Origin of the sequence: Clostridium ljungdahlii (assembly GCF_001636845.1) — a bacterium.
GTDB classification, from domain to species: Bacteria; Bacillota; Clostridia; order Clostridiales; family Clostridiaceae; genus Clostridium_B; species Clostridium_B ljungdahlii_A.
This window is the reverse complement of record NZ_LITT01000011.1, coordinates 115,343-230,685: the sequence shown is the minus strand read 5'-3', so window position 1 is coordinate 230,685 and position 115,343 is coordinate 115,343. Positions and strand designations below refer to the sequence as shown.

The window sequence follows — 115,343 nt, the reverse complement described above, 5'->3', positions numbered from 1 at the left end:
CATCAGTTAATATAGTTGATAATCTTACTGCAGAACCAAATTCTTTTGTAATAAGTAACGCACATTTTCCAATCCAACCAATTCCAGATATAGTTGCTACAGTTTTGTGAGGCAAAATCGTTGTTAAAGTTATTTCATCTGTTTTGACACTTCTTTTTACTTTTGGTAATGCTCTAAATCCGTGCTGTCTTATAATCTCTGCTGCATATTCATCAAGGTCATCTAGAAGATTATTTACTCTTATATATTCACCATAATAATTTTTTGTTGGTCCATTCTCTATTCCCGCAATTATATATGGATTTAATGCCACTGCAATTGAGATCCCGTATCTATAGCTCTCCCTTTGGTTTTCTGGAATACCTTTTAAATCTGCGAATCCAACAATTGAGGCACCCTTTTCAATAAGACGTTTCCTGAGTTCTGTACTTAAGCAATCCACTTTTATCCCTCATTTCATCTATAACTAATTTATATTTCAATAACTTTATCCATAAAATCTATTTCCTTTTATCCAATACAATTATAATACTACACCTACTAAAACTGAAACCAATAATATAACATTTGTAGATACACGCCTTGATATTGCCAAGATAGGACTTATGGATGCAATGGCAATCGTCTCTATATCAATACCATTACTTACAAATATTTTAAATACAACTATTACACTAAAGCTAGCTATAACAATTACTACTCCATCAAGTAATCCTTGTGCTGCTGGATACTTTGCAATACGAGTATAACAACGCTGAACGATTAGAATCAATAATGGCGGCATAAGTAATGCAATACACGCTAATAGTGCTCCACGTAATCCAGCAACCAAATAGCACAAACTGACAACCCAAAGCCCATTAGGTCCAGGAGTAATTTGTCCAATTGCCAAAGATTCAGTAAATTGTATCTGGCCTGCCCATCCATAATTTATAAAATCAGAGTGCAAACTAGGTAATGGTCCGTAACCTCCCGAAGAAAATAAAACTGATTTAAGTAAAGTCCAAAAAAATATAATCCAGCTCATTTATTAACCTTCACCTCTTTTTTAGAAATATACCAATAAGCAGCAGAACCAAATAATCCGCCTAAAACATATAATAAAATTACAGATGGATTCAAAAATATGTAAATAGCACCACTACCTATCATTATTGCAATTGTTATCCCAAAAATCATAGATCCCCTTTTATAATTTTTTATAATAATAGGTTGTACATTTCTCCAATTTGTAGCTAAAGCTATACCAAAAATAGCAGCAAATACTGCATGAAGTGCAGAATGTACTTTTGATGAATTGCTAATAGAAGTATAAATCGTAGTTAATGCAATTGTAACTGCTGCACTAGGCAAAATAAGTCCCACCAGGGATATAAATATTCCTATTCCTCCAGCTAGCTTTTTTCCTATAAGTATTGTATATGCAATAATATTCATACCAGGTGTTATTTGACACATTCCAATAATATTCGCATATTCCTCATCTGTTATCCATTTATGCTTATAAATAAACTGTTCTTGAATAAGATATTGGGTAGTTGCACCACCACCAAATGATGTAAAACCAATTTGTAACCATGTAAGAAACAGTTTGGTAATTGTAAAAGTATCTGATTTAAATTTATTTGTATTAATCATTTTATCTCCTTTTATGCTAAAAATTTTTCTTTAATCTTTTAATTTCAGTATATATGTTATAATGTATAATGTATAATGATACTATTTTATAAATAGTCATAACTAAAAGTAATGGATAAAGGATTAATAACTATGGATGAAAAAGATTACAAACTAATTTTGACATTATATAAATTAAAAAATATTACAAAGACCTCTGAAAAATTATTTATCACTCAACCTGCTCTGACAAAGAGGATTAAAAAAATAGAAAAAAATTTAGGTACCGATTTACTTATTCGTTCTAAAAAGGGAGTCTTGTTTACTCCTTTAGGTGAAAGCATCATCCCCTATATCAGAACTGTAGTAAATACTTTAAACCAGATGCGTGAGCATGTATCCTCCAACCATAACTTTATAGGTGGAAATTTAACTGTTGGAGTCTCATTAAATTATGCACGATATCGCCTTCCTAAAGTTTTAAAAAGTTATACAGAAGCATTTCCAAATGTTGATGTCAATATATCTACTGATCATAGCAAAAATTTATATAATAGACTTAAAAACGATGAATTTTCTATAGTCATCATACGGGGAGAATACAAGTGGGACGAACTTACCATACTATTAGATACTGAACCGATGTGCCTCATATGCAGTAATGAAAATGCAAATCTCTCTCTTAATTCTTATTCATACATCGGTAGAACTACCGATCCCGTTTCACAAGGAAAAATTCAAACTTGGCTTTTTGAAAATAACATATCTATTAACAATACAAAACTTTGGGTTGACAATATTGATACTTGTTTAGAAATGGCTAAGCACGGACTAGGATGGGGTATCCTCCCCAAAATTTGCTTAAAAAACTTTGACGGTTATGTTAAAGATTTATATTTTTCAAATGGAGTTTCATTTTCTCGCAGCACTTATATTTTATGCAAGAATTTTTATTATACGCTGCCTCAAGTTAAATTATTCATACAATATTTAAAATGCAAATAGTAAAAAATGCAAATTAACTTATAAGTAAATTATATCACTTTGTTACTTACCTGCTTTGTCCACTTTATTTTCAACGCATCACATTTACATTGATTTAAACATTCCCCACATTTGATACACTCATTAGTATTCCATTTATTATTTTTAACCATATTAGCTACATCAAGACCCATCAAACAGTGATCAGTACATTTTCTGCATTGAGTACATTTATCACTTTCACTTACTATTTTCAAGGTAGGCAACTTAAAAAATCTTCCTATCTTAATTCCAACATAATTAAATATATACATTGGACAGATGTATCGGCACCATGTCCTTTTGCCTGCTGCTATTGTTATCAAAATAATAGATATGGTTATTATATAGTATCGAATTACGTCATGTACGCTGCTTATGGAAATTCTAGTGTTTTGCATATGGTAAGGCACTACAAAAAAATAAGGTGAGATTATAGAACTTGTCATGGAAGGAGTAACATATAAACAAATTGCTGAAAAACTTTTTATATCCCCTAAAACCGTTGATAATCACATACAAAATATTTATAAAAAATTAAATGTTAATAGCAAAATGCAGTTATCAAATTTTATACGTTCAAATGAAAGGTAAAATCTAGCATAAATGTCATGGTCTCAAATACTCTTTTTCTTTTAAATCTACGTTATTTGTGGTAAGGTTCTCCGTAACTATTTAAACGGATAACTATAAATGGAGCAGCAAAACCTACCCCATTTGTAAGCCTTCCTTAGTTAATCAAATGGTTTATCCTTTTATGATCCATTAAATAGTTTAATTCTATCATCATTATTACATCCTCAATAACAGAAATTATAAATATACATTACTGGCTATCTATTTTCCTAGTCAAATTCCTCGCATGTAAAATTCCACTTTCAAACATAACATCCCATGCATTAAGACATTTGTAAAAAATCTTCTCATCATAGTTAAAAGATTGATCATACAGTCTTAATAGCAATTCAGATATTTCTTCACTTTTGTAGTTTAGTCTATAATCATTTTCTTTTATATCCTTATTATGAATACTTGATAACGCATAACATATATCAAAAATAATATTAGCAAAGTCCAGCAAACTCTCCTTATAATCCTTCAAAATATTCAACAACATTGTGTCATTTATAAAAGATTTAGAATATATATACTTTTTAGCAAATTCTATATTATCTTTTACTTGAAGGATATCTTTATTAAAAGCGAATCCTGTTTATTTTCTGACTTCTTCATTATCATCATCTATAAATCGTTCTATTAGTTTCCTACATTTAACAGCATAATCAGGATTAATTATAAGCTGTGAAGCAATTAATATTACTCCTTTTTTTTGGTTCACAGTTCCTTTACAGCATTTTTCTAGTTCCTCATCGAACATTCCATATAAAATATTATATTCCGAAATCATTTCTGCTGCTTTAGATGAAACCTCTTCATTTGCTGATAAAAACATTTTTCTTATGATAGATGAAATTATTTCTGTATGACTTTTTATAGTATACTTAATGAACTCCATTGAATAATATGATCCTAATATCCTTAAGTCCTCTTTTGCAGTTATATTAAACCATTCAACAGCCTTATCTCTATTAATATTTATAACAGGTATAAGCGTATACACTGATGCCATTCTAACAATTGGATTGGGGTCTTGAACAAGTGACTCAATTGCTTTAAATACCTTGTCAAAAAGTTCTTGATTATTCCAGAGTAACTTTCCAATAGCCTCTGCTGCTACCCCTTTAACACAATTAAAAGTATTATCAAATAATGTATGTACTGTTACATTTTCCATATTTTTATCCCAATTAGCATCCCATACATTAAGCTGTCCACTTTTCGGGTCAGAAGAATTTATCGCCAAAAATAGTAATCTATCTATTATCTCCATCGGCCATGCTTCCTCAGATCTATCACTAATTAACCTGCAAAATGAAATTGTAGTATCACGATCATTTAAATCCGCAAATTTATTTAAAACATTAAATACAGTATCTATTTGTGCTGGCTGCCAATTATTTTTAATTTCTTCTGGAAAGTTATCTTCTACTTTAACTATTTTTAACGCATCCATAATAGCTGAAATATATGAATGATGAGTATCTTGTGGAAAGTTTAACGATAATTTTGCAAATCTTTCTGGATAATACTTTGCAACAGTACTTAAACTTCTTGAAAATTGCCATATAGATGACTCAACTCCATGTTGCCCTTCAACGTACTTTGTTTTTGTAGGATGATCAAATTCAATATTTTTATTAGTTATTATATTAAGCCATGCTTTATCACTTATCTTTGAAAGATTTTTATCTAGTGTAGACCCTATCCAACATGTATGAACACCTACATTTCCCATAATGTTTTTTCTTGTATAACAAGCATATCTTCTTTTTAATACATTTAATAACTCTAAAGCTTCCCTACTCATTCTTTGAGGTTCCAAGTTTGTTAAGAGCAGATACTGTGCCTTTCCCCAATAATGTCCATAATAGCCCTGTTTGCGAATTTTTAAATAATATTTAGCATTTTCAATTTCATTAGGATCATGGTAATGTATTATTTTTTCTTCTATAATTTTCTATGTCCCGTCCTATGACAGCATTTATTGCACTGTTCCACTCTGGACTTTCATCTACATGTGGTTTTAATAATTTAGTAACCTCGTCAGGCATCTTTACGCAAACAGATTGTAAAATATTCATCGCCTGCTTTACAAGCACTTCGTCTTTTGATTTAAGCCATGTATCTATTATGTTATTTTTTATTAAGGACCTAGTAGAAAATTCGTTACCCATAATGATTGTATCTATTATATGTTGCTTCCAATATGCTTTGTCGATAAGATTAATAATAAGATCCTCTATACTTTTATTAGATTTAGTATTTTGCCCCAATACTTCCAATGCTAAATGTTTAAAATGGAATCTAACATTTTCAGAGAAAAGAATATCCTTCACTATTTGAGTAAACTTTATTAGGCATTCCTCTAGTAATAAACTTAAAGCTTGTCTAAGTTGTTCTCTTCTAAAAAGCGTTTGAATTTCCTTTTCCCCAATCCAATTAAGTATACTTCCACCCTCCTCAATTTCACTTACAACTTTTTCAGCTATAAGGAAATCTAGGTAGCTTTGATGGCAAAAACTAATAATGTTGTCTTGCTGCTGAATTATTCCATTTGATTTCAGAGCCGAAAGCACTTTACCAGAAAATTTTCTTACATAGCTTGAAGGTATAGATATTGTTCCATTATTTTCGCTATAAGAAATAAGTCTATCCAAAGTACTGTTAAGATCAACATAATTTATAGACTCACTTTCAATATCTTTGACTTTTTTACTCCAAAATTGCCTTAATAAATCAATAGATGTAGTAAAAATAGCATTCATATTATCGCCACTTATTTCGCACCACATAGCGAGATTTTGTGGCAATGATAGTAATTCCTTTTGCTGAGATGCTAAGTTATTATAGGCATCTCCTATAACTGCGACAATATCCTCTGTTGGTAATTTATTAATCTCAACTCTATCCCAAACTTGTTCATTTCCTTTGTCTTGGACAGTTAGCCAATTTCTTATCTCAGGATCATGATTTAGATCAAAAGTACGACAAGCTATAAGGGCTTTAATATCTTTGCCTATCCTTCTTAATGATAAAGCCTCCCTAATTAATGACTTACAAACATCCAAAGCATCTAGAGAATGATTGCTAGTCCATCTTACCGAATCAAGTTGATCAATTATTAAGACACATGGACTTTCACCTGATACTGCATTTATACACTGAACTGGTGAATCAGGTAAATCCATACTTTTACCATATTGTAAAGATGAGTTTTTAGGTATTTTTCTATCTACCCTCAGTGGTAGATATGATATTCCCTCTTCCTCCAATCTATTTATTAGTTCCAATAATACTCCGCTTTTACCTGTACCAGCATTTCCGTGTAATATAACTAATCCTTCTTTTTTCAAAGAATCATAACATTCTTTTGTTTCATTTATTATTAAAAAATTATATAAACTATCGCAATAAATTGGTTTGCCAAGCTTGTCATTTTCTTCAGCATAATTTATCAACGTATTATAAATGAATTCTGTATCTCCATCAAACAGTATATTAATTTCAGTTAATAAATCTTGCTTGCTTTCATAATCGCCCAAGTATGTAGTTATTTTCAGACGTTTTAAATAATCGAAGGCCTTTGTTCTATCTTCTTTTTTGTCCTGATTCAAATTTATAGCATTGCAAAAATCATTATAAATTTTTTTTCTAGACATCCCTTGTTTAATAATTTGATATTGATAGAAATCTTCTGAATTTTCATTGGAAATACGTGCACTTTCACAAACATCCGCCAAAGCCGTAAATCCTACTCCTGAAACTAGCATAAATTCATAACTTTTATCCCTATTTAATTGAAATTTCATATTTTTTAATATATCTCTTCTCTTAATAATCTCAATAACTGCTTAACAAGCCATCTACCTTCATGTCGATTTCCTAGCTTATCTGCTCTTCCTCCACTTTCAATGGCCATTAAACTTCCTCCTCCCTTTGGCTAAAATAATTCTTTGCTAAAAAAGCATAGAAAACATATTCTACACTTTACGCATATTTATAGATACAATTTTAATAACTCTCACAATACTTTTTAATCTTTCTAGTTTTCTATCTTAAATATTTTGAGACAATGGAAACTCTATAGCGGTATTTTTATCTGCTGTTCAACAGCTACTAATATTTTTCCTTTTACACAATTCATAACCTTATCACCTCACTGGAATACCTACTTTTTACATTTATGTAATAAACATAACATAATAATTATACTACAAAACTGCATTAGATTTGACTAATACGGTTTGTTCATGGTCACTACTTATTAACGCTATTATTTGTAATAGTAAAATTTTTTTGTAACACTTTGACCTAATATCTTTAATTTTTATATCTTACCTCAAATTGTATGAGTCCGTCATTAACTGTATGTGGTCTTATGTGATCTTATTCAGTAATTAAAGATAAAATGAAAAGCTGGGCAAAAAACTAAGATGCCATAACCCCTATATTTAAATTTTCACCCGAGGTTAGAAAAGTTATATATACTACAAACACCATAGAGAGTCTCATCAGCACGTACCGCAGACTTAACAAGCTAGCGCAGCATATTACCAAGTGATACAGCACTTCTTAACGCCCTGTATCTTGCGACCTTTGAAGCAATTAAAAAATGGACGTCAGTGCTCAGTTTATGGTGAACTGTCAATAATGTATGATGGCAGGTTACATGAATAAAATATTTATAAAAATAACGCCTGCATTTGGAGGCGTTATTGACATACTCATTTTTAAATTGTATATTGAAAATTAAGATAGAAATTAAATTTAATAATATCTGCCTTTGAAAAACTATCATAGAAAGCCAATTTACAGAAAAAATTTCACACCCTCATCATAGACATGACAGGTGACTCCTATAGACTTCGTGGGTCTCTTATCCAGTGTTAAAATTTAGCACCTATATAAACTACTATTAGCATTTATAGTAGTTTATATAGATAATTAATTTTTATCAGTTTCTTTTAAATACTTCCATGTTACTCCATTATCTTTTGATTGGTACAAAGCTTTACAGCCTCCATTATAATCTCCATCAGATCCTTGTCCAACTAAAACATTAAGACTTCCATCTTTCTCATAAGGCATTCCAGGTAAATCAAAAGGATTATACGTTTCGCCATCATTTAATGCTACTTTCGTTTCTGGGAAATTCACCTTTTTATAAGATCCCCCTCCATCCTCTGTGCGATATAATTGCCCCTTACTTCCACCGCTATAAGATAAACATAAAAATCCAAGTTTATTATTCAAAAATGTTATTCCTGCTGCTGATCCAAGGGAACCTGAAAATGGATCCTCATTTATTGTCTTCCATGTTTGCCCACCATCGGTAGTACCAGTTAATGAATAAGATCTACTACCCGCTGCAGCTGCAGTTACTTCTAAACGATACCAAACTTGCTTTGATAAATAAAATTGATCTTCAGCACTCTTTGATTGATTAGAACTCTTTTTATTGTCTTTTGAAGGTTTTGTTGTTTTAATATTATTTAAATCATCTGTTAAGTTATATCTAACAGGAGTATATTTATTCTCCTTGCCTGGTACAAATACAGAAACAGTATATCCAACTATTTCAGAATAGGCATTAACAGCTGAATTTGTATTTCCCTTTGAATCAATATAAACAATACCATCTGTATTATATCCAAAACTTCGTTTACCAGAATAAAGAATACCATACTGTTCTTCAGGCCAGTTCCTCACTGTTTTCTTAAGTGGAATTACTTTCATTGTCTTAATTAATGGTTCTAAAAGTTTATCATCATTATAATTCGCACTTGCATAACCATTTAAATATATAGTTATATTCCCTGAATTTTTGCTGTTATAACTAATTAAATAGCTTTCTATCTTATCTTTAGCATTTTTCCCATAAAGGAATGTATCAAAAGATGTAATTTCTCCATTAGAATCAAATTTAAGACTAAAGTTATTTACAACATATAATTTTTCTGGCATATGAACTTTTTTATTAATATCTGTAAATATCCCTTCTATACCACTTTCATATATATTATTATGTTCAAGCTTTACAGTTCTTTTATTTTTTAAATCACTTAAGAACCATGATAACTTTCCATTGTAATTTATTGCACTATGGTATATTTTCACTCCATAAAAACATGTTATAAGAACTATAATTATTATAATTGTACAAGTCCATATAGTTTTACAACGCGAATAGAAATTATATCTATCTACATTCTGCTCAGATACAACTGCTGGTTTTTTCACAATTCTAATTATTAGAATTATAAACCAAGCCAAAAAGAATACCATACATCCCAATAATACAGTTATATTATTCTTAAATCGTCCAAATTTACATAAAGTATATAATTCATAAAATGAAATCCAATATACTAATGTAAATATTGACCAACTTATCATTGATGAAATTAATCCTCTTTTTGTAATTTGCTTGTACTTTCCCATTTTTCTCTACACTCCATCTTATTTTTATAGGTTTCATTTTCTATATATTATACTGCAAATTTTCAGTTATAGGTTCTGTGAATTGAATGTTATCTTGGGCTCTTCCTAATATGATTGAAATTTCATTAAATAAATTTTTTTCTATAGCCCGATTTTTTATAAAAACAACTATTGAACAGTCTCTAAAATTTGAAAGTACTTATATGATAGCCATATACTTCTTCCTATCATGGATTTAGAATATATAAGGAATTAACACCCATGATCTTTTTATATATTTCTCATATTCGTCACCAAATTCTATTATTAAAAATCTTTGTTCTCTATTTATAGCCTCTCTAAGTTTTGCAAGTCCACTCTCAGTTGTAGAGATACATCTCTTTCGTGAATCATCTTCTCCCTGTCTTACATTAACATACCCTTTTTTCTTTAATATTTTGATGTTTCGTGTTACAGTTGTTTGATCCATTAGTAAAATATCTGCCAATTCGCCTATTGTACTACTTTCACGTGAAGAAACATCCGCTAGCAGGGCAAATTGAGTGGCACGTAAACCAACAGGCTGGAAGGCTTTATCAAAATATTGCGTTACTATTCTTGTTGTCATCCTCAAATTTTTACATACACAATCTTTTAGGTGCTCTTTGCTACTTTTAATAGCCAAATCTAAACTACCTCCCATCTATATGTATATGCATATAATATTGAACTATATAATAAATGTCAATATTATATTTTATATGACCATTCGTTCTGAAAACAATACAAATAGGATTCTGCTAATTATGCAGAATCCTATATTTTTAATTAAACTACGGGAAATTTTGTGTAACCCGAAAATACTAAATAACATTAATTTACTCAAGTACTTCCACGTATCCTTCTGTTCCATTTACACGGATTCTCTGTCCATCCTTTATAATCTTTGTAGCATTTTCCACGCTTACTACTGCTGGAAGTCCATATTCTCTTGCAACAACTGCTCCATGAGTCATCATTCCACCAACTTCTGTAACTAATCCTTTGATAGATACAAATACCGGTGTCCAGCTAGGATCAGTAAAAGTAGTAACTAGTATATCACCTTTTTCAATATTTGCATCTTCGATTTTTAATATTACTCTTGCCCTGCCTTCAATGATACCTGCTGATACTGCTACCCCTGCTAAGGCACCCTGAGGAATCTTGCTTATATCATATTGACTGGAAATAATCTCTCCATCAGAGGTAATTACACGAGGCGGTGTAAGTTTTTGATAAACCTCATAATCTTCTTGTCTTTTCTGTATGATACTATAATCTAATTTATTAGTTTTAATTACTTCTCTCAATTCTTCATATTCAAGATAGAATATATCACTTGTTTTCTTTATGAGATCATGTTGTATTAATCTTTCAGCTTCTTTCATAATAACCTGTTTTACAACCCATTCATACCAAATTAAGATATACTTGTTAAACTCACGATATCCCGCATAATTACGTAGGACACTGATTGCTTTCTTTGCCTTTTTAGCTTTTCCTCTACCTCCTGGCATCTTTTCAAGCTTTCTTAAAATCTCCTGCTCCTTCTCTTTAGCTTCCTTAAGTCCTTGCTTGAATTTAGTTTCGTGAGAATTAGGAGGATAAACCTTAATATTTCCTAGAATCAATGGAACCAATATTGTTGGTTTCTCATTCCATCTAGTCTTGCTTATATCTATTTCAGCAGAACAGCGCATACCATATTTCTTCAGGAAATCCTTCATTGCATCCTTTACTTCTATTCCTCCTGGAAGTTTGACAAGATCCTCAAAAAAGCTCTCATCGTTAGGATTTTCCAAATATTTAATTACCTCTGGATACTTTCTTACTATATCTGATACATCTAAAAGTTCAAGGCCCATATCTGAAGTAACATTATTGGATACGGATTGAGCTAACATATCTGCTGGATTTCTTTCCTTAAGCCATTTCCCCAAATTCTTGTTAATCCAGCTAGAAGCATAAGCTCCAGCAAAAACAACTCCATAAGTATCCATCATATTATCCTTTATTTTAGTCATGCTCTTCTCAATAAAATCAAATAACTCCTTACCTGAAATTTTTTGTGCCTGCTGCTCTAAATCCTTCATCATAGTCCTGCTGCGAGCCATATAGAATTCTGCAATGGCAGGATCATTTTTCCTGTAGCATTCTATAGTTTTAACAAACCACCTGGCAGCCAGTTTGATAGAAACCATTGGCTTCTTTGATTTATAAAGATTATTCATAATATCTTCTCGCTTTAAAACATTGTAATAAGCATTCTGCATAAGAACATCTACTGCAGCAAGCCCTTTGACAAAAGATTTCCTCATAATAGGTGATCTTAATTCATGTGATGAGTCCACATATATTCTTCCACCTGCATAGTACATTGGTGTATCTACCATCATCTTAAATAAAACTGCAAAGAAGGTCATGCTTAAAGGTGACATTGCTTCAGTCATCATTTGCCTATGACCAAAGGAAAAGAATACATGAGTTTTATCATCTTTAACTTCTGGAGCGGGATATAAAGTAGTAATAGGGCGACTTTGAACAATATATATATTACCGTCATGAAGACACCATTCTATATCCTGTGGTCTCCCAAAATATTTTTCTATTTTCCTGCCTATTTGTTCAAGCTGTAAAATTTCATGGTCTGTTAAAGTTTGGGTATTCTGTCTTTGAGTCTCAATCTCTCTTTTCTCAGTTCCTCCTTGTTTAAGACCGTAAATAGCAATCTTCTTTGTAGATATCTTTTTATCTATAATCTTGCTTTCTTTAACTTTATAAATATCAGCATTCACAAGTCCTGACACTAGCGCTTCCCCTAGTCCGTAACTTGCATCTATTGAAATAATCTTCCTATTTGCTGATATTGGATCTGCCGTAAACATAATTCCTGAAGCCTCTGGGAAAACCATCATTTGGATAACTACAGAAAGATATACTTTACGGTGATCAAAGTTATTTTGCATACGATATATTACCGCTCTGTCTGTAAATAGTGATGCCCAACACTTACTAACATGATGAATAATAGAATCCTTTCCCATTATATTCAAATAGGTATCCTGCTGTCCTGCAAAGGAAGCCAAAGGTAAATCCTCAGCAGTAGCACTTGAACGAACTGCATAAGCATTTTTTTCACCAAACTTTTTAATAAATGTTGTTATTCCTTCTTCTATATCTTTGGGAATAGTGATGTCTTCAATTAATTTTCGAATTTGTCCACTGATTTCACATATTTTTTCTCTATCTTCAACCTTAAGATGGGATAATTTTTCTAATAGGCTATTAAAATCCTTATTATTCTCAACTACTTTTTTATAGGCACACGTAGTAATACAAAAGCCTTCAGGAACCTGTATTCCGTCAATTCTTGAAAGTTCTCCAAGGTTTGCACCTTTTCCTCCTACTACTGAAAGCTGTGATTTATCAATGTCTTTAAAGCTTAATAAATATGAATTCATTTTTATTCCCCTCTCATCACAATTCATTTTGAAAATCTTTCAACAGCTAACTCTATATATATCCTACAAATATTCTTCCTTATAAAAATTATTTTTAAGCATATCCAAGCATTCATTAAATTCATCCAGCACAATTTCAAAATTAATTTCTGTTTTATCTGACATCTGTTTTGTACACCCATCCGCCATCCACAAAAGCATTTTCATAAGTAACTTTAGATCCACCCCCTCTTTAAACTTAGAAATATCCATGCCATCAAAAGCTATTCTATTTCTAAATTCATCTCCACTATTAAAGATATCTCTTAAGTCATCTTTTACCTCTTCATCATTTTCAAAATACGCACTAGTTAAAAAGGAAGGTATTGCAGCATGTCTTTTCATTACGGAGATTTCTATACTAGATGACATTTTAATTCTGTCAAAAAAGTCAGTAATACTGTTATCAAACTTTTCATTAACTACAGTCATCATAATATTGCCGCATAAATTAACTAGATAAAGGTATAATGCTTTCTTTGTACCAAAGTAATGAAATACCATAGCCTTTGATATTCCTGCAGCAGCAGCAATATCGCTTATGGAAGTCTTTTTATAGCCATTAGCTCCAAAGGTTCTAAGTGCAGCATCTATAATCACATTTTGTTTTTCCTTAGGTAAACTAAAAAATTTCTCCATATCTTCACCTTCTTGCTTTATAAACCGAATCGGTTTATATAATTATACCTTCATAAACCGATTTGGTCAATATGTTTGCACTAAAGAAATTTCTATGTTATCGATGGTTTTATTGGTGGGCAAGAAGTATAACCTTTAAAATTCGCTATATTTCTGATAAAAATCCAGTCTTCACTATCATATTCTAAAACTATATTTTTCAATCCTTCATCATTCAATCTCTTGTATTTACCAAAATGTATTACTCCTTCTCCACTTAATCGGCCTTTCTTTGTTAATTTTATTTTTTCATCATCTGAATAGCCAAGTATCAGTGCTGCCTGTTATAAAAGTTACAATAGGTATTTCATGTTTATATTGAAATTCTAAATATTCAGCTGAGCCTATCACTCTATTAAAATCAACACAAAATACCAGCATTTTGTCACCAACATATCCTATCTTTTTCATAACTTTTTTATTTTCAGTTGACCTTAGCGTGCCCAAAAAAACGAGTTGGTTATTGTCATTTCTAATAATTCTATATGGATTGATTTGGTCAAAATATCTTCGAGCGAATTCTCCTTCTCCTACTGGGTAAATTTCAATATGAAGATTACCACAGAACCTTGTAAAATATAACTTTTCATTAATAAATTCAATCTTTATTTTATCTTTTAAGTATGTTCCGCAATACTCTTTTAGAAAACTTTTATTTATTGAAGCTTCATCAAACTTGACTGGAGTAGGAACTTCAATATCATGTAAAATATCCGAAATAGCATTTCCAAGTTTATACTGATTGATTGACTCGTTATTTGAAAGAATGATAATACAAATATCCTCGTCAAAAAAATTCTGCATATATGTACTTATCCCCAGATGGTCTCCCCCATGAGAATAGCTTGAGTTGTTGCAAACATAATGATGTTCCAAACCATAGCAATAATTGTTTTTATTCTCTGTAAAAAATCTGTCATATGTTTCTCCCGAAATAATTTTTCTATCTCTCAAGCAGGTATACCATTTAAATAAATCTTCACAATTTGAAACTATTGCTCCAGCTCCAATACTAAATTTTTCGTTATAATATGGAATTTTGATATATGAATCAAAATCCATTAAATAATTACTTGACCTATTTTTTATTATTTTACATCCATCATCGATGTCACTATTTACCATGCCCAATGGCAGAAATATATTATTTCGAATAAAATCCGCATATTTCTCTCCTGATACATTTTCAATAATCCACGCAAGCAAATTATAATTTGAATTATTATAGTTATAAGTTATCCCAGGCGTTAATTGTGGTTGTCTATTTACATATTTTTCAAAAAAATCTTTTTGTGAATAATCCATTCTATTGTATCCTGCAAAAAAATCGTCTTCGAAATTATAATAGTTATATAAACCAGATGTGTGTGATAGCAAATGATGTATGGTTATTAACTCGTCAATTTGAATATTGGAAGGAAGATACAAATTCGCTGGATTATCTATATCCAACATTTTTTTGTCGTATAATATCATGATACCAAATGCAGTAAACTGTTTTGACATAGAGGCTATTGAAAAACAAGAATTCATATTATTTCTTAATTCAAATTCTAAATTCGCATATCCATATGCATTTTGAAAAAGAACTTTACCTTTATTAATGACTTGAATAACACCATAGAAGTCCCACAACGACATATATTTTGTGATATATGCATTAAGCTTATCTTTTATTTCCTTCATCATACAGTTTATCTCCTAATTTCATTTTTCCAGCTGGTAATAGAATCATACTATACAATTTTGTAAAAGGAAAACTTTAAGGAATGTATTCACATACTATCACATAGTATGAATATTAAAAATTCTAATAATCCGATAATATACTATTATTTTCTTGACCATTTAATATTTTGAATTTATAATATAGTTAGAAAGTGAGAAATGGCACTGCTTTCTATCCTATTGTCAAAATAGGTTTTTTTATTTCCAGACCTTTTTTAATTATTAATTGATTATTATTGTATTCAGCTGTTTATTATTTTTAATCATAATAGATTTGATAATTGTGATTTATTTTGTTATATACCAAATGTTTTATTACTATTTAACAATTGGTTTATCTTTAACTTAAGAATGTTTAACTCAGAAGGTTTTTCATGCAGTTTTTAACGGGAAACGACTCTTGAATGGAGAACGGCAACTCCCCCCTGACAAGTTAAAAGGCAAAAAATCTTTCAACTTATCATGGGCGAAGGTTCTCAACGAGGTATCCGTATCTTTTCATTTGAATCCGTTCTCTCGGTTATTACTAACCAACACACTAATTGGCAGTCAAGATCTGCTATAAAACACCGCAAGATTGTTAATCTACTTGTGTGCCCCCTGCTTGTACAAGACAAGCAACAGGACAGGTCTACCGAACTATCGGTAGTTATCTTAAAATGACAATCACCCTCTAACGGTGGAATTATCGATAACTAATCAACAGCTTATTTTATAGTGGTTGTGCCTCAACACTAACAGTTTTTTTAGGAAACATATCATGAAAACCTTTATTAAATTTTAGTTTGGAAATTGGGGGACAAGATTTTTTAATCTCATTTTTGAAATTGATTTTATATTATAGTTATCTTTTTTAGATTTTTAACTCTTGATATAAAAATTCTGTCTGATACTGTTCTACCAGGTATTGGTCACATATCGGGATATACATTCCTCTCTATTCTTACCATGTTCAAGAAAAAATGAAACCTTATTAATAGAGTCTTTTCTGCAAAGACCTAAGTTTCTGTATTCATCATACTTTTCTTGTGCCACCTTTTTTCTTATAGCATACATGCTTGTTTTTGCCTTAATATATTTTTCCAACCTGATAACTCCAAATATCTCTGGACAAACTCATTAACGCTTTTAGAATTAATTGGTACAACTCTGAATTTGTCATTTCGATTTGATGTTATTAAATCTAAAAATAAGACATCACTCGGATTAGACGTTTTTATTACCCTGCTCCTACCACCTTTACTATCGACAATATTTATAGAAACAAAACCATCTTCATGTATTACAATATCTCTGTACTGCAACTTGGTTGTTTCTGAAACCCTCAATCCAAATCTACCACATAATTCAATTGCTATTTTGGCTGAGCTTACACTTTTGTTCATCGTGAATAAAAGCTTATCAAAATCATTTCTTGTCATTGAAAGGGTTCTTGAGTTATCTCTTCCGCAAAGTTTAACTATATCATTGAAAAAACAAATTGAATCACTTAAAGCGGACTTGTCAGAATTAAACATAAAGAAAAATAGCCTATCAGAAGAAGCACTTAATTATGAGAATATTGCTATGATGCTCAAAAACTTTGATAAGGTTTTTGAATCAGCTTCAGAATAATAAAGACAAGACTTATTTCACAGCTTAATCAAAGAAATAAAAATCAACTCAAGTGAGAACATTTGGGAAAGAAAAGCAAGTGAAAGTGTCCTTTGGTTTAATAATACGGATATTATGGCATATACTTGAAAGGATAATAATGGTAAAAAGTTTGATATCATTTGTGGTACGGTTCACCTTTCATTATCTTAAATCCCCTATATATCTGCTCCAAAAGCATTACCCTAAAGAGCTGATGAGGAAAAGTCATCTTGGAAAAACACAGCTTGTAATCAGCCCTTTGCAAAATTTCCCTGGAAATACCTAGAGAACCACCTATTATAAAGGCAATATTGCTTTTGCCCTGAAGTCCTAAATTCCCAATGAAATCAGAAAACTGTTCAGAAGTCATAGTATTTCCCTTTAGGTCCATTGCCACTACATACATACTATCACTTATATGCTTTGATATTCTTGCTCCTTCTTTTTCCCTTATAATATCCTCATCTTTTTTAGAAGCATTTTCTGGAGTCTTTTCATCCTGAACTTCCACTATATTAATCTTGCAGTATCTAGACAGTCTTTTTGAATACTCCTCTACTGCATCTTTTAAATACTTTTCTTTCAATTTCCCCACAGTAATTATTGTTAAATTCATACTTTTCTCCATTTCTAAATAGTGACATTTATTATATCATAAAAATAGCACGAATTACTCGTGCTATTTCATGTTATAAATTATAAAATTATTTTGCAAGTTCATATATTGCATGGGCATATATTTTAGCATTCATTACTAGATCCCCAATTTCAATATATTCATTAGCCTGATGATCAAGGTCTGGCTTCCCAGGGAATATTGGTCCAAAACCAACTATATTCGAAAGCTCCTTAGCATAAGTTCCTCCACCTATTCCATAAGCTTTTCCTTCTTGACCAGTCTCATCATTATAAACCTTAAGAAGAGTTTTAACTAACTCACTATCTTCTGCGAAATAAAGAGGTTCATCAGCTTCTACTCTTTCTATTTTGGCACCACACTCTGCAAATTTCTTAGAAAGGGTATCCATGATTTCTTCACCTTTCTTGGTAACAGGATACCTCATATCTAGCCATAAATCTGCTGTTCCTTCATTGATTTCAGCAACTCCTACATTTAATGACAACTTTCCTGATGGTTGATCTTCACATGCTATTCCAAGCGAAGTACCTTCTGTTTCAAAGCCAACATATTTATTAAAGAAATTTATATAGTCTGCAAGAGGACAAGATCCTTTTGCAATAGTTCCTAAAAAGTCAAAAGTCTGCATTACAGCATTTTTGCCTAGTTCAGGCATACTTCCATGAGCTCCTACTCCAAACGTATGTAAAACTACATCTCCTTTTACAATTTCAGTTTTCATATTGTATCCCTTTTTATCTGCAAACTCTTTTACTGCTTTAACTATATCTTCTGTATTTTTTACAGCTATTACAGTTTCACATTTATCAGGAACCATGTTAGGTCTTATTCCACCTTTTAACGATTTAATTACAATTCCACAGTTGCAGGAAGTCAATTTTTTAACAACATGAAATCTTCTTATACCCTTTTCAGCATTTATAAGTGGATACATGGCATCTGGTGTAAATCCAGATACTGGAGCTTTTTCTTTTTTATTATAAACATGCATTTCAGAACTTCCTGTCTCTTCATTTGTTCCAAAAATAACTCTGACTTTTTTTGAAAGCGGCATTTTAATATCCTTTATAGCCTTTAATCCAAAGAGTGCTGCCATTGTTGGTCCCTTATCATCCAACGTACCTCTTCCAAAAATCTTATCTTCATGAATTTCTGCTCCATAAGGTGGGTGAATCCAATTATCTCCTTCTGGCACTATATCCATATGTCCCAGAACTGCTACATAATCTTCTCCTTCACCATATTCTGCATATCCATAATATCCTTCTTCTTCTTTATATGTATGAAATCCAAGTCCAGCTGCAATTTCAAGAGCCTTGTCAAGTGCTTTGTCTGGCCCTTCACCAAAAGGCATACCTGGTTTTTCTTCATCTTGAGTACTTTTAATTTTAACTACCTCTTGAGTTGCCTTAACCAACTCTTCTTTCATTTCATCAACTTTTTTGTTAAGTTCCATCTGTATTCCTCCCATTCTTAATGACCCTTACAAAGAGTAATCAAATTTCAATATTTCTAAATATATAGATATTATATTATATTATTTGTTCTTCTAACATAATTTATTTAATATGATTATTGTATACCGTTTTCTATGCTTTTTCAATACATATGAATTATTTATTGGATGCTCTTATTTTAAGTGTTGAATTTTATTCAATTGTCGAGCAAAGCTTTTATTTTTACAAGTTATTTAAATATACTAAATCGTATAATGGCAAATTTCAATTAGAATCATTTCATAGGCTTTCTAACATAAAAATAAACTTATACGTAGGCATATTTTTACAATAATGAAGCTCTTTTAAATATTTTGCATATAAGTCTTAGAAAAAAATTCGTAAAAGCTTAGAACTTCTGAATTGCCTGAGGTACGAGTTTTCAAAAGTTCTTAGCTTTTTTAGAATTTTTTACTTAGACTTATCAAAATATTTAACGAACTGAAGGTTGTAAAAAATATCCGAAGTATAAGTTTATTTTTCGTTTATCCACCCTATAGAGACTATAAGTGAACTTTAAAATTATCCTCTGAGAGATGTTTCTCCCATTAAATATTTATCAACATTCTTTGCCACTCTTCTACCATCATTTAGTGACCAAACTACAAGAGACTGTCCACGTCTCATATCTCCTGCTGCAAATACTCCTTCTTTTGCAGTCATATAATTCACATCCGTTACCACATTACCTCTAGCATCATATTCTACTCCAAGGCTGTCAAGCAATCCTTCATGCTGAGGATGCAAAAATCCCATAGCTAAGAGTATCAAATCAACTGGTTGTTCAAATTTTGTACCTGGTACTTCTACCATTTGTCTCTTACCATTATTATCTTCCCACTTAACCTTTACACCTTTAAGTGATTTCAATACACCTTTTTCTCCTACAAGCTTTTTAGTATTTATACACCATTTACGTATACATCCCTCTTCATGAGAAGTAGTAGTTTTCAAAGTTTTTGGAAAGACAGGCCATGGCATTGTTTTATCACGATTTTCAGGTGGCTTTGGCATAACCTCATATTGATAAACCTTTTTAGCTCCCTGCCTTATAGAAGTACCAATACAATCGGAACCTGTATCTCCTCCACCGATAACAACAACTATCTTTCCTTTGGCATTTATTTCTTCTTCTGTGATTTTCTTGCCAGAAACTCTTTTATTTTGCTGCCTTAAAAAGTCTACTGCAAAATAAGTGCCTTTAAGTTCTCTTCCTTCAACTTTAAGATCTCTTGGTATAGTAGATCCTCCCGTTAAAACAACAGCATCAAACTTATCTAAAAGCTCATTTACATCGTAATTTACTCCTACATTCGTGTTTGTTTTAAATATTATTCCTTCTTCTTTCATAATATTTACTCTTCTGTCCACTACATGTTTTTCAAGTTTAAAATCAGGAATACCATATCTTAAAAGTCCACCAACTTCATCTGCTCTTTCAAAAACAGTAACAGTATGACCTACGGAATTAAGTTCTGCAGCAGTTGAAAGTCCAGATGGTCCTGAACCTACTATAGCTACACTTTTTCCAGTTCTAACTTTTGGTGGATTAGGTTTTATCCATCCTTCTTCAAAAGCCTTTTCGATTATATTAAGTTCTATCTGCCTTACAGAAACAGGTTCTCTATTTACTCCAAGTGTACAAGAACCTTCACAGAGAGCAGGGCATATCCTTCCTGTAAATTCAGGGAAAGTATTAGTTAATGAAAGTCTTTCAAAAGCCTTGTGCCATTCATCCTTATATACAAAATCATTCCAATCCGGAACTAGATTTTCAAGAGGGCACCCCCAATTACAAAAAGGAGTTCCACAATTCATGCATCTTGCTGCCTGTACATTCAATTTATCCTTAGGAAGTTTATAATATACTTCTTTATAATCTTTTACTCTTTCTTCTACCGGACGTTCTTTTGGATTTTCTCTTTTATATTCTTTAAAGCCAGTTATTTTTCCCATAGTGATACCTCCTACATATTAGAAGCAGCAGCTGCTTCTAATTTGGTTTGTTCCAGTATAAGTTTATATGCAGTAGGTATTACCCTCTTAAACTTGGCTTTATATACATCCCATTTTTCAAGAATTTCTTTAGCTTTTACACTATCTGTATATTTATAATGTTCCTGTATTAAACTATATACTGTATTTACATCATCCTCATCCACCATTTGAGCAATTTCAACCATTTCCATGTTGCATTTTCTATCAAAAGAATCATCTTCATCAAGTACATAAGCTATACCGCCGCTCATACCAGCTGCAAAGTTTCTTCCCGTTTGGCCTATAATAACTACTCTTCCACCAGTCATATATTCACAGCAGTGGTCTCCTACACCTTCAACTACAGCTGTAGCTCCACTATTTCTTACTGCAAATCTTTCTCCTACAGTACCATTTACAAATACCTTTCCTGATGTAGCTCCATATAAAATGGTATTACCTGCTATGATATTCTTTTCTGCAACAAAGGTTGCCTTCTCAGGAGTTTTTATAGCTATTTTAGCACCAGAGAGACCTTTTCCAACATAATCATTGGCATCCCCTTCAAGAAGTAGAGTAAGTCCATTTATTCCAAAGGCTCCAAAGCTCTGTCCTGCTGACCCCTTAAAATTTAACACTATAGTATCTTCTGGAAGTCCCTTGGCACCATATTTCTTTGCAATTGTTCCACTTAGCATTGTTCCAACAGAACGATTTACATTTTTTATCTCCAAATTTGCAGTAACTTTTATCTTATCCTGTATTGCCTTTTGTGTCATCTGGATGAGTTTATAATCTATTGCCTTATCAAGTCCATGATCCTGTGGTATTACACAGTAGGATTTAATTCTCTTTGGCATATATGGTTTATAAAGTATGGCAGACAAATCCAAACCTTTAGCTTTCCAATGAGTAATAGCCTTTTTTGTCTCCAGCATATCTACTCTTCCAACCATTTCATTCATTGTTCTAAATCCAAGTTTTGCCATATACTCTCTAACTTCCTGGGCAATAAAAGTAAGGAAATTTATTATATGCTCTGGTTTTCCTTTAAAATTCTTTCTTAATTCAGGATCTTGGGTAGCTATTCCCATATCACAGGTATTTAAATGGCATTTTCTGAGCATAGTACATCCCATTACTACAAGGGCAGTAGTTGCAAAGCCAAATTCTTCAGCTCCAAGAAGTGCTGCAATTGCAACATCTCTACCTGTCTTTAACTGTCCGTCTGTTTGAATTCTAACTCTGCTTCGCAGATCATTTAGCAATAGTACTTGTTGTGTTTCAGATAATCCAAGTTCCCAAGGTATTCCTGCATTTTTTACAGATGACATAGGTGATGCCCCTGTGCCTCCATCGTGACCACTTATAAGTATTAAATCTGCATGAGCCTTTGCAACTCCAGCAGCAATTGTTCCCACTCCTACTTCAGACACAAGTTTTACGCTTATAGCTGCACTAGGATTTACATTTTTTAAATCATATATTAATTGAGCTAAATCCTCTATTGAATATATATCATGGTGAGGTGGTGGTGAAATAAGGTCTATACCTGGAGTCGAATACCTTATTTTTGCAATATATTTATTAACCTTCCTGCCTGGAAGTTGTCCACCTTCTCCTGGTTTTGCACCTTGTGCTATCTTTATCTGAATTTCATCTGCATTTGCCAGATACTCTGTAGTTACACCAAAACGTGCCGATGCCACCTGTTTTATGGCACTTCTTCTGGAGTCACCATTTGGATCTAGTACATATCTATCAGGGTCCTCTCCACCTTCTCCAGTATTGCTCCTTCCACCTATTCTATTCATAGCTATAGCTATAGTTTCATGAGCTTCTTTGCTTATGGAACCAAAGGACATAGCTCCCGTACAAAATCTTTTAAGAATTTCACTTACTGGTTCAACCTCTTCTATAGGTATTTCATTTCCCTTTTTAAATTGAAACAAGCCTCTTATTGTACATAAATTTTTATCTTGTTCATTTATTACTTTAGCATACTGCTTATATATGCCATAGTCATTAGTTCTTGCTGCAACCTGAAGTTTGTATATAGTTTCAGGATTAAAGAGATGAAACTCTCCTCCTTTTCTCCAGGAATAGTTACCACCTACATTGAGCTCGGAAATAGGTTTTCTTATTTTATTAAAAGCATTTTTATGTCTTGCAAGTACTTCCTTTGCAACTACATCAATGCCTATACCACCTATTCTAGATGACGTACCCTCAAAATATTTATTTACAAATTCTGAATCAAGACCTATTGCTTCAAATATTTGTGCACCATGATAACTTTGCAGTGTAGATATACCCATTTTGGAAAGTATTTTAAGTATTCCCTGATTTATAGCCTTAATATAATTTTTCTTTGCTTCTTCTGGTGTAATCCCAACTATATCATTTTCCTTTATCATTTCATCTATAGTTTGATATACAAGATAAGGGTTAACTGCAGAAGCACCATAACTTATTAAAAGTGCAAAATGCGTAGTTTCTCTTGCTTCTCCAGTTTCTACAATAATTGAAACTTTTGTACGTGTCTTTTCTCTAATTAAATGGTGCTGAACTGCTGAAACTGCTAATAAACTTGGTATTGCAGCCTCATAAGAATCAACATTTTTATCACTTAAAACTAATATATTGTATCCTTCTTTTATTCTCTTTGAAGCCCTCTCACAAATTTTTTCAAGAGCTTCCTTAAAACCTTCTACTCCTGTATCACATTTAAATGTAATAGGAATAGTAGTAGTTTTAAAGTTTTTGTCTCTCAAGCTCTTTATTTTTGATATTTCCTCATTAGTCAATGTAGGATTTTTTATCTCTATAAAAGGATCGTTTGAGATTTCTCCATCTTTACCATTTAATATATTAGCCTGGGTAGAACCTATATAATTTGCAAGAGACATTACTAATCTTTCTCTTATAGAATCTATAGGTGGATTGGTTACCTGGGCAAAAAGTTGTTTGAAATACGCAAAAAGCAATTGATTTTTATTTGAAAGCACTGCAAGAGGGGTATCATTTCCCATAGACCCCACAGGTTCTTTACCATCCTTTGCCATAGGTCCTATTATCTTACTCAAATCTTCAAGAGAGTAACCAAAAGCCTGTTGTTTTTCCTTTAATACTACAGGTGGTATTTCTTCTCTCGTTCTAACTGCATTAAACATATCAAGAGTAAATTTTAATTTAGGAAGCATTTCTTCATAAGGCTTACTCTTGCATATATCTCTTTTTAATTCTTCATCATCTATTATTCTTCCCTGGGCAGTATCAACCAAGAACATTTTACCTGGTTTTAGTTTTCCTTTTTCCTCTATATCCTCATCCTTAAATTCTAGTACTCCTGTCTCTGATGCAAGTACTACAAGACCATTTTTAGTTATCATATATCTTAAAGGCCTTAGTCCATTTCTATCAAGAGTAGCACCAACTTGTACACCATCAGAAAATGCAACCGCAGCAGGTCCATCCCAAGGTTCTACAAGAGAGCCGTGGTACTCGTAAAAAGCCCTTTTATATTCTTCCATATATTCATTTCCTTCCCACGCTTCTGGTATGAGAAGCATAAGTGCATGTGGTAAGGATTTTCCATCTTCATATAATAACTCCAATACATTATCAAGAGACGCAGAATCACTTCCCCCTTCACTTATTATAGGAAAGAGTTTCTTAATGTCCTTTCCGAAAGCCTCAGATTTCAGTACACCTTCACGTGACCTCATCCAGTTTCTATTTCCTCTTATGGTATTTATTTCACCATTATGTCCAAGAAATCTAAAAGGTTGTGCCAAATCCCAAGTTGGAAAAGTATTTGTGCTGTACCTTTGATGTACTAATGCAATGGCACTTTTAAAGTTTATATCATTTAAATCAATGTAAAATTTCTTTATTTGATCTGCCAGTAATAATCCTTTATAAACTATAGTTTTACTTGAAAGACTGCATACATAAAAAGACTTTGCTGCACCTTCAAGAGTTTTTTTAACTTCATTTTCAACTTTTTTTCTGATTATATAAAGTTTTCTTTCAAAATCAGTTTGATTTTGTGCATTTTTACCTATAAATATCTGTCTTATAATAGGTTCAGTACCCTTAGCTGTTTCACCAATACTTCTATTATCTGTAGGTACATCTCTCCAGCCTAAAATTTTCTGTCCTTCTTCTTCTGCTGCCCTTTCAAGTATTCCCTCACACTGCAGCCTTATTGCAGTTTCTTTTGGAAAAAACACCATACCTACAGCATATTCACCCGGTTCAGGTAATTCTATTCCTAAATTGTCACAATTTATTCTAAAAAATTCATCTGGAATTTGGACAAGTATGCCTGCACCATCTCCTGTTTTAGTATCAGCTCCTACTGCTCCTCTGTGAGTTAAGTTAACTAAAATTTTAACACCTTTTTTTACAATATCATGGGTTTTTTCACCTTTTATACTGGCTATAAATCCTACCCCACAAGAATCCTTTTCATAATCAGGATCATATAATCCTTGTTTTGAAGGGAATCCTAAATTATATTTCATGTTTTCAGCCCCCGTCTAAATTTTTTTGAATAAAAATGCATTTCCCTGACCCCTAGAAATGCATTTTAAAATTTCCTTAATTATAGTTATTTAATTATCAAACTTGATATATTGCTGTAAAATACCAATCATGTTATAAGTCATTAGCATTTTAATAAGACTAATTTTATCATATTTTATTTTGCAATGCAAGTTTTTTAAAAAAATATTTCAATTTTCTATTTATACTATTTTATTTTACTTTTCTCAATATAAAGCCTGGTATTAATTTTCGTGCTGCACCAGGCAGCAATTCCATATCTCTTTTTCTTATGCCACCAATTAGTGCCATAGTAAAAACATATGTAATTATTCCTACTAAAACAGATACTATCGTAGAAATAGCATTTGGAATATACGTGATTTTTATAAATCCAAATAAGAAATCCATAACAAAAGAAGAAGCAACTACAGCTATTCCCATAATTACAGAAGCAATTCCTGGTTTAACAGCATGCCTTATAAGACTAACTTTTGCATTTAAAGATTTTCTAATAATTATATGGTTTAATATTATAGGTATGACAAATCCCACTATACTTCCTACTATTGCCCCTAATATATTTATATTAGGTATTGCAATAAGAACATAATTTATACATATTTTTACTATTATACCTATTACAGAATAAAAGGTAGCAGTAAACAGCTTTCCAACACTTTGCAAAATGGTTGTTTGTATTTGCATTATTGACATAAGTACAAGCACTATAGAACCACATTCCATAATATAATATGCTTTTCCAAACTTTAAAAGCTCGTATATGTGTCCACTTAAAACAGAAAATCCAACTGCACAAGGTATTGCAATTAAAAAACAAAGCCTAAAGGAATAGTTTATCTTATCTTTTACCCTTTTTCTATCCTTAACAGCAAAAGCTGCTGATATAGCTGGAAGTATTGCTGCAGAAAGCGAAGATATTATAGCAATAGGCACATTCAAAAGCTGCTGATATTTGTTTAAGTATCCATAAAGTATAGTGGCATTAGTATCACTTATTCCTCCAACCATAAGCCTTGTTTTAGTATTAGTTAAATCTACTAAGCTCCCAGCATAGGTCATTCCAACACACAAAGTTATAGGTACTCCATATTTTATAATTTTTTTCACAAGCTGTGATGTGGTAAGTCTTGTCCTACTTACTTCCACATAATTTTGGGGAAGCCTTACTTTTTTATTTTTTTCATAACAATATATTAAAAATGTAGCAGAAGCGAGAGCTCCAAAAGAAGTTCCAATAGGCCCTCCAGTACAACCTACTTCCACTCCATACCTCATTAAATACGCTGCAAATACAAGTGCAAATATGGTATTTACTATTTGTTCTATGACCTGTGACACTGCTGTAGGCGTCATGTTTGCCCTTCCTTGAAAATATCCCCTATAGGCAGAAGCAATGGAAGTGAAAAATATAGCTGGTGCTAAAGTTAGAAGCGATAAATACGCCTTGTTATACTTTGTTATACTAGCTAAAGGTCCTGAAAATATAATTAGAAAAGATGCCATTACTATTCCCAAAATGACCAGAATAAATCTAGCTATTTTAAATCCCCTTACTGCATCTCTATAATTACCTACTGCATTCAATTCAGATATAAGCTTTGATATAGCTACAGGTATACCTGCATTCGTAAGTACGAAAACAAAGGTATATACCTGATAAGATGCACCATATAATCCATAACCCTCTTCACCTATTATTTTCATCATAAGGGGTATATATATAACAGATAATATTTTTACGGCCATCCCTGCTATAGAAAGTATGGCAAACCCTTTAGTTGTTGACTGTTCTTTCATAATTTAAAACTCCCTATCAAAAACTATTAATATCCTAAAATATTAGAATTTATTAAATATATCCTTTTTTATTTTCTTTAATATAGGTGGAAGTCCCTCTGTTATGGTCTTGTTTTCCATATAATTAAGTTTTTCAGGACAGCTCCTAAAGTTTAACTTATATGCATATAAGTATTGATAATCCAAACCATATTTATTGTAGAAAAAACTATTTATATTTGAAACACCATATTTACTATCTCCTACTATGGCATTTCCTAAGTATGCCAAATGAGCCCTCAACTGATGGCTTCTACCTGTAATTAGCTCAAGTTGTATCAATGAATATATGCCGCAGGTGTTAACATTTTTTACTCTCATAGATATCTTTTTTGAATCTTTTTCCGGTGTATTGCTTACACTGGATTTGTTATTTGTTCTATCTTTTTTTATGTAACCTTCATAAACTCCATCTTTTATTTTTCCAATTACAAGAGCTATATAATACTTCTTTATACTTCTTTCCCTTATCATCTCATTCAATAACTTCAATGCTTCATAATTTTTCCCATAAATAACAATACCAGAAGTATTCCTGTCTAATCTATTACAAGGTGATGGAGTAAAAGTAACCTCTTCTTCTGGATTAAATTCTCCCCTATCATACAAATGTGAAAGTACATAATCAGTTAAAGTAGCATCCTTGGAATTTTTATCTGAATGCACCAAAACTCCAGGCCATTTTTCTACCAAAAGCATATTTTTATCTTCATAAATTATCTTTAAGAAACCATTGTCTATTCTTTCAAATTTAGATTTTGTTTCCTTAGAAGTTATGTATTCTGCATTTACTATATCTCCTTCCAAAAGGAAATATTTTTCTTTAGCTTTTTTTCCATTTACTTTAATATCACCTTTTCTTATAGCTCTGTATATACCACTAAGTGGCACATCCTGAAGCCATTTTCTTGAAAACTTATCTAATCTTTGACCAGCTTCGTTCTTTCCTATCTCCAATTTCATATCAATCTCTCCTAAGTCTTAAAATTTACAACTTTATATGGACAACACCTAATTATATACTACTATTATTAACTAAATCAATAAATAGAAATATAATTTTTAACTTAGGCATTTGAAAGAAAATACCTTACATCCTTATACTTGTTTTTCTACATAAAAAATATACTTAAAGTTTACACCCATTACAATAAAACTCTAAGTACATTTAAACAGTATACTATCTTAAAAAATCATAAGCTGCCTTGCACTGTATGGCAACCCCAATAGGAATGCAATCTTCATCTACATCAAATAAATTTCCATGAGCAGGATGTACTATTTGTTTTTCTTCATTTCTACATCCTAAATAATAAAAGGCAGAAGGCCTTTCCATAGAAAAATAAGCAAAACTTTCTACGCCCATGCTTGGCTTCTCAAGTATCTTTACTTTATCTTTACCTATAACGTCATATGCTGCATTTAAAATATCCTGTGCTGCCCTATCGTCATTATAAAGGCAAGGATAGCTTTCCTGTATATCTATTTCACATTTTCCCCTAAAAGAATTAACTATTCCATTTGTTATTTCACAAAGCCTTTTCTTTACGTATTCCCTATGCTCTGTTTTCATAGTCCTTATAATACCTGATATTGTGACTTCATCTGGTATTATATTTTGAGCTGTACCTCCATGAATTGATCCTATAGTTATTACTCCTGCATCTGTAGGAGGAAGTTCCCTGCTTATAATTTCCTGAAGTGCTATTACTACATGGCTTGCTATTACCACAGGGTCAATTCCCATATGAGGTCTTGCTCCATGAGAACCCACTCCCTTAATTTTTATATCAAAAGGATTAGAAGCTGCATTTACTACTCCAAGTTTAAGTCCTATATTTCCAACTTCTATATTTTCCTCTACATGAAGTCCTATTACTCTATCAACCTTTGGATCTTCAAGCACTCCCTCTTCTATCATTAACTTAGCTCCACCTGTCGTTTCTTCTGCAGGTTCAAAAAACAATTTTACATTTCCTCTTAATTCATCTTTTATAGAGTTTAAGATTTTAGCAGCTCCAAGAAGTATAGTTGTGTGTGCATCATGGCCGCAGGCATGCATTTTCCCCTTAACCTCTGAAGAATAGTCACAAACTTTTTTATCTTCTAAAGGAAGTGCATCCATATCAGCTCTTATTCCTATAGTTTTAGTACCTTTTCCTCTTATTATTGCACATATTCCTGTACGGGCCGCGTCCTTATATTCTATGCCCCATTTATTTAAAAATTGTTTTACTTTGCCAGAAGTTCTTTCTAAATCATATCCAAGTTCTGGATGCCTATGAAAATCCCTTCTCGTTTCAATCAATTCTTGTTTCATAGATTCTGCCATTTTCAAAAAATTTCTCTGCATATTTGTTCCTCCAATATTAGTATCAATACTTATTCCCAACCTAATTCTATTATGTCTCCTTCAGATAACTTATCATAATAACCTGCATTGTTTCCATTTAAATGCAAATACAGTTTCCCCTTAATTTTTGTTAGATCAAATTCTATATGATTAAATATGTCCACAAATATATAATCCTTTTTTCCCGTCAGCACTACAGTTTTTCCATTTGCAACTACAGTTATTTCATTTGTATCCTTACTTTTTTCCTCCAAAGTAGGTTCTCGTAATTCATCCTCTTTATCTTTGATTATATTTTCTTCCTTTGGAACCGCTTCTAAAGCCACCTTTTCTGAATTTAAATTTTCCTGTCTTTCTTCTTTAGAATTCTTATCTTTTTCGTCTTCTACTTTAGTTATTCTATAAATTCTGTCCCCTTCATTTATAATATATTTTTTATCTAATTTGTTTCCATCTAAATAATATACAAATTCCTCTTCACTGTCAGTTGAAAAATATTTTTCATAGTCAGAAATGGTTTCCGGTAAGATTATATCTACATTATCTCCTTCATTTATGATACTATCCAATTTTACTCTATTTTCATTTATATATGCTGCAGGTTCTAAATTTTCTATTAAATCATTTATAAAAAAGCTCACAGAATAGGACTTTTGTATGTAGTCTATCACTTTAGGTACAGCATTTTTTCCATTAATTGCATACTTTATTTCTATGTCGTCTCCCTCTTTAATTTCCTCATCCATGCTTTTTTCAATTCCATTCACAGTTATTTTGGTATTGGAAGCTAAAGTACCAAAAGCTACTCTTTTTATACCATTTACTGTAAATCTTATATTTTTACCGTTTTTCCCTATTAATGCCTTAGGATTGATTCCTGCCTGCAGCATTACATCCATTACCGTATGTCCATGAGAATTAAAAAGACTTATTACATTTCCATTTAACATTACATCAATAAATCCATGTCCTAGTCTTCTTATGGAAATAAGTGCAATACCTAAAACAGTAACCCCTGTACTTCCAAGAGAATTGTCAAGACATACACAGTCCGTAACCGCCTCTCTTCCCTTTATGGCAATTCTTTGGAGAGGCATGTTCAACTTTTTAGCTAAGAATTCCTTCAATTCCGGAGTATGAGCTCCTCCACCAACAAGAAAAATTGCATTAGGCGGTTTGTCTCCATTTAGCTCAACTATTTTATTTCCAATTTCATCTGCTATTTTATTAACAACAGGATTTATGAGCTTTATAACTTCTTCAGAAGATATTTTATTTTCTATACCTAAAACATCTGTATACTTTATAGTTTCATTTTCATTACACTGTTTTTTTATCTTTTCCGCAGTGTTAAAATCGACTAAATAATTTTGTGCTATAACTTCGGTAACTTCATCCCCTGCCTGGGATACCATCCCATAAGCGCTTATAGTATCCTTACTGCTTATTGCTATATCCGAAGTTCCCGCTCCTACATCTACTAGTGCTAAATTTAAGAGTCTTAGATTTTGTGGAATTGCAGCTTCCATAGCTGCAATAGGCTCTAAAGTCAAACTTACTACCTGAAGACCTACTTTTTCCATAACAGAATACAAACTGTCTACTACAGACCTTGGAAGAAAGGTTGCTATAGCTTCTACCGATATATTTTCTCCTTTATGTGCCAATAGATTACTTATAAGATAACCATTTAGATAATAGCTTTTCACACTATACCCTACACAATACAACCTTCCCTTTGTATTTTTAGTTACCTGCTTTTCCGCAGACTTCACCGCAGTTAACTCAAGACTCCTTATGGTATCCCTATCTATTTCCTTATCATAATCAATGCTCATATCCTCTTTTACAGATACAGTTCTTAGAAATCTTCCTGCTGCTGCTATTGCCGCATTTTCTAATTTCATATTTAGATCTTCTTCTATTTTTTTCTTTATAGCATTTACTGCATTTGCCACAAGACCTACATCATGTATCTGCCCATCAATCATTGCCCTTTCTTCATGTTCCACGCAATGTTCTGATACTATATTAAATTTTTTATCCTTCACTATTCCAGCAGTACCTATTACGGTTCTTGTACCTATATCTAGTGCAAATATTACATCCTGCGGATTAAAGTTAGTAATCTCCATAATATTTACCTCTTTTTCTGTAATCTAAAGGCCCATATTCCCAAAATATGAGCCTAATAAAATTATATAACAATACGACAAAACATTCAATTTATATTGGCAAAGTGACTTTTATTATAGTACCTATTCCTATTTCACTCCAAACATGAATTTTTCCATTATGCTTATCTATTATCCACTTTGAAATTGAAAGACCTAACCCTGTACCTCCACTACTTTTGGTTCTAGATTTGTCAGCTCTATAAAATCTATCAAATATATGAGGTAAATCTTCCTTTGAAATTCCTGTACCATTATCTGCAATGGTTATTATAGCTTCCTTTTCTTTTTTATAGGAGTCAATTTTTATGCTTTCACCTTTCTCGGTATATTTGATACTGTTGTCTATGAAAATTCTTATAGCTTCCTTTATGAGCTTTTTGTCAGCATTGATGCTAAATTCATCATTATGATCATTTTCTATTTTATGGACATCATCAATTAATTTTGTCTCCTTTACTATTTCATCTATCAGCTCATTCATCATGAAATTTTCTTTCTCAACTTTTTGAGTATTTTTATCTCCCCTTGCAAGAAATAAAAGTTTCTCAATCAAGTCTTTCATGCTTTTAGATTCACTTTTTATAGCATCAATGGATTCTTCAAGCACGTCTTTATCATCTTTTCCCCAGCGGTCTAACATATTAGCATATCCTTGAATTACGGAAATAGGTGTTCTCAGTTCATGTGATGCATCAGAAACAAATTGATTTTGTTTCTCTATAGAACTTTGAATTCTGTCCATCATATCATTAAAAGTTTTTGCTAAATCCTTAAGTTCATTTTTTGATCCCTTAATATCAAGTCTTTTATCCAAATCATCTATAGATATTTTTTTTACTGTATCCGCCATAGTATACACAGGAGATAAAAATTTTTTACTGGCCTTTGAACCAATTATTATTATGATGATTAATCCTATAATATTCCATACTGCTAAAATTTCTAAAAGGACTACTATATAATTATCTTTTCTACCATTTTGCATATAATAATTAAAACTTCCAATTATCCCTAAAGTAATGAAGAAAAAAATTATCACAAAGGTGAATACATAAGTTACTGTTATTTTAAAGCTAATGGAAAATCTAAGTTTGTTTTCTATGTTTTCAAGTGCCCTGATTAAATATTTAGGTAAAATCTTCAAAACACGCTCTAATAGTAAAAACAAAATCTTTATGATTTTAACTATTATTCTAAATACAAGTTTAATCTTATTCATCCTTTAATTGATACCCCACTCCTCGAATGGTATAAATAAATTTGTAATTAAATCTATCATCTATCTTACTTCTCAAATAACGAATATAGACGTCCACTACATTAGTATCCCCTGTATAATCATATCCCCATACTTTTTCAAGAATATTTTCCCTTGAAAGTACTATATTTTTGTTTACCATTAAATATTTTAATAGATCAAATTCTGTTTTTGTTAGTTCTATTACTTCATTATTATATGTAGTAAGATATTTACTCTTATTAAGTTTCAACCTGCCTATTTCTATAATGCCAGATTTATCTGATGCAACCCTTTTATGCTTAAATGTAACACGAATACGTGCAAGAAGTTCTTCTATAGCAAAGGGTTTTGTAATGTAATCATCTGCACCAATATCAAGTCCCATTACTTTATCCATTATTTCATCTTTTGCAGTAAGCATGATAACAGGAACCTCTGAAGTTTGCCTTAACCTCCTTAGTACTTCCATTCCATTTAAAGAAGGAAGCATTACATCAAGTATTATAAGATCAAAGTTTTCATTTAAAGCTTTTTCTAGTCCGTCTCTTCCATCTATAGCTTTATCTATAATATACCCTTCGTGTTGAAGTTCCAACTCAACAAACCTTGCAATTTTCACTTCATCTTCTACAATAAGAATTTTTTCACCGGCCATATTATCCTCCTGTACTTTTTTTAATTTTATTATACCTTTTTTACTCATCACAATCCTTATAATAAGCTAAATTCTAGACAAAAATAGAACCTGCTTTATGAAAAATCATAAGCAGGCTTTATTTTATGCATTCTTAATCTCTTCTGTTATTTTATCTTTGGCATTGTTCACGACATCAGTAACTTTATCTATTTTACTATTAATACTGCATTCTTCTCCACTTTCTTTATGAAATCTTATCTTACAACTTGTAATTAAAGCAATGACTACAACAGCTATTGCAACAGGAAATGCAAATATACAAAGTAAAACTGCTAGAGTAGACGGTAAATTTAAAATTGTTTTATCATCTTTAGATATTACAAATTTTATCTTGTTAGCCTTTAAAATAATATTTTTAATTTTTTTAATAAAAGGTGATCCCTTTATGCTTTCATGCTCTGGCTTGATTTTATTCTGTTCCTCTAAATACAAAAGTGCTTCTACCAAATCACCGTTGCATTTTTCAAGTGCCTCCTTGGCCTCCTTATAGCTTACATTTGCCCTTTTTCTTAATGAATCAATTTGTTCAATTGAAATTGTCATCTTAATTCCTCCCTACAACTATTTTTTAATAATGAATTTTCTCTATGCCTATATGCTACTGGGGAATAATTAGAAGACAATTAGTTAAAGATTAGAATTTCATTAGAAATCAGTTACATAGAATTTTTTATGTAATTAAATTTGATCAATTAATTATATTCTCTATTTCTTTTATTACTTTTTCAAAATCATTATTAAAGTTATTTTCTATAGTTATATCAGCTTGATCTATAACTTCACTTGCTGACTTTTTCATTTGATTATCTTTGGAATTTTTTATCATAATAAAGATGCCTGGATTAACAACTTTTTGTAAGCTATTTGATTCACATACTATAAGAGCATTTTTAGGTATTTTAGCAATAAATGCATTAAACCCTTCGTATATATTATTCTTCAATGCTTTTAACCAGTAAACATTCTCTGCTCCAGCAGCTAATAGTAAAGATGTATCCTTATTATTGTCTGAATTTAACTCTTTCGTTATCTCAAAATTTCCTTTTAAGCTTGAACATACTCCACAACCTTCTCCTCCACGTATGCATTTCCCATTTTTCTCCTGGATAGTTGTTACTTTTAGTGCTACCACTGGTCTACTTAATTTATATTTATTTATTATTGAAACAGCAAGAGTAGTTTTTCCACTGTTTCTAGCAGTTGAACCAATTAAAATCATATTGGGGACATTATATTTTTTAATTTCCATTTTACTCCTCCTCTTCTAATCTATTTATTATTAATAGTATAATCTTAATTGCGATTTGTAACAAACGTGAATATTCCTTATACAAAATAACGTACCTAGATCTGATTTTCTCAAATCTAGGTACGTTCTCTCAAAATTAATTACATTATCTTTAAATCACTGCTTATTTTTAATACTATCATTAAAGGTATTCAATATACTTACCTCCTTGGTGTATACGTAGTATGAAGCAAATGATGAATATTATCTTCTACCAAGAATTCTTTATAAATTTTCTGTATTTCAGGATTGTCATGTGATTTTCTATATTCCATATTTTCATCATGTACATACGTACTGCATGTACGATTAGTATAAGCATCAGCTTTTTCATCAGGTATCAATACCTTAGGTTGTCCGCCTCCACTAACACATCCAACTGGACAAGTCATCACTTCAATGAAATGGAAATCTGCTTTCCCAGCTTTAATTGCTTCTAAAACTGGTATAACATTTTTCAGACCAGCAACTACTGCTACTTTTAGTGTCAAATCTCCTATTTTAACCTCTGAACTTCTTACTCCTTCGCCGCCTCTTATGAATTTGAGATCGACATCTGAAATCTCTTCTTTAGTAATCAATTTATATGCAGTACGCAGGGCAGCTTCCATAACACCGCCAGTAGCACAAAAAATAGTACCTGCCCCAGAATAAGTTCCAAGTGGCTTGTCAAATTCTTTTTCAGGCAAATCATTAAAATCAATGCCAGCATCCTTGATTAATTGTGCAAGTTCCCGTGTAGTAATTGCAACATCTACATCCTGATATCCGCTATCTTTCATTTCAGGACGTTCACATTCAAATTTTTTGCAAATGCAAGGCATAACTGAAACGCTATAAATCTTGCCAGCATCTACACCATCAATCTGTGCACCATATGTCTTAAGCAGAGCACCTTCCATTTGCTGTGGAGATTTACAAGACGACAGATGCGGAATAAGTTCCGGGTAATCCTGTTCAATAAATTTTACCCAAGCAGGACAACATGAAGTGAACATGGGCAGTACTCCACCTTCAGTAACCCTTTTAATAAGTTCATTACCTTCCTCCATAATAGTGAGATCAGCAGCAAAATTAGTATCATAAATTCGATCAAAACCTAGCCCTCTTAGTGCAGCTGCCATTTTCCCTGGTGTTAAACTTCCAAGTGGCATACCAAATTCTTCAGCAATAGCTACACGTACTGCTGGTGCACATTGAACCATAGTAAAAAGTTTAGAATTTGCTAAGGCCTCTTTTACTTCTATGGCATGGCCTGTATAGTAGGATGCAAATAGGGGCTCTTTAACAGAGGGGAGCATATTACGCTCTTTTATCTTTTGCTCACGAGGAGTAATATCTTCATCAAATGCAGATGCATAAGCACTGCAAATTTGTACACACTGACCACACAAAACACAACGTTCAGTATTAATTATTTGAGGTTGTCCTTTTTCACCTTCTATAGCATCTACAGGACAAACATCTGCACATCGTTTGCATCCTGTACACAACTCTTTATCAATTTTGACAATACCTTCAGTCTTAACTATCAAAACAATCGCCTCCTATCTTATTTTAAATTAAGCTTCTAGTCAAAAACACCTTTCACCAAATTCCAAAGATTATCAACTGCCTCTATGTTTCGTTTCTTTTTTACTTGTTTTGGTACAATAAGTTCTAATGCTTTCTCTGGACATGCCCTAACACAAGCTGGACCATCAGGCTGTTCAATACACAAATCACACTTATGTGCCACAACTACTTCCTTTTTTACTAAACCATTATCCGTTTCAGACATAAGCACATTCTGAGTAACTAGTTGGCCATCTTTATACTTAGGTACAAGATCCATTGCACCAAATGGGCAAGCCATTATGCAAGTTTTACATCCTATACAAGCTTCAGTATTAACCAAAATTTTATTATCGACCTGACTAATAGCCCTTACCGGGCAAACATTGGCACAAGGAGCATCTTCACACTGTCGGCATTGAATAGGCACAGTTACTTCCGCCGTTTTAACGAGAAATAGCCGCGGCATAATTGGAGTCTCTACTGTTCCCACTGTCTTTCCATCATTATCAGAATGAGAAGCAGCACAGGCAAGTTCACAAGCTTTACACCCTATACATTTATGGGCATCAGCTACTACAAAAGAGTTAAGTTTCATATTCAATTACCCCCTTATAAGTTATTTTAGCCTTTAAGATAATTCTAAGGCTTTTATTTTTCTAGCCCCATAAGGGCTAAAATTTATATCATAGGACTTCCTCACTTTTTATAAACAGAGTTCTTAGCATCAGGTTGAGTTTTTGACTCCATCTGATGCTTATTAACAGGCTTCTTAGTGCTTCAGCACTTAGAAGGCGTTATCCTTTAGGAGAAATCGTTATCCAGGCGCGTAGCAGTGCTTATCCCCCACTTTGATAGAAAGGCAGATATCCCAAATCTTTGATTTGGCGATAGTCGCTTTCGCTGTGTGTGATGGGGGTGTTAGCAATGGTAGCGATCGGATAAACAGAGTTCTTGGCATCGGATAAAATTATCAAAGTATACATCAATAGAAATAGAAAATGAGAAAATCTCTATGTACCAACATTAAAAAATCAATGATAAAATATAATCGCTCTCTAATATAAAATATTGTAATTGAGTAAAAAATATCCTTAAAATATTATATTATAAAGTAATTAAGCAAAATTACCTTACAGAATTTTTCCATGTCAATAACTTTATTTACAATAAGCATTTTATATAAAAATTGTCTTGATAATATTTCCAATTAATTGTATAATATTGTAAAAGGAGTGATAACTATGGAAAACAAATCAATAAACATAAGCGATTTCAAAATAAATACTTACAAGACAAAAGATGTTGCAAAATTATTAAATACCAGCACTCAAGCAATTAGAAATTACTGCCTGACCTTCAAAGATTATTTAAACTCTAATCATCACTGTAAATATAGAAATTTTACTGAAGATGATATTAACAAGTTAAAAATGATTCAATACTTATCCAAAGAAAAACATTATACAACACAACAAATCAAACAATATTTCTTAGATAATGATTCTTCCCTATTTAGTAATCAAAAAGATTTAGAATTTGCAGCACAAGCAATATCCAATTTGATAAAACCTGAAATAGAAACTATTATTAGACAATCTGTTTCAGATATTATGCAAAACAATACAAATATCATTAAAAGCGATATTGAAAAAAGCAGTTCTTTAATTAATGATAATTTATCTAAGATATTAAATGATAAAAATTCCCTATTTGATTCTATTACAAATACTAAAGAATTAGTTGAACAAATTCAAAATAATCAATCTGAATATATCAGCCGAAAGGAGAGAAAGAAACAAAAGAAACAAAAGTGGTTTAAATTATTTAGATTTTGTGAGGAGTAGATTTATCTTCTGCTCCTCGCCAACTTAATGTTTCAAATGATTTTATCCATTTCTACATCGTCTAATAAAAAATATGTTACTCTCTTATATATTATTTTTATTAGCATTAATTAATCAGGGTTTTTATCATTTATAATTTTGTTTGCCTCTTCCTCTGTAAGATCATAATTCAGAAATGTCTTATAAAAGTTTCTAGTTTCTTTAACCATATCCAAATTTTTAAATTTATCAGGATGAAGTGTCTTTGCTGCCCATTGTATCTGTAATGCTTCTTCTGCACCATACCTGTCCCACAAAAATGCTCCTGTTGGATTTATATAAACCTTCCTATTCTTAACAGCATTTATCTGGCTCCAAGTTGAATTTTGAGTTAACTGGTCTATATTCTTTATAGCACTTTTCGCATCAGTTAAAGTATTACTTCCAAGTATTATAACATCTGGGTTCCATTTGAGTATTTGCTCTGTAGAAATTACTTTCATATTACCAGTTATTTCAGATGCCGCATTTATTCCACCTGCTGCTTTTATCCATGAATCAATTATAGTATTCTTTCCATCTACCGTAAGTGGTGAAAAAGATATTATATGTAATACTTTTGGTTTTTGTGAATCCGGTACCTTGGATGTTACATCTGTTACCATTTTCAATTTGCTATCTAAATAAGAAACATATTTGTTCGCTCTCTTTACTGAGTCCCCTCCAAGGACTTCTCCTGTTAATTTAACAGTCTTTTTCATGCTGTCAAAGTCCGTAAAATTTAATTGTACTGTAGGAATCCCAAGCTCCTTTACCTTTCCTGCCGTCTTAGAATTTATCGGCATAAACAATATATCAGGTTTTGTCTTTAAAACTTCTTCTGTATTTACATTTTCATTTGTAAAGTCAGTAACTGCACTTTTCATCTGTGGATTTACTTTATAAAGCCAAGGAACAGATTGCGGAGTAGAAATCGTTGAAACTATCTTATTTCCAGCTCCAAGCATAGTTACCATTTCATTGTGTGCCGGCCATGCATCTGCTATTTTATCAATTTTGGCAGGAACTTTCACTTTCTGCCCTGCAGCATCAGTTATAACTTTTTGCTGCGATTTTTCACTACTCTTTGTGGAATCTGCGTTACTTTGTCCACATCCTGCTAACAAAAACACAGCTGCAAAAATAATTGCAATTAAATTTCTAGTTCTTCTTACTTTTTTCATTATACTTTCACATCCTATCTTAACTTTTTATGTTAATTAGACAGCTTTACCTGTTTCAAATAGCTTAATTTGATGCTCTTTCAAATATCTTTCTTACTTAACTGAATTTCATCTTTCCATTGTACATTTTTATAATCTTCAAAACTTATGTTAACCCTTCTGGCGCCACGTTTAAAAAACTTTGTTGGATTGCCTTCTTGTATAACATCCCAAGCTCTTTCCTTTTCAACAATGACTGTACCAGCTAATACATCAACCCCATAACTAAACAACATTTCAGTTATAGGAACACTTGGGCCAACCAATATTACATTTGCATTTTTGCTCAATTCAAGAAGCCTTGGAAGAGTTTTATTTATAATAGTTGTTCCTGTTATAAAAATATAATCCTGATACGGTAAAATATACTCACAGGCTGGATCAGGATAATCTCCCTCATCAGGTTTCCTTTCTAGTATTGACAGCTTACATATTCTCCTAAGCGCTTCTACTCTCGGGAAATGTCCAATTACTGCCACATTTTTTCCTATTATTTGTTCTTTTAGCGATATAAATGAAGATTCATTAGGTTGTCCATTTAAATCACCGGGATAAATTTTATAAACATTATTTTCAGTATTTATTACAGAATTTATTGCTGCCAATCCAAGTGCCGCCTCGTAATTGTTCCAAGACTTTATATACCTAGCTATTTCACAAACTTTCATTCCTGCTATATGCTCAGGAATACTTACCTTGCCATACACTTCTAAAGGTCTCATTGCCATGCCAATTCCCTCAGACTCCACTAAAAACCAATTTACTCCCATTAAGCATCTCTTTATTTCTATATTTTCTGGTATTTTTGAAATAAGGTTATTATATATCTCCCACATAATTGCTCCCCCATTTTTGCTGCCAACTTCCATGCTTTAAAAAGGATTATTTGGCCAATTTTTTTTAAATACCTCGCACACGTGAATTTTAAGTTCTTCTATAGAGTTTTCTCTAATATAATCCCATCCTAACCATTTAAATGTAGAGTTTTCTGGGACTTTGTTATCTATACAAGGATTAAGTACTGGAAAATAATTATCAGCTGATTTTTTACCATAAAAAGATCCAGTTATAAAATCAGTAATCATTTTTAAATCTTCTAATTTTGTTTTTTTTGCAAGCATATACATTGGCGTAACAATAGCACCTTCCTCTGGCCATACTATTTCTACAAATTCAGTTCTAGGACAAGCCTTTGCAAAGAACCAAGGTATAACATAAATAGCTGCTCCTTCTATACTATTAGTACCTGCAATTTTGGCCATTTTTGATGCATGGCAAACACTTTTTATATTTCGAGCAAACTTTTCAATTCCTAATTCTCCTTGTTCCTTATAGATATCTAATAATAGATCTTCGTGAATGATGTCAGAAGATCCCCCTATTATAATATTATCTTTGTATATTGGATTTAATAAATCACTCCATTTTTGTGGCATAGGAAGACTTTCTAATTTCTTTTTATCAATTAATAAAACTATAGGTGATACAGAATAAATAGTATACCATCCCTCTGGATCTCTAAAATTTGAAGTACAAAATTCACTACGTAAATTATCAAATTCAACAGCCTTAAAGTATCCTTTTTTTACAAACTTATCAACAAATTCCTTTCTTAAAAACTGGTCAAATCCACATGAAACAACAATATCAGGGAAATCATCTATATTATCTACTTTCCACATGTCATCATAAATATTATCGTTTTCACAACCTGAAGGCATATAATATTTAAGCTTATCCCCAGTCTCCTCGTAATATTTTATTGAAAGCTCTTCAAAATTCTCTCTAAAAGTTTGTTTCATAGGACAATAAGTATACCCAAGGAAATTTAATTCTTTCAGCATAACCTCATCTTCAGTTTTTTCAACACTTGTTTCTTTTCTAATTAAATTCATCATTTCTCCCTCCTATTACATTTATTTATAAAAATCCACAATCCGCGCTCATCATCAATAATTTCATAAGAAGGTATATTTGCTTCCTTGGCTATTTTATTAAATTTCTCTGGAGAATTGTCCTTTACAAAACTTTTCCTTGTATCCTCCCAATTTTCTTCTCTTTCCTCCATTTTTTTAAACACTTCTTTTTTTAATTCTGCATTGCCATAACCTCCTCCAATATAAGCACAGCCTCCCTTTGTAAGTATTCTATATATTTCTTTAAAAACTTTAACCTGATCTTCCCAAAACCATATAGATCCTCTGCTAATTACAAGGTCAACTGTTTCATCTTCAAATGGTATATTATGAGCATCTCCTAAAATGGTCTTTATTCGATTATCAAGACTGCTGTTTTTAATTCTATTATCAGCAATTTTCAAAGCATAAGGAGATATATCTAGCAAATAAGTAACCATACCACTTATTTTTTCCATCTCAATTCCAAGATGACCACCACCACAACCTAAATCAAGACAAATTCCTTCATTTATATTTGTTTTTTCCTTTATTTGAGAGGCAATAACTGAATAAATAGGAGCAAATACATTACTGGCTATTTCGTCAAATTCCAAAGCTTTCTTTTCGCTATTCATAAAGTTCATCTCCTTTGTCCTATTTTATCTTTAGGTACCTTAACCATCAATGCTCCATTATTGAAGAATTCTCTGCATCCACCTTCCCTAATTAAATTCCATACTCTATTGCGTTCCATGACTACAGTACCTGCCAGCATATTTATGCCATATTTATATAAACACTTAGTAAGAGGTGTGCTGGGTCCTACTACAGTAACATAAGCATTTTTACTAAGCTGAAGAAGTCTTGGCAGGGTTTTATTTATCAGGGTAGTTCCTGTTATAAACACAAAATCCTGCTCAGGTAGTAGATACTCACAAGATGGATCTGGAAAATCTCCCTTTTGAGGAATTCTTTCCAGTATAGAAAGTTTGCATATCTCAGCTAAAGGCTCCAAATCAGGAAAATGACCTATAACGGCTACTTTTTTACCTTTTATTTTATCTTTCATATATTCAAAATCACTAATTTTAGGCTGTTCATTCACCTTAATACCACTAAGTTTTTCAACATTATAAGGAGTATTAATTACAGAATTAATTGCTGCTAGACCTAAAGCTGCTTCATAATTGCTCCAAGATTTTATAAGTTTTGCCGCCTCACAGACTTTCATTCCAACCACATTACCCGCCATCTGCAAATAAGAATTTCCCTCTTTAGGCGTCATTGCCATCCCAGTTCCAACAGATTCCACTAAAAACCAGTTTAATCCTGCTGCAAAATCCTTTATAACCAAATCCTTAGGTATTAATTTTATTAACTCATCATATATTTCCCACATAATTTCTCCCCCGTTTTTGATTTATAAATCACATAAATATTCACTTACATCAAAATCAATAACTTCTCCGCTGCGTATTGTACCTCTAAGTTTTGTCATTTTTGTATCAAACTTTTTAAGCAGCTGAAGATTTTTTCGTTCAGCACAATTAGTCTCAATTATTTTATTTATTCCTCCATTTTTTATAACAATCCTCTTATTTCCCATAAGTGCCAATATAGGATCATGGGTAGACATAAAAACTATTTTTTCTTTTTTCACTAGTAATTCTATTGCTTTTCCTCTATCAATACCTGCGTTTTCTATTTCGTCAATTAAAACTATAGGAGATATACTTAATAGCGCTGTATCCGCAACCATCAGTGACCTTGATTGACCTCCGCTCAATTGTGTAACAGGTACATCATAAGAAAACTTTTCACCGGCAAGTTCATTGGCACATTCAATTATTGCTTTAACCGTATCTTCAATTTTATCTATCATCCTGCTCTCTGCGTGCATTGTAATGAATTCCTTAACCGTTAAATCCATTACAAAATTCATATTTTGAGAAAGCTGTGCCACTAGCTTATTGTCCATGGAAAATCTTTTATCTATTTCAGGTACTTTCCCATTTATGAGTACCTGCCTACCCGTTTGAGTATCCTTCTGTGCAATACATTCAATATCCGCTAATAATCTACTTTTGCCAGATCCTGTGGGTCCAACTAAAGATATGATTTCTCCAGGCTTTACTATGATACTTATATTTTCATTTTTGCCCGACTTATCATGTCCTCCAATAATAGTTATATATTCAATGTGACTTTCTGATTTTAATTTTAACTCATCCATTTTCTCAACAAACAATTGGAAATGGTTTAATATCTCTTCTCTACCAAGTCCGCAGTCATCAATAAATTCATCTGTAAGTGTTTCTACTATTTGCTCTAATGTGCAATCATGATTATAATTTTTCAGTCCGATTGATATAAAAAAATCTTCTATATATGAATTTTCTTTTATTAAGTCTTTTATAGGAATTGATATAACTTTATCCTTCATTATATGGCATCCCCCAAATTCATTTTTTTTACATTTCCCTTTTCATAATCCTTGCCTATCTTCCTTTCACCTACACAATAAGGACAAAGTGCAGAGGGCATAGTGAACCTTAACATTTTTCCTTCTAAGCTATCTACTTCTGAGGCACTTTTTAAACTCTCACTTAAATCATAAGCTCCCTGTCCCGTTATACCATTCACACAAAAAATTGAAGCTTTTGGATTAGATTGCTTTACCTTAAAATAAAATACCTCTCTTTCTGCTTGAGATACAATATCTCCTTTAGTTATAACTATAATGTCAGCTAATTTTAGCATAGGGCCCACTTTTTTAGGTGTATTTATTCCAGAAAGGTTATCTATTACACATATGGCAAGGACACCTTTTATATGGGGTGAACATCTATTACATAATCCTGCACTTTCACTAATTAATAAATCCAGATTGTTTTTACATCCCCAACTTACACAATCATTAATATTACTTATATAAAAATGATCAGGGCACAGATTGCCAGAAAGTCCCACTTTAACTGGAATGTCTGCTTTTTTATATAGAATGTCATCAAATGTAGAAAGACAATCAAATTTTATTACACCTATATTTACCTTTTTTAACTTCAAATACTGTATAGTTTTTAAAATTACAGATGTCTTCCCAGATGAAGGTGGACCTGAAACGGTAATTAATTTCATTTTTCAAACACTTACCCTTCAAACATATTTTTTTATACTCGTTTAAATTGGATTTTCACAATTTAGTATTTCTTTAACTTCATCATCCTTTAATTCATATCCAAAGAAATTTTTGTAAAAATATTTTGTTTCTTTTGCAATATCAATATCTTGAAATTTTTGGGGATATATGTTCTTAGCCATCCATAATAATTGCAGTGCTGATTCTGTTCCAAGTCTTGCCCATGAAAAAATGCCACTAGGACTTACAAATACTTTATTGTCTTTTACTGCCTTTAATTGGTTCCATGAAGGATTCTTTGCTACTTTACTTTTTTTAAGATTTCCATCTACTATTATCTCATCTGGATTCCACTTAAGCATTTGCTCCATGGAAACTTCTTTATATCCATCTATCTCATTAGCTGCTTCATTTATTGCTCCTACCATATTTATAGTTTCATTTTGAGGCATGTTTTTACCCCATACTGAAATGCTTTCATTTTGCACAGATAGATAAATTACCTTAGGTCTTTCATTTTCAGGTATTTTAGACGTTATAGAAGATACTTTACTTATATTTTTGTTGAAATAATCTTTATACTGTTCTGCTTTTTTATATTCATTTTCTCCAAGCACTTTACCTGTTATAACAACACTATTTATTATGTCTTCTATGCTATTATGCTTATAATCAATCATAACTACAGGTATACCTGCTTCTTTAACTTTTTGTATACTGTCTCCTTTACGTAAAAATGCCACATCTGGCTTAGACTTTACTAATTGCTCAATATTAGTCGTTTCTCCGTTAAATGGGTAAGATATATTTTTAAGTTGTGGATACAATTTAATAGCCCAAGGATAGCTTTTCTTAATAGCAGGAGAAGTTGCAACTATTTTATTATTTCTGCCACTAACTGTAAAAAGTGCATTGCAAAATCCAGGCCAAGAAGTTGCCACTTTAGTAACCTTCACAGGAACTTTAACTGAATTTCCATCCATATCTACAATAGTTTTAGTGCTTTGTGATTGTTTATTTGAACTTACACTTTGTGATGAACTCTTATTTCCACAACCTGTAACTAAAATCATGCATAAAATAACTAATCCTGTAATTAGATTTTTTGCTTTTAATTTTTTAAACATATTTATATCCATTCCCTTCGATTCGCTCAAGCCACAAAACATAATCAAATTTTGTGGCTTTTACAAAAATTGAATTTGATTACACTTTAATTTTAGGTAATATATAAAATCCATTGCTTCCACCTAGAATTCCGTATTCATAATAAAATCCTTCAGTATTATCAGAAAATAAATCTGGTTTCACCATATAATTTCTAGCTACTGCCATTACTCTTGCCCATTCAAAAGGATTCGCTGGATTATCTTTCATCATATCTGTATTAACAAATGGTGTAAATGGAAGTATAGATAAAGAATCTACATCTAGTTTTTTTAGAATCTCCAATCCTCTTGCATCATCCTCTTCTGTTTCTCCAAATCCTACAAGAAATCCACTCCATATCTTTAGTCCAAGTTCTTTAGCTGTATTTAAAGTATATAAACGGTCCTTTAAAGTATCTCCTCCTGGTCTAAATTTCTTATATATTTCTTCATTTGGAGATTCTAATCCACAGAGATAACCATCCATTCCTGATTTTTTTAAATTTTGAATACTTTCTTTATCAATAGCTCCAAAAAGCCCATACACTTCCATGTTAGAATTTTCTTTAACTGATTGTACATAGCTATAGTAATACTGTGGCACTTTGTATCCCATCCAACCTGAAGGCATAAACACCCTATCCACACCTGCCTTAACAAGTTTTTTTGTACAATTTTTTACTTCTTCTAAACTCCTCTCTCCATAAAAATTAGGATTCACTGTTTTGAAACTCTGCCATTTACAATGCCTGCAAGCAGGTTTTGTAGTGCAAACGCTATTAATTAAATTGGGGGAGCAATAAACTTTTTTCTTTGTCCTAGCTATTTCCTGTGCTCTCTGAAATAAAGTACTAGGTTCTAATTCAAATAGCTCCTTTAAAACATTATTCATTATTCATTACCCTCTCTTTTTATTAAGGATTCAAATGATCTAGTATTTTTTTAGTTTCTTCATCCGTAAGGTTATATTTAAAAAATTTTGAATAAAATTGTTTAACTTCTTTCGTCATATCTAAATCTTTAAACTTATCTGGATGAAGTTGTTTTGCCATCCACATAACCATCAATATCTTCTGAACCCCTGAATCCCAGAAAAAAACTCCTGTAGGTACAATATAAACTTTATTATTTGCTACTGCAGAAATCTTTTTATACCGATCATCATTAATCATTTTCTTTATAACACTTTCTGCTGGTTCATTTCCTGAAGAACCTGCATGGTCAACAAATATATATTGAGGATTCCATTGAATTAACTGTTCAATTCCAACCTGAGCCTGATTGGCTCCTTTTACATCTTTATTTACACATTTACCGCCTGCCAAATTAATTACTTCTGGAATATCCGAACCCTTTCCTGAAGTCCACAATAACTTTTGGCTAGCAAAATATACTGTAGGTTTTTCATTATCTGAAATTTGTGAAGTAATATCTGTTACCATTTTTAATTTTTCATCAAAATATTTAGAATATTCTTCTGCAATCTTCTCCTCCTTCTTTCCAAGAACTTTTGCATAAAATGTAACCATATTTTTTGTATCTTCTAACTTTCCTGTAGATACTGAAGGTATCCCTACCATTTTAGCATCATTAATTTTTTGTATTTCATCTGGTTTTGAAAAATGAAATACAACGTCTGGCTTATATTTCATAAGTTCTTCTACATTTAATTTAGAATGAACATTGGGAATTCCATGTACTTGATTCAATCGCTTATATATCTTATTGGACCAAGGCCAACCGTTAATATGATAATCTCCATCTGCTACAATTTTATCTTCATCTCCCAATAAAACTACTTTTTCATAAGCTGGACCAAATGTTACAGCTATTTTGTTTACCTTATTAGGAACAACTACAGTAGATCCATCTAAATTTGTAACACTACGTGTCCCGTTATTATTTTGAACATTACTTGTAGATTGAGAAGTTGTTTTTGTTGAAGACTTTTGCTCTCCACATCCTACAGTAAATGTTGACAGTGTCATAACTACTGCCAAAACCCACGCGCTAGTTCTAAATCTCTTATTTTTCATACTTTCAAGCACCTACCTTCATAAATTTATTGTTGATTATTAAGTAAAACATTAATATCACTGTCAGTAAGGTTCATATGATAAAATTCTGAATAAAACTCTTTGGTAAGTTTATTTAAATCCATATCCTCGAATTTATCAGGATATAACATTTTAGCTGTCCATGGTATTCCAATTATTGTATTAATTCCTGGTGGTCTATCAACCCAATTAAAAGGTTTTGTAGGTGTTAAGTATATTCTATGTTCTTTTACAGCCTTTATATTTTGCCAGGAGCTGTCAGAGTAAACACTTTTATAAAATTGAGGATTATTTGTTATAATAACATCTGGATTCCACTGAAGTACCTTTTCTATTGAAACTTCTGAGGTGTTATTAATTCCAGTGCCTCTTGCAACATTTAGTCCTCCACAAAGATATATAAGTTGAGTGTGTTGATTGTTCTTTAAACTAGCGTAATTGGTTTTAAAAGCTGATGGCCCTGAGTCATAATCAGTTTGTAGACCTTTAGGTCCTTCAGCATAATAAACCTTTACTTTCTGCTCATCTGGTATATTTGAAACTTTACTCTCTACTTTTTTCTTTACATTGTTATAAAAAGATATCAATTTATCTGCCTTTTGCTTTGCTCCTAAAACCTTTCCCATAAACGTAATATATGGGACAAAATTCTGGGTATCCAAATCATGTACAACTACCACAGGTATGCTTCCAAGTTTTTGCTGCCTCACATTAGTTATAGAATTGTTTTCAGAGTTGTCCATAACTATATCAGGCTTCATGGATATATATGTCTCATAGTTGATATCATTTTTTCCAGACCAAGAACCTACCATAGGAAGGTTTTGGTACTTTTTGAGTATGTATTTTGCATTATCTGATGAAAATTTCATATTCCAGCCTACCAACTTTTCAGGAGCAAGCATGTACACTGCTGTTGTAGTCGCAGGAGATACTGACAATACCTTATTTATATCAGCTGGAATTTTAACGTTTCTTTCTGCCATATCTGTAATACTTACTTTTTCTGTTTCACTGACTGCAGAACTTTTTTTATTTCCACATCCAAAAAACATAGTTAGGACAAATACTATAGCCATAACAACTACTATAGCTCTTTTACTTATCCTACTTTTCATTTTAAAATCCCTCCTTAACCCTATTTTTTAATTTGTAGTACTGCATAATTTTATCTCTTACATGTTCTTTTACCTCATAAATGTCATTGCGCTTAATATATTCCCACCCTAACCACTTAAAAGACGCATTCTGGGGTAAATTATTATCTATTGCAGCATTTGCCGAAGGAAAATAATATGAAGCGCATTTTTGCCCATATTCACTCCCTATAATAAAATTTATTATTTCCTTCAGTTCATTAATTTTTGACTTTTTTACAAGCATATATATAGGTTCTGCAATTGCTCCATCTTCAGGCCAAACTACAGAAACATACTCTTTTCTTGGACACATTTTAGCAAAAAACCATGAAAGCACATATATTGCAGCCCCTTCATTATTTAAAGTTCCTGCTACTTTAGACATTTTTGAAGCATGCCACCCTTCCTTTATGTTAGATGCCAACATTTGAAGTCCTTTTTCACCATAATCTTTATATATGTACAAAGGAAGAAGCTCCCCTATACCCTTTTGTGACCCTGAAACAATTATATTATTTTTATATATAGGCTTTAAAAGATCACTCCATTTTTTCGGCATTGGAAGATTACTCAATTTGTTCTTATCTACAAGCATTACAAGTGGAAATACAGAGTAAACTGAATAATTACCATCAGGATCTTCTAGTCCTGCTCTTACAAAATCCTTATTTACATTTTTTCCTATTACTGATTTAAAATATCCCTTATGGACAAATTTCTCTATGAAATCCTTTCTAAAAAAACTTCCAAATGTAACAGAAGCCACAATGTCAGGAAAATCTTCTATACTTTTTGCCTTCCAGATGTCATCATACTTATCGCTTCCACCACATCCAACAGATATATGGCATTTGAATGTTTTTCCTGTTAACTTTTTGTATTCATTAAGCTTCATTTGAAAGTTTCTTCTGAAGATTTGCTGCATAGGACATACAATATGAGCTAAAAAATTAGTTTTTCTTATGGATACATCTTCTCCAAACATGTGTACTTCTCCCTTTCTGCATGCAAAAAATTTAATCTTCAATATTTTAGAGATTTAAACATTCTCGTAGCAATGTCTCAATCTATTTTTATTATGATTTATATAAGTATTTTTATATAACAAAAGCACCTAGACGTTATATGGTCCAGGCGCTCTTGTTTGTCTTAAATTACTATCACATTATTTCTGGTCAATTCTATTATCGCCAGTTGTGTAATAAATACTATTACATATATAACATATTTATATTATATTATATTTTTGTTAAATTTGCAACAAAACATAACATAACATATTTAAAAAATATAATATATATTATTTTAGTTAATTTATATTGATTTATATTTATTTATATATTGATAATTTTATTTAATTATTCTATCATGCATTTTAATTGATCACAGGTACACAAGCTTTCATCTCTTCTCCATTTGAATTAGGTATGCTAATAATCTTTACATCAATACCATATGCTTCTTTAAGCATATCCTCTGTAACAACTTCATCTACATTACCTACTGTAAATACATTGTTTCTTTGCATAAACGCCACTTTCGTAGAGCATATAAATGCATGATTAGGATAATGTGAAGTCATAACAACTGCCAATCCTCTTTTAGAAAGCTTTTTTATTTGATCTAATACTCTAATTTGATTTCCGAAGTCCAAATTAGAAGTTGGTTCATCCATTATGAGCATTTTAGGACATTGTGCAAGTGCTCTAGCAATTAAAACCATTTGCCTTTCCCCACCGCTTATTTCCGTATATATCTTTTCTTTTAAATAGGATATATTTAAGATATCTATAGCCTCCTCAGCAATATCTTTATCCTCTTTTGTAGGAGAAGAAAACATTGAAAGGTGAGCAGTTCTGCCCATCAATACTACGTCAAAAACCTTGTAGGGAAAAGGAGGTGTATGAGCCTGTGGTACATAACCAATATTTTTAGCCAACTGTTTTCTAGACCAGTTATGTATATTTTCTCCGTCTAAAAGTATTTCTCCACCTTTAAGCTTTAAAAAACCCAATATAGTCTTAAAAAAGTAGTTTTGCCTACACCATTTGGCCCCAATAAACACAATATTTCTCCTGAACTCACACTCATGGATATATCTTTTACAACAACTTTTGTACTATAACCACAACTAACATTTTTTATTTCTAACTTCATATCCGTCCTCTCCTCCCTTTTATTAAATTATGACATTTAGGACGTTTCTATTTTAGTCTAAAGTACCACCAAGCTTTGTATAAGTAGTTCCATAAAATTTTTGATAAAAATCATCTACTTCTTTTGTTATGTTTGTATCTTTAAATACTTCAGGATTTGTTTTTGTACTTAACCACATTATTCCTAAAATCGTCTGTGGACAAGGCATATCCCATGAACTCATTTTTGAAGGTATCAAATAAACTTTTTTATTTTTTACAGCATTTATATCTTTTAAGCCAGCATTATTAAGTACATCCTGAGGTTTTACTCCAGAATATTGTGTGAGAATTATTATATCAGGATTCCAGCTAATTAACTGCTCTGCAGATATTTCACTCCACTTAGCACTTTTGCTTAAAGAACCTGCCACATTTATTCCGCCGCCTAATTCAATGAATGAATTTTGAAACATATTCTTTCCTGGGGTTAAATACATACTTCCTCCTGCCATATAAACTTTAGGCTTATTTTTTTGATCTACACCTTTAAGTTTATTATTAATAGAATCTAACTTTTTTGTATAATAATCCATAAATTCATCTGCTTTTTTTTCTTTGCCAGTGACTATTCCTAAATCTTTGACAGTAGATTTTAATTTATCAAGGTCCTCCGCATTTACAACAAAAACTTTAATATTAGATTTCTCAAGGTTTGGTATAACTTGTTTATCCTTTTTCTGTATAAAAACAATATCTGGTTTAGCAGCTGCTACTTGTTCTACATTTAACTCATTGTTGCCTTTAGAAGCAGCTAATTTACTTGCACCTGCCTTCGGTGAAGAACCTAATGGGTTTTTTACAATTTTTCCATCTACACCCAAAATATTATTTTGTTCCCCTAAGGCACATAATATTTGTGTTGCTATAGGATATGCACTTAATATCTTTTCAGCTGGCTTGGATAGTTCTACTTTTCTTCCTAATCCATCAGTAACAGTAATTTTTTTATTACTATCTGCAGTAGTTGTGCTTGTAGAAGTTGTGCTTTTTCCACACGCTCCAAAGGTACATACTATTAGTAATAGAATTAAAATTTTAGATATTTTTTTCATTTTTTCTTCCCCCCATGATTTTTTTAACTTATATTTTTCTTCAGCCTTACATCATTTTCTCGTAAAATCTGAAGAATTTTACCTTTCACAAAATTTCTATTATTTTTATTAATTCTAATTACTTGTACGTCTTCTCTCTTTGCTATTTTCTGTACAAAATCTCCATCACATTCTTTTAATACTCCTATAACAGGTTTATCACTATTAAGTATTTTAAAAATGGTATCTTTGAATAATGGTGCATTTTCCTCCATAAAACCTAATTCATCAAGTACTATTAAATCTCTATTATATAAGCTTTTTAAAAGTATATCATTAGATATAACATTGAATATATCCATATCTATATCCATTTTTTCCTTTTTTACATCATATCTGCCAATAATATAATTATCATTCATACTATAAAGTGAAATAACTTTAAAAATTTTCATTCCTTCTGTAAACTCTTTTTCTTGAATAAATCCGCCTATAGAGCAATCTATATTTTTAATAACTTTTTCTAATAGTGTAGATTTACCTATCCCCTTCTCACCAGTAAAAAAAATTTTTTTCATAATGTAATCTATCCCCTTACTTTATTAAAATCTTAATTTTACTTTATCTATCTTTTGCAGCACATACCATAAACATCTGCGAATCAGAGTCATTTTTGCTTTTGCAATAAGTTGTTTCACTGTTTTCTGTTTTTAAAGATTGATCATCCATATATACACGCTTACTAATTTCTGTGTTAATAGTTATTTTATTAATACCATTTTGAATCAACACATCCACATCCCATCAGGAACTACTTCCCTAATTATATCTGTCCACACTTTACGCTGAAAACCTTCAAGATCTTTTAAGACGGCATTCACTAAATTCATCAGCTCTTTTTGACCAATAATTATTTATTACTTCTTTTATCTCCATATATTTAACCCTCTCATTACTAATTTCATATCCATCCTCTCCTTCCTTTAATCAAAAGATAAATAAAAAATGGTGCTCCAATTAATGATGTAAGAATTCCTAATGGAATCTCCATAGAAAAAGCACATCTAGCTATGTCATCAACTAATAAGAGGAATGTACCTCCAATCAACAAGGAAGCAGGCAATAAGGCTTTAAAATTAGGTCCCACAAACATTCTTGCTATATGGGGTATTACAAGTCCTATCCAGCCAATAATTCCACTGATTGATACAGCTCCAGCAGTAATTAGAGTTGAACAAAGTATTATAACTATTCTTAACTTTGAAGTATCTACACCTAAAGATTTTGATTCTTCATCACCAAAGGAAAGCACATTAAGTTTCCACCTCAATAAAATTAACGGTATAATTCCTATTACAAATGGTATCGATAATATTTTGATGTCTTTCATAGTGACAGAAGATAATCCTCCCATCAAATAGAAAGTTATAGCCGGGAGTTTGTCATAGGGATCAGCCACATATTTTGTTATAGAAATAAAAGAAGAGAATAAAGCTGAAACAACCATACCTGTAAGCACAAGTACTAATGTAGCATTATTACCTCTTCCTATGATTAAACTTATTAAATAGGTTATGCTGACTGCTGCAAGTCCAAATAGAAATGCTGAAATCTGTACACCAAAGCTGTTAAATGATAAAAGTATTCCAAATGCCGCACCAAATCCCGCACCAGAAGAAGCTCCAAGTATATCTGGAGATACCATTGGATTTTTAAATAAGCCCTGATATGCAGAACCAGCTATAGCTAAGCCTGCTCCAACCAGTAATGCAGACAAAATCCTAGGAATCCTGACGTTAAATAAAACTGTGCTAATAGTTGCATATTTTGAATTATCCGTCCCTGAAACATTTGATAATATAACATTAAAGAATTGTGATACTGATATAGGATATCTGCCTATAGCTAAGGAAATGAAAAAAGAAAATATCGGTAATAAGGCAATAATTATCATAATATAAGTCGTTTTTGATCTTTCCTGCTTCGATTTTGATACAGATTTTTCAGACGAATTAGCCAGTTTCATTTCTTCTAACATATACTTGTCCTCCTTTTAAACTATAATTAGTCACCTTACAAAATTGTCTTTTATTACTTATTATTTAATAATTTAATTTCTTGTTATAAGTTCGATAGGACAGCGCAGCTCAACTTCAACTCTATCTCCTGCTTCATATCCGTCAACATTTCCTGGTATACATAAATGAGCATTTGCATGAATCAATCCCTCAACAACAGGCCTGTCACGACCAGTTACTGGCGTACCTTTATACTGCCCGTCCTCATATTTTACAATAATACGTACATAAAAATCGAACGGAGGCTTTGATACAATTGGCTTTGTAAGAACTACTTGTAACCTTTGCGGCTTTATGGTTGGTTGAAAAAGATATTTATTGATAAGAGGCATAATATACCAATCTACCGTGTACTCGGCTCCGATTGGTGGCCCTACGATGCCAATTACAGGCTTTCCATAAGCCACGGTAAATGAAGTATGTTTGCCTGGTCCATGTTCTACTTCATGAGCTAGTACTTCTCCTACTTCTCCTAACATTTTTATATTATAGTCCTCAGTACCTTTTGATGATCCTCCATTGATTATTACAATATCCGCCTTCTTTAAAGCATCAAGAAGTGTATTTATAATTTTTTTAGGATTATCTGGAACGATATCATAAACTAGCGGCTGTCCTCCCCAAAGAACAACTTTTGTTCTCATCATTATACTATTAGATTCAACATTTTTGCCCAAGGGTAAGGGTGTTCCTATAGGAACCAATTCGTTACCTGTAGGTATAATAGCTACTACAGGTTTTTGCAACACGTCAATCTTATCAATTCCCCCCATAGCAAGTATTTCAAGGTGGGATGGTGTAAGTAACGTATGGGATTTTACAAGTACATCACCTTTTCTCATTTTTTGTCCTACAGGCTGAGTAAGCTCTCCTTTTACTGTTGGTGCCTTTAATATTTTTATGTTATCTGATTTGTCTATTTCAACTTCTTCTATTCTGATAACGGTATCATAATCCTTTTTAATGCCAATTCCAGTATTTGCAAACTCATATTGTACTCCTCTTTTCCAACTAGAAGTATCAGGTATTCCATTCTCAAAATCATGGTAATATACAGCTATTCCGTCTAGCCTACTAGTAAGACTATTAGGCAGTGTATTCATAGATGCAATGTCATAAGCACACACTCTTCCTAATCCATCAATTAGAGATACTGTTTCTATTCGTGATTTTAAATCACATCTTTCCATTATTCTCTTTAGAGCCTCATTTCCAGGTAGTGATATATGTTCCTCATTTTTGTTTTTCATTACTTACCATCCCCCATTACTATCATAATTTATGTAAGTATTCTATAAACAGAGTTCTTGGTATCAGAGCAGGTAGTCATCGGATAAAGCAAAAACGCCCAGACATTTTATCGCCCAGGCGCTCGGCTCTGTCTTAACTTAATATTACACTCCCTGCAGTCAATTCCTATTTCGCCAGTTACGTAATAACATTTATTACTATTTTAACATATTTATATTATATTCTATTCTCATTAAGTTTGCAACAAAACATAACAAAATATAATATAAAGTATATGTTATATTTTGTTCTAAGCATGATATGTCATATTTAGATCTGTTTAATCTTAAAACCAATTGTGTAATAAAAATTATTATATTATAATAAACATAGTACATTATTATACTATTAAATCCATATTTTCCCTAAAAGTTTAATATACTCTGTAAATTAATACATATTGTAATGGATCTTTATGGTACTTAGCTATAGCTAAATAATTTAAGAAGGATGTGTTAACTTATGAAGAAACTAAAATTTATACTCATTACTGTTTTTGCAATTATTTTTTTAATAACCGGATGCAATAATGGTGATACATCAAAAAAAACAAGTGAAAAAAGCAAACAGACGAAAACGATTACCGATACTGCTGGGCGAAAAGTGGACGTGCCTTTAAACATTAAAAAGATAGGAGACTCCTGGCAAGCTCATAATGAGGTCCTGTGTATTTTAGGCCAAGGAAATAAAATTGTTGCCACCATTCTCACAGAAAAGGGAAGGCCCTGGCTCTACAAAGTAAATCCTCAAATGAAAAATGCAGTAACAGCATTTACTTCAGACGGTGTCAATACAGAAGAACTTATAAAAGCAAAACCTGACATTGTGTTTACACCCTTAAACGATAAAAATGTAAATAAAATATCAGACTCAGGAATTCCAACTGTAGAATTAAACTTTACTGATTTTAATAGTTTAAAAAAATGCGTTAAACTTACAGGTGATATTTTAGGACCAGACTCAAAGAAAAAAGCAGATGAATATGTATCCTATTTAGATGGCAAACTCAATACTATAACCAGCATAACGTCTAAAATACCTAAGGAACAAAGACCTAAAGTTCTCCATGTAACTTCACTTTCACCGATAACTGTAGATGGAAACAATACAATAATTAATTCCTGGATAGAAGCAGCTGGTGGAGTAAATGCAGCTTCAGAAGTAAAAGGAAATAATAAACAAGTATCTATGGAACAAATATTAAAGTGGAATCCAGATATTGTAATATTAAGCAGCAATACATTAATGAAAGTAAGTAATGGTAAAAAAAATATAAACAATTTATTAAAGGATCCTTCCTGGCAAAAAGTAAATGCTGTTAAGAATTCAAAAGTATACTTCAATCCAGATGGAGCTTTTTACTGGGATAGATACAGTGCAGAAGAAGCATTGCAAATACAATGGGCAGCAAAAATCATACACCCTGATAAGTTTTCTAATATAGATATAGTTAAAGAAACTACAAATTTTTATAAAACGTTTTTAAATTATGACCTTTCGGAGGAAGAAGCAAATAGAATCATCAATGATGATCCTCCTACTAAATAAATATACTTTGAAATGCATTAGGTGATTCTTAGGCTCAGATGGAGTTTGCTTATAAGAATGTCTCTCTCCAACTGAACCTTATTAACAGTATTCTTAGTGCCTTTAGCACTTAGAATACGTTATCCTTCAGGGGAAGAACTTATCCAGGTGCGTAACAGTGCTTATCCCCCACTTTGATAGTCGCTTTCACTGTGTGCGATGGGTGGGTTAGCAATGGTAGCAATCGGATAAAATTTAGATTAGTAAATTTTATTTTAGCATTTTTTCAAGAGTTGAAATATGATTAGCCTTATTATTGATAATATGGGATAATATTGTATATGTTTTTGTACTTACATCACTTGTATTTTTTACGAATCTACCTTGTACATCAACAAGTAAAGAATACACATCTTTCTCTAAGCCAAGGAAAAATTTCAAATAATCTCTAACGTTATTAATATCAGGTTTATATACTTTTCTATTAAACTCATCTATTAAAAAAGATATTTTATCATATATTACAAAATCAATTTCTTCAAATTCCATACCACTTATTACTTTTTTTAGCTTCTCATAATATTCAATATTTTTGTCCAATTGTTTCATTAAAACAACTGACATTATTTTTATGGACTGTTTATTACACTTTTTTCCTATATCTTCATATTCAACTTTTCTTCTAACTGCAATATTTATTGACTTATTAATTATATCTATAATATTGTATCCCATACCATCACTGCCTCCAATTCAAACTCCCTACATCTTATTTCGTGAACTTTTATAAAAGTTTATACTTGTCTCTATATTATTGACAGCATTTTTAAAGTTAATCACCGATTAGCTTTTGTATTTTAAGGATATTAGGGAAAATGCCAACTTATACGATTTATTTGTCTTAATTACTTCTATATAAGGCATTTTCAAAGAAATAACCAGTCAGTATGCTAGTATATTTTTTAGTTTACAGTAAATTTATATTTTATTAATACTATTGTAATTATTTCATCACATACCCATCACATACAAATGAGAAATTAGTAGCATAAATGTATCTTTAAGATGTTATGGAAGGAGGAAAGAAAAGTGAAAACTATATTCAAAAAAATTCCACTTATATTATTAACACTATTAGTTGGATTTGGAACCGGCTCCACTATAATTGGAAATAGCCCTCAAAATACCACCAACAATAAATATGTTCTATCCAATTATTTTCCCAGACGGAATTTAGTTCATTCGCTGCCAACTCAGCAGCAGCTACCAATTCAGCAGCTGAAAAATAGTGTATCTACAATAAACCTTCCTGATAATACTGAAAAGTCTAGTAATTGGTCAGGATACATAGATACACCTACTTCTAAAAGTAGCAGCTATACTAGTATTTCTGGTAGTTGGACAATCCCTAATATTTCAACAAATAAGCCAAATGCAGTAGCTGCACAGTGGATTGGTTTAGGTGGAGCAAGTTCTTCAGATCTTCTTCAAATGGGAACCTTAGAAGAAGTAGAAAATGGACAAGCTGTGGCAGAAGTTTTTTGGGAAAAGCTGCCTGATATTGCTCAAAACATAATTAGTGTTCCAATTAATTCGACTATCAATGTTAGTATATCTAAATCACCCAATTCAACATGGAATTTAACATTTACTGTAACTACATCTGGTGGCCAAACGCAAACTAAAACTATATCTACAACGCTAGATTCTTCCTATGAACAAGGAATTGGAACATCAGCAGAATGGATCAGTGAAGATCCTTCTAACGATAGCAATCAACTATATCCTTTAGCAGATATGGGTACGATAAAATACCAGTCAGCTATGGTCAATGGTAATTTATTGAATGCTTCAAGTAACAAGGTTAATCCTGTTGCAATGGAATCAAGTAATGAAAATGTTGTAATTTATCCTTCTACAATTGGAACAGATGGTGAGTCATTTACAACAACAACAAATACCAACTCAACTTCTAGACAAAGATTGGATAATTTCCCAAGACCTATTTTGAGAGATAATAGCAGCCGCCTTCATCCAAGACAATATCGACGATAATTTTATAAAAAATAAAAGGCCAATTAATTCACTATATAGTGAAAATTGACCTTTTGTTTTCCAATATGACACCAATTGTATATTAACCACCCTTTTTAATAAAAAAAGAAGTTAATATTGGGGAATACTAACTTCAAATAATTAAATGGGTTTATCGCCGTTAAAAAATAATATGATACTCTAATATATATTTCTATAATATAAATGTATAACATATAAATCATTCCGTCTAGTACTTATCGCTGGATAAATATGAAACACATGGAAGTTACTTTTATCCGATGACTACCTGCTCTAATACTTCCACTTCTCCAATAAGTGGGAGTAAAGAGCATCTACGTCCCTGGATAACGATTTCTAAACATCAGGTGGGGTCAAAACTCCATCTGATGCCAAGGACTCTGTTTATCCGATGGCTACTATTTTAATAAGATGTTAAATAGATTTGAGTTGACATTAATTTTAGTAAAGTATACTATTAATGTTAGAAACCTAATTGTTAGATTTCTAATCATCGTATTGCTAATATCTCTATTATAAGGAAGAATAAAATACCACATTAAACATATACTAGGAGGCTTCGTATATGGAATATACAAATTTAGCAGGGACAGGTTTAAATGTATCAAGAGTTTGTCTTGGAACAATGACATTTAGTGGACAATTAAACGAGCAGGATAGTATTAAAGTTATTAAACATGCATTGGATAACGGGGTCAACTTTATAGATACTGCAGACATTTATAACGGTGGACAAAGTGAAATAATTACGGGTAAAGGTATTAAAGGTTGCAGGAAAAATGTAATTCTAGCAAGTAAGGTCGGAGGGCCATCTGGTCCAGGGCCAAACGACAAAGGACTCAGCAGAAAACATATTATTTCATCTGTGGAAAATAGCTTAAAACGATTAAATACAGACTATCTAGATATTTATTATATGCATGCACCTGACCCACTAACACCATTTGAAGAAACAATGGAAGCAATGACTTCTCTTGTTAAATCAGGGAAAGTTCGTTATATTGGAATCAGCAACTTTGCTGCATGGCAACTAATGGATGCCTTATGGATCTGCGACAAACGTAACTTGATAGCACCAAGTGTAACCGAGAGTGTTTACAACTCGATTACAAGGGGTATAGAGTCGGAACTAGTACCTTGTATTAAACAAAACAAGGTAGGCTTGGTTATATATAATCCAATAGCAGGTGGGTTACTTTCCGGCAAGCACAGCAAAGATCATCCTGTTGAAAATTCGCGTTTTTCCGATTTAGGTGGATATTATCAAAGATATTGGAATGATGACAGTTTTCAAGCAATAGGAAAGCTCTCTCAGATTGCACAAAGCCATGGCATGAAGCTGCTTGAACTTGCATTGCGCTGGTGTATTTCTTATAACTACGTGAGCAGTGTAATTATTGGAGTAAGCCGCTTGGAGCACTTGAAACAGAATTTAGCATATTTAGAAAAGGGTCCACTCTCTAATGAAATCCTTTCGCAATGTGATGAAGTCTGGAAAAAGCTGCGAGGCAGCAGGTTTTCATATCATCATAGTCTATAAGAACTCCTAAATGTAAATTATAAATCAACGTTTAGCACATTTATTTAACGTATCTATAATATATCAAAAAGAGCTTACTCAAGATGTGAATTGTTAGTCACCTGAATAAGCTCACCAGTAAATTTTTTCATATCATTTAATCCTTGAAATATTTCCTCTCTCGAAAAATTTGCTTTGGTAAGATCTTCATCACTTTTTAAAAGTAATATATTATAAAAATCTTTTCCTATTTTAATTAAATCATTTGAAGGATTCTTTTTCAGTTCTTCAAATAGCAAATTTTCTGCCTCATTATATTTACCTTGAAAAACAAGTTTTTTTAATAATATTGGTAACACATCCTGTGTAGTCATTGATTGTACATTTATATTTTCAAATTCCTTACTCTGTTTGTTGAACAATACTTTTCCAGCAAACTTCCCTATAGATTCTATTATTCTCAGTATATAATCATCATTCATATTTAAACTCCTTCATATTTTATAATTCAATTAATATCAAAAAAACTATCAGTAAAATTAATTATCGTCTTGCTTTCTCAGAAATGTACTCAATATTTATTTTTATTACTTTTGAAATTCTGAATTATTCAATGGTAATTATATCATATTTTTAAAATCAATTTATCAAAATACTTGTATTATCAAGCTTGTCTTTTACTTTATGGAATATATGTCATAGGTATAAATTCAAATTAGTGTAACTAGTTGCTGAAGATTATTTACAACATCGTATTTTTTTCCTATACTTAATACTTTATTTAAAATATACTCACGCTTATTCCTACATAACAAAACTGAATGGATACCAAGTTTATTTGCACCAATACAGTTTTTTAAATTATCATCAACAAATATTGTATTTTGAGGCAGCGCACCCAATTCATCCAATGCAGTTTGATACATAATACTATCAGGTTTAGTAACTCCTAGTATTGACGAAATAATAAATGTAGAAAAGTACTTTCGCAATTTTACTGCTTCAAATACACTATTTAGAGATGGCCATGCATCAGATACTACTCCTAATTTATATTTTTTACTCAGCATACTAATTACACCTACTACTTCATCAAAGAACACATACTTTTTGGGGTTGTACACTAAATCTTTAGCAACACTTTCCACATTATCTGTACTTAAATTTAATTCAGGAAATCCTTTAAAAAATATATTATAATATTCAACGAAATGCCTATATTCTTCTTCTTGTGTTTTAATTAACATGCACGAATTTATATAATTATATGCTTTTTTAAACGAGAGTTTCTTTCTATCCTTTGAAATGCTGTCAAATACATTTTTATCAACATATTTGAAAAAATTAGGTGTGATAAACCAATTGCCAGACCGAGGATAATTTAACACACGGCCAGAATCAAATAAAATTGCCTCAATATTTGTGCTCATAATAATTTCTCCTATTCATAATACAACTTATGCACTAATTATAACACCAATTATTTACTAAAGCATATTATGTTTTTATAACTATCTCTCCATAAACACCGATAGCCACTAAAAAGTGTGTATCGAAATGAATATCCCTATTTTATTAAATATTCAAAACTTTCCCTTCATTAAAATGTAATAATTATTACATTTTATCTTAACAATTAGATGTTAGAATAATATTGTTTTTGTTGAAAATTTATGTAATATTTTACGGGTGATAAAATGTACAAGCTTTTAATAAATAAAAAAATATATAGAAATTTAGATGTAACTACGCTGCTAGTTGCAATCGCAATATCTTGTTTTGGTATAATGAACATTTATAGTGCCACACATAATCAGTCTAATTATTATTATGCCAAACTACAGTTATTATGGGTTATATTAAGTGCAGCGGTAATATTTCTGATTTTGCTTATTGATTATAGAACTATAGTTCAATATGCCAATTTAATATACTGGAGCGGTGTGGGAGTTCTGCTATTTAATGATGTGACCAGTAAAGCAATAAAAGGTGCTTCTTCATGGATCAGAATAGGAAACAGAGCTCTAGAACCAGCTGAATTTGTAAAAATAGGACTAATATTAATTATTGCAAAAAAATTAGAAGAAATGGATTGCAATATAAATAACTTAAAAAATTTTTTAATACTGTGTCTTTACGCCTTTATACCAATTTTCTTAATAATAATACAACCTAACTTAGGTATGGCACTAATATACTTATTTATAGTTTTTTGTATCTTTTTCATTGCTGGTCTAAATTTAAAATCTATAATAATAGGAGCTGCTTCTTCAATACCTTTATGCATTGTTATTTGGTTTAGTGGAATTCTAAAAGAATATCAAAAGCAGAGAATAACCTCTTTTATCAACCCTGGAGCATACCAACAGGATGTTAGTTTCCAGCTTACACAATCCTTAATAGCAGTAGGTTCTGGCGGATTACATGGAACAGGATTTTTAAAAGGTACTCAAGTATCTGGTGGATACATTCCCGAAGTACATACAGATTTTATATTCTCTGTCATTGGCGAGGAATGGGGACTTATCGGGTCTACAATACTTTTAGCAGCATACGGCATATTAATATATAGAATCATAAGGTCAGCAAAAGAATCAAAAGATTCTCTAGGAAGATTTATATGTATAGGTATAGCAGCTTCTCTCATTTTCTCTGTATTTCAAAATATCAGTATGACTATTGGAATTATGCCTATTGCAGGAATAACTCTTCCCTTTGTAAGTTATGGAGGGAGTTCTAGTTTAGCTAATTTTATCTCACTAGCTTTAGTTTTAAATATAAGTATGCGAAAATATTTTAATATTTAAATTGTTTTTTGCCATAGAATTGAGTGTTATATTAATATAATATTTATTCCTTTTCAATTGTTACGGCAGTACCATAAGCCACCACTTCGCTCATTGTCTGGCCGACTTCACTTGAATCAAATCTCATCATTACAATTGCATTTGCACCCATATCAGTAGCATTTGCAATTAAACGGTCAACTGCTTGTTTACGTGCGTCTTCAAGCAAAGATGTATATTGATGGATTTCTCCTCCAACTAAACTTTTTAAACCAGCCATTACATCACCACCCAAACCTCTACTTCTTACAATCAATCCAAAAACTTCTCCCTTTACCTCTTTTATTTTATAACCTGCAATATTTTCAGTAGTAACAACTATCACTAACCTTACCTCCTCAATAAAAGATTTTATACTTTAGAAATATTTTTTTACTATTTTAAATATAATCGCCGCTAAAATTACATCCTTCTATTTCCATACTTGTCAAATGTTTTTCTTAAATGAATTTCTGTGCTAGGAAGGGAACATACAATTATTGTTGCAGATATTATTGTTGAAATCTTGCTTGCAATATCAATATTGCTTTTATAAATAATATCACACAGTGCTGATATTATTAAACATATAATACCAATACATATTAACATATTACTACAAAAATAATTTGCTTCATCCCATACATCTTTATTCTGCATAGCAAATGGCGTTCTATATCCATAAACATTACTTATATTCTCTGGTGGCCACATTTTAAGTCCAGCTCCAACAGCCAATACAACTAACCCAATCAAATAACTGGTAAATAGCATAGTAAAACACCCCTCTATTATTATAAATAACCCTACTTTTTTTGGTTAATTATATCATATTTTTCAAACCAATTCATAAAAGAAAATTGGTTTGCCTAAATTACCTGTTGTATTATGGAATATATAAACATACAACCATCCTTACTTTTATTTTAATCTATACACATAAATAAGGAAACCTGATAAGCAAAAATGTTAATCAGGTTTCCTTAAGTCTATGATGTTGGGTTAAAGTACTGGCTTTATTTTTATATAAAATAACTAATTTTCGAAATTACATTATTTAATATTGTATCGTGACTTCATAACATCCTCAATCTTCTTTTCTATTTTCCATTTTAGTTTCTCCCTTAATGGAATTTTGTTCAAGCTTTGAATTAAAGTCTCTACGTCGATTCCATGAACTGCTGCAGCATCTTCTATACTCTCATTTTGAGACGAAGGACATTCAATACAACCCATACCAAAATTCTTTAATATTTCTATTGCCCTAGGCCCCATATTAACAATATCCTTTATTAATGTTTTTCGATTAACTTCCATAATACGCATCTCCTTATTAAACATTGGTCTTGTCCATTTAATCCCTTTATGAGTATTATTCTTAACGTTTATTTTTCATCTTTACATCAAAAATACTTCTTAATTACAAAACGGGATATTTAAATTTGAAACTAAATTCTTGAAATACAAGTAAGAAGTTAGTTTTTCAATTCATCCTTACTTTTAATTATAGTAATTTAAAATATGATTACAATATTTTTGTTTTACAAATATAAAAACATCGTAAAATTCAGTTGAATAATACGATGTTTTTAGTACTATATTACTACCAATTTTTGCTTTCTAGTTCAAAATAAGATTTAGGGTGTGAGCATACAGGACATTTTTCAGGTGCGTTTTCACCAACGTAAACATATCCACAGTTACGACATATCCAAACCTTTTTCGCATTTTTACTAAAAACCTTGTTTTCTTCTATATTCTTTAAAAGTTCATTATATCTTTCTTCATGATGTTTCTCAATTTCTGCTACCATACTGAATAATCTAGAGATATCATCAAAGCCCTCTTGCTTAGCTTCTTCCGCAAATTTTTTATACATTTCAGTCCATTCATAATTCTCTCCACCAGCCGCAGATTTCAAATTTTCTGAAGTATTACCTATACCATTTAAAAGTTTAAACCAAATTTTTGCATGCTCCTTTTCATTATCAGCTGTAAGTTGAAATATTTCACCAATCTGTTCATATCCCTCTTTTTTAGCAGCTGAAGAAAAATATGTATACTTATTTCTTGCTTGAGATTCACCTGCAAATGCAGACCATAAATTTTTTTCCGTTTTACTTCCCTTTAATTCCATTTTATACACCCCTAATTTAAATATTTTAATTTAATTGATTAAATTTATTTTTAGGTACTCTCCAAATAAGCAAGTCCAATTATAATACTTTATTATTAATTAAAAGTTTTGCTTTATTTAACATATTATGCCAGCTCATTCTAGTTTTAGAAATACAATTACATGCTAATTTGCTTCCCATAATCCATGAATATTACAATATGCTCTTACACATACAATATTATCATTCATTTTGAAAACTGCCTCTGGCTTTTCACCTGGCTTCAAACATTTTCTATATATATTTTTAGGAGTTTGAACTTCAATCCATTCTATATAATGTTTTTCCTCCATTGGATGTTCTATACTTCCAACTTTAATTGATACTCCACTTTCTGCCTTTTCTATTATAGGAATGTGTTTTTCTTTTGATGCTTCAACAGTATTTTCCCTTTGTAATGTCATTGGTCGTCCACAGCATACCAATTGTCCTCCATTTGGGTGTATTACTTCTACAATATTTCCACATAAATCACACTTATAGATTTGATTCAATTGAGTCATTTCCATTCCCTCCAATAAAAATACTTTACTAGTATTATACCATTTATTAGCTAAAAAATATAAAAAAATTTTCAAATAATTACATAATTTAACGTGAATTCGATGAATTAAATGTGAAAATTATTAAGTATAATCAGGTTTACCACCTAAACAAGTGTTTTCAGTACCATCAGTACCATCAATTCTTACCTTAAAGGATGCACTTTCATTGCCATAATATATCCAACCATTTTCTATTTTAGTTATATAATATTGTATGCCAGTATGAAGAGATCCTTGATTATTATATTTTGTTGTATCTACTAAGACCGTATATCCGGTCAAGTCCTTTTTTATTTTGCATAAGAATGATTCCTTTGTGTCCCATTCATCTCCAACACGCATACTATATGTTTTATAGTAATATAACCAATCTCCATCTACAACAACACTAGTTACATTATCTGCGTAACCAGTAGTGTTATTATCCTTTTCAAATCGACTAATTTCAAGGCAGCCTATAATAGTATCATTTATAGAACTAGTACCACCTAATACACTAAAAGATTTACTTAAGCATAAAAAGTCAAGAGTAGGTACAATATTATCGTAATTCTCAATATCTAAAATATCACCATTATAAATAGTAAGTGCTTCCAAAGAACCATTTACCAATGCAATAGCAGAAGAATTTTTAGCAGCCAAAGCTCAACCTGCCAAAGCATCAGGAAAATTTTCACCACTTACTACTACAACTTGTCCATTAAAATCTAATTGTTCTGCAATTTTAATGGACGTTTCATATCTATTTTGTCCCCAAAGTCGTGTAGTTTTAATATTAAGTTCTTCAAGTTTATTTTTAATGGTATCAGATATTACTGATGGACCTCCAATAATAAATATTTGTTTTACCCCTAATCTTTGTAATTCATTTTCAACTCTACTATCTAAATCTGAGTCTGGATTTAGTAGAATAGGTGCATTATATTTTTTAGCAAGGGGAGCTGCACTGAGAGCATCTGGAAAGTTTTGTCCGTTAGCTAATACAGCATATTCTGAACCATTAGCCCAACCATTTTTAGATACTTCATAATCTATGCTAAAGATTTCATATATTAATACGATAATATTTAAAATAATTTTATGGAGATGAATTCTAATGGATGTAAATAGTGTTATGAATACTTATTATATGAATTCCCTATGGAACACCCTAAATTCTACCTCAACAAATTCTTCTGTTCCATTAGTAAATAACATTGACTCAACTGTACAAGAAAATTATACTGCATCCAACTATTTTGGAAATACTACCAGCAGTGAACTTCAAGATATTTACAAACAAATTGAACCAACCTATGGTACACCGCTAACTTATAGTTCATCAGGTGATTTGTCTATACCTACAAATGTTACTCCCCCTAGTAATGGTTTATCTCCTGCTGAATCAAATATTGTATCTCTTCTTCAAAGTAACAATACTACAACAGACAATATGGATGAGAATATCCTATACCAATACACTGCAATAGAAAATGGAACTTATCAGGATGCCTGTTCAAGTATCTTTTCCTCAAACCCCAGCAATGTTTATAATACTATTGATTCTTTATCACAATCTTCAAATAATAATTTAGATACTCTTGTATAAATAATCCGTTTGATGTGATTCCATAAAAAAACATATAAAACACGGTGTTCTATGATAAGATCAAAATATCATAGAACATTATATTTTTTGTTCATTTATTGAATATTTTGAAATGCTACAAATAATCCATATAAGAAAGCACAGAATTATTCCTGGTGCTTTACCTTTATTATCGCTCCACTCACACATATATTTTGTCGGCAAGCGGTAAATAAATATTATAAATTATACCTATAATATATTTACAACCAACTATTATTCCATAATTTCGAGGGGATGATTTATTATATTAAACAATAAGGTAATCAAGATTTTAATAATTACAAATTTATTTTTTTTATCCATAATCCTTTTTAGCAAAATACATTTTATTTTTAGGATAATAGTGACCTTATATAGATGCATTTTAGTTCCTATAATTATTTCAGTATTTCTATTCTATATATTAAAGCCCCTGAACAATGTATTTATCCAAAATGGCATTAGTAAGGGTATTTCCTCCTTGCTTACCCTAATTATTAGCCTAATTGCTGCTTTGTTAATTTTATATTTCTTTATTAGATATGCCATATTAGAGTTTAATGGATTAGCTAAAAATATAAATAATCTTAGTCCTAATACTAAAACCTTTACTAGTCAAAAACCTATAAATTCAATTGTCAATGAAATTTATAAGTATATCAATATTAATGAGTTAATTAAAATAGCTAATAATATAATGATCCATTATACACAAAATTTTCAAAGCAACCTATATAAGAATATAAATGACATTGTTGATGTGTTTTCTAAAATGCTATTAGTGCTCCTAATTTTGTTTTTCCTTTTAAAGGATGGCTGTAAGCTTAGGGATAAATTTATAGATTTATTCCCTGAAAAATATAGAGATTTTTTATCTGAAACACTTTATGATGTAGATAGGGCATTGAATGCCTATGTAACTGGCCAGCTAATGGTAGCACTTTCCTTGGCTATTATGATATATATAGGTTATAAAATAATACATATGCCAAATGCATTGATATGGGCTTTCTTTACTTTTATTTTAGGTTTTATACCTTTTATAGGATTTTTTATATCTATGATAATTCCATCAATTATAGCTATAAGTAAAGGCCTATATATGATAATAAAGCTTAGTATAGTATTTATTACAGTTCAAACATTAAAGGGAAGAGTAGTAGTTCCACTAATTATGTCGTCTGCATTAAAAATACATCCTCTTACAGATATATTTTTAGTAGTAACAGCTGTTTCCTATGGAGGTTCTATGGCAGCTTTTGTTGTTGTTCCACTATATGCCATAGTAAAAGTTACTGTATTAAGCTTATATAAATATAGAATAATAAAAATAAGGTAGAGTGTCTTATTTAGTACCCTACCTTATTTCATTTATTTTTAAAAAAAATTAATACCCCAAAAATTTATAAATGTAACGTAAGTGCAAAATAGCCATTCACCACCTGCTTTTCTCATAAATATTATATGTTCTTCTAATTTATGTTTTGTAAAAGTAGTTATGCTATCATCTACATTTACTATTTTGGGAAGTGAATACCTAAAGAATTGCTTTTTTGACTCTATAGTTCCATGTGCCTGACCTATAGAAATACAATGTTTTAAATATTTTTCATAAATTTCTCTAATGCTTCTATCCTGCTTTTTCACTACGTTTATCAGTTTTTTTACACCCATTTTTACTCCATCCCTTATACATAAATTTTATTATTTAGATGTATGGAGTAACTAAATTTTACATATCAAATTAACGGAAATCCATTTATAAATTAGGATACATTTACCTTTCATTACAAACATTTTCTAGCAGCATCCTTCATCAACTGTCCATTATAAAGAACAGATAAATCAAATCCTATTTCTCTATTATCTGAAAATAATACTTTTAAACAATTATTTCTCTTATCTATTATTTTTCCACTTCCAAATACTTTGTGAACCACATAATCTCCTACTTCTAAACCGCAATTTTTCATAAGTTCCCCCGAATTTAACAAGCCACATTCTCCTATAAATCTGGATACATCTACTGCCTTTTTCCTAATAGTACTTGAATAGCATAAAGTCAAATTGTCTATGGCTCTTGTAACCCCTACATAAAAAAGCCGCCTTTCCTCTTCCAGGTTATTTTGTATGCTATTTGCATGAGGAATTAATCCCTCGCTGCAGTTTATTATGAACACATTCTCAAACTCCATACCTTTCACGCCGTGAATAGTGCTCAAAGTAACTGCGTTATTTTCCTTCTCACCTTTCTCTAAAGTCAGTCCTACCTTTTCAATATTATCTAAAAATGATTCTATACTATCAAATTCCCCACAAGCTTCCTTAAACTCTCCTATAATATCTTGAAGTTCATCCATATCCCTATTTAATTTCATGCAGTAATTTTTTAAATAATCCATATAATCTAATTTATCCAATATATAATCTATTCTATCCTGCTTCCTCATTCTATTTAATTTTTTAATATTTCTTTCAAGCACAGTTATATTTTTAAGTTGAAAAATAGGTAAATCGCCTACTTGCCTTAAAATATCAAAGCAATTTTCCTTTATTCTATTATCTATAACTTTCTTTATATTTACCTTACCGATATATCTAAAAGGCTTATTTATTATTCTCATAAAACTATTATTATCGCACATATTTACAGCTAATTTGAGATATGCTATTAAATCCTTACATATAAAATGTTCGTAAAAATTATACTGACCGTCCAAAAGTTTAAACTTTATATTGTATTTTAAAAAAGCATCTATTATACTTCTTGATTCCAGGTTAGTTCTATAAAATACAGCTATGTGACTATATTGGTATTTTCCTTTGTTTATAATTTCTTTGATTGAATTTGATACAAAAAAGGCCTGTTCTTTTTCTCTTTCAAATACCTTGAAGTATATATTCCCCTCATTTTTTCTGTTATTTTCTATAAGTTTTACATTTCTATTTTTATTATTACATATAATTTTTTTGGACAATTCAACTATATTTTTAACACTTCTATAATTTATTTTCAAATAAATTTTCTTTCCATCTTTAAAATAGTTATCAAAATTCACCATGCACTCTGGCTTAGATCCCCTAAAAGAATATATGCACTGATCTTCATCCCCTACTGCAAATATAAAACCTTTACTTCCTATTAGTTGTAAAAGTTCTATTTGGAGGTTATCCGAGTCCTGGAACTCGTCAACTAAAATATACTTGAACAAATTCTGATAACTGTCTAGAATACATTTTTGATTTAGAAACATATCTTTAACTTTTAACTGTAAATCATCAAAATCCATAAGCTTATTTCTAGCTTTGTAATTTTCATATTCATTAAAACATTTTAAAAATACACTTTTGTCAATTTTACTTTTAAATAAATCTATGTTAGTTTCACTATTTTTTAAAAGAGATATGTCATTTAGAACTTCCTTTACTTTCTCTTCTCCTATAAAGTCCAGATAATACATAAGTGCATTTTTAACTATCTCATGTGCCTTATAAGGATCTATAATATTTATTTCTTTATTGTGTTTTTTCAATATATTATAAAATAAGGAATGAAATGTTCCAAAAAAAGGTGACTTTTCTTTATTTCCTATAGATATGTATCTGTTTTTCATATTGAGGGCAGCCGCTCTTGTAAAAGTTATGACAATTATGTTCTCCGGATTTATTTTATTGCCATTTAACAAATTCTGAATTTTATTTACTGCGGTCACATCTTTAAAGGAATCATCATTTAAATATTTCTTCATTATCTGTAAATCATCGGCCTTTAGGCAATTGGGAACATAGTCTGTATTATATATAGGTCCGAATCTACATAAGTAGTCCACTCTATTAATAATAGTCTGGGTCTTTCCTGCTCCAGGGCAAGCAATGACAATGCAGTTATTTTCACCATTTAAAACAGCTTTTCTTTGCATAGGATCAAGATGTTCATACTGCTTTTCAATTATTTTATCTCTCAAATACTTAAACTCTGTTTTTAACACTTCCAAATTCATAATTTAACCACCTAAATAATAGTAAACTAAAAAGAACATATTATAAATATGTCCTTTTTACTTTACTATATTCAACCTATTATATATTTATTTTTTCTTTCTTGTTTTCTTCTCCACAGTTGCCTTTGGTGTATCAAATGCATTTATATACATTTGTTTTATTTCCCCTATTAGTGGATATCTTGGATTAGCCCCTGTACATTGATCATCAAAAGCTAATTCTGACATTGTATCTAAAGTAGCATAGAATTTATCTTCTGAAACTCCTGCCTCTTTAATAGTCTTTGGAATATTTAACTTGGTTTTCAAGTCATCTATAGCATTTATTAGCAATTGTACTTTTTCATCATCTGTACTTCCACCTAAATTTAGGTAATCAGCTATTCTAGCATATCTTCTTTTAACATTTGGATATTTATATTGTGGAAATGCCGCTTGTTTCCTTGGAGCCTCTACAGCATTGAATTTTATAACTTCATCTATCATAAGTGCATTGGCAATTCCATGTGGTATGTGGTGCTGTGCTCCCAATTTATGTGCCATAGAGTGGCATACCCCTAAAAACGCATTGGCAAAGGCCATACCTGCAATACATGACGCATGAGCCATTTTTTCTCTTGCGTTTACATTAGTTGTACCTTCTGTATAAGCTATTGGCAAATATTTAAATACTAATCTTGTTGCTTCAAGAGCCAATCCGTTGGTATATTCTGAAGCCATTATTGACACATAAGCCTCCAGTGCATGAGTCAATGCATCTATGCCTGAAGCTGCTGTGAGTCCCTTTGGCATTCCCATCATAAGTTCTGCATCAACTATAGCCATGTTTGGAGTTAATTCATAATCAGCTAGTGGATATTTAGCTCCTGTTCTTTCATCAGTGATTACCGCAAATGGTGTAACTTCCGATCCTGTTCCTGCGGATGTTGCTACTGAAATCATCATTGCCTTTTCTCCCATCTTAGGGAAAACATACACTCTCTTTCTTATATCCATAAATCTCATAGCTAAATCTTCAAATCTTACTTCTGGATGCTCATACATTACCCACATGATCTTAGCTGCATCCATTGCTGAACCACCACCAACTGATATAATTGTATCTGGTTCATAGGAAAGCAGTTCTGCTGCACCTTTTTTAGCTGTAGCAAGAGTTGGATCTGGTTCTACATCTGTAAATATTTTATATGAAACTCTTAATTCATCGAGATTTTTTGTAATTTTATCTACATAACCTAATTGATAAAGAACTTTATCCGTTACTATAAATGCCTTTTTCTTCCCCAGAGTTCTCAGTTCCTTTAATGCGACTCCAAGACTGCCATATTTGAAATAAACCTTTTCAGGTACTCTAAACCAAAGCATATTTTCTCTCCTCTCAGCAACACTTTTTATGTTTAACAAATGTTTAGGCCCGACGTTTTCTGATACAGAGTTTCCTCCCCAGGAACCACAGCCTAATGTCAAAGAAGGAGCTAGTTTAAAGTTATATATGTCTCCTATAGCGCCTTGTGCTGAAGGCATGTTTATCAATGTTCTACCAGTCTTCATAGTTTCCCTGAACTTTTCTACTTTTACTTTTTCCGTCATTGCATTTACATATAATACAGATGTATGACCAATTCCTCCTAATTCAACTAGTCTTCCAGCTTTTAAAAGAGCTTCGTCAAAATTCTTTGCTTTATACATAGCTAAAACTGGAGATAGCTTTTCATGTGAGAATGGTTCTTCAAGTTCTACTGATTCTACTTCTCCTATAAGTACTTTAGCATCTTCCGGCACTTTTACTCCTGCCATTTGTGCTATTTTAAAAGCACTTTGCCCTACAATTCCAGCATTTAAGGCTCCATTAATTATAATTGTTTTTCCAACCTTATCTGTCTCATCCTTACTTAATATATATGCTCCTCTATCTGCAAATTCTTTCTTGACTTCATTGTATATTGAGCTTACAACTACTACTGACTGCTCTGAAGCACAAATCATACCATTGTCAAAAGTTTTCGAGAGTAGTATCGAATTTACTGCCATTTTAATATCAGCACTTTCATCAATTACAGCAGGTGTGTTACCTGGACCAACTCCTATAGCAGGCTTTCCTGAAGAATAGGCAGCCTTAACCATACCTGGCCCACCAGTTGCAAGAATTAAATCTGCTTCTTTCATTACCACCTGGGAAAGTTCAATGGAAGGTTCATCTATCCAACCTATGATTCCTTCAGGGGCGCCAGCTTTAACTGCAGCATCAAGAACTATTTTTGCTGCTGCAATAGTTGATTTTTTTGCCCTTGGATGTGGTGAAAAAACTATACCATTTCTAGTTTTTAAAGCTATTAGTGATTTAAAGATTGCTGTAGATGTCGGATTAGTTGTTGGAACTACTGCTGCAATAACCCCTACAGGTTCTGCAATTCTAACCATACCAAAGCCTTCATCTTGCTCTAGAACTCCACAGGTCCTTTCTCCCTTATATTTGTTATATATATATTCTGAAACAAAATGATTTTTAATGACCTTGTCTTCTACAATTCCCATTCCGCTTTCTTCCACTGCCATTTTAGCTAGGTCTATTCTAGCACTATTGGCTGCCATAGCTGCCTGCCTGAAAATTTCATCCACTTGTTCCTGAGTATAGCTAGAAAATTTCTTTTGAGCAGCCGTTACTTCATCTAGCTTTTTCATTAATTCTTCAACGTTAGTTACTTTAGTTACCTTCATTAATGACACCTCTTTCTTATTTTTTATGCTGTTAAATATAAACAAGATTCTCACTTTTATTGTTTGTTTCTGTACTATTATTATTCATACTTGCTTTTTAAATATAAAAATGGTGTTCAAATTTTATTTGAACACCATTTTTATCTTATTTAATAACTACTTTTCCTCATCTTCTACAATTGGCTCAGTTTTATCAAAAACATTTATATACATTTGTTTTATTTCACTTATCAGTGGATACCTTGGGTTAGCTCCTGTACATTGATCATCAAAAGCTAATTCTGACATTTTATCTAAAGTAGCATAGAATTTTTCTTCTGAAACTCCTGCCTCTTTAATAGTTTCTGGAATATTTAACTTAGCTTTTAAATCATCTATAGCATTTATTAATAGTTGTACCTTTTCATCATCTGTACTTCCTCCCAAGTTCAGACAATCAGCTATCTGGGCATATCTATACTTGGCATTTGGATACTCGTATTGTGGAAATGCAGCTTGTTTTATCGGATCATCTACAGCATTGAATTTTATAACTTCATCTATCATAAGTGCATTAGCAATTCCATGTGGTATGTGGTGCTGTGCTCCCAATTTATGTGCCATAGAGTGGCATACCCCTAAAAATGCATTGGCAAAGGCCATACCTGCAATACATGACGCATGAGCCATTTTTTCTCTTGCCTTTACATTAGTTGTACCTTCTGTATAAGCTTTTGGTAAATATTCAAATATCAATTTTACTGCTTCAAGGGCTAATCCATTTGTAAATTCTGTAGCCATTACTGATACATACGCTTCCAGTGCATGAGTCAATGCATCTATACCTGAAGCTGCTGTAAGTCCTCTTGGCATTCCCATCATGAGTTCTGCATCAACTATAGCCATGTCTGGAGTCAATTCATAATCAGCTAATGGATATTTAGCTCCTGTTTTTTCATCTGTAATTACTGCAAATGGAGTAACTTCTGATCCTGTTCCTGCGGATGTTGCTACTGAGATCATCATTGCCTTTTCTCCCATCTTAGGGAAAACATATACTCTCTTTCTTATATCCATAAATCTCATAGCCAAATCTTCAAATTTTACTTCTGGATGCTCATACATTACCCACATGATCTTAGCTGCATCCATTGCTGAACCACCGCCAACTGATATGATTGTATCTGGTTCGTATGACAGCAATTCTGCTGCACCTTTTTTAGCTGTAGCAAGGGTTGGATCTGGTTCTACATCTGTAAATACCTTATAGGAAATCCCCAATTCTCCAAGAACTTTTGTAACTTTGTCCACATAGCCTAATTGATAAAGGACTTTATCCGTTACTATAAATACTTTCTTCTTATTCATAACTTTTAATTCTTTTAATGCAACTCCGAGACTGCCATATTTGAAATAAACCTTTTCAGGTACTCTAAACCAAAGCATATTTTCTCTCCTCTCAGCAACACTTTTTATGTTTAATAAATGTTTAGGTCCAACATTTTCGGATACAGAGTTTCCTCCCCAAGAACCACAGCCTAGTGTCAAAGAAGGAGCTAGTTTAAAATTATATATATCACCTATACCACCTTGGGATGAAGGTGTGTTAATTATAGTTCTTGATGTTTTCATCATAGTACTAAATTTTTCTACTTTTGATTTTTCTGTCATTGGATTTACATATAATGAAGATGTATGTCCAAATCCACCTGCTCTAACAAGTTTATCAGTTTTTGCAATGGCATCCTCAAAATCTCTTGCTCTGTACATAGCTAAAACTGGAGATAACTTTTCATGAGAAAATGGTTCTTCAAGTTCTACCGATTCTACCTCTCCTATAAGTACTTTAGCTTTTTCTGGTACGTCCACTCCTGCTAGTTGTGCTATTTTAAAAGCAGGTTGTCCTACAATGCCAGCATTTAAAGCTCCATTTTTTAAAATTATTTTTCCAACCTTATCTGTTTCATCCTTACTCAATATATAAGCTCCTCTATAAGCAAATTCATTTTTTACTTCCTCATATATTGAGTCTAAAACTATTACTGACTGCTCTGAAGCACAAATCATACCATTGTCAAAAGTTTTTGAGAGTAGTATTGAATTTACTGCCATTTTAATGTCGGCACTTTCATCAATTACAGCAGGTGTGTTACCTGGACCAACTCCTACAGCAGGTTTTCCTGAAGAATAGGCAGCCTTAACCATACCCGGACCACCAGTTGCAAGAATTAAATTTGCTTCTCCCATTACCACCTGTGAAAGTTCAATGGAAGGTTCATCTATCCATCCTATAATTCCTTCAGGAGCACCAGCTTTAACTGCAGCATCAAGTACTATCTTAGCTGCTGCAATAGTTGATTTTTTGCCCTTGGATGTGGTGAAAAAATTATACCATTTCTAGTTTTTAAAGCTATTAGTGATTTAAATATTGCTGTAGATGTTGGATTAGTTGTTGGAACTACTGCTGCTATAACCCCTACAGGTTCTGCAATTCTAACCATTCCAAAACCTGCATCTTTTTCTAAAATTCCACAGGTCTTTTCATCCTTATATTTGTTATATATATATTCTGAAGCAAAGTGATTTTTAATAACCTTGTCTTCTACAATTCCCATTCCACTTTCTTCCACTGCCATTTTAGCTAGGTCTATTCTAGCACTATTGGCTGCTATAGCTGCTTGTCTAAAAATTTCATCCACTTGTTCTTGAGTATATGTAGCGAATTTCTTTTGAGCATCCTTTATTTCTTCTAGTCTTTTCATTAATTCTTCCACATTTGTAACTTTCATTAATTAACGACACCTCTTTCCTAATTTTGGCAATTCTGAGTATTAACTATCATTGTTCCAATCTTATCAAAGCTAATTTATTATGTTTACAAAATTTATATCATAGAATTTCCTGACATCTTTGTCTTATTTTTACATATTTTGTGACAAATAAACTCCTTGATGTTAGATAAAATGCAAAGAGTAGAATTCTCTATGTATCAATAAATAATAGTAGGCACTTATTCAAGCTAATTTTACCATGCCTAGGACGCTAAATTTGGCAATTTTCCGAAAATTATAAAAAATCATTACACTATTTATTTTAAATAAATCATTTTCTTCTAAAGGAAATTATATTATTACTAACGAAAGATATGCTTCTAAGATGTCATTTTATATTCACATATGTGTAATTATGCTTAACTAATTGTTATCATGATATAATTATGCATAATTATTTATATCTTGTCAATTATTTTTTTGCATTTTTTATTATAATTTTATTCTTTTAGTGGATATTTTACAATTCAATACATAGAAACTCTATTTTTGTTCATATTTTTGGCATTTTTTATACTAAAAGAAATAAGTGAACTACACCATTTATTGAAATCTTGTACAAATGGTACACTTCTATAGCTATATTCACATAAAATAATACTAAATGCTAGGAGGTCATATTTATGGAAAATGAAAATATTTTAAATTCCGATACCATAAATCATTATAATAAACCAACTAAAGTAGTAAACCTACCCTACCGTGTATATGAATCTTTTAAAGGGAAATATTTTATGGGTCATACCCCATTTCTAATTCTAGAACGTAATTTAAATGCCTGGGGAGGCTTGATGAACCCAGAGGATTCAGATGTTAAATTATATATAAATACCTTTACAGTGTCAAATACGTCTAATACACCTTTTAGATCAGAACTATGGCTAAATTCTGAACCCATTGGTAGAACTTCTATATCCCCCTATGTATCCCCTGCAAATACTACCATATATCCTTTACCGACTTCGAATATTTTATTAGGTTTCGCACAACGTGTAAAACACTTACCTTCCAGTGGCATAAGTTTATTTAATAGAATTGCAGAAGCAAATTCCACAGTAGTCGGAAATTATTATGGTAAAATCATAATCCCTCCAAGAGGCTCTCTTATCGTATATCTACACTCTCCTGGCAGCCAGCATATTAAAACTGATGTTGCCTTAGGCTGGTGGGAAGAACATCTATAATTTAGCTATTATATTGCTTTTAAAAAGGACCTGTACCACATTTTAAAATACAGGTCCTTTTTAATATTCATATTTTACAGTCCATTATCCTTTAACATCCTATTATAAAGATATGAAATAATCATAAGCTATTTTAGAAATCTTTCCAATTGTTTCTCTGGCAAAATTATTTGTAACAGCATCCCATGTAAGTCCGCAAAAAATATAATCAACATTAGGAAGATATACTATACCTGCATCATGGCTTATTCCATATAAATCTCCTGTTTTGTGGGCAATAACTGTATCATCCGGTATGCTCAATCTCATAACACTGTTATCCAGCTGGTTAGTCAATATATCTTTCATAAGGATGCTGTAGGATTCCTCAGCCTTTTCACCTTTATAGATAATTTCAAAAAATTTTGCCATATCAGCAGCAGTAGTTTTATTTTCCCTGCCCTCTTTTCTTGCCTTTGAATCCATCATTTTTCTCTGAAGTACTGTATTTTTTATTTTTAAATTTTTAATATAATTATTTACATTGTCCATACCTGCAAGATCCATCAGTATGTTTGCAGCCGTATTATCACTTTGAATTATCATCAGGGTTATTACATCTTTTAGAGTATAGCTATTACCAGTTTCTAAAAGATTAAGTATGCTAAAAGGTACTTTTACATTGTCCTCTACTGTTATTCTCTGTTTAAGTGAAAGTTTTCCTTCTTTAACCTGATTCAATATCTCCATCATTATTGGTATCTTTATAAGACTTGCAGAAGGCACCACCATATTTTCATTATAGGCAATTTTTTCTCCTGTTTTAAGATTTTCTATCACAAAAGAACAATTTAATTTTTTTAAATCTATTGCAGCTAATATTTTTTCATACAGCATATCTTATACCTCCTAATTTTCTACTTTTTGTTTTGAAACTTTATTCTTTTTTTCATAATTGGAGTACATTACAAATGCTGCAATTGAGAAAACTATAGGACCTACAACCATCCATATGGTGCTTTGCATATCACCTTGAAATGCTGGAGCAATTATTGTAAATAAATTTGCAAATCCTATGGTAAATACAACAACTATTTCCCAAATCAATGATGATTTGTATCCTTTAAAAATTATAAATGGTTTATTAATTTCCTTTTTCTTCTTAAACGGAACAAAAGCTCCTGCTATAAACATATATGGAATTGTCAATGCTACGTTTGTCATACTTACAACTATATTAAAAAACTTGGATGCTCCTTCTCCACCAACTGTAAGTAGTACTAAAAACAAAACGATTATAATACACTGTGCCCACATTGCATTTTTAGGCATATCATCTTTCATTTCTGTCAGTTTTTCAGGGAATAACCCTTTTGGAGTACCTTCTATTATCTGTTTGAGCGGACCATATAATACAGTTATGATACTTCCTGTCAGTGCAAGGAACATTGATAGTCCAACAAATCTTGCTATCCAGGCACCTAATGTAAGTGCTGCAGATTGGCTTAAATTAAAGCTAACTCCTAACTGGTAACCTAAGTTTTGCATTATAACATATGCAACATTAGCTAAATGAACATCTGGGTTTGAAAGTACCTGTTTCCAATTTGTGAATATACCACACATAAATATGCCTATAGAATATCCCAGCGTTATAACTATTGCAGATATAGCCATTCCTTTTGCGAAATTTTTTTCAGGTTTTTCAGTCTGATCTACAAGTCCTGCTACAACTTCAATTCCACCATAAGCAAATATGGCAAATACTATAAATGATAAAATTGAAAGAGAACTACCGTATTTGGGATTAGGAGATACTGTGAAACTAAGAGGCTGTGCAAGATGTCCATGGCTTGCTATGAGTACAATTACAGCTCCTATAATCAAAAAGACATTCAACAACATAACTGCAGTACCACCAATTGAGGTAACTTTTGAAATGTCTTTCAATCCCTTGGTAGCTATAAATGTTATGGCTACTATAAAAATAATACTAAAAATTCCTATAACTTGGGTAGATTTAAGTCCCCAAAATCCCCAACTAGCTGTCACATCTTTCCCAAATATTAGATTTGAAAGCGGAATCCATATAAGAGAACACATATCAACTATTAAAACAACATATGAAGCATACCACATAAATGTTGCTTCAAAAGCATATTTAGGTCCTACAGATCTATTCATCCATGAATAAATTCCACCTTTTTCATCTTTAAATGCAGAACCAAATTCAGCCATCATAAATGCATATGGAATAAAGAATGCTATTCCTGATATTATATACCATGGAATAGATGAATATCCCATAAGGAGAAATGCTCTTGGCATGTTAGCAAAGCCAAATACTTCGGTAAAAATCATTAAAATTAGTGCTACAAGCGACAGTTTTTTTAAATTGTTTGTACCCATTTTTCCCCTCCTAAATTTATTAAAATATAATATTGATATAGAAGTCCCTAGAAATTTAATCTAAGAGCTTCATTTTAACTTATTAATAATTAATAGATTCTATTCCAAGTCCAGGTTTATCTGTAAGTGTTATTTTGCTTTCATTGAATATTGCCCCACCATTTATTGGATCTTCTCTACATAAAACAGGGCCATCCAAATCAATTTTAGTTATAATACTCTTTGCACAAGCTAGGTGAACTGCAGCTGTTACACTTACTTTTGCCTCCAACATGCACCCTATCATACACTCAATTCCATGTATTTCTGCTAAAGAACATATCTTTAATGCATTGTATATTCCACCTGTTTTCATGAGTTTTATATTTATTAAATCTGCTGCTTTTCTTTCTAGAACATTTAAGGCATCCATTGGTGAAAATATACTCTCATCTGCTAAAACTGGTATGGATACGTTGTCTGTAACAAACTTTAATCCATCTATATCGTGTGCTATAACAGGCTGCTCCACAAACTCAATGTTAAGTCCTGCATCTTCCATTTCTCTTAATACTTTTACTGCTTCTTTAGGCTTCCATCCTTGATTTGCATCTATTCTAAGGTCAATATCATATCCTATAGCCTGTCTTATAGCTTTCATTCTTTCCAGATCTTTTTTAGAATCTTTACCTACCTTTATTTTTAAAGTTTTATATCCTCTTTTTATAGCATCTATACTGTCTTTTACCATTTCTTCGGGTTCATTTACACTTATAGTTATATCTGTTGTTATTTCTTTTCTAAACCCACCCAAAAGCTTATACAATGGTGCTTTATATAACTGACCATATAAATCATAAAGTGCTATGTCCACTGCAGCTTTTGCACTAGTGTTTTTTACAATGCATCCATTCAACTTTTGTATTATTGACTCAAAATTTTCTATTTCCATGCCTATAATTGATTTCTTTATATGATCTTCTATGGCTCCTATTATAGATCCAGTTGTATCTCCCGTTATGACTCCAGTAGGTGGGGCTTCTCCAAAGCCAATATTTCCTGTATCTGTGTATATTTCAACTATAATATCTTCTACCCTTTCCACAGTACGGAGTGCTGTTTTAAATGGCGTCTCCAGCGGAACGGATATTCTTTTTATTTTTATATCTCTTATTTTCATTTAGAGAACCTCCTTGAAATTAATACAAAAAAAGCCCGCAAAAGCATATTAACATTGCTTTTACTGGCTTTCATTCACTTTAAAATAAGGGTAACTTATTTACCATAAACAAAACAGTAATTTAAAAATATTTTTTTTTCACTTCATTATATTTCTTAACTCCATCTCTGTAAGCTACAATAATGGCTTTTTGAGATGAACCATGGTATCTTTTTATAACTTCTTCTTTTAGTTTATCATCAAATATCCTAAGGTTTCTACCTATTAAAAGAGATCTTATAAATTCATCCGTAGTTCTTAAAGTAGAAGATGAATTTAAATCAATTATTTTATCTGTACTTAAATCTACTACAAAACCTATGTAAAAAGAATTAAATTTAATGGTAATGGCATTATCCTCATTAGTTTTTGCATTGCCCACTATATATACCGTATTTTCCATATACATAAAATCATCTCATTAACTGAAAATTAAGTTCAATTATTAATTGTTAGCTATTATGTATATAATATGATAAATATTGAAAAAAGTCAACTAATAAACAATTAATCTAATAATTAGGGGTACAACTATATCTAAAATACAATAAACCTTTTTCCACAGAAACAGAATAAAATTCAACTTATATCGGATAATAACTACTATATAAATAGTTTTAGAATATTAAAAATTATCACCCTTTATATCAAGTGATTCTTAGGTTCATATGGAGTTTGCTTATAAGGATGACTTTCTCCAGCCGAACCTTATTAACAGTATTCTTAGTGTCTTTAGCACTTAGAATACGTTATCCTTTAGGGGAAGAACTTATCCAGGCGCGTAGCAGTGCTTATCCTCCACTTTGATAGAAAAGCAGATATCCCAAATCTTTGATTTGGTGATAGTCGCTTTCACTGTGTGCGATGGGGGTGTTAGCAATGGCAGCGATCGGATAAAGAATAGTAACACAGGAGGAAAATAACATTGAATGAAGGATTAGTTGTTTTAGTACGTTCTATTATTGCTTTTTTTACTTTACTTATCTTTGCAAAGATATTAGGTAAACAGCAAATAAGTCAGTTAACGTTTTTTGATTATGTAGTAGGTATTACAATAGGATCTATTGCTGCAAGCCTCACTACAGATCTATCAAGCAGAGCTTGGCCTCATTGGGTAGGTTTATTTTGCTGGGCAGCTTTAAGTTATTTAATGGAGTATATAACAATAAAATGGCGATATGCGGCAAAATATATAGGTGGTGAACCCACTATAGTTATAATGAATGGTAAAATAATGGAAGATACTTTGAGGCAAATGAAATATACAGTATCTGATCTTATGGAGCTTTTAAGAAATAAAGATGTATTTGATTTATCAGATGTTGATTTTGCCATTCTTGAACCTAACGGACAACTTTCTGTACTTAAAAAACCTGAATGTGAACCTGTAACAGCCAAAGACATGAATATTTCTAAAAAAGCATCAGGTATAAGCACAGAACTCATTTATGATGGAATACTCATTGAACAAAATCTTAAACAACTAAATAAAACCAAGCAATGGCTTATGCACCAATTAAAATTACAAAAAATCAATAATATTTCCGATGTTTTTCTAGCCACTTTAAATCCTGCTGGATCTCTTTATGTAGATAAATACGATGACCATATGGTCAAGATAACCGATATTGGCGATTATAAAGGACCTTATTAAGGAGGAGCTATTATATGAGAAATTTTTTAGTTAAAACCATTCCTATAGTAACATTAACTTTATTTGTATTAGTGATGATTAGCGATAATTTTTTAAAAAAGCCTTTGACCAAAAATGATAACGTACCTAAGTGTATTCAGCTAGTTATGGAAGATGTAAAAAATAATAAATGGGATGATGCATACAAGAAAAGTGATCAATTGTTAAATGCATGGAAGAAAGTGGTCACTAGAGTGCAATTTAGTGCAGAAAAAGATGAGATTGATTCATTTACCATGAATGTAGCACGACTGCAAGGTGCAATTGCCACAAGAAACAAAGCAAATGCATTTATGGAGCTCAATGAAGCCTATGAGCACTGGGATAACATTGGTGGGTAATAATTTTCATTTTATCAAAAATTTCATTACAAAAAAATGTTCATTTATTACATTTTGTTAAAGTATATATTTTTTGTTTCGATAGTGCAATAGAGGAGTGCATGAAAAACAATGTTAAATATAGCAATTTGCGATGATGAAAAAAGCACAAGAGATTACATAAAATCATTAATACTATCACAGAAAATTTCCTGTGATGTTAAAGAATATATTTCAGGTAAAGATCTATTTAAATCAAAAATAAGACATGACATAATATTTCTAGATATTGAAATGAACAATTTAGATGGTATAACTACTGCAAAAAAAATTAGAAACAGTGAAAATGAATTGTGCAGATCCATATTAATATTTGTAACTGGATTTGATAGGTATGTATATGATGCTTTTGATGTGCATGCATTTCATTACCTTCTAAAGCCAATAGACAGCAGAAAATTTATTGAAGTATTAAAAAATGCAGTATTAGAGTATAAAAAATCAAATGAAAAATCTAACAAATATATACTTATAAAAATTGGGACCACCTATAAAAAAGTTTTTCTCAAAGAAATTTACTATGTAGAAAGTAATAGACGAAAAGTGATTTTGTATACCCAAAATGGCACTCAAGAATATTATGCTAAAATGGATGACGTAGAATCTCAACTTGGCAGTGCCTTCTTTCGATGCCATCGTGGATATATTGTAAATATGGCTTACATTACAGAATATGATACTTCAAGCATTACACTTGAAAATGGCATTAAACTTATAATATCAAAACATAAATATAACGATTTTGTAAAAAACTATCTTCGTTATTTAAAAACAGAGGTGATATACCTTTGAATCAATTTTCACTAAAAATAACACTTGAAGTTTTGAATAATGTAAAATATTTAATTAGTTCAATTTTTCTATATTATTTTCTACACAACTTTTTAAAAGACAAAATTAGAAGGCAAACTGATATCATTATTCCTATTGTTTACTTTACATACTGTATTATATTTTTTTGGATGTATCCTAGCACAGACAATATACTTATGGATTTACTTGGTATAATCCTAATGTTTGCCATCATCTCTATAGTATATGATACTAATGTTCCAATAAAAGTATTTTTAATTGTTACATTTTATGCAATTAAAGAATTGTGTCTTTTAACCTCCTACAGCATATTTTATTTTTTACAAAAAAACTCTTTTAAGCTTATTAGTGTAAATTACTTACAAGACCATCCTTCATTAATTAAACACTACCCTGTTTTAATGGGGTATATTCAAATTATAATAGGAATTATATTTTTACTAATATTTTTTATATTAATGTATACTTCAATAGTTTACATAACTAAAAAATTCATATATAAAAACTATGATTTTAATACAAGAGAAACTTTGTTTTTGATTATGCCTGCTTTATCAGCACAGCTTATAAGTTTTATGATATTGAAAATAATACTTACCACATTTAATAATAATTCAAAAGATTTTCTTTATGATAAATATCCTTTTTTTATTTTTTTAATTCCTGCTATAGGTATAGTATCTCTTATGGGAATTGCCGGTACAACAATGCTATTTCAAAATATGATAAGTTTGAATGAAGAAAAAAGAAATAAAATAATTCTAGAACATCAGATATCTGACCTCCAAAATTACACTAATCAGATACAACAAATGTACAATGGTATTCGCAGCATAAAACATGACATGAAAAATCATATAAATAATTTAAAATGGTTAGTTACAGAAGGTAAATACAATGAAATGGAAAAATACTTTAGCAATATTTCAAATACTGTAAATAAGCTTGATTTTAAATTTGGGACTGGTAACTCCATAACAGATGTAATAATAAATGATTTCTATAGAAAAGCTTTGAAAAATAATATTTTATTTGAATCAGATTTTGCTTTTCCCTCAAGCTTCCAATTGAATGTATTTGATATAAGCATTATCCTAAGCAATGTGCTGGAAAATGCCTTAGATGCTTGTACAAATCAATCATTGAAATCAAAACCTTTTATTGTCATAACCTCAAGCAAAGAGAAAAATTTATTTTTTATAGATGTAAAAAATAGCCTTGAATCGCAAATTAAATTTGACAATACTACAAAGCTTCCAATTTCAAGTAAATCAGATAAATCGATTCACGGTATTGGTCTAAAAAATGTACAAACAGTAGCTCGAAAGTACTTTGGTGACATCGATATTTCGATAAAAAATAAAGTATTTAATCTGACAGTAATGTTAAAAAAACTTTAAAGATATATTTTAGAAAGGTGGAATTTTTATGTCTTTAGAACTATCTACTAATTATGCTTTAAATAATTACAATCAATCAAATATCAATACAAAAACTGATGCGTCAAAATCAGTTACTGAGTCTAACTCAACATCTAAAACTACAAGTAATTCTGTAGACGAATATTATAAAGAGCTTTGTGCTAAATTTCCAAACTTAAACATCATTGTTGGCCATTTTTCAAAGGGAGCAATGATACCAACAAGTACCAACATAGATCATTCACCCATTACAATTGATCCAGCTTATCTAAAAAAAGCAGCAAACAATCCAAAAGTTGCAGCAGAACTTGAGAAAAACCTTGGCGATGAACCTATGGCTTTAAATTGGCTGAAAAATGCAGCTAAAATGGATGGTAACAAAGTAACAAGTCTTGGTACTTATTATGATGCAAATGGTAGTATGTGCAGTGCTGGTGGTATTGCAACTAATAATTCATCTTCAAAAAGCAGCCCATCACTTATGACTCAGTTTGATGAATTATTAGAAAAAAGATTAAAGAGACTGAAGGAACAGAGAAAAGCAGAAAATAGAATGCTCTCACAAGTAGCTGAAGAAGATATTAGGAAAGCAAATTTACAAAAGCAAGCTACTAAAAGTTACAATAATAACTTGTTTAATAATCTTAATGTGAATTTACTTAACTCAAATAGTTAAAAAGAGAGTACCTGTATTTTTTCAAATGCAGGTACATTAGAATTAAACTTATTAGACTTTGATTTATGGTATATAATAGATGAAGAAAGAGTATTAAATAGGTGAAGATTTAGTGTTTTTGAAGGAAATGAAGAGCACCTTTTTACACTTACATAATAGTCATTGAGTTATAAAGTTTTCAAGACAGTTAGGGTTAACTTTTAAATAAATTTTTTAGGTAACAATCTAACTTAGATAGTTCTTCCTTTAATTTTGTATCATCAAAATCTTTTACTTTTATAATTCCTATTCCAAATTTTCTCTCTTTCTTTTTGCGTGGGATATGGATGCCTTTCATATATCTCAACTCCTTTCTATTTGTAATTTTAGTTTATACTATCAAGGAATGAATCTTCAAAAAGGTCCAGGTATTCGTACCTAAATTATGTATTTTGTGGTATAGTAAAAATAAAGATTATTATACATGGGGTGTTATATGGAGAAATATGGTTGTACAATTCGCAAGATTCGTAAAAGTAAAGGATTTAGTCAGAAAGAGATATATACTGGTATTCTAAGTAAATCATTTGCAATTGATTTTGAAAAAGGATTGTATGATATAAAATTTTCTTTGATGATAAAAATTTTAAGCCGTTTAATGATTTCGGTAGATGAGTTAATACTAATTCATAATGATTTCCATAACCCGGTTATTGATGATTCTCTATTTGAATTAGATATGGAAAAGTTTAGAGAAGATGCTGCATATTCGAAGAAAATAGAAATTAAGATGCAAGAGGAAGCATATAAAAACAAAGACTCTGCTAGTATGATAAGGTATATGGAAATTCTTGCTCTAAAGGCATTTTATAAAGAATCTGATTATGAGAAATCTCATGATTATCAGATTGCAAAAAGAAATATACAGAAATACTTATTTGATGTAGAAAGTTGGAATCTTTCTGAACTCAGACTATTTTCTGACATGAGTTTTTTATATGAAGATGGAGAAGGAAAAACAGAGTTATTCCAATGTGCGTGGAATTCAATTGAGAAATACAAGTATTATCCAGATTTTGCGGTATATATTTGCCATTTGTTAACAAATAACTTATTTCATCTAATTTACACGGAGAAATATTCGCTTGCTAAAAAAGCCATTGATAGACTATATGAATTAACAAAAGATGTAACTATGCTTACCTGGAAAGTTATTTTATTCTACTTAGAGGGTCTTTATTATTATGCAAATGGAAAAGTTGAAAAAGGGTTAAATGAAATAGAAATAGCAAAGAAGATATATTGCGTAACCGGTAATAATTTTATGGTAGAGAAAATAAATTTAGGACTTGAAATGATGCAAAATCAAAAGAAATAATAGGAGTAACAATAAAAAATGAATTATTTGAATTAACAAAGAAAAAACAAAAAGATATGAAATGATAGAAGTGAAGTATCTTGATAGAAATTTTAAGAATCAAAAGCAAGTGTTTACTGGATTTACAGCACAAATAATTCAACATGAAATGGATCATTTTGAAGGTACAATAATCTAATTGAATAATTAGAACAAGTTATTAATAATTATTCTGCTCTTTTCTCTATTTTTAATAAAATCAATATATAAACTAATTATACATTATTTAACTTTAATTAAAAAACAAAGAGTATATCACAAACCAATGTATGGTGTAATACACTCCTTTTTTAAATACTTATTTTCAAATAACTTTGTATATATTTCCAATGTAGAAAAAAACTTATTTCTCAATAATAGCACTATCAAAGGTATTGCTTTGAAGCTGTTCCTTTTCATTCTCTTTTATATGTTTCATTTCAAAAAACACAACGCTTGCAGTTATAAGAGCAGACAAAATATCTGCTATAGGTGGAGTTCTCCAAACACCTTCAATACCCCAAAAGCGTGGTAATATCAATAATAGTGGAACCAATAAGAACAATTGTCTGGATAACCCCAGAATTGTAGATTGAATTGGTTTGCCAACTGCCTGAAAGTACTGGGAAGAGACAATTTGAAAACCAGCCACAGGAAACATAAAAAAGAAGATACACATTGCGTGAGCAGTTAATTGAGTTAGCTTAGGATTATTATTAATGAACATATTGGCAATTTGACTAGGCCATAAATGAACTACTGCAGTACTGAATACTGCTATAATTGTACCAGCAATAACTGCTTTTTTCAGGGCTTCTTTTACTCTGGTAAATTCCTTGGCACCATAATTGAAGCCAATGATTGGCTGAGCACCTTGGCTAATACCAAGAATAGGCATAAACATTAATGTGGCTATGCTTCCAATAATACCCATAGAGGATAATGCCATATCTCCACCATAATTCATTAATGCTTTATTCAAGATAGTATTTTGAAGACTGTTAGCTAATTGCATTGCAAAAGGAGCGAAACCAATAGACATAATGCTAATAACTAAGTTTTTATGCAACTTGAGATTTTTTAACTTTATTTTTATAATACTAGGGCCAAATAGAAAATAAGTTAACACCCAAATAGATGAAAATATCTGACCACAGACAGTTGCAAGAGCAGATCCTCTAATTCCAAAACCTAATTTCATAACGAAAATGTAATTTAAAATTATATTGATAAGAGTTCCGATTACTTGAGTATACATGGACATCCTAGGATTACCTTCAGCTCTAATAAAATTAACCATTCCCATGCTTATAGAGCCTAAAGATGATGCCATCATTATAATATTGATAAAAGCTTTAGCATAAGGCAAAACCTCAGCGCTTGCACCAAAAAAAGTTAAAATAGGAACGCTAAAAAGAAAATAAATAATGCTAATACAAAGAGGTAGTAAAACCAACAATAATGCAGCATTTCCAGCTATTTTCTCAGCTTCTTCTGGTTTTTTTTCACCTAACCGAATGGAAATAAGTGATGTAGCGCCAACTCCAATTAATACGGATACTGCCATAAGAATAAGCATAATTGGAAAGGCTACAGTTATGGCTGCGATGGCAATTGGACCAACACCACGACCTACAAATATACGATCAATAATGTTGTACATAGAATTTACCAGCATAGCTATAACAGCTGGCCAGGAAAACTTCCATAATAAAGTACTAATTTTTCCATTTCTAAGCTCGTTTGTGCCATTCATTTTTAATTCACCTTCTTAAAATTTTTGCATAAACTCCACAGCATATTTGAGACTGTCAGTAAATTTTGCTAGTTCATTAGGATCTGCAGTACTTAGAATTTCGCTCATACGGTGAATGGAAATTTTCATAATACTTTCCATTTCCATTTTTCCAGTATCTGTAAGGGATATAAGTACTTTTCGTCGGTCATTAGCATCATTGCAGCGAATAACAAGACCTAATCCTTCTAATTGATCAATCAATGTAGTTAAGCTGCCTTTTTCCATATTAAGCATCTTTGAAATTTCTGTTGCAGTAAGAACCTTATATTGATAAAGGAACCCAATGATTGCAGTATGATTTTTTTTTAGTTCTGGATGATTTGGGCTTTCCGTGCAAAATTTACGGATAAATTTTGCATGGAATAAGCCCATAATTTTAAATAATAAGTCGTGCAATTCTCGAAATTCATCTTTTGCCATAAACATCACCTTTCATATAGTTAGAATACTTAAAGTAAGAATTCTAACTATATTTTATGCTATTAGTTTCTATTTGTCAAGATACTAAAAAGGCATTGGACTATACATATTCAAAATATATTGGACTGCATATAATGTACCAGGTAGGTAGAAGTCGAAAATATAGCAAGCAAAACCTGAAAGATTGAGTTTGCTACTGCAAACGATATGAAGAGGTTTGATGAAGCACTTGCTAAAATTACAGTATGATGAATATTTTGCTTTAGACCAAAAGTTCCATCAGGAGTTACTTGAGTCATTGGGAGATCCTTATTTTAGTAATCTGCAGCATTCCCCTATGGGATTTTATAATCATCCTGAATTACAGCTTACAGATAATAAACTATCAAGAAAAGAGGTATATGAGTGTCATCGAAAAATATTGAATGCCATATGCGAAGGAGATTCTGCCGGTGCATATGAAGCATTGCTGCAACATTCAGATCTGATGCTGAAAGCATTTTAGAAAAATGAACTATAATAACTGAACAATTGTCAAATATTAGGCTTCAAGGTACATAGATTGAATTCAAAAACTACATGTTTCACTATAATAACTATAGATATCAATAGGGACTAAAAAAGATGACTCCGGTACAATACAGAAATCATCTTCCTAATTTAATATAACTCTTTTTTTATTGTTCTTAATAAAAGGTACACTTTTTTTACTTAATACTTTGTTTATCCAAAATATAATTTAAAAAATCATCCTTACCATTAAAATAAGACGATGCTTTTAAAGTAATATTTACGTCAGGATAAATGGAATCCGTATCTTTATTTGTTGTTTTAAAATACTTATTTAAATCAATATTGATTTTTAATATTTGAGAAAAGTTTTTTCATGCCAAAATATATTATCAAAAGTCCAATGATCGTTAATAGGACTATAATAAGAGTATTTGAACTAATTAACAATAAAAACTGTGGATAGTATTGAAGCAAAATGCTCGTAATTGAGCTATAAAGTATATCTCCAATTATGCACAAATATAATGAATGAGTTTTTATATAAAGATAACCTAATAAGATTCCAAGTAAAAAAGCGCACATAAATCCTGCAGGGTTAAAGGTAGATATTCCAAACAACAATGAGGATACCAGTATTGTTTTTAGGCTGGAATATTTTTTTGAAAGTCCGTCGACAATAATCCCTCTAAATACAAACTCTGTTAATAAAGGTCCAATGATACACAAATATCCAATAAAAAATATAGAATTTTTATTAATAAGCTGTATGCTTTCTGTAACTGAACTAAATCCCGGAAGAATTTTATCTATTGGCATCAGAAGTGAATCAAAGAACATAAGATAACCTAAAACAATCAGTACTAAAAGTAATGCATTAATTAAAGTGAATTTTTTTACCAGTCTTACTTTGATTTTATCTTTACTAAGATTAGTAATGTAATATGCATAGAATACTGCAGTGACTGCAAAAAAAGTAACTCCTACTGCAAAAATAGATAGTAACAATTGTAATATACTATTACTGAATGAACGAATCACACTGAAACCGATTCCTAAAAGAAAAGACGATATCAATACATAAGAAATTGCAGCAAGTACAGCATCTGTAATACTCAGTTTTTTAACCTCTGATTTTTCATTTTCAAGATTTGATAAAATTTTAAAAGGATTTAAGTTAGACATAATTAAACCTCCCCATAAAAATTAAATTTTATTATTTTAGCATACTTTTAATTTAGATTTTGAAGTTTATTCTTAATGAAATATAGCTTCATAACTAAAATTGTAATTAATACAATACCGAATATAATGATTAAGGTTTCTTTTATGTGATTTGGAAAAAGTATACAACAAACAAAAAATCCGCTAAAAATGATATCGCATAGCACTATTAGAGTTAAAAATCCGCTTTTCTTCTCAATATTAATATATTGGTAAAAAGTAATGCACCCAATAATCCAAGAAACGTTAAAAAGTAAAGAAGTAAAATTTTGAAAAATATCACTGTCATTATTAAAAGCGATGTGAATAATAAGAAAAGCACAGCCAATGATAAAAATGGCAATTGCTGTTTTTATAATCTTCAAAGTAGACTCGCTTTTTCTTGTCCATATGCTGTTCATTTCTAAAATAACATTGTTTTCTTCGCCAAAATTTTTTAAAGCAATTTGTATACTTTCTTCTTCGCTGAAGCCTTGATTTTGAAGCTCTGACACCTCATCATTCAGGTTTGATGTCAGTTCCTCCTTAAGTATTTGGATATCCTTGTCAGATCCATTGAATTTGCTGCAAATACGTTTTACATACAAATCAATTTTATTCATTAATATTCACCCCCAAAAAATGATCTAATAATTCCCTAAGAGCCATCCATTCTTGAACTTTTTCTCTGAAAAAATTCAAACCTTCTTGTGTAATTCTGTAATAACGTCTTCTTCCGCCTCCAGTATTCTCATCGTCATTCCAGTATCCTTCCAGGTAATTTCTCTTTTCCATTCTTTTTAAGGATACATATAAAGTTGCTTCCTTCATCTGAAAGTTTTTATTTGCCTGTTTTATTGTTTTTCCTATTTCATACCCGTACATATCTTTATTTTTTAAAACTGATAAAACGATTATATCAATATATCCTTTTAATAATTCCTTTTCAAATTCCATTAGAGCAGCACTCCCAACTAAATTAGTTCATCTTACAAAGTACATCATACTATAATATAGTTCTTTACTATATTATAAGACATACTACTAAATGTTATCAAGTACTTTTGTAAAAATTTTTCTTTTATTGTTCATTTTATACATACAAAACTCTTCCAAAATAATAAGTTAGTGTAAAGTTCTTTGCACTATTTTTTTAAATATTCTTATATAATCAACATCTTTTGAAAGTAATTTCTCAATTACTTTTATTTATTGCTAAATAAAGTGAAAATGATGCTCTTTATGGCAGTTCTAACAATCAAACCTTATTTCCTCGAAATCCTTAAAATTAAAGTATCCTATTTTATTATCAACGCATATATTGTAATAGGCTAGGTATAAATATTGTCATAAAAGCAAAAGAGAATAAAAAGAAAGAAGTGATAGAATTATGCCGTTTGTACAAGTTAATCCTAGTGATGATGCATATATATCTCTGTTAAATCCTAATACAAATTTTAGCGCTTCAAGCCTTTTATTTACAGGAAGATTTGTTTCAACTAATGATATATTTAGAAGTCTACTAAAATTTGATTTATCTAATGTTATTCCAACAGGGAGTAGTATACTGCAAGCTTCACTAGAATTATTTATTAATAGAAAAGATACACCCGATGTATTATTATCTCCACAAACTGTCACTGTGTTTACAAATACAAGTAACTTTTCGGAGAATACAGTTACGTGGAATAATGCACCTCCATTGAATCCAACAATCTATTCTACAATTGTAACAGATAGCGATGTTGGTAAGTTTATTAGTATTGATATAACAGATTTAGTAATTGACTGGTTAAATGGATCTATGACGAATAATGGAATTACACTGGTTGGGATAGAAAATGTTATTGATACTATACTAGGGTATTTCTCCAAGGAATGGCCATTTCATAGTCAGAGACCATTTTTAAATATAGAATATGGTACGCTAGTACCTACTGGCATTACTGGTCCTACTGGAGCAACCGGACCTACAGGACCTACTGGTGTTACAGGACCTACCGGAACAACTGGTTCTACAGGACCAACTGGAGTAACAGGTCCTACTGGGGTAACAGGCTCTACTGGAGCTACTGGTCCTACAGGACCAACTGGAGTAACCGGTTCTACTGGAGCTACTGGCGATACCGGACCTACAGGAGTTACTGGCTCTACAGGTTCTACTGGAGTCACTGGTTATACTGGCTCTACAGGTGCTACTGGTCCAACAGGAGTTACAGGCCCAACCGGAGCAACAGGTTCTACTGGCGATACCGGACCTACCGGAACAACTGGAGCAACCGGAGCTACTGGTTCAACCGGAGCTACTGGATCTGCAGGAGTTACAGGTTCTACAGGCGATACCGGACCTACCGGAATTACTGGCTCTACTGGCTCTACTGGCTCTACTGGCTCTACTGGTTCAACCGGTCCTACTGGAGCTGCTGGTACTACTGGAGTTACAGGTGAAACTGGAGCAACAGGCTCAACCGGAGTAACCGGACCAACTGGAGTAACCGGACCTACAGGAGACACAGGAGCTACTGGAACAACTGGTGCAACTGGACCTACAGGCTCTACTGGAGCAACCGGAGCTAATGGTCCTACCGGAGTCACTGGAGCTACTGGTTCAACTGGAGTTACAGGTTCAACAGGTTCTACTGGTGTTACAGGACCTACTGGCGATACCGGTCCTACCGGAACAACTGGTTCTACAGGACCAACTGGAGCAACCGGTCCTACTGGGGTAACAGGCTCTACTGGAGCTACTGGCGATACCGGACCTACAGGAGACACAGGAGCTACTGGAACAACTGGTGCAACTGGACCTACGGGCTCTACTGGAGCAACCGGAGCTAATGGTCCTACCGGAGTCACTGGAGCTACTGGTTCAACTGGAATTACAGGCCCAACAGGTTCTACTGGTATTACAGGACCTACTGGCGATACCGGAGCTACTGGAGCTACTGGTTCTACAGGACCAACTGGAGCAACCGGTCCTACTGGTGCAACCGGTCCTACTGGTGCAACCGGTCCTACTGGAGCTGCTGGTCCTACTGGTGCAACAGGTTCTACAGGACCTACAGGAGTTACAGGCCCAACAGGAGTTACAGGTGAAACCGGCCCTACTGGAGTCACTGGTCCTACTGGAGTTACAGGTGAAACTGGAGCAACAGGCTCAACCGGAGTAACCGGACCAACTGGAGTAACCGGACCTACAGGAGACACAGGAGCTACTGGAACAACTGGTGCAACTGGACCTACAGGCTCTACTGGAGCAACCGGAGCTAATGGTCCTACCGGAGTCACTGGAGCTACTGGTTCAACTGGAATTACAGGCCCAACAGGTTCTACTGGTATTACAGGACCTACTGGCGATACCGGAGCTACTGGAATCACTGGCCCTACTGGAGCAACCGGAGCACCCAACCTATTCTTTAATGAAATTGCTGGTGGTATCGCTGTATATCCTCCTCTAAATACTGAAGTTTCAGTAGTATCTGTATCTGTATCTGACACAATTGGCGAAAATATAAAAGTTGACTATGCTCTTTCAGTAGAATTTGTCACTACTGCGAACTCAAGTATTACTTTCGAAGCAAGATTATACAGAAATTCTACTTTAATCACCACTAGAGTATTAGAAAGATCAATAGCATCAGCCGGAACTCAACGATTTCCTATTGCCAACACTTACGTTGATACTGCAGTAGCTACAGATACATCAACTTATAGTGTTAGAGTTATTGTCACCCTAGCTAATAACGTCACTTCCGGTACAGCATTCAACCAAAATATAAATTGTATTGCTTTTTAGTGGTTTTTACTCCTTATGAGGATGCTCGAAAGAGCATCCTGTTTAGATTATGAGGTACTACTCATAATCTAGATGTATATAATAACACTTATTTATAAGAAACTTTATTCTGTCTATAATAAAATAGGTGCAGCTATTTTATACTATAGAGACTCTATCTAACAATGTAATTTATTTTACTTCAATACCTCCATTTTGCGTCATTTACCTAAATCATATAATTTCATATAATTCTGGAACTTTATCTATATATCTTTTTAGTACAGGGCCAATAAATCTTATAACCTGTCTTGATGTGTAAACATTTCCAGACCTAAGCTCGGCTTTAATTAGTTGCGAAACTTAAAAGGTTGAGCTTGCTATTCATTGAGATCATTGAAAGTTATTGTACTCTGATGATTGTTAAGTTTAGGAAGTTGTTGTTTTATATATCGATAAAATGCCAACATATTTTCAGTCAACACTTTGTTTTTTTTCTTTACGAAATATACGTCCCAACTAAAGTTATCATCCGGGAATTTATAATATCTGAGCTTGGAATCATCCGAACGTATGGTATGTGCCGGAACAACAAACAGAAGGTTGTTATGTTGTGCAATCTCTCTTAAAGAGTTGAAATCACCAGATGATATATCAATAATTGGGTTAAATCCTGCATTTCGACAAGTCGCAATGAAATTGTGTCGTATGTGAAATTGTGTGTTAAACATGGCATATCGTTGACAGTTCAAATCATCTACTTGGATATGTTTTTTGCGGTATAATTCATGTGTCCAAGGAATACACAGATATATATGTTCTTGAATTAGACATTCAGCAGAAAAGCGGTCTACATCTATAACACCAGTTGTAATACAGAAATCATATTCGTCTTTTTTCAAAAGTTCTTCCAGATAAAAGTCTGCATGATCTGAATATTCAATATTCACGTGTGGATGTGTATTCTCGAAATCTATAATCAGTTTATAAGGCAGTACAGAAATTACGCCAAAGGCCATACCAAGAAAAATGGTTTCCTGAGGCACATCTTTTATCTGAGAAATATGGGAATACATATATCTTTTTCGCTCTAGAATAATACGACATTCATCCAGAAAATACGCACCATATTTTGTAGGAGATACTCCATTGCTATTTCTGTAAAGCAGTTGGCATCCCAGCTCTTTTTCCAGTTCTCGGACTATTTTGGATATGCCTTGCTGGGACACATGATATACCGCAGATGCCTTATTGATACTTTTGCACTCGCATACTTCTATAAAGACTTCCATTTGTCTGAATGTCATAACTCATCCTCCCTCATAACTTTTTTAAATATAGTAAATTATCACACATTGTATAATAAATTTCTTATAGAAAATAGCACAACTATAATTAAAAATTGCAAATGTTCATGAAACAGTCTTCTGCATGCAACCTTTTGGTTGTAGATATACAATAATTTTTCTTCTTTTTTGTCTTAATTTTATCATATATACTTAAGGTGTCAAGAAATTATCAAACTTAGATAAAAAAGGAGAAAAAGGATATGAAAAACAAATATTATCCACATCTTGCAAGTCCTATTAAGATTAACGGAGTTACTTTTAAAAACAGAATTTTTGGTGCGCCTATGTCCAACCCGGAATTAGACGCAAACTGTAATATGAGGAAAGAAGAAATCGCATTCCATGAAAATCGTGCACGCGGTGGTCTTGCCAGTGTAGCCATTGGTCTTGGTATTGTAGATGCTATTGGTCGTACACACACAAAAGAAATAAAACTCTATGACATAATGTCTCTCCCTTCACTTAAGGAAGCTGCAAACGCTATGCATCGTCACAATTGTAATGCAGTAATGGAGCTCGCCCACGGAGGAAAATATGGCAATGCCCGTGGTCATGGCAATGCTGAGGGCACATTAATTGGACCCAATGATGAAATAAATCCAGAGGGACTTCAGGTTCGCAGCATGACAGATGAGGATATCTATAGAGTTGCGGATTGTTTTGCTAAAGGTGCAAAGCTTGTGAAAGAGGCTGGCTTTGACATGGTACTTATCCATGGTGGTCATGGATGGCTGCTTGGTCAGTTCAGCTCTCCAACGATGAATCACAGAACAGATAAATGGGGTGGCAGTCTTGAGAATCGTATGCGTTTTCCACTGCTGGTAATAGAAAAAGTACGTGAAGCTGTTGGATCTAATTATCCAATTGAATTCCGTATGAGTGGAGCAGAGTATACGAAAGATGGATACACAATCGAAGAAGGCATCAAGATGGCCAAAATGCTGGATGGGAAGGTCGATATTATCCATGTTTCTGCTGGTATTCATGAAGATCCGGAGGTATTTACACTTACCCACCCATCTATGTTTATTGAACATGGATATAATGTATATCTTGCGTCTGAGATTAAAAAGCACGTTAAGACACCGGTTGCTACATTAGGTGGACTAAATGATCCGGACATGATGGAAGAAATTATTGCTTCAGGAAAAGCAGATATCATACAAATTGCACGTCAATCACTAGCTGATCCATATTTCCCGGAGAAATCATTTTCAGGAAATGCAGATGATATTAATCGCTGCTGCCGCTGCTACACCTGTTTCTTCAATTATTTAACAAATAGAACATTCTGTTGTGCACTCAATCCAGTTATTGGTAATGAACTAGAAAACAAGCATGCATTCCCAGCCACAACGCCAAAGAAAGTTATCGTAGTTGGTGGTGGCCCAGGCGGTATGGAAGCAGCTATTACAGCAGCTCATCGTGGTCATTCTGTTACTCTTTATGAAAAAAGCAGTGAACTTGGTGGACAGCTTCTTTCTGAACAGTATATTCCTTTTAAGCAGGATATGTTCAACTTTGTAAAAGTATTAAAAGGACGTTTGGAGAAATCAGGCGTTGAGGTTTATTTGAATACAGAGATTACTGCTGAGCAGGCTGCAGCAAAGAATGCTGATGTCATCATTACAGCTATTGGTGCTAAACCGATTGTTCCACCAATCCCTGGAATTGATGATGAGAAAGTTGTTGGCCTTGAAGCTCTTCATCAGAAAGCTCCTGCACTTGGACAGAAGGTTGTTATCCTTGGCGGAGGTCTTGTTGGATGCGAATGTGCAATTTATCTGGATAGACTTGGAAAGGATGTTACAATCGTTGAGATGAAAAGTGACTGGGCAATAGATTCTTATTTTATGCACAAAAGTGCAATGATAATGGCAATGCGTGGCAGCAATATAAAGATCAATGTAAATACAAAGGCAAAGGCTGTTACAGCTGAAGGACTTGTCTGTGAGACGACCGATGGTGAAGTTACTTTTGAGGCTGACAGCATTTTGTTAGCAGCAGGTATGAAAGCTGACCGTGCAGTTGCAGACAGCTTCTATAACGCAGCACCACGTGTATTTGAAACAGGTGACTGTATTAAGCCGGGTCGTGTTGTTGATGCAGTTACAAACGGATACTATCGTGTACTAGATATTTAAAGAAAGGGGATTATTATGAAAATAAAAGCGGCAGTAGTTCATGAAAAAGGACAAGATTTTAAAATTGAAGAGGTAGAATTAGCATCACCAAAGGCAGATGAAATACTTGTAAAAATAGTATCAAGTGGTGTTTGTCATACTGATGAAGTTGCAAAACTACAAGCGATTCCGGTACCTTTACCAGCAGTATTTGGACATGAAGGTTGTGGTATTGTAGAAGAGGTTGGTAGTAGTGTTATTGAGTTTAAAAAGGGGGACCGTGTTGGATTTTCCTTTGGATTTTGTGGACATTGTGAAAACTGTCTAAGTGCACATCAACATGCATGTGAAAATTTTAATGCAATTAATTTTGGTGGGGTTATGAGTGATGGTACAAAGAGACTTTCACAAAATGGAAAAGAAATATCTTCATTCTTTGGACAATCCTCTTTTGCAACTTATGCAGTGGTAAATCAAAACAGTGCAATAAAGGTTGATGATGATATAGATCTTGCATTGGTAGGCCCTCTAGGTTGTGGCATCCAAACAGGTGCAGGTGCTGTATTAAATAGATTAAATCCAAAATTTGGTTCTACTATTGCGGTATTTGGATGTGGAACTGTAGGAATGAGTGCTATTATGGCAGCTAAAATTACAGGATGTTCAAAAATTATTGCAGTAGGAGGAAATCCAAGCAGTTTAGAACTTGCAAAAGAGCTTGGAGCAACTCATACTATAAACAGAAAAGAAACTGATGATATAGTTTGTGAAATTAAGAAAATCACAAATGGAGGATGTCACTATGCAATTGATACCACTGGAGTTGGTGATTTTGTAAAGAAAGCTCTTGCTTGTGTTCGTTTCTTAGGTACTGCAGTAGTTCTAGGGGCAACTGGAGATTTGACCATTAATGTACAAGAAGAATTAATGGGTGAAGCAAAATCTCTAATTGGGATTGTAGAAGGTGATTCTATTCCAAAGTTGTTTATTCCTCAATTAATTCAATACTATAAAGAAGGTAAATTTCCATTTGATAAATTAATTAAATTCTATGATTTTGAAGATATTAACAAAGCTTTCGAAGACTCTCACAATGGTAAAGTTATTAAAGCTGTATTAAAAATAAATTAAATGGCTGAAAAAATAGAACTTACATTCGAAGAAAGATACAATAATTATCTACGTCATAAAATATTTCTATTAATAAATCTTGCATAAGATCCCATCAAAATGTTTTATTTTGTTTGTTTCATCACTTATAATAATAAAACATTTTGATAGGTTTTTTATACTATAAAGACTTTATCTAACAACATAATTTATTTTTACTTCAATGTCTCCATTTCGCATCATTTACCTAAATCATATAATTTCATAGAATTGTTTTCTCCACCAAATCCAACAAATCCATTAGTTCTTTGGTTTTTAGCCTTGCTCTCAGGCGTATTAGAATTACTCCATTTACTATCTGGAACAACCTTTCCGTTTTGCTTAATCCAATTATCAATATCATTATTCGAATTACTCCCATGACCCCCGAAACCCATAAAGCCTCTGCCATTGCCTGCACTTACCAGAGCATACCTTATAGCTCCATCATTAACCAATTTTTTGAACTTATCTACTGTAAGTATAGGATCTGATCCACTAAATCCTCCAAGTGCCATTACAGGTTGACCAGTTTTAAGTATTAAATCTGAACCATAAGAATTAGCTGAAGGCACTACAACAAGATACTTTTCATTTGTTTTATTATTCTCTAAGAATTTTATGAGTTTTGAGTTATTGGTGTTACCCATATCTCTTTGCTGATTACTCCTTGCAAGTTCCAATCCAGCTGATGGACTACTTCCATTCATTTTGTAAATCATTGGAGTAAATGACCACACTGTAGGAGCAGCTAAAATTCCTATAAAAGCAATACTAACCAACATTTTACTCAATGCTGTATTACTACTAAAACCTGAATTTTTCTCTTTACTTCTAATTAAATTAATTATACATAATATTAGTGAAGATATAATGCATAAAATCCCTGTTATTATAATTATAATCTTGTACCCATTTGATCTATTATAATTATAAGATAAAATAAGTATCTCAGCACAACCATTTGCAATAAGCCCTATTGGCAAAATCCAGGATTTTAAGCCGCCTTCTTTATAAAGTGTCCACATAGCTGACAATCCAATTCCAGTCAAAGCTGCAATAGATGGTGCCATTGTTGTTAAATAGTATGTGTGTGTTACATTTTTTGAAAAACTAAAATATATGAACTCAGGCAATAACCACATAACCCATAATATTAGAGATAACTTTCTTTTACTATCAAAGGGAGCCTTTAACTTTTCCTTTATGGCTGCAGCAATAAATCCAATCATAGCAAATAGTAAAAACCAGGATATTTGATCTGACATATTGCCATTACCAAATAATCTAAAAATACCGGACTTTGAGTTAGATCTCATACCACCTTGTGCATTATTAAAATATGGATTGTTTTTATTTGATCCATTAGGTCTATTTCCAAAGTCACCCTGACCTAATGTTCTTTTAGTATTGTTTTTATTAAATTCATTTTTTAATGTTCCCTGCTGCTTTTGACCTTTACCAGCATTCCTTCCGTTTATTCCAATCCTTTCCAGTCCATTATGACCTATTATAAGCTGCATAACTGTATTATTAGTACTGCTGCCTATATAAGGCCTATTACTTGCTGGTACCAAATCTACAACTATAGCCCAGGATAGTGATACTACTAAAAGTACAACTGTACCTAAAATAAGATCCTTTATTTTCTTCTTAAAGCTCATAGTAGAAGCAAGAAGATATGTTATATATACAGCAGGCGCTACCATATAGGCTTCAACCATTTTTATATTAAATCCTATGCCTATAAGAACCAAACTCAATATAAGATAACTAATTTTGCCTCTTTCAGCAGCTATTTGTGCAGCTAAACATGCTAGCAATAAAAACATAACAAGCAAATTATCAATAGTATTGTTTCTAGCCGCTGCTACAGATATTGGTGTTACTGCAAGACACAGTGCTGCAATAAGTCCTGCCGAAGCTCCAAAAGATCTTTTAACAAGATAATATATAATTGCAACAGAAATTACTCCTGCAAGCGCCTGTGGAAGAATTATACTCCATCCACTAAATCCAAATATTTTTGCAGATATAGTTTGAATCCAAAAACCTAAAGGTGGTTTATCAATGGTTACAAAACCTGATGGATCAAAAGATGCAAAAAAGAAATTTTTAAAATTCATCATCATACTTTTTACACCTGCAGCATAAAAAGTATTTGCATTTCCTTCTATACCCAAATTAGCAAAATTCAACACTGCAGATAACATTAAAATTAATGATAACAAAATGCTTTTTCTTGTAAATTTAACTTTTCTATTCACTATGTCAACCTTCTTTCAATTAAATATGAATAATTTACAATAAGTTCTTGAATAATCTGGTTCTAATTTATTCATATCTAATTTACATTACAAGTATGTTATTTGAGTGTCAAATTTATTAACAATGTGAAAATAGCATTACTTTCTAAATTATTATTTTTGTACTATCATACTGTCCACCATAGTTTTAAATAAAAAAAATAACCGGATTACAAACATATACCGGTTATTTTTTATCTTAAGCTAATTTTAATTCTCTAATGAACTTTTTTACATTTTCAACTATGTCTTCTTTACTTTTTCCAGCTTCTATCTTTTTAATTACTGCACTTCCCACAATTATCCCTTCACAATAAGGCTTGAATTTTGCAGCCATCTCTGCTGAGGATATTCCAAATCCAAGTGCCTTTGGAACATCCGTATAACTTGAAATTATATTCATATATTCCTCAATATCAGTATTTATGCTGCTCCTCGTACCTGTAACACCATTTACAGAAACACAATATACAAATCCACCCGCATCTTTTACTATCTTTTCTATTCTCTCCTTTGAAGTAGGTGCTACTAGTGGAATAAGATGTACATTGTATTTCTTACCAATAGCTATAATATCCTTTCTCTCTTCTATAGGAAGATCTGGTATTATAATTCCGTCTACACCGCACTCGCTGCACTCTCTTATAAACTTTTCCATACCATACTTGAATATGGAGTTATAGTAAACAAGATACACTAAAGGTACTTCTGTTTTCTCTCTTATCTTTTTCACCGTGTCCATTATACCTGATATTTTCGTTCCGCCTTTAAGGGATCTATTTGAAGATGCCTGTATAGTAGGTCCATCTGCCAGAGGATCTGAATAAGGTATTCCAAGTTCTATTATATCTGCTCCTGCTTCTTCCATTGCAATTACTAATTCTACAGTAGTGTCTAAATCTGGATCTCCTGAAGTTATAAATGGTATTAGGGCTTTTTCTCCTCTTTCCTTTAACTTTGAAAATTTGAAATCTATTCTATTCATTATAATTCTACCCCCATTATATTAGCTATAGTATTTATATCTTTGTCTCCTCTTCCAGATAAATTTACAATGATTATTTTATCCTTACTAAGTTTTGGAGCAAGCTTCATTGCATAAGCCAGGGCATGAGAGCTTTCAAGTGCTGGAATTATTCCCTCAACCTGTGACAAGTAGGTAAATGCATTCACTGCTTCTTTATCTGTAGCTGATTCATAAGTTGCCCTTTTTATATCATGATAATATGCGTGTTCCGGTCCTATTCCTGGATAATCAAGTCCTGCTGATATAGAATAAGCAGGAAGTATTTGACCATCCTCATCTTGAAGTACATAAGTCATCATACCGTGAATTACCCCTACAGAACCCTTTGATATAGTAGCTGCATGTTCATCCGTATCAAGTCCTTTTCCTGCAGCCTCTACTCCTACCAATTTTACAGAAGTATCTTCTACAAAGGGATAAAAAATTCCCATGGAATTGCTTCCACCACCTACACAAGCTATGACATAATCAGGAAGTCTTCCCTCTTTTTCTAAAATCTGCTTTCTAGCTTCATCCCCAATTACCCTTTGAAAATCTCTAACCATAGTTGGATAAGGATGCGGTCCCATTACAGAGCCTATTACATAAAAGGTATCTTCTATATTTGACACCCAATTTCTCATAGCTTCATTTACAGCATCCTTTAAGGTTCCCGTTCCCGAAGTTACAGAAGTTACTTTTGATCCTAATATTTTCATCTTAAATACATTAAGAGCTTGTCTTCTTATGTCTTCTTCACCCATAAATACTTCACATTCCATGCCAAAGATAGCAGCTGCCGTAGCCGTAGCTACCCCATGCTGTCCAGCTCCTGTTTCAGCTATAACCCTTTTTTTACCCATTCTCTTTGCAAGAAGCACCTGTCCTAGTGCATTGTTTATTTTATGTGCTCCCGTATGGTTTAAATCTTCTCTTTTAAGATATATTTTTGCTCCACCTAATTTTTCAGTAAAATTCTTTGCAAAATACAATGGATTTTCTCTTCCCACATAATCTTTAAGGTAGTACTTATATTCCTCTATAAATTTTTCATCTTTTATTGCTTTATTAAACTCCTTTTCAAGCTGCATAACTGCATTCATTATTGTTTCTGGTACATACTGTCCTCCAAATTTTCCAAACCTTCCATCCATTAAAAATTCCTCACTTTCTTTATAAATTGATCTATTTTTTTAAAACTCTTTACACCATTTTCTTCAACCCCGCTGGATACGTCTACTACATAGGGTTTTACACATTCTAAAGCAGTATTTATGTTATCTGGATTAAGACCTCCTGCGAGTACTAATTTCTTATTTATATTTAAGTTTTCTAATACGTTCCAATTAAAACTTGTACCTGTACCTCCAGTTTTTCCACCTACACTGCTATCTACAAGTACTGCTTCCACATTACAATTTGATATTTTATCTATCTTGTCTTTTAGATCTTCTAACGAACTTTTTACATCAATGCTTACACTTTTCCATATTTTAAATGGATGCAAGTTTTTTATATAATTTTCATCTTCCCTTCCATGAAGCTGGATTACATCTAATTTCAACATTTCTGCTGTATTTTTCACTTCTTCCAAACTATTGTTTTGAAAAATCCCAACCCTCTTTATTCTTTTATCCAACTTTTTAACAAGTTCTTCTGCTAATTTTAAAGTAACCTGCCTTTTGCTTTTACAAAACACAAATCCAGCGTAGTCTGGAAGGAGCTTGTTTAAAAATTCTACATCTTCACCCCGCCTTATACCACATACCTTTACTAAAGTCATAAATTCACCCTTTTCAAAACTTGGACTGTTTTATAAAATCTCTTAACTTATACTCATTTTCAATATTTCTCATAAAAGTTTCTCCTATAAGCACTGCACTTACACCTAAGCCATTTAAATACCTTATATCTTCTGGAGTCTTTATGGCACTTTCAGAAACTACTAAAACTTTCTCTGGTATTTTCTTTATAATTCTTTCTGTATTTTTCAAGTCTTCTGTAAAATCTTTTAAGTTTCTATTGTTAATTCCTACAATGGAACATTCAGCTTCAAGTGCGATTTCAAGTTCTTCTTCATCATGGACTTCTACCAAACATTGAAGTCCAATACTTTCTGCTAAATTGTAATAATCTTTTAATTTATCTTTTAAGATGGCTGTTATAAGTAAAATAGCATCTGCACCTATAAATTTGGATTGATATATTTGATAGGTATCAATTATAAAATCCTTTCTCAAAATGGGCTTTGAATTTACCCCTTTTACTTTATTTATATATTTATCACTTCCCTTAAAGAAATTTTTTTCTGTAAGTACAGACACTGCATCTATATCTATGCTTTCATATATTTTAGCTGTACTTACTGGATCAAAATCTTCTACAATAATACCTTTTGAAGGTGATGCTTTCTTTATCTCTGCAATGATAGATATTTTCTCTTTGCCAAATGCTTTTCTAAAATCTCTTGTAGCCTTTCCACTGCATCCTTCTATTATTTTAGTAAGAGGCATATTTTGTTTTTCAAATTCCAATTGAGGTCTTTTAGCTTTCACTATTTCATCAAGTATCATTTTTTCATGCCTCCTAAAAATTATTACTGCACTTTATAAGTTCATTCATCTTTTCATAAGCTTTTTTAGAATCTATAATATCTTCTGCCATCTTCACCCCTTCTTCCATGCTTTCACATGCTTTTCCAACATATAAAGCTGCTGCACTGTTTAAAACTACAATATCTCTTCTAGCACTTTTTTCTCCTTGAAAAATTTTGCGTATAAGTTCTGCATTTTCTTCAGCAGTATCTCCTCTTATGGCATCCATACTGCATAAATTAATTTCAAAATCTTCTGGATTTATTTTATAATCTGATACTTTTCCATCTTTTAATTCACTCACATAGGTATTCGCAGTAGTAGTTATTTCATCAAGTCCATCTTCTCCGCAAACTACCATAGCTCTTTCACAGCCTAAATTTGAAAGTACTTTTGCCGCTGTGTGAGTCAAATTCTTATCATATACTCCAAGTACCTGGCCTTTTACAAAAGCTGGATTCGTAAGAGGGCCTAGTAAATTAAATACTGTTCTTATACCCAATTGTTTTCTTGGACCGGCTACATTTTTCATTGCACGGTGGTACTTTTGAGCAAACAAGAATGCCATACCGTTTTTATCAATACAATTGGAAGCATATTTTGGTTCTAAGTTTATATTAAAACCCAGCTTTTCAAGCACATCTGCACTTCCACTTTTACTTGATACTGCTCTGTTTCCGTGTTTTGCCACTTTCACTCCTGCAGCTGCAGCTACAAAGGATACTGCCGTTGATATATTAAATGTTCTACCTCCATCCCCTCCTGTTCCACAAGTATCAATAACATATTCAGACTTGAGTTTTAAATTCTGCGCATTATCTCTCATAGCCCTTGCAAACCCTGTTATTTCTTCTGCAGTTTCACCTTTCATTCTTAAAGCCACTAGGAAAGCCCCTATTTGGGAATCTTCTGCATTTCCCTGCATTATTTCGTTCATAGCTTCATAGGCTTCACTTTCTTCTAAATTACTTTTACATATGATTTTCTCTATTGTCTGCTGTAACATTACAAATCCCCCCCAAAAAATTTTTTATTATTTGCTTTCCCTTCTCTGTAAGAATTGATTCCGGATGAAATTGGAGTCCATAAACTTCATATTCTCTGTGCTTCACAGCCATTATTTCTCTGTCATCCAAACTTTCCGCCGTTACCTCAAGTTCTTCTGGTAAAGTGCTTTTTTCTATTATGAGAGAGTGGTATCTCATGACATTTATAGAATTTTCCAAATTTTTAAATAATTTATTTTGGACTATGCTTACTTCTGATGTCTTTCCATGCATTATATTGTTTGCTCTCACTACTTTTCCACCGTAAGCACATCCAATAGCCTGATGACCTAGACATATTCCCAAAATAGGTATCTTACCTCCAAATCTTTTTATAACCTCTATGCATATACCTGCATTTTCAGGGATACCTGGTCCCGGGGAAAGTATTATTCCTTCAGGATTTAACCTCTTTATCTCATCCAGTGATATTTTGTCATTTCTAAAAACTTTTATATCCTCATATATTTCACCAATATACTGGTAAAGATTATAAGTAAATGAATCATAATTATCTATTAAAAGTATCATTTTATATCACCTCTATCATAGCCATAGCTTTATTTAACGTTTCCTGATATTCTCTTTCTGGAACAGAGTCATACACAATTCCTGCACCAGCCTGAACATATGCATGACCATCTTTAAATAGTATGGTTCTTATGGCAATGCAGGTATCCATATTTCCATTAAGGGAAAAGTATCCAACTGCACCAGCATATATACCTCTTTTACTATCTTCAAGCTCATCAATTATCTCCATAGCCCTTATTTTAGGTGCTCCAGACACAGTTCCTACGGGCAAACAAGATATTAACCCATCTAAATATCCCAAATCTTTTCTCAAATCTCCTGAAACCTTGGAAACTATATGCATAACATGAGAGTAAAAATCTACATCCATAAATCTATCTAGTTTTACACTTCCAAACTCACTTATTTTTCCTATGTCATTTCTCCCAAGATCAACTAACATCACGTGTTCCGCTCTTTCCTTTTCATCTTCTAACAATTCCTTTTTTAATTTTAAATCCTCTTCCAAATTTTTTCCCCTAGGTCTTGCACCCGCTATAGGATTAGTCATAACCCGTCCATTCTTTACACTTACTAAGCTTTCTGGAGAGGAACCTGCTACTTTAAATTCTTCAAAATCTATATAAAAAAGATAAGGTGAAGGATTTTTAGCTCTTAATCTTCTATACACTTCAAAGGGATCTGAAGTACTTTCAAATTTTAGCCTTTGTGACAAAACTACCTGAAATATATCCCCAGCTTTTATGTATTCTTTTGCTTCTTCTACCATGCTGCAGTATTTTTCTTTTGAAACGTTTGATGTAAATTTTTTACATTTATCAACTTCTGAAAGTTTATGAATCACATTACTTATACATATCATGTCTTTCAAACTTTCCAGAGAATCTACAATACTTTCATAAGAACAATCATCATCTTCTGCCACATTGTAAATAAAATAAACTTCATGTTTAAAATGGTCATAACACACAAAAGATCTATAAAACATGAGATATGCTTCTGGTGTTTTTAAAGAATCTTCATTTTCACCCGGCAGCTTCTCATACTGCCTTATCACATCATATCCTGCATAACCTATAGCTCCTCCTGTAAATGGTATGGAAAGCCCAAGGTTATCATAAGGTACATTTAAATATTTTTTTATATAATCCAATACTTTTCCCTGAACACTTCTTACTCCACTTTCATCTTCTACACATATTTCATTTCCGCAGCTTTTTATCTTCCTATAGGGATTCATTCCTGCAAAAGAATACCTGCCTATTTCATTTTCAGAATATATACTTTCAAATAAGAATTTATTTTTTCCTTCCAAACTGTAGTAAATACCTATAGGGGTAATCTCATCTCCATTTATCTTTATAAATAAAGGAAACGTCTTTTTCAAACCTTTATAATAATAAAATTCTTCTTTTTTAAGATTGATCACAAAATACCACCTCTTTAATTTAAAATTATACAAAAAAGGCCATCTCATCCTTAAACTGGGACGAAATGACCGCGCTGCCACCCAAATTAATCTCTATTTATGGTGAATTTTTTGAAAAAATAAAAAACATCCCATCCTTAAAGGACGAAATGTTAAATTTCGTTATGCCACCTAAATACAAACTATCTTTTCCAGGTACAGATTTACTCGATACCCTGTCCTTTTAACGGTAGACTACCGGTTTTTGCTACTATAATTTTGCATTACACCTCCAAGACCCATTCAATACAGACTACAGTACTTGGCTTACACTACCCCAAATTCGCTTAAACTAAATTTCCATATTTACTATTTCTTTTCACAGGTTTTATATTACTAACTTGTTTTATATATTAAAGCTTTTTTTTCCCGTTGTCAACACTAAATTTTAAATCTTTTTGAAATATATTTTTGGGAATGTGATGGGAAATGCCAGGAACAAAATACTTAAATTTGATTTATTCATTCCAATTTTTAAATACTTACGAATAATAATTTAATCATAGTAAAACCAATGACTTAAACATTAAACTATTATATAAAAGGTTGTTGCTATGAAAAGTACCATAAATTAATAACTAAATAATTAATGTAAAAACCATTATAAAAATTGCTGCAATTATATGCCTATTAAATACTGTTAAATGTATATTAAATACCTTTAATTGCTGTTTTATATTTAATTTAGTTACAAAAAATAGTATACTTAAAATGTATTATTATTAAAAAGAAGAGAGGAGATGTATGCCATATTATGAATAATGAGATTTTAAACCTTGAACAAGCTATTAAATTTTTGGGAGTCAGTGAAAAAACGCTTATCAAATTATTGAGGGAAGAACATATACCTGCAAGAAAAATAGGAAGAGAGTGGCGATTTAGTAAAGAAGCTCTAATAAACTGGGTTGCCTGTGGGGATTCTATTAATTACATCAACAAAAATGAAATGTACAGCATTACTAAAGATATACCAGGCAGTTCCACTGCTTTATTTAGCGATATTTCTCAAGCTTTGTCTACTCTAAAAGAAGGAGACCGAAACATAAAATGTATTTTGGATGACATAGACAAGGATATTGTAATTCCTGAAAATGCTGTACTTCGCATCAGTTATAAACAGCAAAGAGATATTGAAAAACTGCAGTTTAAAATTTTTTGGAATTTACGTGAAGATTATAAGTTAGAACCAACTCAGAAGGAAATACCTTCATATTAAATTTTAGGAGGAATGAATTTTGAAGAACATTTCAAATGGACTTCGCATGGTTCTTATGATTGGATGCTGCGGAGCTTTGGCAATATTTAGTTCTACCATATCAAAATCTCCTATTTTGCCCATATTCGCAAAAAGTTTAGGAGCAACTGGTATACAAATTGGCTGGATTGCATCAGCATCCACTATACCCGGAATTTTGATAAGCTATCTCGCAGGAGATTTGGCTGATCGTTTTGGATACAAGAAAATTCTTATAGGCTCCCTGTTAATATTTGCAAGTGCACCTTTTTTTATCTATTGATTCATGATCCTTTGCAGCTTGGTGTTGTTCGTTTCTATCATGGTTTTGCAACAGCTGCATTCGGTCCTGTGGCCATGGCTACTATTGCAGCCTTTAGCAGCAAGAATACTGGAGAAAATTTATCTCTTTATTCCTCTGCAACAATAATTGGCCGTGCCTTGGCTCCAACTGTTGGTGGTACCGCCTATCAAGCTGGTGGATATGTACGTGTCTATCTTATTGCAGGTATTGCAGGTATTTTGGCTTTAACCTTTGCAATTCGGTTTTTTCACAAATCAAAAGATACCGAAAATAAAGAAGCTGCTAAAGTGAAAAAATATAAGGCAGAAAATATTTCTTTCTTTAAAAAATTATGGAGACTGCTTAACTATCGTCCACTTCTTCTGGTGGGAATACTTGAAGCTTGTTCGTACTTTGCCTATGGTGCATTTGAAATGGTATTCCCTTTATATGCAAAACAACTTTATATGCCTACAGGTGAAATTGGCATTCTGCTGGGTATACAATTAGTTGGAATAATTCTGTTCAAACCACTGTTTGGCAGAGCATCAGATCAGTTTGGACGTCTGCCTATGATGGTTACAGGTCTGCTAACATGCAGCATATCCTTCTTTCTTCTGGCCCTTTTGAAATCCACATTTGCCATTATTCCTTTGATATTCATATACGGACTTGGTTTTGCCTTAATCACTGCAAGTACCAGTGCACTAGCTGCAGATGTTGCTCACGAGGGGCAACTGGGGGCCTCTCTTGGGATAATGAGTACTCTTATGGATGTCGGGCAAACTTTTGGTCCTCCGGTTATTGGCGGGATCAGCGATATATACAGCTATTCTGTTGGCATAGGGGTATTGGCAATAATATTTTTGATTGCAGCAATAGGGTGCATTATCGCACTTATTAACCAGCACAAAACGAAACAGGTGGCATAAATTAAAAAATAGAGTAAAAAAATAAAAGCCATTCCCCAATGCTGACTTTTATTTTTTTTACTCTATTTTTTAAAAGCAGTTACGATAGGAGCAAAAGTTAAAATAGCTGTTAGTATAATTAAAACTATAATAGTTACCCATCCAACTAGGTTTTTAGTTCTACCATTTACATATTCGCCCATAATATCTGTATTATTTACCATAAGCATCATACAAATTAAAACTACGGGAAGTAACACACCATTTATAACCTGTGACCATAATGTTATCTGAATTAAAGGTGCGCCTGGAATCAATATAATACCAATTCCAATAATAATTATTATAGTAAATAGTGTAAAAAACTGTGGTGCTTCTTTTAATGTTTTATTTATACCAGCTTCAAAACCAAACGCTTCACAAATATAAAATGCTGTAGCCAAAGGTAGTATTGTAGCCGAAAAAATAGAAGCTATAAATAATCCAAAAGCAAAAATTTGAGAAGCAAAAGCTCCAGCAAGCGGCTTTAACGCTAATGCAGCATCTTTAGCCTCATTTATTTGAATTCCACTTTTATGAAGGGTTGCACCACAAGCTACAATTATAAAGAAAGCAACTACTACTGTAATAACGCTTCCAACAACAACATCCCAAAATTCGTATTTAAATTCTTCCATCTTAAGTCCTTTTTCTATAACTGCTGACTGCATATAAAACTGCATCCAGGGAGCAATAGTAGTTCCCACCATACCAATAACTGTACTTATATAGTCATAATTAGTTTCAATCGCAGGATGAATTAACGCATGTCCTATTTCATGCCAATCTGGTCTAGCAAAAAGTGCAGAACCAACATAGGATAACAAAAATATGCTAAAAACCAAAAATAGTTTTTCAGTAGTCTTATAAGTACCCTTTACTACTAGAATCCATACTGCAATAGCAGCTAGTGGCACAGATATATATTTGCTTACTCCAAAAATCTGCATACTACCTGCAACGCCTGCAAACTCAGTAGCTGTATTTCCTATATCTGCAATGATTAATCCAATAAATATAAAGAAAGTTACCTTAACACCAAAATTTTCTCTAATTAAATCTGCCAATCCTTTACCTGTAACTATACCCATCCTAGCATTCATTTCCTGCACTACAAGAAGCACAATAAAGCATGGGATTAATGACCAAAGTAATTTGTAACCATAGGTAGCACCTGCTACAGAATATGTTGTAATACCACCTGCATCATTATCTACACTACCTGTTATAATTCCAGGACCTAAAACACTTAAAAATATCAATAGATTTGCCATCCATGTTTTTCTCTTTGCATTCATCATTAGCACCCCCACTATCTATACCTTTTATTGGACTTAGTAATTTCATAGAAAATATCATTTATATTAACAATCCCTATGATATGCATTTGTTCATCAATTACAGGTATAGAAAATAGGTTATACTTTGATACAGCTTTAACTAAATCCCTTATTTCATCTGTATCTCTCATATATATAACTTCTTTAATCATAATATCTTCTAACTTTTTATCCTGTTTGGAAATAATTAAATCTCTTAAAGATACTATTCCTACAAGCTTATTTTCATCACTTACAACATAAACATAATAAAGTTCATCGATTTCCTCTTTTGATTGACAAATATCATTTACTACATCAGCTACTGTGTAATAAATGGGACATGATATAAAATCAGTATTCATAATACTTCCCACTAGATATTCTTCATATTCCATAAGTTCTCTTACTTCATCTGAAATTTCTTTCTCCATATTATTAAGCAATTCTTCTGCTTTATTTTCATTTAATCCATCTAAAACATCTGCAGCTTCATCTGCTGGCATTTCTTCCAAAATATCAGCTGCCTTATCTGTAGATAATGTTTTGATCAAGTTTACCTGTACATCTTCTTCTAGCTCTTCTAATACATCTGCAGCTTTTGCGTTATCTAAGCTAGAGAAAATAATTGCCCCAGTATTTACATCAAAATCCTCAATTATATCTGCAAGATCTGAAGGATGAAGTGTGGATAGTTTATTATAACTTTTTGAAAGTAAAATGTCTTTTGAAGTAAAAGCCGTTTGAATGTCATCCCATAACATTAGTTTACTTGATATTTTAAATCCTAATCTCTTTAGTGGCTTAGCAATTCCAATCCTTCTTAATAGACCATCCATACCAATATCTACTGCTGCAATGAACATACCTGATGGTAATATAACTAATCTAACATCATTAGCTCTAACTACCTTTCTTCCGTTAACATCAACAATCTGTTTATCCAAAACATACTTTTTCAGTAACATACAGTCACCTAAATCTTTATCTTGAACCTCACTACACATTAAAACATATTGTCCTTTTTCTTTAGAAACATTTATATTATCAAAACCAATAAATCTTATTCCTTCTTTTGTTTTAACAACAGCTATGGTAACTTTAGGATTTTGGAAATTCACATCAACAGCTACATCCTTTAAAATTCCTATTACTTCCTTACTAGTCGTATAAATTTTATT

At 31.9% G+C, this 115,343-nt stretch carries 102 protein-coding genes, 5 pseudogenes, 1 riboswitch and 1 other annotated feature (2 of these 109 running past the window's edge); of the genes and pseudogenes, 25 read left to right on the top strand and 82 right to left on the bottom strand.

All coding sequences use genetic code 11. The features are described 5' to 3' along the window. The 3 genes from WY13_RS06365 to WY13_RS06355 all read right to left on the bottom strand — a co-directional run. Positions 1 to 442 carry the 5' portion of a 4Fe-4S double cluster binding domain-containing protein gene (locus WY13_RS06365; RefSeq protein WP_063554862.1) on the bottom strand. It extends 263 nt beyond the left edge of the window, so only the first 442 of its 705 coding nucleotides appear in the window; its start codon is at positions 440 to 442; its stop codon lies off the left edge, out of view. An 81-nt stretch (positions 443 to 523) separates the two neighbouring features. After that, the gene (locus WY13_RS06360; protein WP_063554861.1) at positions 524 to 1,027 is read right to left on the bottom strand and encodes a chromate transporter; all 504 of its coding nucleotides are present in this window, start codon (positions 1,025 to 1,027) and stop codon (positions 524 to 526) included. Continuing rightward, positions 1,024 to 1,638, bottom strand: a complete 615-nt coding sequence (locus WY13_RS06355) for a chromate transporter (RefSeq protein ID WP_063554860.1) — start codon at positions 1,636 to 1,638, stop codon at positions 1,024 to 1,026. Before WY13_RS06355 ends, WY13_RS06360 begins: the two co-directional genes overlap by 4 nt. Positions 1,639 to 1,749: 111 nt before the next feature. Here WY13_RS06355 and WY13_RS06350 point away from each other — a divergent pair, with 111 nt between their 5' ends. Then, positions 1,750 to 2,622, top strand: a complete 873-nt coding sequence (locus WY13_RS06350) for a LysR family transcriptional regulator (protein WP_242866345.1) — start codon at positions 1,750 to 1,752, stop codon at positions 2,620 to 2,622. Positions 2,623 to 2,651: 29 nt separating this feature from the next. Here WY13_RS06350 and WY13_RS20895 read toward each other — a convergent pair whose 3' ends face one another. Further along, positions 2,652 to 3,041 carry a 4Fe-4S binding protein gene (locus tag WY13_RS20895; protein ID WP_192844997.1) on the bottom strand — a complete coding sequence of 130 codons (390 nt, stop codon included), beginning with the start codon at positions 3,039 to 3,041 and terminating at the stop codon, positions 2,652 to 2,654. A 31-nt stretch (positions 3,042 to 3,072) separates the two neighbouring features. On the opposite strand from WY13_RS20895, the gene WY13_RS22280 reads away from it, so the two are divergent. Further along, positions 3,073 to 3,234 carry a response regulator transcription factor gene (locus tag WY13_RS22280; protein WP_431602445.1) on the top strand — a complete coding sequence of 54 codons (162 nt, stop codon included), beginning with the start codon at positions 3,073 to 3,075 and terminating at the stop codon, positions 3,232 to 3,234. 232 nt (positions 3,235 to 3,466) lie between these two features. Here the strand turns inward: WY13_RS22280 and WY13_RS06340 are convergent, their stop codons facing one another. From WY13_RS06340 to WY13_RS06330, 3 genes are all read right to left on the bottom strand, one after another. Then, positions 3,467 to 3,742, bottom strand: coding sequence for a hypothetical protein (locus tag WY13_RS06340; protein ID WP_204377950.1), 276 nt, complete (start codon positions 3,740 to 3,742; stop codon positions 3,467 to 3,469). Between the two features lie 111 nt (positions 3,743 to 3,853). Further along, positions 3,854 to 5,068: a hypothetical protein gene (locus WY13_RS06335; protein ID WP_156498981.1), complete on the bottom strand. Its 1,215-nt coding sequence runs from the start codon at positions 5,066 to 5,068 to the stop codon at positions 3,854 to 3,856. Between the two features lie 115 nt (positions 5,069 to 5,183). Further along, positions 5,184 to 7,070 carry an ATP-binding protein gene (locus tag WY13_RS06330; protein ID WP_063554855.1) on the bottom strand — a complete coding sequence of 629 codons (1,887 nt, stop codon included), beginning with the start codon at positions 7,068 to 7,070 and terminating at the stop codon, positions 5,184 to 5,186. A 599-nt stretch (positions 7,071 to 7,669) separates the two neighbouring features. Here WY13_RS06330 and WY13_RS21730 point away from each other — a divergent pair. Further along, positions 7,670 to 7,938, top strand: a pseudogene (locus WY13_RS21730) (transposase); the annotation flags it as partial. Between the two features lie 267 nt (positions 7,939 to 8,205). On the opposite strand, the gene WY13_RS06325 reads toward WY13_RS21730, so the two are convergent. The 8 genes from WY13_RS06325 to WY13_RS06300 form a co-directional block, all read right to left on the bottom strand. Beyond that, complete coding sequence (locus WY13_RS06325) at positions 8,206 to 9,702, bottom strand: WD40/YVTN/BNR-like repeat-containing protein (RefSeq protein ID WP_063554854.1); 1,497 nt, start codon at positions 9,700 to 9,702, stop codon at positions 8,206 to 8,208. Between the two features lie 235 nt (positions 9,703 to 9,937). Then, positions 9,938 to 10,366: a MarR family winged helix-turn-helix transcriptional regulator gene (locus WY13_RS06320; protein WP_192844996.1), complete on the bottom strand. Its 429-nt coding sequence runs from the start codon at positions 10,364 to 10,366 to the stop codon at positions 9,938 to 9,940. A 193-nt stretch (positions 10,367 to 10,559) separates the two neighbouring features. Continuing rightward, positions 10,560 to 13,184 carry a phosphoenolpyruvate synthase gene (gene ppsA / locus WY13_RS06315; protein WP_063554852.1) on the bottom strand — a complete coding sequence of 875 codons (2,625 nt, stop codon included), beginning with the start codon at positions 13,182 to 13,184 and terminating at the stop codon, positions 10,560 to 10,562. A gap of 63 nt (positions 13,185 to 13,247) precedes the next feature. Further along, entirely contained in the window at positions 13,248 to 13,862 is a 615-nt protein-coding gene (locus tag WY13_RS06310) for a TetR/AcrR family transcriptional regulator (RefSeq protein WP_063554851.1), read from the bottom strand. Between the two features lie 92 nt (positions 13,863 to 13,954). Next, positions 13,955 to 14,080 (bottom strand): hypothetical protein, encoded by a 126-nt coding sequence (locus WY13_RS22050; RefSeq protein WP_278321773.1) that lies wholly within the window; start codon positions 14,078 to 14,080, stop codon positions 13,955 to 13,957. Between the two features lie 73 nt (positions 14,081 to 14,153). Next, entirely contained in the window at positions 14,154 to 15,590 is a 1,437-nt protein-coding gene (locus WY13_RS06305) for a serine hydrolase domain-containing protein (RefSeq protein ID WP_204377949.1), read from the bottom strand. 936 nt (positions 15,591 to 16,526) lie between these two features. Further along, complete coding sequence (locus tag WY13_RS20890; RefSeq protein WP_156498980.1) at positions 16,527 to 16,685, bottom strand: hypothetical protein; 159 nt, start codon at positions 16,683 to 16,685, stop codon at positions 16,527 to 16,529. Further along, positions 16,673 to 17,050, bottom strand: coding sequence for a hypothetical protein (locus WY13_RS06300; protein ID WP_192844994.1), 378 nt, complete (start codon positions 17,048 to 17,050; stop codon positions 16,673 to 16,675). Before WY13_RS06300 ends, WY13_RS20890 begins: the two co-directional genes overlap by 13 nt. 46 nt (positions 17,051 to 17,096) lie before the next feature. Here WY13_RS06300 and WY13_RS21335 point away from each other — a divergent pair, with 46 nt between their 5' ends. Then, positions 17,097 to 17,243, top strand: coding sequence for a hypothetical protein (locus WY13_RS21335; RefSeq protein WP_192844993.1), 147 nt, complete (start codon positions 17,097 to 17,099; stop codon positions 17,241 to 17,243). 157 nt (positions 17,244 to 17,400) lie between these two features. Here WY13_RS21335 and rlmH read toward each other — a convergent pair whose 3' ends face one another. From rlmH to WY13_RS06230, 14 genes are all read right to left on the bottom strand, one after another. Beyond that, positions 17,401 to 17,880: a 23S rRNA (pseudouridine(1915)-N(3))-methyltransferase RlmH gene (gene rlmH, locus WY13_RS06295; RefSeq protein ID WP_063554849.1), complete on the bottom strand. Its 480-nt coding sequence runs from the start codon at positions 17,878 to 17,880 to the stop codon at positions 17,401 to 17,403. Positions 17,881 to 17,968: 88 nt separating this feature from the next. Further along, positions 17,969 to 19,360, bottom strand: a complete 1,392-nt coding sequence (pepV, locus tag WY13_RS06290; RefSeq protein WP_063554848.1) for a dipeptidase PepV — start codon at positions 19,358 to 19,360, stop codon at positions 17,969 to 17,971. Positions 19,361 to 19,922: 562 nt separating this feature from the next. Continuing rightward, positions 19,923 to 21,356, bottom strand: coding sequence for a glutamate synthase subunit beta (locus WY13_RS06285; RefSeq protein WP_063554847.1), 1,434 nt, complete (start codon positions 21,354 to 21,356; stop codon positions 19,923 to 19,925). 11 nt (positions 21,357 to 21,367) lie between these two features. Further along, complete coding sequence (gene gltB / locus WY13_RS06280) at positions 21,368 to 25,906, bottom strand: glutamate synthase large subunit (RefSeq protein WP_063554846.1); 4,539 nt, start codon at positions 25,904 to 25,906, stop codon at positions 21,368 to 21,370. 232 nt (positions 25,907 to 26,138) lie between these two features. Further along, positions 26,139 to 27,746 (bottom strand): putative polysaccharide biosynthesis protein, encoded by a 1,608-nt coding sequence (locus WY13_RS06275; protein ID WP_063554845.1) that lies wholly within the window; start codon positions 27,744 to 27,746, stop codon positions 26,139 to 26,141. A gap of 42 nt (positions 27,747 to 27,788) precedes the next feature. Beyond that, the gene (locus WY13_RS06270; protein ID WP_063554844.1) at positions 27,789 to 28,748 is read right to left on the bottom strand and encodes an RluA family pseudouridine synthase; all 960 of its coding nucleotides are present in this window, start codon (positions 28,746 to 28,748) and stop codon (positions 27,789 to 27,791) included. A 217-nt stretch (positions 28,749 to 28,965) separates the two neighbouring features. Further along, on the bottom strand, positions 28,966 to 30,138 hold the full coding sequence (locus WY13_RS06265; RefSeq protein ID WP_063555080.1) for a M20 metallopeptidase family protein: 1,173 nt from the start codon (positions 30,136 to 30,138) through the stop codon (positions 28,966 to 28,968). Between the two features lie 29 nt (positions 30,139 to 30,167). After that, positions 30,168 to 32,273: a cell division protein FtsA gene (locus WY13_RS06260; protein ID WP_063554843.1), complete on the bottom strand. Its 2,106-nt coding sequence runs from the start codon at positions 32,271 to 32,273 to the stop codon at positions 30,168 to 30,170. A gap of 91 nt (positions 32,274 to 32,364) precedes the next feature. Then, on the bottom strand, positions 32,365 to 33,534 hold the full coding sequence (locus WY13_RS06255; RefSeq protein ID WP_063554842.1) for a sensor histidine kinase: 1,170 nt from the start codon (positions 33,532 to 33,534) through the stop codon (positions 32,365 to 32,367). Continuing rightward, positions 33,527 to 34,210, bottom strand: a complete 684-nt coding sequence (locus WY13_RS06250; protein ID WP_063554841.1) for a response regulator transcription factor — start codon at positions 34,208 to 34,210, stop codon at positions 33,527 to 33,529. The genes WY13_RS06255 and WY13_RS06250 overlap by 8 nt, the downstream gene beginning before the upstream one ends. A gap of 123 nt (positions 34,211 to 34,333) precedes the next feature. Beyond that, the gene (locus WY13_RS06245; protein ID WP_063554840.1) at positions 34,334 to 34,795 is read right to left on the bottom strand and encodes a DUF4342 domain-containing protein; all 462 of its coding nucleotides are present in this window, start codon (positions 34,793 to 34,795) and stop codon (positions 34,334 to 34,336) included. 145 nt (positions 34,796 to 34,940) lie between these two features. Continuing rightward, a complete protein-coding gene (locus WY13_RS06240) occupies positions 34,941 to 35,501 on the bottom strand; it encodes a hypothetical protein (RefSeq protein ID WP_063554839.1) in 561 nt (186 codons plus the stop codon). 200 nt (positions 35,502 to 35,701) lie between these two features. Further along, positions 35,702 to 37,075 carry a [FeFe] hydrogenase, group A gene (locus tag WY13_RS06235; protein WP_156498979.1) on the bottom strand — a complete coding sequence of 458 codons (1,374 nt, stop codon included), beginning with the start codon at positions 37,073 to 37,075 and terminating at the stop codon, positions 35,702 to 35,704. Positions 37,076 to 37,110: 35 nt separating this feature from the next. Next, the gene (locus WY13_RS06230; RefSeq protein ID WP_063554837.1) at positions 37,111 to 37,692 is read right to left on the bottom strand and encodes a 4Fe-4S dicluster domain-containing protein; all 582 of its coding nucleotides are present in this window, start codon (positions 37,690 to 37,692) and stop codon (positions 37,111 to 37,113) included. A gap of 646 nt (positions 37,693 to 38,338) precedes the next feature. On the opposite strand from WY13_RS06230, the gene WY13_RS06225 reads away from it, so the two are divergent. Next, positions 38,339 to 38,941: a MerR family transcriptional regulator gene (locus WY13_RS06225; RefSeq protein WP_063554836.1), complete on the top strand. Its 603-nt coding sequence runs from the start codon at positions 38,339 to 38,341 to the stop codon at positions 38,939 to 38,941. A gap of 110 nt (positions 38,942 to 39,051) precedes the next feature. Here WY13_RS06225 and WY13_RS06220 read toward each other — a convergent pair whose 3' ends face one another. The 18 genes and pseudogenes from WY13_RS06220 to WY13_RS06140 form a co-directional block, all read right to left on the bottom strand. Next, the gene (locus tag WY13_RS06220) at positions 39,052 to 40,143 is read right to left on the bottom strand and encodes an ABC transporter substrate-binding protein (RefSeq protein WP_063554835.1); all 1,092 of its coding nucleotides are present in this window, start codon (positions 40,141 to 40,143) and stop codon (positions 39,052 to 39,054) included. A gap of 80 nt (positions 40,144 to 40,223) precedes the next feature. After that, a complete protein-coding gene (locus WY13_RS06215; RefSeq protein ID WP_063554834.1) occupies positions 40,224 to 41,018 on the bottom strand; it encodes a DUF364 domain-containing protein in 795 nt (264 codons plus the stop codon). Positions 41,019 to 41,054: 36 nt separating this feature from the next. Continuing rightward, on the bottom strand, positions 41,055 to 42,077 hold the full coding sequence (locus tag WY13_RS06210) for an ABC transporter substrate-binding protein (RefSeq protein ID WP_063554833.1): 1,023 nt from the start codon (positions 42,075 to 42,077) through the stop codon (positions 41,055 to 41,057). Then, positions 42,077 to 42,715, bottom strand: coding sequence for a class I SAM-dependent methyltransferase (locus WY13_RS06205; RefSeq protein ID WP_063554832.1), 639 nt, complete (start codon positions 42,713 to 42,715; stop codon positions 42,077 to 42,079). Before WY13_RS06205 ends, WY13_RS06210 begins: the two co-directional genes overlap by 1 nt. 5 nt (positions 42,716 to 42,720) lie before the next feature. Continuing rightward, positions 42,721 to 43,479, bottom strand: coding sequence for a DUF364 domain-containing protein (locus WY13_RS06200; protein WP_063554831.1), 759 nt, complete (start codon positions 43,477 to 43,479; stop codon positions 42,721 to 42,723). 21 nt (positions 43,480 to 43,500) lie between these two features. Further along, entirely contained in the window at positions 43,501 to 44,523 is a 1,023-nt protein-coding gene (locus tag WY13_RS06195; RefSeq protein ID WP_063554830.1) for an ATP-binding cassette domain-containing protein, read from the bottom strand. Then, a complete protein-coding gene (locus tag WY13_RS06190; protein WP_063554829.1) occupies positions 44,523 to 45,218 on the bottom strand; it encodes a GTP-binding protein in 696 nt (231 codons plus the stop codon). Before WY13_RS06190 ends, WY13_RS06195 begins: the two co-directional genes overlap by 1 nt. A gap of 42 nt (positions 45,219 to 45,260) precedes the next feature. Beyond that, positions 45,261 to 46,376, bottom strand: coding sequence for an ABC transporter substrate-binding protein (locus tag WY13_RS06185; RefSeq protein WP_204377948.1), 1,116 nt, complete (start codon positions 46,374 to 46,376; stop codon positions 45,261 to 45,263). A 49-nt stretch (positions 46,377 to 46,425) separates the two neighbouring features. After that, on the bottom strand, positions 46,426 to 47,259 hold the full coding sequence (locus WY13_RS06180; RefSeq protein WP_063554827.1) for a radical SAM protein: 834 nt from the start codon (positions 47,257 to 47,259) through the stop codon (positions 46,426 to 46,428). A gap of 22 nt (positions 47,260 to 47,281) precedes the next feature. After that, on the bottom strand, positions 47,282 to 48,403 hold the full coding sequence (locus WY13_RS06175) for an ABC transporter substrate-binding protein (protein WP_063554826.1): 1,122 nt from the start codon (positions 48,401 to 48,403) through the stop codon (positions 47,282 to 47,284). Positions 48,404 to 48,429: 26 nt separating this feature from the next. Beyond that, a complete protein-coding gene (locus WY13_RS06170) occupies positions 48,430 to 49,542 on the bottom strand; it encodes an ABC transporter substrate-binding protein (RefSeq protein ID WP_063554825.1) in 1,113 nt (370 codons plus the stop codon). Between the two features lies 1 nt (position 49,543). Then, the gene (locus WY13_RS06165) at positions 49,544 to 50,548 is read right to left on the bottom strand and encodes an ABC transporter substrate-binding protein (protein ID WP_063554824.1); all 1,005 of its coding nucleotides are present in this window, start codon (positions 50,546 to 50,548) and stop codon (positions 49,544 to 49,546) included. 390 nt (positions 50,549 to 50,938) lie between these two features. Next, positions 50,939 to 51,720 (bottom strand): annotated as a pseudogene (locus tag WY13_RS06160) (ABC transporter ATP-binding protein). 52 nt (positions 51,721 to 51,772) lie between these two features. Further along, positions 51,773 to 52,813: an ABC transporter substrate-binding protein gene (locus tag WY13_RS06155; protein ID WP_063554823.1), complete on the bottom strand. Its 1,041-nt coding sequence runs from the start codon at positions 52,811 to 52,813 to the stop codon at positions 51,773 to 51,775. A 23-nt stretch (positions 52,814 to 52,836) separates the two neighbouring features. Then, positions 52,837 to 53,370: a nucleoside-triphosphatase gene (locus tag WY13_RS06150; protein ID WP_063554822.1), complete on the bottom strand. Its 534-nt coding sequence runs from the start codon at positions 53,368 to 53,370 to the stop codon at positions 52,837 to 52,839. A gap of 43 nt (positions 53,371 to 53,413) precedes the next feature. Then, positions 53,414 to 53,581 carry a hypothetical protein gene (locus WY13_RS20885; protein ID WP_156498977.1) on the bottom strand — a complete coding sequence of 56 codons (168 nt, stop codon included), beginning with the start codon at positions 53,579 to 53,581 and terminating at the stop codon, positions 53,414 to 53,416. A 172-nt stretch (positions 53,582 to 53,753) separates the two neighbouring features. Next, positions 53,754 to 54,830 carry a FecCD family ABC transporter permease gene (locus tag WY13_RS06145; protein ID WP_156498976.1) on the bottom strand — a complete coding sequence of 359 codons (1,077 nt, stop codon included), beginning with the start codon at positions 54,828 to 54,830 and terminating at the stop codon, positions 53,754 to 53,756. A 72-nt stretch (positions 54,831 to 54,902) separates the two neighbouring features. Beyond that, the gene (locus WY13_RS06140) at positions 54,903 to 56,120 is read right to left on the bottom strand and encodes a molybdopterin molybdotransferase MoeA (protein ID WP_063554821.1); all 1,218 of its coding nucleotides are present in this window, start codon (positions 56,118 to 56,120) and stop codon (positions 54,903 to 54,905) included. A gap of 105 nt (positions 56,121 to 56,225) precedes the next feature. Beyond that, positions 56,226 to 56,312, bottom strand: a riboswitch (ZMP/ZTP riboswitch). Positions 56,313 to 56,622: 310 nt separating this feature from the next. Between WY13_RS06140 and WY13_RS06135 the strand changes: the two genes are divergently transcribed. Next, complete coding sequence (locus WY13_RS06135) at positions 56,623 to 57,708, top strand: ABC transporter substrate-binding protein (protein WP_063554820.1); 1,086 nt, start codon at positions 56,623 to 56,625, stop codon at positions 57,706 to 57,708. A gap of 249 nt (positions 57,709 to 57,957) precedes the next feature. Here the strand turns inward: WY13_RS06135 and WY13_RS06130 are convergent, their stop codons facing one another. Beyond that, on the bottom strand, positions 57,958 to 58,422 hold the full coding sequence (locus WY13_RS06130; RefSeq protein ID WP_063554819.1) for a hypothetical protein: 465 nt from the start codon (positions 58,420 to 58,422) through the stop codon (positions 57,958 to 57,960). A 354-nt stretch (positions 58,423 to 58,776) separates the two neighbouring features. On the opposite strand from WY13_RS06130, the gene WY13_RS06125 reads away from it, so the two are divergent. After that, positions 58,777 to 59,742, top strand: coding sequence for a G1 family glutamic endopeptidase (locus WY13_RS06125; protein ID WP_063554818.1), 966 nt, complete (start codon positions 58,777 to 58,779; stop codon positions 59,740 to 59,742). 586 nt (positions 59,743 to 60,328) lie between these two features. Continuing rightward, positions 60,329 to 61,303, top strand: a complete 975-nt coding sequence (locus tag WY13_RS06120; RefSeq protein ID WP_063554817.1) for an aldo/keto reductase — start codon at positions 60,329 to 60,331, stop codon at positions 61,301 to 61,303. 74 nt (positions 61,304 to 61,377) lie between these two features. Here WY13_RS06120 and WY13_RS06115 read toward each other — a convergent pair whose 3' ends face one another. Beyond that, positions 61,378 to 61,764 carry a DUF6483 family protein gene (locus WY13_RS06115; RefSeq protein WP_063554816.1) on the bottom strand — a complete coding sequence of 129 codons (387 nt, stop codon included), beginning with the start codon at positions 61,762 to 61,764 and terminating at the stop codon, positions 61,378 to 61,380. Between the two features lie 228 nt (positions 61,765 to 61,992). Then, positions 61,993 to 62,712: an HAD-IA family hydrolase gene (locus tag WY13_RS06110; RefSeq protein WP_063554815.1), complete on the bottom strand. Its 720-nt coding sequence runs from the start codon at positions 62,710 to 62,712 to the stop codon at positions 61,993 to 61,995. 267 nt (positions 62,713 to 62,979) lie between these two features. Here WY13_RS06110 and rodA point away from each other — a divergent pair, with 267 nt between their 5' ends. Beyond that, positions 62,980 to 64,089, top strand: coding sequence for a rod shape-determining protein RodA (gene rodA, locus WY13_RS06105; RefSeq protein ID WP_063554814.1), 1,110 nt, complete (start codon positions 62,980 to 62,982; stop codon positions 64,087 to 64,089). A gap of 43 nt (positions 64,090 to 64,132) precedes the next feature. Here rodA and WY13_RS06100 read toward each other — a convergent pair whose 3' ends face one another. The 7 genes from WY13_RS06100 to WY13_RS22275 form a co-directional block, all read right to left on the bottom strand. After that, positions 64,133 to 64,453 (bottom strand): YbjQ family protein, encoded by a 321-nt coding sequence (locus WY13_RS06100; protein ID WP_063554813.1) that lies wholly within the window; start codon positions 64,451 to 64,453, stop codon positions 64,133 to 64,135. A gap of 77 nt (positions 64,454 to 64,530) precedes the next feature. Continuing rightward, positions 64,531 to 64,881: an SdpI family protein gene (locus WY13_RS06095; RefSeq protein ID WP_063554812.1), complete on the bottom strand. Its 351-nt coding sequence runs from the start codon at positions 64,879 to 64,881 to the stop codon at positions 64,531 to 64,533. 279 nt (positions 64,882 to 65,160) lie between these two features. Then, on the bottom strand, positions 65,161 to 65,424 hold the full coding sequence (locus WY13_RS06090; protein ID WP_063554811.1) for a DUF1858 domain-containing protein: 264 nt from the start codon (positions 65,422 to 65,424) through the stop codon (positions 65,161 to 65,163). A 286-nt stretch (positions 65,425 to 65,710) separates the two neighbouring features. Next, positions 65,711 to 66,244: a rubrerythrin gene (gene rbr, locus WY13_RS06085; protein WP_063554810.1), complete on the bottom strand. Its 534-nt coding sequence runs from the start codon at positions 66,242 to 66,244 to the stop codon at positions 65,711 to 65,713. A 165-nt stretch (positions 66,245 to 66,409) separates the two neighbouring features. Beyond that, positions 66,410 to 66,787: a desulfoferrodoxin gene (locus tag WY13_RS06080; RefSeq protein WP_063554809.1), complete on the bottom strand. Its 378-nt coding sequence runs from the start codon at positions 66,785 to 66,787 to the stop codon at positions 66,410 to 66,412. 123 nt (positions 66,788 to 66,910) lie between these two features. Further along, entirely contained in the window at positions 66,911 to 67,471 is a 561-nt protein-coding gene (locus WY13_RS06075; protein WP_063554808.1) for a hypothetical protein, read from the bottom strand. A gap of 3 nt (positions 67,472 to 67,474) precedes the next feature. Further along, a complete protein-coding gene (locus WY13_RS22275) occupies positions 67,475 to 67,864 on the bottom strand; it encodes a cell wall-binding repeat-containing protein (RefSeq protein WP_431602444.1) in 390 nt (129 codons plus the stop codon). Between the two features lie 61 nt (positions 67,865 to 67,925). Here WY13_RS22275 and WY13_RS06065 point away from each other — a divergent pair, with 61 nt between their 5' ends. Both WY13_RS06065 and WY13_RS06060 read left to right on the top strand, forming a co-directional pair. Then, positions 67,926 to 68,417, top strand: coding sequence for a hypothetical protein (locus WY13_RS06065; RefSeq protein WP_063554806.1), 492 nt, complete (start codon positions 67,926 to 67,928; stop codon positions 68,415 to 68,417). 283 nt (positions 68,418 to 68,700) lie between these two features. After that, positions 68,701 to 69,777: an AI-2E family transporter gene (locus tag WY13_RS06060; protein WP_082848405.1), complete on the top strand. Its 1,077-nt coding sequence runs from the start codon at positions 68,701 to 68,703 to the stop codon at positions 69,775 to 69,777. Positions 69,778 to 69,815: 38 nt separating this feature from the next. Here WY13_RS06060 and WY13_RS06055 read toward each other — a convergent pair whose 3' ends face one another. The 4 genes and pseudogenes from WY13_RS06055 to adhE (WY13_RS06040) form a co-directional block, all read right to left on the bottom strand. Then, positions 69,816 to 70,112 carry a hypothetical protein gene (locus tag WY13_RS06055; protein WP_063554804.1) on the bottom strand — a complete coding sequence of 99 codons (297 nt, stop codon included), beginning with the start codon at positions 70,110 to 70,112 and terminating at the stop codon, positions 69,816 to 69,818. Positions 70,113 to 70,225: 113 nt separating this feature from the next. Then, positions 70,226 to 72,439: an ATP-dependent helicase gene (locus WY13_RS06050; RefSeq protein WP_063554803.1), complete on the bottom strand. Its 2,214-nt coding sequence runs from the start codon at positions 72,437 to 72,439 to the stop codon at positions 70,226 to 70,228. Positions 72,440 to 72,526: 87 nt separating this feature from the next. Further along, a complete protein-coding gene (gene adhE, locus WY13_RS06045) occupies positions 72,527 to 75,157 on the bottom strand; it encodes a bifunctional acetaldehyde-CoA/alcohol dehydrogenase (protein WP_063554802.1) in 2,631 nt (876 codons plus the stop codon). A 156-nt stretch (positions 75,158 to 75,313) separates the two neighbouring features. Next, positions 75,314 to 77,925, bottom strand: a pseudogene (gene adhE / locus WY13_RS06040) (bifunctional acetaldehyde-CoA/alcohol dehydrogenase). Between the two features lie 665 nt (positions 77,926 to 78,590). Between adhE (WY13_RS06040) and WY13_RS06035 the strand changes: the two are divergent. After that, the gene (locus WY13_RS06035; RefSeq protein WP_063554801.1) at positions 78,591 to 79,151 is read left to right on the top strand and encodes a DUF6143 family protein; all 561 of its coding nucleotides are present in this window, start codon (positions 78,591 to 78,593) and stop codon (positions 79,149 to 79,151) included. A 102-nt stretch (positions 79,152 to 79,253) separates the two neighbouring features. Here WY13_RS06035 and WY13_RS06030 read toward each other — a convergent pair whose 3' ends face one another. The 4 genes from WY13_RS06030 to WY13_RS06015 form a co-directional block, all read right to left on the bottom strand. Continuing rightward, entirely contained in the window at positions 79,254 to 80,027 is a 774-nt protein-coding gene (locus WY13_RS06030) for a serine hydrolase (protein WP_063554800.1), read from the bottom strand. A gap of 12 nt (positions 80,028 to 80,039) precedes the next feature. Then, positions 80,040 to 81,539: a glutamate/gamma-aminobutyrate family transporter YjeM gene (gene yjeM, locus WY13_RS06025; protein ID WP_063554799.1), complete on the bottom strand. Its 1,500-nt coding sequence runs from the start codon at positions 81,537 to 81,539 to the stop codon at positions 80,040 to 80,042. Between the two features lie 82 nt (positions 81,540 to 81,621). Further along, entirely contained in the window at positions 81,622 to 82,698 is a 1,077-nt protein-coding gene (locus tag WY13_RS06020) for a dipeptide epimerase (RefSeq protein WP_063554798.1), read from the bottom strand. 121 nt (positions 82,699 to 82,819) lie between these two features. Then, entirely contained in the window at positions 82,820 to 83,146 is a 327-nt protein-coding gene (locus WY13_RS06015) for a DUF3870 domain-containing protein (protein WP_063554797.1), read from the bottom strand. Positions 83,147 to 83,662: 516 nt separating this feature from the next. Here WY13_RS06015 and WY13_RS06010 point away from each other — a divergent pair. From WY13_RS06010 to WY13_RS05990, 5 genes are all read left to right on the top strand, one after another. Continuing rightward, complete coding sequence (locus WY13_RS06010; RefSeq protein WP_013238300.1) at positions 83,663 to 84,391, top strand: DUF421 domain-containing protein; 729 nt, start codon at positions 83,663 to 83,665, stop codon at positions 84,389 to 84,391. 14 nt (positions 84,392 to 84,405) lie between these two features. After that, positions 84,406 to 84,771, top strand: coding sequence for a DUF4363 family protein (locus WY13_RS06005; protein WP_063554796.1), 366 nt, complete (start codon positions 84,406 to 84,408; stop codon positions 84,769 to 84,771). A gap of 111 nt (positions 84,772 to 84,882) precedes the next feature. Then, positions 84,883 to 85,602, top strand: coding sequence for a LytR/AlgR family response regulator transcription factor (locus WY13_RS06000; protein WP_063554795.1), 720 nt, complete (start codon positions 84,883 to 84,885; stop codon positions 85,600 to 85,602). A 197-nt stretch (positions 85,603 to 85,799) separates the two neighbouring features. Next, entirely contained in the window at positions 85,800 to 87,023 is a 1,224-nt protein-coding gene (locus WY13_RS05995; RefSeq protein ID WP_204377947.1) for an ATP-binding protein, read from the top strand. 28 nt (positions 87,024 to 87,051) lie between these two features. Continuing rightward, positions 87,052 to 87,720, top strand: coding sequence for a DUF6033 family protein (locus WY13_RS05990; protein ID WP_063554793.1), 669 nt, complete (start codon positions 87,052 to 87,054; stop codon positions 87,718 to 87,720). 193 nt (positions 87,721 to 87,913) lie between these two features. Here WY13_RS05990 and WY13_RS20870 read toward each other — a convergent pair whose 3' ends face one another. Beyond that, complete coding sequence (locus WY13_RS20870; protein ID WP_156498975.1) at positions 87,914 to 88,057, bottom strand: hypothetical protein; 144 nt, start codon at positions 88,055 to 88,057, stop codon at positions 87,914 to 87,916. Positions 88,058 to 88,195: 138 nt separating this feature from the next. On the opposite strand from WY13_RS20870, the gene WY13_RS05985 reads away from it, so the two are divergent. Further along, entirely contained in the window at positions 88,196 to 89,077 is an 882-nt protein-coding gene (locus WY13_RS05985; RefSeq protein ID WP_063554792.1) for an Rgg/GadR/MutR family transcriptional regulator, read from the top strand. Positions 89,078 to 89,120: 43 nt separating this feature from the next. After that, positions 89,121 to 89,255: pseudogene (locus WY13_RS05980) on the top strand (peptide deformylase); the annotation flags it as partial. Positions 89,256 to 89,459: 204 nt separating this feature from the next. Here the strand turns inward: WY13_RS05980 and WY13_RS05975 are convergent. Then, complete coding sequence (locus tag WY13_RS05975) at positions 89,460 to 90,851, bottom strand: MATE family efflux transporter (RefSeq protein WP_063554791.1); 1,392 nt, start codon at positions 90,849 to 90,851, stop codon at positions 89,460 to 89,462. Positions 90,852 to 90,866: 15 nt separating this feature from the next. After that, entirely contained in the window at positions 90,867 to 91,313 is a 447-nt protein-coding gene (locus WY13_RS05970; protein WP_063554790.1) for a MarR family winged helix-turn-helix transcriptional regulator, read from the bottom strand. 220 nt (positions 91,314 to 91,533) lie between these two features. Between WY13_RS05970 and WY13_RS05965 the strand changes: the two genes are divergently transcribed. Continuing rightward, complete coding sequence (locus WY13_RS05965; RefSeq protein WP_063554789.1) at positions 91,534 to 91,818, top strand: FCD domain-containing protein; 285 nt, start codon at positions 91,534 to 91,536, stop codon at positions 91,816 to 91,818. 344 nt (positions 91,819 to 92,162) lie between these two features. Here WY13_RS05965 and WY13_RS05960 read toward each other — a convergent pair whose 3' ends face one another. Genes WY13_RS05960 through WY13_RS05950 form a run of 3 tightly spaced genes read right to left on the bottom strand, consistent with a single transcriptional unit; the run spans position 92,163 to position 93,983 of the window. Then, the gene (locus WY13_RS05960) at positions 92,163 to 93,008 is read right to left on the bottom strand and encodes a CPBP family intramembrane glutamic endopeptidase (protein ID WP_063554788.1); all 846 of its coding nucleotides are present in this window, start codon (positions 93,006 to 93,008) and stop codon (positions 92,163 to 92,165) included. Between the two features lie 47 nt (positions 93,009 to 93,055). Further along, entirely contained in the window at positions 93,056 to 93,649 is a 594-nt protein-coding gene (locus WY13_RS05955; RefSeq protein WP_063554787.1) for a permease prefix domain 1-containing protein, read from the bottom strand. After that, entirely contained in the window at positions 93,642 to 93,983 is a 342-nt protein-coding gene (locus WY13_RS05950; RefSeq protein WP_063554786.1) for a PadR family transcriptional regulator, read from the bottom strand. Before WY13_RS05950 ends, WY13_RS05955 begins: the two co-directional genes overlap by 8 nt. 433 nt (positions 93,984 to 94,416) lie before the next feature. Between WY13_RS05950 and WY13_RS22175 the strand changes: the two genes are divergently transcribed. After that, positions 94,417 to 96,822 carry a DNRLRE domain-containing protein gene (locus WY13_RS22175; protein ID WP_063554785.1) on the top strand — a complete coding sequence of 802 codons (2,406 nt, stop codon included), beginning with the start codon at positions 94,417 to 94,419 and terminating at the stop codon, positions 96,820 to 96,822. Between the two features lie 359 nt (positions 96,823 to 97,181). On the opposite strand, the gene WY13_RS05940 is transcribed toward WY13_RS22175, so the two are convergent. Continuing rightward, the gene (locus tag WY13_RS05940) at positions 97,182 to 98,108 is read right to left on the bottom strand and encodes a LysR family transcriptional regulator (protein ID WP_063554784.1); all 927 of its coding nucleotides are present in this window, start codon (positions 98,106 to 98,108) and stop codon (positions 97,182 to 97,184) included. Between the two features lie 242 nt (positions 98,109 to 98,350). Here WY13_RS05940 and WY13_RS05935 point away from each other — a divergent pair, with 242 nt between their 5' ends. Together WY13_RS05935 and WY13_RS05930 are read left to right on the top strand one after the other, a co-directional pair. Beyond that, complete coding sequence (locus WY13_RS05935) at positions 98,351 to 100,294, top strand: FAD-dependent oxidoreductase (RefSeq protein WP_063554783.1); 1,944 nt, start codon at positions 98,351 to 98,353, stop codon at positions 100,292 to 100,294. 15 nt (positions 100,295 to 100,309) lie between these two features. Beyond that, complete coding sequence (locus WY13_RS05930) at positions 100,310 to 101,404, top strand: NAD(P)-dependent alcohol dehydrogenase (protein ID WP_063554782.1); 1,095 nt, start codon at positions 100,310 to 100,312, stop codon at positions 101,402 to 101,404. Between the two features lie 218 nt (positions 101,405 to 101,622). Here WY13_RS05930 and WY13_RS05925 read toward each other — a convergent pair whose 3' ends face one another. The 8 genes from WY13_RS05925 to trpE form a co-directional block, all read right to left on the bottom strand. After that, a complete protein-coding gene (locus WY13_RS05925; protein ID WP_156498974.1) occupies positions 101,623 to 103,689 on the bottom strand; it encodes a glycosyltransferase family 39 protein in 2,067 nt (688 codons plus the stop codon). Between the two features lie 238 nt (positions 103,690 to 103,927). Next, on the bottom strand, positions 103,928 to 104,713 hold the full coding sequence (trpA, locus tag WY13_RS05920; protein ID WP_063554781.1) for a tryptophan synthase subunit alpha: 786 nt from the start codon (positions 104,711 to 104,713) through the stop codon (positions 103,928 to 103,930). Then, a complete protein-coding gene (gene trpB, locus WY13_RS05915; RefSeq protein WP_063554780.1) occupies positions 104,713 to 105,888 on the bottom strand; it encodes a tryptophan synthase subunit beta in 1,176 nt (391 codons plus the stop codon). Before trpB ends, trpA begins: the two co-directional genes overlap by 1 nt. Then, positions 105,888 to 106,517, bottom strand: coding sequence for a phosphoribosylanthranilate isomerase (locus WY13_RS05910; protein WP_063554779.1), 630 nt, complete (start codon positions 106,515 to 106,517; stop codon positions 105,888 to 105,890). The genes trpB and WY13_RS05910 overlap by 1 nt, the downstream gene beginning before the upstream one ends. Positions 106,518 to 106,530: 13 nt before the next feature. Next, positions 106,531 to 107,307: an indole-3-glycerol phosphate synthase TrpC gene (gene trpC, locus WY13_RS05905; protein WP_063554778.1), complete on the bottom strand. Its 777-nt coding sequence runs from the start codon at positions 107,305 to 107,307 to the stop codon at positions 106,531 to 106,533. A gap of 13 nt (positions 107,308 to 107,320) precedes the next feature. Next, positions 107,321 to 108,334 carry an anthranilate phosphoribosyltransferase gene (gene trpD / locus WY13_RS05900; RefSeq protein WP_063554777.1) on the bottom strand — a complete coding sequence of 338 codons (1,014 nt, stop codon included), beginning with the start codon at positions 108,332 to 108,334 and terminating at the stop codon, positions 107,321 to 107,323. Continuing rightward, complete coding sequence (locus tag WY13_RS05895; RefSeq protein ID WP_063554776.1) at positions 108,300 to 108,905, bottom strand: anthranilate synthase component II; 606 nt, start codon at positions 108,903 to 108,905, stop codon at positions 108,300 to 108,302. The genes trpD and WY13_RS05895 overlap by 35 nt, the downstream gene beginning before the upstream one ends. Before the next feature lies 1 nt (position 108,906). Further along, on the bottom strand, positions 108,907 to 110,337 hold the full coding sequence (gene trpE, locus WY13_RS05890) for an anthranilate synthase component I (RefSeq protein ID WP_063554775.1): 1,431 nt from the start codon (positions 110,335 to 110,337) through the stop codon (positions 108,907 to 108,909). A gap of 137 nt (positions 110,338 to 110,474) precedes the next feature. Next, positions 110,475 to 110,708: a binding site (T-box leader), on the bottom strand. Between the two features lie 422 nt (positions 110,709 to 111,130). Here trpE and WY13_RS05885 point away from each other — a divergent pair. Both WY13_RS05885 and WY13_RS05880 read left to right on the top strand, forming a co-directional pair. Continuing rightward, the gene (locus WY13_RS05885; protein ID WP_063554774.1) at positions 111,131 to 111,592 is read left to right on the top strand and encodes a helix-turn-helix domain-containing protein; all 462 of its coding nucleotides are present in this window, start codon (positions 111,131 to 111,133) and stop codon (positions 111,590 to 111,592) included. A 46-nt stretch (positions 111,593 to 111,638) separates the two neighbouring features. Next, positions 111,639 to 112,825: pseudogene (locus tag WY13_RS05880) on the top strand (MFS transporter). Positions 112,826 to 112,887: 62 nt separating this feature from the next. On the opposite strand, the gene WY13_RS05875 reads toward WY13_RS05880, so the two are convergent. Further along, positions 112,888 to 114,141: an Nramp family divalent metal transporter gene (locus tag WY13_RS05875; RefSeq protein ID WP_156498994.1), complete on the bottom strand. Its 1,254-nt coding sequence runs from the start codon at positions 114,139 to 114,141 to the stop codon at positions 112,888 to 112,890. Positions 114,142 to 114,155: 14 nt separating this feature from the next. Further along, positions 114,156 to 115,343, bottom strand: partial view of a magnesium transporter gene (locus tag WY13_RS05870; RefSeq protein ID WP_063554772.1) — the 3' portion only. It continues 39 nt past the right edge of the window; 1,188 of the gene's 1,227 nt are visible here — the last part of the coding sequence; the start codon falls outside the window, past its right edge — the gene reads right to left on this strand; its stop codon occupies positions 114,156 to 114,158.

Excerpts from the sequence above, each read along its gene's own strand:
- trpA (WP_063554781.1), bottom strand. The coding sequence starts at position 104,713 with ATGAATAGAATAGATTTCAAATTTTCAAAGTTAAAGGAAAGAGGAGAA.
- rbr (WP_063554810.1), bottom strand. The coding sequence starts at position 66,244 with ATGGAATTAAAGGGAAGTAAAACGGAAAAAAATTTATGGTCTGCATTT.
- WY13_RS06005 (WP_063554796.1), top strand. The coding sequence starts at position 84,406 with ATGAGAAATTTTTTAGTTAAAACCATTCCTATAGTAACATTAACTTTA.
- WY13_RS05970 (WP_063554790.1), bottom strand. The coding sequence starts at position 91,313 with ATGGCAAAAGATGAATTTCGAGAATTGCACGACTTATTATTTAAAATT.
- WY13_RS06095 (WP_063554812.1), bottom strand. The coding sequence starts at position 64,881 with ATGCTATTTACCAGTTATTTGATTGGGTTAGTTGTATTGGCTGTTGGA.
- WY13_RS05875 (WP_156498994.1), bottom strand. The coding sequence starts at position 114,141 with ATGAATGCAAAGAGAAAAACATGGATGGCAAATCTATTGATATTTTTA.
- WY13_RS06065 (WP_063554806.1), top strand. The coding sequence starts at position 67,926 with ATGGATGTAAATAGTGTTATGAATACTTATTATATGAATTCCCTATGG.
- WY13_RS06080 (WP_063554809.1), bottom strand. The coding sequence starts at position 66,787 with ATGACTCAATTGAATCAAATCTATAAGTGTGATTTATGTGGAAATATT.
- WY13_RS06300 (WP_192844994.1), bottom strand. The coding sequence starts at position 17,050 with ATGACAAGAAATGATTTTGATAAGCTTTTATTCACGATGAACAAAAGT.
- WY13_RS06190 (WP_063554829.1), bottom strand. The coding sequence starts at position 45,218 with ATGAAATTAATTACCGTTTCAGGTCCACCTTCATCTGGGAAGACATCT.
- WY13_RS20895 (WP_192844997.1), bottom strand. The coding sequence starts at position 3,041 with ATGCAAAACACTAGAATTTCCATAAGCAGCGTACATGACGTAATTCGA.
- WY13_RS22175 (WP_063554785.1), top strand. The coding sequence starts at position 94,417 with ATGCCGTTTGTACAAGTTAATCCTAGTGATGATGCATATATATCTCTG.
- WY13_RS05895 (WP_063554776.1), bottom strand. The coding sequence starts at position 108,905 with ATGATACTTTTAATAGATAATTATGATTCATTTACTTATAATCTTTAC.
- WY13_RS06130 (WP_063554819.1), bottom strand. The coding sequence starts at position 58,422 with ATGGGATACAATATTATAGATATAATTAATAAGTCAATAAATATTGCA.
- WY13_RS06205 (WP_063554832.1), bottom strand. The coding sequence starts at position 42,715 with ATGAATAGCGAAAAGAAAGCTTTGGAATTTGACGAAATAGCCAGTAAT.
- WY13_RS06155 (WP_063554823.1), bottom strand. The coding sequence starts at position 52,813 with ATGAAAAAAATATCTAAAATTTTAATTCTATTACTAATAGTATGTACC.
- WY13_RS06175 (WP_063554826.1), bottom strand. The coding sequence starts at position 48,403 with ATGAAAAATAAGAGATTTAGAACTAGCGCGTGGGTTTTGGCAGTAGTT.
- WY13_RS06170 (WP_063554825.1), bottom strand. The coding sequence starts at position 49,542 with ATGAAAAGTAGGATAAGTAAAAGAGCTATAGTAGTTGTTATGGCTATA.
- WY13_RS06240 (WP_063554839.1), bottom strand. The coding sequence starts at position 35,501 with ATGGAAATTAAAAAATATAATGTCCCCAATATGATTTTAATTGGTTCA.
- WY13_RS06140 (WP_063554821.1), bottom strand. The coding sequence starts at position 56,120 with ATGAAAAACAAAAATGAGGAACATATATCACTACCTGGAAATGAGGCT.
- WY13_RS06250 (WP_063554841.1), bottom strand. The coding sequence starts at position 34,210 with ATGGCCGGTGAAAAAATTCTTATTGTAGAAGATGAAGTGAAAATTGCA.
- ppsA (WP_063554852.1), bottom strand. The coding sequence starts at position 13,184 with ATGAATTCATATTTATTAAGCTTTAAAGACATTGATAAATCACAGCTT.
- WY13_RS06245 (WP_063554840.1), bottom strand. The coding sequence starts at position 34,795 with ATGACAATTTCAATTGAACAAATTGATTCATTAAGAAAAAGGGCAAAT.
- WY13_RS06265 (WP_063555080.1), bottom strand. The coding sequence starts at position 30,138 with ATGCAGAGAAATTTTTTGAAAATGGCAGAATCTATGAAACAAGAATTG.
- trpC (WP_063554778.1), bottom strand. The coding sequence starts at position 107,307 with ATGATACTTGATGAAATAGTGAAAGCTAAAAGACCTCAATTGGAATTT.
- WY13_RS05940 (WP_063554784.1), bottom strand. The coding sequence starts at position 98,108 with ATGACATTCAGACAAATGGAAGTCTTTATAGAAGTATGCGAGTGCAAA.
- WY13_RS06215 (WP_063554834.1), bottom strand. The coding sequence starts at position 41,018 with ATGTGGGAGATATATAATAACCTTATTTCAAAAATACCAGAAAATATA.
- WY13_RS05930 (WP_063554782.1), top strand. The coding sequence starts at position 100,310 with ATGAAAATAAAAGCGGCAGTAGTTCATGAAAAAGGACAAGATTTTAAA.
- WY13_RS06015 (WP_063554797.1), bottom strand. The coding sequence starts at position 83,146 with ATGTATATGGAAAATACGGTATATATAGTGGGCAATGCAAAAACTAAT.
- WY13_RS05960 (WP_063554788.1), bottom strand. The coding sequence starts at position 93,008 with ATGTCTAACTTAAATCCTTTTAAAATTTTATCAAATCTTGAAAATGAA.
- WY13_RS05885 (WP_063554774.1), top strand. The coding sequence starts at position 111,131 with ATGAATAATGAGATTTTAAACCTTGAACAAGCTATTAAATTTTTGGGA.
- WY13_RS06310 (WP_063554851.1), bottom strand. The coding sequence starts at position 13,862 with ATGGAGAAATTTTTTAGTTTACCTAAGGAAAAACAAAATGTGATTATA.
- WY13_RS06260 (WP_063554843.1), bottom strand. The coding sequence starts at position 32,273 with ATGGAGATTACTAACTTTAATCCGCAGGATGTAATATTTGCACTAGAT.
- trpD (WP_063554777.1), bottom strand. The coding sequence starts at position 108,334 with ATGTTACAGCAGACAATAGAGAAAATCATATGTAAAAGTAATTTAGAA.
- WY13_RS20870 (WP_156498975.1), bottom strand. The coding sequence starts at position 88,057 with ATGAAAGGCATCCATATCCCACGCAAAAAGAAAGAGAGAAAATTTGGA.
- WY13_RS06000 (WP_063554795.1), top strand. The coding sequence starts at position 84,883 with ATGTTAAATATAGCAATTTGCGATGATGAAAAAAGCACAAGAGATTAC.
- WY13_RS06135 (WP_063554820.1), top strand. The coding sequence starts at position 56,623 with ATGAAGAAACTAAAATTTATACTCATTACTGTTTTTGCAATTATTTTT.
- WY13_RS06325 (WP_063554854.1), bottom strand. The coding sequence starts at position 9,702 with ATGGGAAAGTACAAGCAAATTACAAAAAGAGGATTAATTTCATCAATG.
- rlmH (WP_063554849.1), bottom strand. The coding sequence starts at position 17,880 with ATGAATTTAACAATAATTACTGTGGGGAAATTGAAAGAAAAGTATTTA.
- pepV (WP_063554848.1), bottom strand. The coding sequence starts at position 19,360 with ATGGAACTTAACAAAAAAGTTGATGAAATGAAAGAAGAGTTGGTTAAG.
- WY13_RS06180 (WP_063554827.1), bottom strand. The coding sequence starts at position 47,259 with ATGAATAATGTTTTAAAGGAGCTATTTGAATTAGAACCTAGTACTTTA.
- WY13_RS06230 (WP_063554837.1), bottom strand. The coding sequence starts at position 37,692 with ATGAAACTTAACTCTTTTGTAGTAGCTGATGCCCATAAATGTATAGGG.
- WY13_RS06195 (WP_063554830.1), bottom strand. The coding sequence starts at position 44,523 with ATGAAGGATAAAGTTATATCAATTCCTATAAAAGACTTAATAAAAGAA.
- yjeM (WP_063554799.1), bottom strand. The coding sequence starts at position 81,539 with ATGGGTACAAACAATTTAAAAAAACTGTCGCTTGTAGCACTAATTTTA.
- WY13_RS05995 (WP_204377947.1), top strand. The coding sequence starts at position 85,800 with ATGGATTTACTTGGTATAATCCTAATGTTTGCCATCATCTCTATAGTA.
- WY13_RS06120 (WP_063554817.1), top strand. The coding sequence starts at position 60,329 with ATGGAATATACAAATTTAGCAGGGACAGGTTTAAATGTATCAAGAGTT.
- WY13_RS06285 (WP_063554847.1), bottom strand. The coding sequence starts at position 21,356 with ATGGGAAAAATAACTGGCTTTAAAGAATATAAAAGAGAAAATCCAAAA.
- WY13_RS06035 (WP_063554801.1), top strand. The coding sequence starts at position 78,591 with ATGGAAAATGAAAATATTTTAAATTCCGATACCATAAATCATTATAAT.
- WY13_RS05965 (WP_063554789.1), top strand. The coding sequence starts at position 91,534 with ATGAAGCACTTGCTAAAATTACAGTATGATGAATATTTTGCTTTAGAC.
- WY13_RS06335 (WP_156498981.1), bottom strand. The coding sequence starts at position 5,068 with ATGAGTAGGGAAGCTTTAGAGTTATTAAATGTATTAAAAAGAAGATAT.
- WY13_RS06210 (WP_063554833.1), bottom strand. The coding sequence starts at position 42,077 with ATGAATTTAATTAGAAAAGAAACAAGTGTTGAAAAAACTGAAGATGAG.
- WY13_RS06030 (WP_063554800.1), bottom strand. The coding sequence starts at position 80,027 with ATGCTGTATGAAAAAATATTAGCTGCAATAGATTTAAAAAAATTAAAT.
- WY13_RS06330 (WP_063554855.1), bottom strand. The coding sequence starts at position 7,070 with ATGAAATTTCAATTAAATAGGGATAAAAGTTATGAATTTATGCTAGTT.
- WY13_RS05950 (WP_063554786.1), bottom strand. The coding sequence starts at position 93,983 with ATGGAATTTGAAAAGGAATTATTAAAAGGATATATTGATATAATCGTT.
- WY13_RS06355 (WP_063554860.1), bottom strand. The coding sequence starts at position 1,638 with ATGATTAATACAAATAAATTTAAATCAGATACTTTTACAATTACCAAA.
- WY13_RS05975 (WP_063554791.1), bottom strand. The coding sequence starts at position 90,851 with ATGAATGGCACAAACGAGCTTAGAAATGGAAAAATTAGTACTTTATTA.
- WY13_RS06225 (WP_063554836.1), top strand. The coding sequence starts at position 38,339 with ATGGAAAACAAATCAATAAACATAAGCGATTTCAAAATAAATACTTAC.
- WY13_RS06020 (WP_063554798.1), bottom strand. The coding sequence starts at position 82,698 with ATGAAAATAAGAGATATAAAAATAAAAAGAATATCCGTTCCGCTGGAG.
- WY13_RS06360 (WP_063554861.1), bottom strand. The coding sequence starts at position 1,027 with ATGAGCTGGATTATATTTTTTTGGACTTTACTTAAATCAGTTTTATTT.
- trpB (WP_063554780.1), bottom strand. The coding sequence starts at position 105,888 with ATGGATGGAAGGTTTGGAAAATTTGGAGGACAGTATGTACCAGAAACA.
- WY13_RS06150 (WP_063554822.1), bottom strand. The coding sequence starts at position 53,370 with ATGAAAAAAATTTTTTTTACTGGTGAGAAGGGGATAGGTAAATCTACA.
- WY13_RS20890 (WP_156498980.1), bottom strand. The coding sequence starts at position 16,685 with ATGTATGCTATAAGAAAAAAGGTGGCACAAGAAAAGTATGATGAATAC.
- WY13_RS06220 (WP_063554835.1), bottom strand. The coding sequence starts at position 40,143 with ATGAAAAAAGTAAGAAGAACTAGAAATTTAATTGCAATTATTTTTGCA.
- WY13_RS05985 (WP_063554792.1), top strand. The coding sequence starts at position 88,196 with ATGGAGAAATATGGTTGTACAATTCGCAAGATTCGTAAAAGTAAAGGA.
- WY13_RS06050 (WP_063554803.1), bottom strand. The coding sequence starts at position 72,439 with ATGAATTTGGAAGTGTTAAAAACAGAGTTTAAGTATTTGAGAGATAAA.
- WY13_RS06055 (WP_063554804.1), bottom strand. The coding sequence starts at position 70,112 with ATGGGTGTAAAAAAACTGATAAACGTAGTGAAAAAGCAGGATAGAAGC.
- WY13_RS05990 (WP_063554793.1), top strand. The coding sequence starts at position 87,052 with ATGTCTTTAGAACTATCTACTAATTATGCTTTAAATAATTACAATCAA.
- WY13_RS06305 (WP_204377949.1), bottom strand. The coding sequence starts at position 15,590 with ATGATGAAGGAAATAAAAGATAAGCTTAATGCATATATCACAAAATAT.
- gltB (WP_063554846.1), bottom strand. The coding sequence starts at position 25,906 with ATGAAATATAATTTAGGATTCCCTTCAAAACAAGGATTATATGATCCT.
- WY13_RS05935 (WP_063554783.1), top strand. The coding sequence starts at position 98,351 with ATGAAAAACAAATATTATCCACATCTTGCAAGTCCTATTAAGATTAAC.
- WY13_RS06350 (WP_242866345.1), top strand. The coding sequence starts at position 1,750 with ATGGATAAAGGATTAATAACTATGGATGAAAAAGATTACAAACTAATT.
- WY13_RS06270 (WP_063554844.1), bottom strand. The coding sequence starts at position 28,748 with ATGAAATTGGAGATAGGAAAGAACGAAGCTGGTCAAAGATTAGATAAG.
- WY13_RS06145 (WP_156498976.1), bottom strand. The coding sequence starts at position 54,830 with ATGTTAGAAGAAATGAAACTGGCTAATTCGTCTGAAAAATCTGTATCA.
- WY13_RS05910 (WP_063554779.1), bottom strand. The coding sequence starts at position 106,517 with ATGACTTTAGTAAAGGTATGTGGTATAAGGCGGGGTGAAGATGTAGAA.
- WY13_RS06275 (WP_063554845.1), bottom strand. The coding sequence starts at position 27,746 with ATGAAAGAACAGTCAACAACTAAAGGGTTTGCCATACTTTCTATAGCA.
- rodA (WP_063554814.1), top strand. The coding sequence starts at position 62,980 with ATGTACAAGCTTTTAATAAATAAAAAAATATATAGAAATTTAGATGTA.
- WY13_RS06110 (WP_063554815.1), bottom strand. The coding sequence starts at position 62,712 with ATGAGCACAAATATTGAGGCAATTTTATTTGATTCTGGCCGTGTGTTA.
- WY13_RS06165 (WP_063554824.1), bottom strand. The coding sequence starts at position 50,548 with ATGTTTGGAGAAGATGTATCCATAAGAAAAACTAATTTTTTAGCTCAT.
- WY13_RS06115 (WP_063554816.1), bottom strand. The coding sequence starts at position 61,764 with ATGAATGATGATTATATACTGAGAATAATAGAATCTATAGGGAAGTTT.
- WY13_RS06200 (WP_063554831.1), bottom strand. The coding sequence starts at position 43,479 with ATGTGGGAAATATATGATGAGTTAATAAAATTAATACCTAAGGATTTG.
- adhE (WP_063554802.1), bottom strand. The coding sequence starts at position 75,157 with ATGAAGGTAACTAAAGTAACTAACGTTGAAGAATTAATGAAAAAGCTA.
- WY13_RS05955 (WP_063554787.1), bottom strand. The coding sequence starts at position 93,649 with ATGAATAAAATTGATTTGTATGTAAAACGTATTTGCAGCAAATTCAAT.
- WY13_RS06255 (WP_063554842.1), bottom strand. The coding sequence starts at position 33,534 with ATGAATAAGATTAAACTTGTATTTAGAATAATAGTTAAAATCATAAAG.
- WY13_RS06090 (WP_063554811.1), bottom strand. The coding sequence starts at position 65,424 with ATGGAAGTTAATCGAAAAACATTAATAAAGGATATTGTTAATATGGGG.